Raw genomic sequence first — 115,343 nt, 5'->3', positions numbered from 1 at the left:
CGACTTGAAGCCGATTTCGAAGCTTTCGGCCTTTTCCGGATCAAAGCTGGGCGCAAAGTTGAGGGGGTTGGACAGGCGGGTGGTCCAGCCTCCGGTCTTGTATCCCTTCGACCACGAACCATAGACCATCACATCCTGCGTCGGATGAAGCTGGATGCCGAGCTTGGGCGCGAAGTTGTTGAAGGAGCGGTACTGCGTATCAGGTACGTAGTATCGCAGCGGCTCGCTGGGGTCGGAGAAGCCCAGCGGGGTCGAACATGGATCACCATAGACCGGGCAGTTGAACAGCTTGTAGTTGAACCCGTTCAGGTCGCTCTGGCCGCCGTTGAAGTCCTTCTTCTCGTGCGTGTAGCGCCCGCCGACGGTGATCGAGATCAGCGGGGAGAACTCGTAGTCGACTTGCCCGAAGAAAGCGTAGTTTTCGGTATGGAGCAGGTTCGGACCGTAAATCTGCAGCAGGCCCTGGTCAAAGGTGACGAAGTCGGAAAGGAAGCTGCGCTCCTTGAAATAATACCCGCCGACAACGTACTTAAGCTTGTCGTTGAAAGCCCGCCCCGTGATCTGTAGTTCCTGGCTGAACTGCCAGTTGGCAAGGCTGAAGGAGAATTCCAGCGCGCGTACGGGCGATCCGTCCGCGTCCAGCCCGGTCGCCCAGTCCAGCTTGCGATAGCCGGTGATCGACTTGACATCGACGCTGTCGGAAAGTTCGTAATCCAGCGTCATGGCAAGGCCCCAGACCTTCATGCGCGAGAAGTTCAGGCCCGTGGCGTAGCTCTTGTCCGGATCGGCGAGGATGTAGCGGCTGTCGAAGGGAAGGCGATTGTTGGCGGGGTTGGCATCGACATTCGCGCTGGCGAGCCCACCGATCTGCTGCCCGGGGTTCAGCGGTGTGCCGCGCGGACCGCACAGGGCGGTGGCGTTGCGGGCGGCGATCTCGCCCGCTGTTGATCCAATGCAGAAGTTGTAGAGACCGGCAAAGTTGAAGCCATTGGGCGCAAGGCCGGAAGCGCCATTGTAAAGGGCCGTTGCGCCGAGGCCCGGGATCACCAGCGCGCGATCGGCGGTGGGGGCGAAGATGAAGGGCTGGCTTTCCGTGGTCGCGAGCAGCTTGTTCGCCGTGCCCTGCTGATTCTGGCTGAGGTAGTCGCCGGACACACGGACAGTCAGCCGGTCGGTCGCCTCCCACTTCAGCTTGCCGCGCAAGGTCCACTCGCTCTGACCGCCTTCGCTCGATGCGCGATCGTAGCCGTTGGAGCGAAACGCCGCGTCCTCATCGTTGACGAACTGGCCCGCTCCCGGGAAGGGAATACGCTTGAGGTATCCGTCCCGGTGCCGCGATGCGGCCGTGAGCGACACCGCGACCCGATCCGTGATCGGCAGGTCGAGGCTGGCGTTGATGTCGAGCCGGTTGTAGCGGCCGGTGGTGATGTCACCCCGGAACGAGAAGACCTTGCCGGGATCGCGCGTGACCACGGAAATGGCGCCGCCAATGGTGTTGCGGCCGAAAAGGGTGCCCTGTGGTCCCTTGAGGACTTCGATACGCTCCACGTCGGGCAGGTTGAGGTTCGCGCCGACGGTGCGGGCAAGATAGACGCCATCGAGATAGACGCCCACGCCCGGATCGAGGTTGGCGGCGAAATCGTTCTGGCCGATGCCGCGGACATAGGCTGAAAGCACGGAACTGGACCCCGAGAAGGGGGTGCCCGCGTCCAGCGTGACATTAGGCGAGATGTTGGAGAGGCTCGACACGTCGGCCACCGCCCGTTCGCGCAGCGCGCTGGACGTGAAGGCGGAAATCGCGATCGGAACATCCTGTACGTTTTCCGCGCGCTTCTGGGCGGTAACGACGATCTCCGCAATGGCGCCCGAATCCGCGTTGGTTCCGGTGCCCTGCGCCCAGGCGCTGCCACCGGTTATCACGGCCAGAATGCTCGACGCGCACAGGAAATGCCTCTTGTTCATATTACACTCTCCCCCTTTGTGGTTTTGGCCACTTGTACGCAGGGTCTGTGCCAAATCCCGAGGACGGCCGATTTTCGGCACTTTTGGTGGAATGGGCTTGAAACCCCGGTTCGGACACTTGCCTCGCTGCGGAATTTTGCGCAGTCTGGTTGCAGAAAATTGCGCATCAAAAGGCGCTAGAGGATTGGGGAGATTGCGATGCCCAAGGGCGCTGCCAGACGGGGCAAGCCGGATTCGGCTTATACGTTCGTGGATCATTTCCAGCGGGCGCAGGATCCGGACTTGCGTGATCTCTACGATTCATTCCGTTTCGATCCGGACAATGCCGAGATCATGCTCAATGGCCAGAGGATGGTCCTGACGGACAACGCCAGTCTGGCGATCCTGCGGCGCGAACTCATTTCCGCGCTTGGATACGAGCAGGCGCGTGCCACAATGTCCCGCATAGGTTACACGATGGGCGCGAACGACGCCCGGCTAGCGCTCGCTTTGCGCAAGGACGCTTCCTTGTTCGAAGGCTATGCGGCCGGCCCGCAGCTCCACGCGCTGATGGGGTCGGTAAAGGTCGTGCCGGTCGTTTTCGATGCGGATCGCAATTCGGGCCATTTCTATTGCGAATACGAATGGCACAATTCGGCGGAGTGCCTGGCGCACTGCGACGAGATCGGCATCGGACCCTACCCCGGCGGGTGGCAGCAGATCGGCTACGCCGCCGGCTATTCGTCGGCGTTTTTCGGACGGCCGATCGTCTATCGCGAGATCCAGTGCGTCGCGATGGGGCATCCGCATTGCTATCTGATCGGCAAGCCGGTGGAGGACTGGGACGAGCCGGAAAAGGAACTGCGCTGGTTCCGTGCGGAAACCTATACGGCTCCACTGTCTGATGGCTCGCAGCCCCAACCGGAGCGCTTGCAGAACCGGACGGTGGTGGGAGCCTCACCTGGTTTCAACGTTGCCCTGCACCTGATCGAGAAGGTGGCCAAAACCGATGTCCCGGTGCTCTTCCTCGGCGAGAGCGGCGTGGGTAAGGAAGTATTCGCGCGGGAACTGCGCCGGCGGAGCCGGCGCAGCGACAAGGAGTTCGTCGCGCTGAACTGCGCGGCGATCCCGGAAACGCTGGTGGAGGCCGAACTGTTCGGGGTGGAGAAGGGGGCTTTCACCGGCGCGGACGGCGCCAGGGCAGGGCGTTTCGAGCGGGCTTCAGGCGGCACCCTGTTCCTCGACGAGGTGGGCACGCTTTCGCCCGCGGCGCAGGGCAAGCTGCTGCGCGTGCTGCAGGAAGGCGAATTCGAACGGGTTGGCGGCACCCGCACCATCCGCTGCGATGTGCGGATCATCGCCGCCACCAATGCCGATCTGAGATCGGATGTCGAAAAGGGAACCTTCCGGGCGGACTTGCTCTATCGCCTCAACACCTTCCCGATCTGGATACCGCCGCTGCGCGACCGCCGGGCGGACATTCCGATCCTGGCCAACCATTTTCTGCGCAAGTTTTCCCAACGGCATGGGAGGACCAATCTGTCGTTCGACGAGAGCCTGATCCGGCTGTTCAACGACTATGCCTGGCCCGGCAACATCCGCGAACTGGAAAACACGATCGAACGCGGAGTCATTCTCGCGAACGACGACGAGGCAATCAGCGTGCATCACCTGATGATGGCCGGACACGCGCTGAACCAGCAAAGCGACCGTTCGCACGACGCGCTGGCAGACTTCATCGTGGCCCGCGCGAGGAATTCGAAGCCCGCTTCCGTCCGCGAGACCCTGCTGTCGCTCGGGCTTTCGCACGACGAACTGGTCGATGAACTGGTCGCAGGGGCGCTGGACCGTTGCGAGGGCAACCAGTCGGAGGCGGCCAGGATGATCGGCATGTCGCGCAGCCAGATTGCCTATCGGGTCAAGTCGCGCCTGGACGAGAAGGCAACCTGACGCTTGGCCGTGTCTCCGTTGCCAGCGGTCCCAGAAGTCCGGTGGGGTTGATAGCGTCCGCAGAAAATCGACGACTTGCCGGTCCGCGCCTCCCGCAGGCCATCAGCGAACCTTCGTTCGTGATTCATGGTCGGGCAAGAACGAACAGGACTGGCGATCATTCGATTTTGCAAATCCGCACGATCCACGCAATTTTCACAAGTCTAGCGGTTAGGTTTGGCCAGATTTTGCAAACGAGATGCGCTGGTCTTGCATTAGTGTGCAATCCAATTTCCACATGCCCGGGATTGCATCATGATGACAGACCTCGCCCGCAGTCTTGCCGTAAACGCCGCCGGCCAGTCCCGCTGGGGCGACTGGGCAATTGCCAGAATCGAGGCCGATTACACCCGCTCGGCCGACACGCACCTGATCCCGGTGGAATTGCCCGCACTGTCCGGCATCGCGTTGTATCTGAAAGACGAGAGCAGCCATCCCACGGGAAGTCTGAAGCACAGGCTGGCGCGATCGTTGTTCCTGCATGCGTTGTGCAGCGGCTGGATCAAGCAGGATACCACCGTGGTCGAGGCATCATCCGGTTCGACGGCGGTGTCCGAGGCCTATTTTGCGCGCATGCTTGGCCTGCCGTTCGTGGCGGTGATTCCGGCCACCACATCTGCCGAGAAAATTGCCGCGATCGAGGCTTTCGGCGGCCAGTGCCGGAAGGTTGCCGATCCCGCCACGGTCTATGGCGAGGCACAGCGCCTGGCGGATGCGTGCGGCGGGCATTACATGGACCAGTTCACCTATGCCGAACGCGCCACCGACTGGCGCGGCAACAACAACATTGCCGAAAGCATTTTTGCGCAAATGGCGCGCGAACCCGCGCCGGTCCCGACCTGGATTGTTTGCGGCGCGGGCACGGGCGGCACTTCGGCCACGCTCGGGCGGTTTGTGCGTTATCATCGCCATGCCACGCGGATCTGCGTGGCGGATCCGCTGCCTTCGGTCTTTCATCGCCATTGGCACGATCACACGGTGCTTTCGGCGGATGGCGCGTGCAGCCTGATCGAAGGGATCGGCCGGCCGCGTGTGGAACCTTCGTTCGTGCCATCGGTGATTGACCGGATGGAGGCCGTGGACGATGCCGCCTCGATCGCGGCGGCGCGGGTGCTGTCGCGACGGCTGGGGCGCCGGGTTGGCGGATCGACCGGGACCAACCTCGTGGCATGCGCTCGGCTCGCTGTGGAAATGACCGCAGCCGGCGAAACCGGCTCGATTGTCACGCTGCTTTGCGATTCGGGCGAACGGTATGCCTCGACCTGCTTCAATGACGCCTGGCTGGACGCGCAAGGGCTGGACATTGCCGGCCATGAGGCGGCCATGGAAAGGTTCTTTGCGTCTGGAGTGTGGGGCTGACAGTCATGCGCGATGAGATGTTGCTCTTGGCACAACGTGGCTGATCAGAGCGGACGGTGCGATTGCGCCTGCCCGGGATGTCAGGACTGGCGCCGTTCTCGCGCAGGGTTTTGCGCGCGTTACTGGTATCATAGGCTTTATCGCCAAGCCCGTGGCGCACCCGGCCGTTGCTAGAACGGCCGCTCGCCCGCGTCTGATCCCCCGGCCTCACGCGCGTCCAGCTTGAGGGCGCTTTCATCGGCGGTTGCCGCAGCCAATTGCGCACGCGCGGCGGCGATGCGCGCACGGGCTTCGATCAGCTTCACCGCGGCATCGGTGGCGGCTTCCTCGCGGCTGTTGACGAGAAAGAAGTCACTCGAACCCAAGGCGAAGCGGCGGCGTTCGGCTTCGGCGAGCCGATCGGCGAGAGCGACCTGCCGACGGGTCGCGTCCGCCAGTTCGCGCGCGGTGTCGACCTCGATGCCGATCCCGGCCACTTCGGCACGGATCTTCTCGGCGAGGTACCGCTGCTTGACCGACAGTTCCTCGAGCTTGGCGCGGCTTTCAGATAGTTTGCCCCGTGCCTTGCGGTTCTGCAGCGGCACCGTGAGCGAGACGCCGAAGATGACTTCGAGCGGCGAGCGGCTATAGCCACCCGCACCAACCGGCCCGATGTCCTTGGCGATTTCCCCCTTGAGATCGAGCCGGGGCCGCAGGTCGTTCTCGGCCAGAGCCAGCTTGACCGATGCCTGCTCGATCTCTTCGAGCAGGATGCCGAAATCGGGCCGTTCCTCGATCTCGAAAAAGGGATCGATGTTCATGCCGTCGAAGGCCGCGGCCGAGGGTGGCAACCGGTTGGCATCGACCAGCACCGGAAGCCCCGCCGCATCGCGGTAGTAGAGCGAGAGCTTGTTGGCCGCTGCCCGGAATTCCTGCTGCGCCTGCACGACCAGGGCTTCCCGCTTGACCATGTTGGCTTCGTTCTCGGTCAGCAGGATTTCCGGCTTCGCGCCCAGTTGTACCTGCCGGCGGATACCTTTGCCGCGCTCGGCCGCGATATCGTAGAGCGCCTGGTAGGCCTGCAGCTTCAGGCCGCTTTCCACCCACTTCTGATAGGCCTCGATCGCGCGGGCCTGCACGCCGATGGCGGTGGCGCGCGTTTCGAAACGGGCAATGTCGATGTCGTTCCCGGCAAGCTGCGTGGCCGAACGCCGGGCGTCGATCATGCGGTCCCGCAGCAGGGCGTAAAGCGCACCGATCTTCACCTCGCCAAGCCGGTTGGTATAGGCCTTGTCCTCATAGATCGGGAAATCGCCGCGCGAATTGCGGTACTGGCCGTAGAGGTATCCGCCGTTGCCGGTGAGGGGGCGCTCCGCCTTGCCGGTGATTTCCGAACCGTCGTAATAGCCGGCAACGCGGCTGCGGGCATCGACCGAGAAAACCGTGTCGAACGCGCCCTCGGCGCTCAGTGCCCGCCCCTCGGCCTGCCGCACGCGGGCCAGCGCCGCGATGATGTCGGGCGCCGCGCGCGCCGAGGAGCGCAGGACCTCGTCCAGCGTCAGGGGTGTCGAGGGCTGGCCGTCTTCGCGGGCGGGCATCGCCGTCGCCATCGGCGCCGGGCGGACGGCGCCGCCGTCGGCTGCGCTGGCCGTCACGCCGGTCGTTACGGCGAGAAGCAGTGCATTGATCGCAAGCAGACGGCGCATGATCACTTCTTCTTCTTCTCGATCGAGCTCTTGTCCTCCTTCGCAGCCTTTGCCTCCTTCTCGCCGGCCGGGCTGGCCACTCCGAAATTGAGCGGGAAGTCGTTGAGCTGACGCCACAGCTCGTACCAGACGGGGACGGTGTCGCCTTGAATCCAGCCGAGCACCTTGCTGCCCTGGCGCACGAAGCGGCGCTCGGGCCAGGCGGTCTTGTTCGGCGCCTGTTCGACGAGGACGCGAAACAGCCCGTCGCTGCGCGGGGTGGGATCGACCGAGCGCACGCGGCCATCGTAAATGCCCACGGCAAAGCCCGGCCATCCGCTGAACTGGAACGCCGGGAAGCCTTCGAACTCGAGCCGCACCGGGCGGCCCGGTTCGACCAGCGGGATATCCCGACCGTCTATGTACAGCTCGACCGCGCGGGCGATACGCTCGGGCGCGATCGTGGCAAGTACTGTGCCCGAGGAGATCAGCGAGCCGCCCGCGGCCGCGTTGAGGTTCTGGACGCGCCCGTCGCGCGGCGCGGTGACGATCTGCGCCGAGTTTTGCGCCAGCTTGATCTCGATCTGCTTCAGCTTGGCCCGGGCTTCGGCCAGTTTGGCGTCGGCTTCCGCGACCTTGATCTGCGTCTGTTCGTAGTCGCGGCGGGATGCCAGACCCTCGGCATAGAGCTGGCCGCTGCGCCCCACGTCGATCGCGGCGGTCGCGCGCGCCTGCTGGACGGCGGCGATCTGTGCCTCGACTTGCGCCTTCTCGCCGGCGAGCCGTTCGAGGAAGTCGGGATCGACGTCGACCACGCGAACGATCGGATCGCCCGCACGGACGAAATCGCCATCCTTCACGTAGAATTCCTCCACGCGGCCACCGACCAGCGAAGAGACGTCGCGGGCGCGGTCTTCGGCGTTCAGCGTGGTGATCTGTCCGCCGCCCTGGGCAGTCTGCAGCCAGGGCACGAACAGGATCGCGCCGGCAAGCACGATGCCCACGAGGATGAGCCATGCGACGGTCGTTACCACGCGCGGCGGGCGCAGCCGTGCCAGCGAGGGGAAGTGCTCCATCTGGGTTTTGTCCAGCGTCATGGCCGCACCTCCCGTTCGGCGATGAAGCGCATGAACGCGGCCTTGTCGGCGAAGCGGTACTGCTCGCGCGCGCCAAGCCAGTACCAGGCATCGAGATCGAGCGCTTCGGGCCGGCCAGTGCTGAGCAAGACGGTGGTGCCGTTCTGCCGCAGTTCGGCCAGCGTCGCCTTGAGGACGCCCAGCGGCATCATGTCGAAAAGCTGTGACATGACCAGAACGCGGGGTCTGCTGAGCAGGGCGTTGGCCAGCTTGAGCTGCATCACCTCGACGATCGAAAGCGGCGAGCCCGAACTGGCGAGCTGGGTGTCCAGACCGTTGGGCAGGCTGGCGAGGCGGGCGAGCAGGCCAACCCGTTCCAGCGCCCGCATGGTCGTCGCCCCATCCCCGTTTCGTCCCTCGGCCAGCGTCAGGTATTCGCGCAACGTGACATCGACGATGGTTGGCCGGTTGAGTACCGTGACCGCCGATCGCAGAAGGTACATGTTGAGGCTGCCCAGTTCGCTGCCCCCGATCGAGACGAAGCCGCCCTTGGGAGTGATATGGCGCTTGAGCAGCAGGGCAAGCGTGTTCTCCACGCCGGGCTCGGCCAGAATGACGGCCTGTTCGCCACCCGCGATCGCGAAATCGAGGTGGACGCCATCGAAATCGACACCGCGAAAGCGCAACGAACCATCGCGCGGCGCCTCGCCCCGCTGGCCAGGGCGCTCCTGCGGAATGGCGAAGACCAGCGAGAGTTCTTCGCTGCTCGCGACGAGATCGTAGAAGGTGTCGAGATACCAGCCGAGCTGGTAGATGCCATAGAACACGCCGGACAGGATCAGTTCCGCGGCGACCAGCTGACCGATCGAGAGTTGCCCGGCAAGGATCAGGCTGCCGCCGAGCGCCAGCAGGGCCGCTGCCGCGAAGGCATAGACGAGGAAGTAGCCGAGGGTCTGGGCGAAGCTGTACCGGAAGTAGCGGCGGTGGGCCTTGATGTAGTCCGCCGTCACCGCTTCCGAGCGGTCCATCGCGAAGTCGAGATGGCGGGCGGACTGGTAGAAGCCGTTCGACGCGCCGACGCTTTCGAGCCAGTGCGCGGCGTTGTGCTTGGCGTGGCTGAGGCCGACCGCGCCGCTGATCGCGCCGTGGCGCCAGATCAGCCAGATCGCAAGGCAGACCAGGACCAGCACCAGATTGAACGCCAGGAAGAAGGGATGGTAGAAGCTCGTCACCAGCAGGCCGACCGCGCCCTGCAGGATGATCGTGAAGGCCCCGATGACAAGGCTGGGCACCGACTTCTGGATGATGGCCATGTCGAAATAGCGGTTGAACAGGCTGCCGGAGCGCGCGTCGGCGAAGAACGGGTTCCGGGCATGAACCGCGCGAACCGTGATCTCGGCCACCACGCGCGCGAAGATGCGACGCTCGAAGATGGCGAGCAGATAGATCCGCAGCGCGCTCAGCCCCGCGACCACCAGCAGCAGCACCAGCAGCACGCCCGAGAGAATCCACAAGGGCGCGACCTGCGCGGTGCGCGCCACCGAGTTTATCAGCAGCTGCACCGAAATCGGCGTTGCCAGCGACAACAGGCTGATCGCCACGGTATAGACGATGCCGACGTTCACATAGTTTCGGTCGGGGCCGACGATTTCCGCCAGCCAGGCAGCCGCCTGCCGCAGACCGATACGCTCACCAGCCAATTTCACCCCCTGTCGCGAACCGCTTCGTTCCTTTGACGGATGACAATCGATTATCAGAAACGGCCACCTAGCGAGCAAACTTTTCTGGCCTAGGGATGTTGCATTGCAATATATTGCTGCCGGGCAGAATCTCCCTGGCTGACCGGGAACGGGGCCGGGGAGGGGCCGTATCCGGGCAGCCCCTTTGGACAGGTACAAGCGCCGGCTATTCCGGCTTTCTCAGGAACGTACCGCCTTTGCGGATGTTTCGGCTGCCGTCAGGCATCGCGGGGCGATGAATCTCGCCTTCCGTCATAATCCGCTCCTGTCCCGCGCTTTCGATCCGGGCCAGGCGAAGCCATCCACGGGTTCGTGCTTCAGCGTGCCCGGAGAAAACGATCGCGGATCGTTGACGTCGCCGCCCCGGTAGTGGGTCGGCGTGGGGTAGGCGTAGAGCGGGCGGGTGCGGACGGAGCCATCGCCCAGCGGTGCGGTGGCCATGATGCTGTCGGGCGCTGTTCCGCGCTCCACCCAGTTCACCATCGCGCCCAGGAAATCCTGGTCATAGGGCACATAGCCGCCCCGGCAGTGGTAGCCGCCGGGCACGGGGAACAGGCGCGCGAACCGGCGCGCCGCATCCAGTCCGCCCATCCGTTCGCGCACCGCCTGGTAGTAATCGAGCATGCCGCGCGCGCCGGCGGCGTTGTCGGCCATGCCCTGCCAAAGGATCAGCTTGCCGCCGCGATCGCGGAAGGCGGTCAGATCGGGGTCCGTGGCGTCGAAAGGTTCCCCGGCCTTCAGCAGCCGGTTGAGGCTGGCGCGGGTGAAGCGCCAGTCGCGCCAGCTGAAACTTTCGGGCAGTTCGCCGGGCAGCAACAGCAGCTTGATGAACGATTCCGCTGCGAACTTGCCGGTCTGCGTGGCGGCGCCCGGTCCCACCCAGCCGAGTTCCGAGCCATAGGGCGCGCCGCCGGGGAACAGCGCGGTTCCGTCGGCGTCTGTGGGGCCGCGGTAATAGGCGTGCGCGGCGTCGATCTGCGAAGCGGTGAGGCACGGCCCGTCCGATGGAGCGTTCCCCGCGCACAGCAGCGGGGCCGGATCGTAGCGGCATGCGCGCGGATCGTCGATCTGGCCATCGGGAATGCCATCGATCCGGTCGCACGCAGCCAGCACCGCCCGATGCAGTGTCATGACCGCCTCCGGCGTGAAGATCGCGCGTCCATCGGCATCGAGGCCCTTTTGCGCTTCCCACAGGAACAACTGCATCGCGGCCGGCATCGATACGGACGAACCGGCGACGACGCCGTCGAAATCGTCCGGGTAGCGCTGCGTTTCCATCAAGGCTTCGCGCCCGCCGCCCGAACAGCCGACGAAATAGGCGTGATCGGGCGCTTGCCCATAAAAGCGCGTGATGATCGCCTTGGCGGCCAGCGCGGTGGCGTGCGTGGCCTTGTGCGCGAACTGCATCCGCAATTCGGGATCGACCGCCCACGTGGCATCGCCGATCCCCGCGGAAAAATGACCACCGTTGTTGTAGGCGACCGCGAAGGCGCCGCTGGCGATATGCGCGTTGCTGCACCATGGCACGATCGAATCCGAAATCACACCGCACATGCCGCCGCAGCCGCCTTGCAGATAGCGGCCGGTGTAGCTGTGCAGCGGTAGGTGCAATTCGAACTGCGTCTGCGGCGCGGCATAGCCCTTGACGAGGCAATTGGCGGGTCGGTCTGCGCTGGGGTTGTCCTCGGTCGCGGTAAGAACGCGGTAGCCGATGCCGCCCGCATAGGCCGTCACCGGCGTGACGAGCGCCTTGCACGGCAGCACCGGGGCGATGGCCGGCCGCTGCGGCAGCGGGACCAGCGGCGCCACGGGGGCCGGCTGCGCCGCGCGCGCGGCGAAATCGCTGCCGGCCGGCGCGATCAGCAGGACCAGCGATGCGAGCATCGCCGACAAGTGCGCAACGATGGTCCTCCAGGTCATGCCTTGATATGCGCCGCGATCAGCGCCTGTTCGGCGCCCAGCGGATCGGCCTTCACCGCCCAGGGCAGGTCGATTACCATCGTTTCCCGCCGGGGCAGGGCATAGGCCGGCCAGCGCGGGACGCCCGGGCCGTTGGGGTCGCCGGTGCGGGCGAAGTTGGTCCAGGCCGCGCTCATTACATCGGCCAGCTGTTGTGCCTGCGCCGCGCCGGTGCCGATCGTGCCCGCCGCCTTGTCCACGGTGTCGAACACCAGCGGCAGTTCCAGCCCGTGCGGGCTGCGCAGCTTGCCGTCCTGCACCGGGGTGCGCCATTCCAGCAGGTAGGCGAACACCGGCGCGCGGTGCAGGGCGGCGTGCTTGTCGGCCGCGATGCGGGCGTTGCGGCCCATGCCGAGTTCGGTGGTGATCGCGAAATAGATGTCGCTGGCGCTCGCGGCGGGTCGCAGCGCACGGAAGCCGGCGATCAGCGTCTCGGCATCGTTGACCTTGGGCGCGAGAAGCGCGGGCAGGTCCGGCCAGTCGAGCGTGAAGGCATTGGGCGGCGGGAAAAGCACCGTCGTTTCGGTGGCGGTATGGCCCACAATCAGCGGAATATCCGGCGCGATCGGCGGGGCATCGGCACCGAACGGGGTGTGGGGCAGCACGGTTCCATCCGCGACGATGCCCGGGCCTTGCGTGGGATCCCCCTTGGTCACGCGTTGCAGTGCCGCCAGGATCGTGTCCGTCGGCACCGTGCGGAGGGCGTCGATATCCCCGGCCGCGACCCCGAGTTCGGCGAACAGTGCGCGCGTTATCCGCAGCCCGTCCTCGGGCGCGATCGTGTAGGTGCCGAACCCGCTTTCCAGTATCGCGCGATGGAACAGCCCGCGCGCGGACGGCATCGCGAGCAGCGCGGCGACCTTCGATCCGCCGCCCGATTGGCCGAACACCGTTACGTTGGTGGGATCGGCCCCGAACGCGGCGATGTTGTCGCGCACCCAGCGCAGCGCCGCCACGATATCGAGTTGCCCGACGTTGGAAACCGCGCCGCCGGGCTTTGCGAGGTCACCGAAGTGGAGATAGCCGAACGCGTTCAAGCGGTGGTTGATCGCCACCAGCACGACATCGCGCCTGCGGCACAGCTGCACGCCATCGTTGACCGGTGAATCGCCCGCGCCAAGGGCAAAGCCGCCGCCATGGACCCAGACCATGACGGGCCGCTTGCCGCTATCGGCCAGCCCGGGCGTCCACACGTTGAGGACAAGGCAGTCCTCGCTCTGCGGCGGGGGCTTGGTGCCGCCGTGCCCGGGTGGAGCCAGCTGCGGGCATTCGTCGCCGAAACCGGTCGCGTCGCGCACGCCGTTCCAAGGGACAGGCGGTTCGGGCGGCAGAAAGCGCCGCGCGTCGCCCGTGGGCGCGCCATAAGGCACGCCGCGGAAGACGAGCACGCCGTCCTCGACGGTGCCGCGCACCATGCCGGCCTTCGTCCCGGCCACGGGCGCGGCCGCCACCGCCCTTGCCGGGGCGAGCAGCATGGCTCCGGCCGCCGCGCCGCCAGCCAGCACCGCGCGCCGATGGACGCCGGAGGGCATCGTGCGGCTGGCGGATTTCGAACGGTCGGCCATGGTATCACTTCCGCAAAATGGAACCGGCCCCGGCGGCAGCGCGCCGCCGGGGCCGGTAAGGATCAGAAGTCGTAACGGATGCCCATCCGGTAGCGACGGCCGATCACGTCGTAGTACACCGAGTTGTTGTTGCCGTTCCACAGCGGGGGCGGCATCACGTTGAACAGGTTGGTGACGTTGACATAGGCCTGCAGCGTCCGCGTGCCGGTCTTGATCAGGTCGAAGCTGGCGCCAAGGTTGGTGTAGAACCGCGACGGCACCCGGTTGGTGTTGATGCTGTTGACCGCCGTTACGCTGTATCCCGCGTCTTCGGGGCCGACCAGTGAGGCATCGTACTTGCCGGCCGAGATGAAGTGCCCCTGCAGGTTCAGCGTCAGCCGCTTGATCGTGAGCGACGCGAAGCCATCGACCACCCAGGAAGGCACGCCGTTCAGGCCGTTGTCGCCCGCGCGATCAACCGGCGTCTTCGTGCCCGGCAACACCACCGCGCTGTTGGTCAGCTTGAAGGTGTGCGTCGCCAGCGCGCGCAGGTCCAGAGCCGAATCCGACCCCAGCGCCATGTGGTAGCTGCCCTCGATGTCCAGGCCCTTCAGATCCTGCCGGTTGAGGTTCAGATAGACCACCGACACGGATTGCAGGATGCCGCTGGAATTGCGGGTGACGAGCCCGCAGATGTCCGACGCGCCGCTGGTGTTGCAGGTGTTGACGATGACCTGCGCGCCGAGCGTGGCGATCGCGTCGCGAATGCGGATCTTGTAGAAGTCCAGCGAGAACCGCAGCCCGTTGAGCGCCCCTTGCGGTTGCAGGGTGATGCCCGCCGTAAAGGTCCGCGCGGTTTCCGGCTTCAGGTTGATGTTGCCGCCGGTATAGACGTTGGCGAACACCTGGCTGCCGGTCTTGGTGTCGGAAATCGCGGCGACGCCGGTGACGGGCGTGGTGAACAGTTCCGACGTGTTGGGCGCGCGGATATCCTGCGATTCGGTGATCCGCAGCAGCACTTCGTCCACCGGCTTGTAGGTCGCGCCTACTTTCCAGGTGGTGGCGTTGAAGCTGTTCGAAACGGTCTGGCTTGCCGTGTTGTAGTGCGTGCGGCGGACTGCGCCGTTCAGGTCCAGGCTGCGGCCAAGGGGGCTGTCCTTCAGCAGCGGAATGCCCGCTTCGAGATAGCCTTCCGTCACCGTGACGTGGCCCTTCGCGGGCGTCGCGTTGTAAACGTAGAACCCGTTGGCGGCGGAGATCGGGTCGACCGTGATCGTCAATTGGTCACGCCGCGCTTCCGCGCCGGTCGCGATCTTCACCGGGCCTGCCCAGGTATCGAACAGCGTGCCATGGAGGTTGGCCGCGCCGACAAGCTGGGTGAACTCGGTCCGCTGCTTGGTGGTGCCGAAGGCATAGGCCTTGGCTTCGGGCGACGGCGCGCCCTGGCCCAGGATGTTCAGCGCCACGCAATTGGTGCCCGGGTTGGTCAGCGCGATGCGGCAGATCGGCTTGCCGGTCACGGGATCGGCGACCGCGTCGATCGCGTTGGCATAGTTCGCCGTGATCCGGTCGTTCACCGTGGACTGATGGTAGTCGGTAATGCCGTACTGGATATAGGCGTCCCACGCCCAGTTGCTGTTGATCTGGCCGTTGCCGCCCGCAACCAGGCGATAGGTATCGCGCTTCGATACGCTGTCGATCTGGCCGAAGTTGGTGCCCAGCTTGCCGATCACCAGCCCGGTGATGCCGTTGTTCGCCATGGTCGTCTTGATCGATTGCGGCAGGAACGGGTTGTCGATCTTGATGAGGCTGCCGTTGCCGGGGAAGCCACCGTCACGGACTTCCGGTCCGCTGGTATAGCCCACGACATGGCCGTAGCTGATGTCGGCAAAGCCCGTGAACGCATCCGATGCTTCGTATTCGAAGTGGCCATAGCCGTTGTAGCGCGTGACCGGGATGGACAGCGCCGGATCGCCGAAGAAGCTGTTGAGGCCGGCCCCGGTGCCGCCTTCCATGAACAGCGCGCCCGCGTTCTGCCCGTAATTGAACGTCGTGGGGTTGCCGTTCGCGTCGAACTGGATGCCGCCCAGCACGCCACCCCGCGCCGCCGAGCGCACGCCCGCCGCGTTGACCGTCCCGGTGATCAGCCCGCCCGGCGTGAGCGTCGCGGTATGCACGTTGTAGGCAATGTTGTTGGCGGGCCGTCCGTTCGCACCCGCGGTCTGCGTCAGGTTGCCCACTTCGTTGGAGCAATAGGTACGCGTGTAGCAACCGCCCACGCCTTCGTCCTTGTCGTATTCCGCGCCGAACACAACGTGGCCGCGCCCATCGGCAAAGCTGGTTCCGGCCGCGATCTGCGCGAAGTAGTTCTTGCCGTCCCCGCGGTCACTGACGCCGAAGCCGGCATTGGTCTTCACCCCCTGCAGATGCCTGTTGAGAATGATGTTGATGACGCCCGATACCGCGTCCGAGCCGTAGGCCGCTGATGCGCCCCCGGTCACGACATCGGTGCGCTGGATCAGCAGCGTCGGGATCAGGTTGAGATCCACCGTGCCCGTGGACGTGCTGGGCGCGAAGCGCTGGTTGTTGACCAGCACCAGTGTGCGCGTCGGGCCGAGGCCGCGCAAGTCGGCGATGCGGGCACCCGCGTTGACCGGGCTGATGTTCGATCCGACCACGGAGTTGGAAGGCGAGGACGAGGCGCGGAACGACGGCAGCGAGGCCAGGGCGTCACCGATGTTGGTCGAGGCCATCTTGGTCAGGCGATCGGCGCCCAGCGTGGTGACCGGGGTGGGCGCGTTGAAGCCGGCGCTGCTCGACAGGCGCGAACCGGTGACGATGATTTCGCGGTCCTGGTCGGGAGCCGCCTGATTGGGTGACGCGGCATCGCTCGCGCTCTGTTCGGCGGTCTGATCGGCGGCGAAGGCGGGGGCCGCACCGGCGGCGCAGGCCATGAGCGCGGCCGTCGCCATCAGCGATCGGCGCGCGATGGACGTCCGGCTTGGCGCCGTACGGAACTCGGAACCCTTCATGATTTCCTCCTCGTGTTCGGCCCTGCGTGCAGAATTGTGCGCGGCCTTGATGGTTTTCGGCTGGTGATGGCGATGGGTGGATGGTTGCGGGATCGCGGTGTGCCGGACGGTCATCGGTCAGCCTTCCGCCGCCGGGACGACCGGCACCAGCAGGTGCGAGTCGTGCTCCGGCCCGATGTGGATGATGTGGCGACCGGCGTTGTGCGTGGCTTCGTGGCGGGCGAACGGCAGGAACGGCACGCCTTCGGCGTAGATATCCGCGCCCTTGATCACGATCCGGAGCGTTTCTCCCGCGCGGAAAAGCGTGGAGGATGGCCAGATCTCGATGTTCACCGGCACGATATCGCCCGGCGCCAGCCGCTGTTCGCGAACGTGTGTGTGGAACGGTTGCAGCGGCGTGCTTCTGGACGGATCGGTTTCGCGGTGGCTGGCCCGAAGCCAACCGAGCGCGACCGGCCCGTCCTCGAAGAAGGCGTAGAACGTCTGGCCAAGCGGCTGGCCGTCGCGATCGAGCTTCTGCAGCGCCACGAACAGGTCCATGTCGTCGGACCCGTCGGCCTCCACCCACAGGCGCAGGCTGGCGTGGCCGGTCAGTTCCGTGTCCTGTTCGAAACGATGGTCGAACACGGCTTCGCCTGCGGTGGCATCATACGCGATCGCGGCAGAACCGTCGGGGCGATCCGCGTTCAGCGTGCCGTCGGCATGCAGCCACAGCGGCGTGGGCGCCGTGCGGGCAAGCGGCCATTCCTGTTCCGCGCGCTCCACCGCTTCGCCGTGCCGTTCGCGCACCTCGATGCGGACCGGCGGCCACGCGGCCAGGGCGGTCTGCCGGTCCTTCAGGAAGTGATCGAAGAACGCCTCGCGCCGGGCCTGGCTTTGCGCCAGATAGTAGTGTGCCCACTTCTTCTGGCCATGCACGTCCAGCCATTTCCGCGGACTGGACATGGCCTTGAAGGCTTCCAGCGTGCCGCGCGTGTGCAGCCCCTGGTCCGACCAGCTGGCGACGACCCAAGCCGGCGTGCGTATCGCGGCAAGGTCGATCTCCTTCGAATGCCAGAAGGCATCCATCAGCGGATGGGCCTGCGCGTTTTCCCACGTGTCTTCGGTGTGGTTCAGCGAGAAACGGATGTTGTCGGACGCGCGCGGCAGGAACCCGGTTTCCAGGATGCCGCCGTGATAGGCGAATTCGCGATACCAGTCGGTGAATCCTTCCCACGGGTTGATGGCGGTGAGCGCGGGCGGGTTCAGCGCAGCGACCCAAAACTGGATCGCCGCCAGGTAGGACACCCCGGTCATGCCGACCTTGCCGTTCGACCAGGGCTGGTCGGCCAGCCAGTTGATCGTATCGGCGCAGTCCTTGGCCTCGACCGCGCCGTTGTGGTGGAAATCGCCTTCGGACAGCCATGCGCCGCGGGGATCGACGACGACCACGGCATAGCCAAGCGCGCCCCATTTGACCGGGTCAGCCCCTTCGAACGGCGTCAGCGGCGAAAGCCATTCCGGATTCACGCCGGATCGCGGCCAGAACACCTGGTTGGACTGCGCGTGCTTGCCATACGGGCTCCACGACAGCAGCACCGGCAGGTCGGCTTCGCCGCGCGGCCCTTCTGGACGGTAGATATCGGCGTAGATGCGCACGCCATCGCGCAGCGGGATGGCGACATTGCGTTCGATCACCAGCCCCGCCTCGTGGCGCAGCGCGTAGTCGATCGGTGGCAGCGGCGGCTTGTTCGGCGCGGTGTGCGGGTCGACGCCGGGGCGCATGATCGGGGCGTAGGAAAGCTCGGCCATGATCACAGCACCACGAAGTAATGGATGCGGTTGGCGTTCGGAATCTTTTCCGCCACGCCCACGAACATGTGCTGGCTCATCCATTCGTGCGGGCCTGCGGGCGCTTCGAAACGGGGGGATACGCGCATGTAGTAGGCGTTGGCGTCGACCGGTTCGTTGCGCGCCATGCGTTCGGCGATGTCGGGGCTGCGAGCCCAGCGATAGCCGCGGTTCTGCATGTAGATCACCGCGCCGTCATCGGCTTCCAGCATGTAGCGCGCATCGAAATCGATCACGCCGTTCGGGCGTTGCAGCGGGAAATCGCCGCCCGACATCGGAATGACCTTGCCGTTGAGGCGGGGTCCTTCGACTGTCCCGCTGGCGGCGTAGATGACCGCCCGGGTGTTGCCCAGCACGGACGGTTCGATCCAGCGCAGACCGTCAAGTTCGATCGAGATGGTGAAGGCATATTCGCAATGCGGTGCGAACGGGTGTGGGGCGGTCACGCTTGTCCTCTCCTGCGGGTGAAATCTGATTGTTGATTTATCACCATCGGCAGTTGTTGATATATCTACAACCTGCGCGTGACAAGAGGGTTTGAGTCAGGTATTGATCGCGTCATGGACAGGGCCACTCCGCCGGATGACGATCCGACGCTTCGCGCTTCCGAACGGCGATGGAAGCTGTTCGGGCAAAGCCATCTTCCCTATCGCATCCTGCTGCTGGCCAAGATGATCGACCGGGTCACATCGCAGCATGTGCGCGAAAAGGCCGCGATGTCGCTGGCCGAATGGCGCGTGATTTCGCACGTCGAGCTGATGGGGCGATGCAGCGCGAGCGAAATCGCGGATGCGGCCTTCGTCGATCGGGCCGAGGTCAGCCGGGCCGTGGGCGTGCTGGAAGGGCGGGGCCTGATCCAGCGCGAACCCCACCCGCGCAACCGCAAGAGCAGCCTGATTTCGCTGACCGAAGAAGGCAAGCGAATCTACGCCTCCGTGCGCGAGGAGCGCAGCGGCATGTACGAGGACTGGCTTGGCGATCTTTCGGCCGACGAGCGCCGGCAGCTCGATATCGAGTTGCGCAAGGTCATGCGCCGGGTCGTTCTCGCCAACCCGGATATTCTCTGACGCGCGCGGGCGCCATGGTTCGGCGCTTTCCGACCATCTCGTTCCGGCCAGGAAATACTGATCTCAGGGCAGAGTGGTTGCCCGCACCGGCGGTCGATGGCACAAGGCGGGATGCTTCCCCACACCCGCGCGATCATAGCCGCAACAGCGCACGCCTTCATGTTCGGCCACAAGGTTGCAGGCGTGCACGACCACGAATCCGGACGGGATCTGCTCATCGCCGCGGAAGTCCGGGGCGATAGAATCCAGGGCAGGGACGGTGATCGATCTTCGACGTTCAGCGGGACACGGTCCGAAATCCATGATGCCGCCGAGAATGCGTTCGTGTCGCTGGAGATCGACGGCCGGAACGCGCGTGGCTTTGATCGCGCGTCATCCAGCCATTATACGCTGACCGTCACGGACCAGGTGGTGCAACTGTACGATCATGCGGCAGGCGCCTGGTTCGCCTTCAGCATCCAGACCGTCTGAGACCGCCGTTGCCGTCACTTCGGGACCGCGCTTGTCACGGGCGGGCGAACCACACGTGGACCTGGCTGGTGCCGGTGGCGTTCTCGTAGTCGGAATAGCGCACGCCGGGCCAGGTCCATTCCCGGCCCCCGCAGGCGCCCGCCATCATCAGATAGTGGCCGAAGCGCGCTTCGGGGACGTGCTTGAGGAATTCGGGCATGGTATCGATCACCGAGGCGTGATCACCCCTGTAGAACCACTCCAGCCGTTCGAGATCGGCCTCGCGCGCTTCGGGGCGGCTGATGTGGATCGGGTCCGAGGCTTCGTGGAGATGGAGCTGGGACAGCGGCCAGAAGCGGTGGCTCATCGACCCGCTGGCCAGCAGCAGCACGCGGCGGTCCGATGCGGCGACGGCGTGGCCAATGCCCTGGCCGACGGCAAGGAAATCGGGCGTTTCGCCGGTCTGCGCGCAGCTCACCGAAAGCCATTCCTCGCCCCTGTGCAGGTAGTGCGCGAGGTTCACCGTGGGATAATGGATCGGCAGGCAGGGATCGGCGATCGCATTGGTGCGCACGCCGCAGGCGGTGGCGCGTTCGGCGATGGCGCCGGCCAGCGCGGGGTTGCCTTTCAGGTCATAGGGCACCTGGCTCATCCCGCGCGGGAGTTCGTCCGAGGTGAACAGGCCGGTGCGGCGCTCTTGCCCGCTGACGCAGAATTCGACGGTGGTGAACCAGTGGGAATCGAGCACGATCACCGTGTCCGGCCGGAGCGCGTCCATCACCTCGCTGCGAAAGCGCTCCAGGCCGGGGACAAGGCTGATTTCCTTGCCTTCGTTCAGCTCGTAGCGATCTTCCTTCGCCATCATGATCGTGGGGGCGTGGGCCAGCAGCGCGGCGCCGACGATTTCTCCCATGGAGCAGTCCTTTCCGTATGAACGCGCCCTTCAGCGCGTCAAAGCACCATGCTTCTTTCCGCCAATCGCGCCCGCGCAGCTTGGCCGTTTTGGCCAAGTCGGGGCGGGGGACCGTTCCTATCGTCAGGAGCATGGAAACCTATCCGTTCTCCCGTTCGCAAGACGCCTTCGTCGACCTGTCATCCCAGGATGCCTTCAACGAAGGCGCGCCTTTCGCCACTTTCGACCGGCTGCGCCGGGAAGACCCGTTCGCGTGGACGGACATGACCGATGGCGGCAAGGGCTTCTGGAACGTGGTGCGCCACGCCGATCTGCTGGAACTGAACCGGCAGCCCGATCTCCTGTCGTCGGCCAGCGGCATCCGCATGGAGGATCAGTCGCCCGAGGAATACGAGGCGCGCAAGACCTTTCAGGAAACCGATCCGCCGCAGCATCGCGCTTTCCGCGCGCTGGTTTCCAAGGCCTTTTCGCGCTCGACCGTGGCGGGATACGAAGAGGCGATCCGCCGGATCGTGACCGAACTGCTCGACGAGGCGCTGGAGGCTGGCGAATTCGACGCGGTCGATGCCATCGCCCGGCGGTTGCCGATGCAGATGCTGGCGCAGATCATGGGCGTTCCCGCCGATGATGCCGCCTGGCTGGTGGAAAAGGGCGACGCACTCATTTCCAATTCGGACCCCGACTATACCGACTTCGTGATCGACAAGGTCGATACCGACGAATACCGGCTGCTGCCGTTCCGTTCGCCGGCGGCGGTCGAGCTGTTCGACTACGCCAACGATCTGCTCGACCGGATGGACGCGGGCGAACAGATCGGTGTGCTGAACCTCGTGCGCGAGGAAACCAGCCACGGCACGCGGATGCCGCGCGACGAGTTCCGCAACTTCTTCTGCCTGCTGGTCGCGGCGGGGAACGACACTACCCGCTATTCGATCGCGGCGACGCTGCATTCGCTGGCGAACAACCCGGCCCTGCTGGCGCAGCTGCAAGAGCCCGATTTCGCGCTGTGGGAAGAGGCGACGGACGAGATGATCCGCTGGGCGTCGCCCACCTCGCACTTCCGCCGCACCGCCACGCGCGATTTCGATTTCCACGGCAAGCAGGTGAAGGCCGGCGACAAGGTGATCATGTGGTTCCTTTCGGGCAACCGCGACGAGACCGCGATCCCCGATCCCTACCGGCTCGATCTGACCCGGCCGCGTAACCCGTTCCTCTCGTTCGGGCAGGGCGGGCCTCACATCTGCCTCGGCATGTGGCTGGCCAAGCTGGAAGTGAAGATCGTGTTGCAGGAACTGGCGCGGCGCGTGAAAGCGATCGGACAGACCGGCGATCACCGCTATCTGCGGTCCAATTTCATTCACGGAATCAAATACCTGCCGGTCAGGGTCGAACGAAAATGAGGGCACCTGCGTGAACAGAATAGTGCCTGGGGAGATTGCAGCCATGACCGAACTCGCCGCCGGCGATCGCGTGAGAATCCTGTTCGCCGACCAGCTCAACCTGGCGCGCGGCAAGTACGTTCCTTCCAGCGAGGCGCGCAAGGGGCATGCCCGGCTTTGCGTTGGAACCTATGCGGTTACATACAGCAAGGCGCTTGTACCAGCGCCCGGCGGTGGCCTGCTCGATGGCCTGCCCGACATGGAAGCCCGGTTCGATGCGAACGACCTGCGCCCGGGCTGGGAAGCCGGCACGCAGATCGCGCTGGCCGACCTCCATTTCCAGGGCGAGCCGTTTCCGCTGTGCGGGCGCAGCGCGCTCAAGCGCGCGATCGATGGCTGGCGCAAACACGGGCTGGAACCAATGGTCGGCATGGAACTGGAAGCCTATATCTTCCAGCGTGGCCCGAACGGCGAATGGGTGCCCTATGAAACGCCGGGCGCCTTCGTCTATGGCACCGGCCCGTTCACCGATCCCGCCGGGCTGATCGACGATATCTGGGCCATGGCCGCGCGCTGCGGCCTGCCCATCGAATCGATCAACGCCGAATTCGATGCGCCGCAGTTCGAGCTGACTCTGCGTTACGCGGACGCCTTGCGCGCCGCAGACGACGTGTTCCTGTTCCGCCAGATGGCACGCGAACTGCTGATCCGGCGCGGCTACCTGTTGTCGTTCCTGCCCAAGCCCTTCGCCGAAAAAAGCGGCAGCGGACTGCACTTCAACATCAGCTTCACCGAGCATTCGGGCCGCAACGCCTTTGCCGACGATGTCGCCAACGGGGCGCCTTCGAAGCTGATGGCCGGTTGCATCGCAGGCATGTTGCGGCACCACGAGGCGCTGGCGGCGATCATGGCGCCGTTAACCAACAGCTATGCGCGGCTGCAACCCGCCAGCCTTTCGGGCTACTGGGCGAACTGGGGCATCGATCACCGCTCGGTCACGGTGCGCGTTTCGGCGGAAACCGGCGCGGCGGCGCGGATCGAGCATCGCTTGGCCGATTGCGCGGCCAGTCCCTATTTCGCGCTGGCGGCGGCTCTGCAGGCCGCGCTGCTGGGCTACGAGAAGGGCTACGAACTGCCAGCGCGCGAAACCAACGACGGGCTGGAAACCACGGTCACCGACCGGCACACACCGCATTCGCTGCCCGAAGCGCTCGATGCGCTGGAAGCCGACACGGTCCTGACCGAGACGCTCGGGACCGAACTCGTCGCCAATTTCATCGCGATCAAGCGGCAGGAAGTGCTCGAACTCGAAGGCAAGTCCGAAGCCGAACAGATCGCCTATTACCTGCACTTCATCTGAGGGTCCTGCCGACCATGCGTGAGCGCGTTTCCATCGAGGGCGTGGATGTCTCGCCCGATCACTTCATCGATGGCCGCCGGGTTGCGTCGGCCGAAATCTTCGAAACGCGCTGCCCGTTCGACTGGGAGCGCAAGCTGGCCGACGTATCGCGCGGGGACGCTGGCACCGCAGCACTGGCGGTCGATGCCGCCACGCGCGCGTTTCCGGTCTGGTCGGCGATGGCGGCGGCGGAGCGCGGGGCGATCCTGCATCGCCTGGCCGATCTGATCGATGCCAACATCGAACGGCTGGCGATCGTCGAATGCATGGACATGGCCATGCTGCACGAAAGCCTGCGTCTGCGCGTGATCGCGCGTGGCGCGCTGAACTTTCGCAACTACGCCGATCTTGCCAGCGATTATCGCGAGCGCGTCTGGTCCTCGCGCGGCACGGCCAACCGGGTGATCCGGATGCCGTCCGGTCCTTCGGTGATCATCACCCCGTGGAACGCGCCGTTCATGCTGTCCACGTGGAAGTGCGCGCCGGCGCTGGCGGCGGGCAACACGGTGATCCTGAAGCCCGCCGAATGGTCCCCGCTTTCGGCCTCGGTCCTTGCGGACCTGATCGAGCAGGCGGGCTTCCCGCCGGGCGTGTTCAACATCGTGCAGGGCTTCGGCCGCGATCTGGGCATGGCTCTGGTCAGCGATCCGCGCGTCAAGCGCATCAGCTTTACCGGCTCGGTTCCCACCGCGCGGGTGATCGGCCGCGCGGCGGCGGACAACATCGTGCCGTTCACCGCCGAGCTTGGCGGCAAGTCGCCGCTGCTGGTGTTCGCCGACGCCGACATCGACGCGGCGGCGAAGAAGGCGGCGGGGCAATACGATGACAGCGGGCAGGTCTGCATGGCCGGCACGCGCATCATCGTGGAGGAGAGCGTGCGCGAGGCGTTCCTCGAACGCTTTCACGCCTATGCCGATGCTCATGTCCTGGGCGACAGTCGCGATCCGGCGACCACGATGTCGGCGCTGATCCACCCCGATCATGTCGCGCGCGTGATGGGCTTCATCGACCGCGCGCGCGCAGCGGGCGACACGATCGTCCGGGGCGGCAAGCTGTGGCGCGAAGGCGCGAACTTCATCGAACCGACGCTGATCGTGCCGCGTTCCAACGACAGCGAAGTGGTGCAGAACGAAGTGTTCGGCCCGGTGCTGACGTTCCAGACTTTCCGCTCCGAGGAGGAGGGGGTCGCGCTTGCCAACTCCACCGCCTATGGCCTGTCCGGCATCGTCTATACCGGTGACGCCGCCCGCGCCGAGCGCGTGGGCCGCGCGGTGCGCGGCGGCACGGTCTGGGTCAACACCTTCCTGGTGCGCGATCTGACCGCGCCGTTCGGCGGCATCGGCATCTCAGGCCTGGGCCGCGAGGGCGGCGACTACGCGCTCGATTTCCATTCCGATCTCAAGACGCTGCAGATCCTGGAGGGCAGCGTCTGAGGCCCGTGTTCTTGTTACAGCATACGTCCGAGCACGTCTGTTTCGCGTCCCTTGTCCAGGACGCGATGTTTCACTACGCCGCCGATGTGCAAGGCGATGAGTCCCAGCAGGGTATAGGCCAGTGTCTCGTGCAGCCATTGGAAGATGGCGAACGCTCTGTCGTTCTTGGGCAACAGTTCGGGCAGGTCTCCCACGAAAAACGGAACACCGTCGCTCTGGGTATACGAACTCGACATCGCATAGCCCATCAGCGGGACGACGATCGCCAGAATCAGCATGCCGGCCTGCACACCCTTTGACAGCAGGGTTTCCCAGGGCGCCAGTCCGGCAGGGTGGGGTGGCATGACGGTCCGCGTGCGCACCACCAGCGCTATGACGCCGATACCGAAGGCTAGTACGCCGAACTCCTTGTGAGTCGGATACATCCAAGCAAACTGCGCCGCTATCGTTTCCGGCAACGTCGTCATGATCAAGCCGAGCGCGATCAGGGCGAGGATCACCGCAGCGCGCGTCCAGTGGAGCAGCCGCACCGGCAGCGGGTAGCGGTTGTGGAAGGCACTTCCGACGTCGGAATGCAGCGGTTCCTGAAGCAGCGGGGCATCGGACATCAACGGCGTGCCTTCCTGTTCTTCGCGAACCGGAACATGGCTCTGTCGTCCGGTTTTGCGGCGGAACGGACATGCGTGGAACGCGATCGTCGTCGTTGCGATATTCCACAACGCGGAATCTGCCAACATTGATTTTGCGATGGTCGTCCCTCTGCTCGAAGCCGGCAGAGAGCGGCGCATTACACGCGGTTGCGGCGTCGCAGGGTGGTTCCCGCTTTCCACGAAACGCCCACTTCGTGCCAGTAGCCGGCGATCTTTTCCTGCGGCGCGATGTCGAGCAGTTCCTCCACCGGCGAATCGAACAGCGACAGATCGAAATCGCCCTTGAAGCAGCGGCCGAAGTCGACGTCGTAGCTGGCCATCGTCACCACTTCGTCAAGGCTGTCGGTGCCGTCGGTCTCGATCGAGGGCATCCAGCGGTTGTGCGCCATCGGCAGGCCGTTGACGAAGCCGGGCTTCTCCGCCGCATCGGTGATGGTGAAGCGGCCTTCCGCAAGGCGGCGGTCGAAGGCGGCCAGCGTCACGCCGAAGGTGCCGCCCGGCTCCAGCCGGGGGCCGGCCTTGCCGACGACCACCGGGCGGCTCATGTGGATCGAGCCGAGCTTCTTGGGATAGCCCTGGTGCTGCCCGCGCAGCACCGCGAATTCCTTGTCCACCCAGATGTAGATGCAGCGCGAATAGTGCTTGCCCTCGAACTTGCAGCGGACGACGAAGAACATCTCCTTGTACTGCACGCGTACGGGATCGAGCAGGTGGTCGGGCTCCTCGCTCACGCTCTGCCAGTCGGCCCAGATCGCGGCGACGGCGCCGGGGTCTTCGTCGGCCGGTTCGAAGCCATCGGGCAGCAGCGCCGCAACCTTGGCGGGGTCGGTCCGGTATTCCAGCGTGATCAGCTCGCCCGAATAGTGCCACGGCACCGGCGGCACGATCGACGCCTTGCCCGACGGCGTGCGCGGATAGAACAGACCCTTGAGATCGGACATGACAACTCCCCGTGGCAATTGCGGAGGTTCTAGGCCGTGCCGTCCGCCGCAACTTGGCCAACTCGGCCAATCCCGTGCGGTGAGGTACCGCTAGGACTGACGGCAACAGCCAGGGAGATCCTCATGACCGCCGAGTACCGCCGCATCCTTCTGGATGGCTATCCGATCCTCACCACCCGCGAAGGCGATCTGCTGGTGACGCGCGACGGCCGCTCGATCGGGGTGGACGATGCGGTGCATCTGCCGCCGTGCAACCCCAGCAAGATCGTGTGCGTCCACCTGAACTACCACAGCCGGGTCGACGAATTCATCACCAAGCTGCCGCCCGCGCCCACCTATTTCCACAAGCCACCGACGGCGCTGAACACGCACAGGGGCGACGTGGTGCGCCCAGAACGCTGCAAGTGGCTGAACTACGAAGGCGAGATCGCGATCGTCATCGGTCGCACCTGCCGCAACATCGCACCGTCCGAGGCGGCCGACTACATCGCCGGCTACAGCGTGGCGAACGATTACGGCCTGCACGATTTCCGCGATACCGATGCCGGATCGATGCTGCGCGTGAAGGGATCGGACACGCTCTGCCCGATCGGCCCCGGCCTCGTCACCGGTTGGGATTTCCACAACAAGCGCATCCGCACTTACGTGAACGGCGAATTGCGGCAGGATGATACCACCGCCAACATGGAATGGGACATGCACTATCTGGTCGCCGACATCGCGCGGACGATCACGCTGGAGCCGGGCGACGTGCTGCTTTCGGGCACGCCGGCCAACAGCCGCCCGGTGCAGCCCGGCGATCTGGTGGAAGTCGAAGTCGAGGGGTTGGGGCGTCTGGCCAACCGCATCGTCCATGGCCCCACGCCGATCCGCGACGATTGCGGCGCGCAGCCGACCGAATCCGAGGAAGTGATCTCCACTGCGATGGGTGGCGACTGGGAGTTCCGGGGCAAGCGCGCGGCCGGCGGACAGGGCGCGCAGTTCTACGAATCGCGTCTGGACGAGAAGAAGTAGGCGCGCGATGGCTGATACCACCCGGTTCTACATCGGTGGTCGCTGGGTCGCTCCGCACGGGGCCGATCGCGCGCCCGTCATCAACCCGGCGGACCTCTTGACGGTCGCCGACGTGGCGCTGGGCGACGCGGACGATGCCGAAGCGGCGATCGCGGCGGCGCGCGCGGCGTTTTCCTCGTGGTCGCAGGTGCGGCCCGCCGAGCGGTTGTCGCTGATCCGGGCGATCAACGAAGCGCTGATCGCCCGCAACGACGAGATCGCGGACGCTATCTCGGCCGAAATGGGTGCGCCCAAAGGTCTGGCGCGGCGAGCGCAAGCGCCATCGGGACCGCAGCATTTCGGCGAGATCATCCGCGTGATGGAACAGTTCGCGTTCGAGGAGCCGCTCGGGACCACGCTGTTGCGGCACGAACCGATCGGCGTCTGCGTGCTGATCACGCCGTGGAACTGGCCGATGAACCAGATTGCGACCAAGGTCGCCCCGGCGCTGGCCGCCGGCTGCACGATGGTGCTCAAGCCCAGCGAACTGGCGCCGATCGACGCGGCGATCCTGGCCGAAGTGATCGACAGCGTGGGCGTGCCGCCGGGCGTGTTCAACCTCGTCCATGGCACCGGGCCGGGCATTGGCGACGCGCTGACGCGGCACCCGGACGTGGACATGGTCTCGTTCACCGGATCGACCCGCGCGGGCGTGGCGATCTCAATGAATGCCGCGCCTACTGTCAAGCGCGTGGCGCTGGAACTCGGCGGGAAGTCCGCCAATATTGTGCTGCCCGATGCCGATCTGGCGAAGGCCATACCGGCCAGCGTGCGCGGCTGCATGGGCAACAGCGGGCAGAGCTGCAACGCGCCGACGCGCTTGCTTGTCCCGCGCGCGCGGCTTGCCGAAGTGCACGCGCTGGCCGCGCAGGCGGCTAATGCGCTGAGCGTGGGTCTGCCCGCCAGTGATCCGTTCATGGGGCCGATCGCCAACGCGGCGCAGTACCGCCGCGTGGTGGGCATGATCGAGCAGGCGATCGCGGAAGGCGCGACGCTGCTCGCGGGTGGGCCGGAGTGCCCGGAGGAACTGAAGCCGGGCCTGTTCGTGCGGCCGACCGTGCTGGGCAATGTCACGCCGGCCATGACCGTCGCGCGCGAGGAAGTGTTCGGCCCGGTCCTGTCGATCATCGCCTACGACACGGTGGAGCAGGCGGTGCAGATCGCCAACGATACGCCCTACGGCCTGTCAGGCTATGTCTGGGGCGCCGATCTCGACGCGTGCCGCGACGTCGCCGCGCGGCTGCGCACGGGCATGGTGCATCTGAACGGCGCTTCGCTCGACAGCGCCGCCCCGTTCGGCGGGTACAAGATGTCCGGCAATGGCCGCGAATGGGGCGTTTACGGGCTGCGCGAGTTTCTGGAAGTCAAATCGGTCTATGGCGGGGCCGCCTGACCGCAAACGATACGGGAGGAGGGGGCTATGGTTGGAGTGATCGTGGAGAACCTCGCCGGCGAGGTTCGGACCATCGACGCGGGCGAGGGCCTGTCGCTGATGGAGGCCTTGCGCGAGAACGGTTTCGAAGAGGTCATGGCGCTGTGTGGCGGATGCTGTTCCTGCGCGACGTGCCATGTCGTGATCGACGACGCTTATGCCGGGTTGCTGCCCGCCATGTCGCCTGACGAGAACGACCTGCTCGACAGCGTGGACGACCGCGCTTCCGGGTCGCGCCTTTCGTGCCAGATTCCGCTGGTGCCGGCGCTCGACGGCATCCGCGTGAAGCTTGTTCCGGAAGGCTAGTCCCTCGGCAGGAAGCGCAGCGACAGGCCGTGGTAGAGCTTTTCGTGGCTGATCGTGCTGGCAGCGAAATCGCCGATTAGCGCGGCCGCCAGCAACGGCATCATCAAGCCCCGGCTGGCGGTCGTTTCCGAAATGATGATCACTGCCGTCAGTGGTGCGCGGACCACGCCGCTGAAATAGGCGACCATGCCCAGCAGCACCACCGCGCCTGCCGGATAGCCCGGCAACAGGCTGCGCAGCATGTCGCCGATCCCCGCCCCGATCGAGAGCGAGGGCGCGAAGATACCGCCCGGCAGGCCGGAAACGGCCGTGGCCAGTGTTGCCGCGAACTTGGCGGCGCCGAACCACAGCGGCACATCGCGCCCCTCGATCACGCTGCGCGCGGACTGGTAGCCGGTGCCCCAGGTCAGGCCGGTCGCGACGCCCAGGCCGGCGACGATAATCCCGCAGCCCAGCGCCAGCAGCAGCGGTCGTGCCCGTAGCCAGGCCATCGGCGCGAAGCGCGTCGTGCCGGCCGACAGCATCAGGTGCGAGAAGCAGCCGCCGGCAAGGCCGCCCAGGACGCCGGCCACCGGCGTGGCGACGAGCGCCTGCGTGACGTTCAGCGTTTGGCGCATCTCGCCGAAATAGACGTAGTCGCCCGCCAGGCCGAGGCTGACCATGCCCGCGATCAGCACCGTCGCCATGACCAGCAACGTGGTGCGCTGTTCGTAGGCGGCGGCCAGTTCCTCGATCGCGAAGGCCACGCCCGCCAGCGGCGTGTTGAACGCCGCGGCCACGCCCGCCGCGCCCCCAGCGATATAGACCGAAGCACGCAAGGGCACCCGCATCAACCGGTGCGAATAGCCCATGATCGACGCGGCGATCTGCACGGTCGGCCCTTCGCGCCCCACCGAAGCCCCGAACAAAAGCGCGCCGATCGTCAGGAAGAACTTAACGATCGCCGTGCGCCCGGAGACGAGACCGCCGAGCGCCGCCTCGGGGTCCTTGGTCGCGGCCATGACCTGGGGAATGCCCGATCCCTTGGCCGCGGGCGCAAGGCGCAGGGTCAGCCAGGCGAAGGCGACGAACCCGGCGGGCGTCAGTACCAGCGGCATCCACCACCAGCGCGCGACGATCCCCTGAAAGCCCTCGTTCGCCTTGTCGGCCAGGGCGGCGAACAGCAGCGCGACCAGTCCGATGAGGATGCCGCCGCCCAGCAGCGCCACGCGCCGCCGCCAGATGAACGCTTCCGGTCCGTGGCGGCGCAGCAGAACGCGGACCCGCCGGGGAAGAAAGCGCTGGAGGGGGTTCACGACAGGGGCCTTTCCGTTGCCGGCGGCCAGAAACGTACAACGCCGCCTTGCATTCGCATGGCTCTATGCGGGCGATGGCGGGGGAATGTCCACCCGGCAGGTTGGCTGCGCGGGATTTTACAGGGCTTTGGCTTCAGCGATCGGGGTGCCGCAGGAGACCCGCCTGACTCCACCGCGCGAGCAATTCGCCCGCCAGCGCAAGACCGTGGTCCGCTCCCAGCGTCTCGACCAGCTCTTCGCACATCGTCTCGAAGCGCAAGCCGGTGGCGAGGCGGGGCAGCAGGGCCGCTTCCTGCGCGTCCATCGGCTGAAAGCAGCAGGTGAATTCGTGCCGCCACAGGATCAGCGCGCGCACCCCGCCGTCATGATCGGCGGCGGGTAGTGCTTCCTCGCGGTTCAGCGCGGCCCAGATATCGGCCGCGTTGGTGGAAAGCGTGAGGAAGGTTGCCGAGGGGACGAGCCGCAGCGTGGCCGTATCCCATGCTACGTCGGGGATGTCCGCCAGCGAGAGCGCCGGGGCGTCGGGCGCGACGAAGGCTTCGGACAGGGCCAGTTCCAGCCGGGCGAGGTCTGCCGTTTCGGGCTGGTCTGGAAACAGCGCGGCCAGCGTGCCCGGCAGGCCTTCGGCATATTCGTCCAGCGTCCAGCTGTGCGGGGGCACGGCGTCGACATGATGGGCGGCCGCGCTGCGGAACGCGTCCGCGCCGATCAGCGCCAGCGTCTGCGGATAGCTCGCTTCCAGGCAGTCCATCAACTGTGCGCGATAATTGTTCTGGTACACGGAAAGCCCGCGCCGGTCAGCCAGCGGCAGGCGCTCGGCGGCGCTTTTGTCCGCTGCGATCAGCCACTGGCGAAAGTCGGCCTGCATCGTGCCGAGACTGGTCGCGTTCGGTCCGGTCACGTTCAGGCCCATGCCGGGCTACCGTTGCACGCGATCGAGCGGGCGACGTCCAATTCGTCGAGCAGATCGGCCAGCGGCGGGATGTTGTCGTCCCGCTCGATCATTACGGCGACGTCGGTGCCGAGCTTGCGCATCACTGTTCCAAACAACGCCCAGACCGGATCGGGCACGGGCTGGTCGTGCGTGTCGATCAGCAGTTCGCGGCCCTGCGTGTGACCGGCGAGATGGATCTGGCGAACCTGATCCAGCGGCACGCCCGCGATGTAGGCATGGGCGTCAAAGCCATGGTTCACCGCGCTGACGTGAATGTTGTTCACATCGAGCAGCAGGCCGCAGCCGGTACGCTGGCATAGGGCGGCGATGAATTCCCATTCGGTCATCTCCGCGCCGGTGAAGGCGAGGTAGCTGGACGGGTTCTCGATCACCAGCGCCCGCCGGAGAACGTCCTGCGCCCGATCGACGTTGCGGCACACCACATCCAGCGCCTCTTCCGTGTAGGGCAGGGGCAGTAGGTCGTGCGAATTAAACGCGCCGGTGCGCGTCCAGCACAGGTGATCCGAAACGAGCATCGGCTCCACCTCGTCCGCCAGCGCCCTGAGCCGCAGGAGATAGTCGCGATCGATCCCATCGGCGGACCCGATCGACATCGAGACGCCGTGCAGCGCCACGGGATGCTTTTCGCGCACCCGGCGCAGCACGTCGCGCGGGCGACCGCCGGGGACCATGAAGTTTTCGGAGATGACCTCGACAAAGTCGACCGGGACGTCGCCTTCCAGAAAGTCATGGTAGTGCGGCTTGCGCAAACCCAACCCGAAACGGGGGGAGGAGAGAGATGTCATGAGGGGCGCTTTGGCAGGGTTGGTGCGGACCCGCCGGCCGCACGCGAACGCGCGACCGGCACAGGCCGCGAATCAGCGCGGAGCGGTCAGGCTTCCGCCGGCCTTGGTGCATTCGGCAGCGGTCGTGTCCTTGAAGCCCTGGCCCTTGCAGTCGTTCATGCCCTTGCAGTCATGGTTGCCCGACTTGCAATCGGACTGGCCCTTGCAGGCGTTGATGCCATAGCAGGCGACCTTGGGCGCTTCGTGGTGCTTGGCCAACGCGGGCGTGCTGCCGGCCATCGAAGCGGCGGCGATCAGGGCGGCGGTGGCGGCGAAGCTGATGCTCTTTGTGGACGCTTTCATGGTATTCTCCTGAAGACTTGCCTGAGTGGCAACGGTACTTCGGGCGACCGGCTGCGACGGTTACAGATTTTGCGAGTCACCACCGCAGTAATTTCGGCCCCAGCATCGCCCCCGTCAACGCCGCCAGCGCGATACCGAGCGAATACCACGTCAGCACGAAAATCGCGGAGACTTCCGGGCAATGCAGGCAATAGAGCGTGGCCGCCCAGGCGCCCGCCGTGAGGCCGGCGGTGGCGCCCGCGGCGCGCAGCCGCGTGGGGGCCAACCGCCGGAACGACCACAGCAACCCGCCGAAAATCGGGATCGCCAGCAGGAACACATTGCGCGAACAGATCTTCCAGCTCGCGCCCAGCCACATCGCCATCCATTCGGACGATGGCGTCTTGGCCATTTCCGCAATGCTGATCGCCGCAAGGCCCGCCACCGGCAGGGCCATGATCCACAGCCAGCCGAGCGCCGCGCCGTCCGGCCGAGCGAGCCGAGCGGTCGCCAGCGACGCGCAGAGAGCGAGCGACGCGGTGTAGAACCACTTCATCCAGAACGCGCCACCATGCATGGCGACCCACAGATCGGGCCGGAAGCCCAGCCATGCGCCCACGGCGAGCAGAGTCCCTCCGCCCCCCAGGATCAAACCGGCGATCAGCCTCCGGCGCAAGGCATGGCGCGGCACGGGTTTGACGTCCTTCGTCAGGCTGTCGATGAGGTCGTCGGTGTTCATTTCAAAGTGTCCCTGACCCGTGCGGCGAGCGCTTTCAGCCCGCGATGCACGGATACTTTCACGTCGGATTCGCCCATGGCGTGCCGCGCGGCGGCTTCGGCGGTACTGAGCCCGTCGATCCGCGTGGCCCGGATCGCGGCGGCCTGTTTGGCCGGGATCGTATCGAGCAGGCGGGTCACGTCCGAGCGGGCGTTGCTGGCGTCCTCGAAGCCTTCTACGACAAGAATGTCCTCCAGTCCCTCGATCGCACAGGTTCGCCCGGTGCGCCTGAAGCCGTCGATCATCTTGTAGCGGGCGATGGCGAAAACCCAGGCCATGAGCGGCCGGCCGGCGTCGTAGGTCATGCGCCGCTGGTGCACCGCGATCAGCGTTTCCTGGACAAGATCTTCCACATCGTCCTCGCGCCCGCTCATCCGGCGACGATAGAACTGGCGCAGTACCGGCAGGAGTCCGCGCAACAGCAACTGGTGCGCGGCAGCATCACCGTCCAGCCCGCGTGTCATCCACGCCTTCAGTTGATCTTCGCTTGCCTGCATATGCTTTCCCGAAGCCGTTTCGGGGCGGATGGGACGATCGTTACAACCGGACGGGCAATCCGGCAAAAATTTTACCGGACAATGACCCGTAACCGGAACGCGTCCCTGACCGAAATGCGGTGGTCGGACCTGATCGGGCCGGTGGATCAACGAAACTCGCAGAGGAGAATGGACCATGAAGATCACGCACGCGGCGCTGGCTGCCGCCATCGCCATCACCGCCAGCACTGCCGTCAGCGCGGCCGACGCGCCGCAGATGGAAAAGTGCTACGGCGTGGCCAAGGCCGGCAAGAACGACTGCAAGGCCGGCGCCGGCACCAGCTGCGCCGGAACCTCGCGCGTCGACTACCAGGGCGATGCCTGGAAGCTGGTGAAGGCCGGCACCTGCACGCACATCCGCACGCCAAAGGGCTTCGGGTCGTTGACCCCCCGTACCTGAAGCTCCTGCCCGGCCGGTTGACTTGCCCCCGTTCCTCACCGGCCGGGCCTTTCCTTTTGCCTGGGAGACGGCTCATGAACCCCGAAAGCAAATCCGGCCTGGCCAGCCTTGCCGCGCGGATTGGCAGCGATGACGCGCTTCTCCTGCTCAACCGGCTCGCCATCGCGCCGGTGTTCTTCCTGTCGGGCCGATCGAAAGTGGAAGGCCTGTTCACGATCACCGACGGCACATTCGAGCTGTTCCGCAGCGAATATGCGCTGCCCTTGCTGCCGCCGGTGCTGGCGGCGTGGATGGCCACGATCGCCGAACACCTGTTCTCGACCATGCTAGTCCTTGGCCTCGGCACGCGCATCGCCGCGTTCGGCCTGCTGGGCATGACGGCGGTGATCGAAATCTTCGTCTATCCCGACGCGTGGCCCACGCACCTGACCTGGGCCGCGCTGCTGGTGCCGTTGGTGCTGCGTGGCGGTGGCCACTTCTCGCTTGACGCCTTGCTCACCAGATCGCGGGCGGCGCGCTAAAATACCCGCCTCGCCGTTTCGCCCTAAGCGCTTTCGTGTCCGGTGAGCAGCGCTTGCCGGACGTCGCGCCAGTTTTCTGTCTTGGGATAGGCAAAGCTTAGCGCGCGGATGTTTCGCAGGTCGGCCTCAGGACCGGTGAACGGTACGGTTGACGTCGTCTGGTAAGACCGGACCGCATCGAGCAACATGCGACGCGCGCGGTAGATCACCCGGTCGCACGTGCCGAGGTATTCGCGGCTACGGTCCACGATGGTCCCCATCGATTCCTGCACGGCGAAATCCTCGTACGGGTTGCCACGGTTGACGATACCGGACCAGTGGCCGGCCTTCATCGCCTCGCGGTCCTGGTGCCAGAGGTTGGATTCATCGCCCATGTCCGAATTGAAATGGTCGGGATCGCCGCTCCAGTTGCCCATCAGCGTCAGGTTGCTGCCATCGACGGGCGCGTCGGCGTCGTAGGATATGTACCATTGCGCCGTGGTCTCGTCGTCGATCGGAATCGAGCAGCACACGATCCGCGCCCCCGTCGGGGCGGCGGGGATGAAGCTGAAGAAGGGCAGGGCGACTTCGCGCACGCGGGCGTAGTCCTGATCGCCCAGTTCCGTGCGGATCGCCCCCTCGGTGAAGCCATAGGGCTTTTCGTCGAATTCGAACACCGGCGCGCCGTCGCCCAGCATCATGTCGCTCTCTTCCAGGAAGAGCGACCGGCCGACCGCGCTATCGAGATTGGTGGCGTGCAGGAATGTCACGTGCGCGCTGTCGAGCAGGGCTTCGAGACCCTGCAGCCAGTTGGTCTTGATGATCCCGCGCAAGGGGAACACGTGCGCATCGGGCAGTTGCGTGAACTCGAAGTCGGGGAAGGGCGGGGGCGTCTCTTGCGCGCCCATGTAGACCCACACCAGCCCGCCGGCCTCACGCGTGGGATGGCTGCGGACAGGCACGCTTCGCGCAAACCGTTCACGCTGGCCGCGCGGCTCCGTGGGCGCATCGACGCATACGCCGTCGACGCTGAACTTCCAGCCATGGAAAATGCAGCGCAGGCCGTTCCCTTCGTTGCGCGCCAGGCGCAGGCTCGCGCAGCGATGCGGACACGCTTCCTGCAGGAATCCCACGCGTCCGTCGGTGGCGCGGAAGGCGACGAAGTTCTCGCCGAACAGGCGGACCTTCTCCGGCGCGCCATCGGCTTCCAGCTTGGCCGAGCGGCATGCCGGCACCCAGTATTCCCGGAGCATGTTGCCCATCGGCGTGCCTGGCCCGATCCGGGTGAGCAGGGTGTTGTCGGCGGCGTTTAGCATGTTCGATCTCCCAATCGCGCAGCGGAGGTCGGCCGGAAAGGCCGCCTTACTGATTTCCTCCAAGGCTAGGACAATAATTCCCGTTGGCAAGAAATAATTCGCTCGGGAGGGGTGCAAGACCCATGCACCCGCTTGCGGAGCCCCATATTTCATGATAGCCGGAATTAATAATTCAGCCGCCCAAGAATAATGGGTGCTTAACGGGAGAGGGATCATGAAGCGATTCCATGGCAATGCGTGTGTGATGGCCATCGCGCTGGGGACTTTGCCGGCCGCGGCCTATGCCGAAGCCGGCGATGCCGATGCGCAGACGGGGCAGCTGGGCGAGATCATCGTGACCGCCGAAAGGGTCAGCCAGAGCCAGCAAAAGACACCGCTGGCGATCGACGTGGTAACGGCCGATGATCTGGCGATACAGCGCGTCACGCGCGCGGAAGACCTTTCCCGCACCTCCCCCGCGCTCGCGACCATCGGTGGCTCCGGCGGCACGACCACGTTCTATCTGCGCGGCGTGGGCAACAATACGGTCAACGCCTATTCCGACCCCGCCATCGCCTTCAACTACGACGGGGTTTACATCGGGCGCCCCAGCTCGACCTCCGGCATGTTCTATGACCTGGCCCGCGTGGAAGTGCTCAAGGGGCCGCAAGGCACGCTCTATGGACGCAATGCCACGGGCGGCGCGATCAACGTCATTCCCAACCGCCCGAAGTTGAACAGCACCGGGGGCGAGGTCAGCGCCGGCTATGGCAACTACAACTGGTTGACGCTGCAGGGGGCGGTGAACCTGCCCTTGGGCGAGAACGTGGCGATCCGCGCCGCGGGCAATCTCTCGCGCCATGATGCCTTCCTCAGCGATGGCACCGGAAACCAGAGGGAAGCCGGCGCCAGGCTTCAGATCTACGCCGAGCCGAGCACGGCGCTCGATGTGCGGCTGGCGTTCGACTATGCGCACCAGGGCGGCGCCAGCGCGTCAGGCTATTACGTCGGCGCAGTGAACCCGACTTTCGGCCCCACGGGCTTCGCCGGATACAACTTCGTGCCTTCGCGCTTTTCCACGCAGCAGGGAACCGGCGATCCCGCTTCGCAGGGCTTGCTGGCCTCGCGCTTTCTGGCACAGGCGGGACGTGCGGGTGCCGTGCAGGATGGCCGTCCTTCCAATGACAACAGCTACTGGGGCGTCACCGCCGAACTGAACTACAAGACCGATGCCGGGACGCTGACGATCCAGCCGGCCTGGCGTGAGGCGAACCTCGATTACGTCTTCACGAACATCTTCCGCGAATCCGGTTCGAAGGAAAAGGACCGGCAGGCCAGCGTCGAGGCGCGGTGGACTGGCAGCGTGGGCAAGCAGCTGGATTACCTGATCGGCGGCATCTATTACGACGAGCGGATTTCGGCGAGCGCGTGGTACAACCAGTGGACGCTTTCGCCTTTCCAGAACTTCAAGACCAGCACGGAATCGTGGGCGGGCTTCGGCAAGGTTACCTTCAAGCCGGTGGAGGGGTTGAGCCTGACGGCGGCCGGGCGCTACACGTCGGACCGCAAGACCTTCAACGGCACGTCGCAGGTCTATCTGCTGTTCTGCGGCCAGCCCGGCATCGGCAATGTCTGTCCGAACACGCCGCTTATCCCCCGGGTGCAGACCGCCGCCGATGTGGAAGCGTTCTACGCCGCCAACGGCGTGCCGATCACCAATGTGCCGCTGTTCGTCTTGCCGCCGTTTGCTGGCGGATCGACCACGGCGCCATTCGTGCTGCGCTCGCCGATCCCGGTCAATTCCGGCCTCACGAACAACAAGTTTACCTATCGCCTCGCCGCGCAGTACGATTTCTCGCCGCGCAACATGGTCTATGCCAGCTTTGAAACGGGATACCACGCGGGGGGCTTCACGTTTGCCCGCGGCCTGGAATCCTATGCGCCGGAAACTCTGGACGCCTACACCATCGGATCGAAGAACCGGTTCTTCGGGAACAAGCTGCAGGTCAATCTCGAAGGCTTCATCTGGAAGTATCGCAACCAGCAGTTCAGCCAGTTCGGCTATGACCTTGGCAATCCGCCATCGACGGTGTTCCTGACGCGCAACATCGGCAACAGCACGATCAAGGGCTTCGATCTCGATGTCGAACTCCTCGCGGCGACCGACACCCTGCTGTCAGGCTCGGTGCAGTATCTCGACACGAGCTATGACAGCTTCGTGTATTATGTGCCGAACCAGGGGCTGCCGCCCAACACGGCCTGCCCCTTCGCGCCGACCACGCAGACGACACCGGGCGGCACGATCAACGTCTTCGCGATCAACTGTTCGGGCCGGCCCGCGTTCAACGCCCCGAAGTGGTCCGTCACGCTCAACGGGCAGCAAACGTTCCACCTCGATACGCTCAAGCTGGTGCTCCAGGCCAATACCCGGTTCCGCAGTTCCACCTTCGTCAGCGCCGATTACCTTTCGTACCTGAAGGCTCCTGCCAATTTCGTCACCACGCTTTCGGTGACACTGGCGGAGGAAAGCGATCGCTGGTCGATCACCGGCTACGTCTTCAACGTGGAGAACAACCAGCGCATCGTGAATCCCTTTACCAACAGCGCCAACCTGATCGTCGCCAACGCGGAGCAGCCCCGCACCTACGGCGTCCGGGCGGCATTCAAGTTCTAGCATGAACCAGCACCAGCGATCTGGAGCCATATCGACATGACAGTTTCGGTTACCGACCTTCAATACGTTGCCCTCGCGGTCCCGGACATTGCGGCGGAGAGCGATTTCTTCCGCGATGTCTGGAAGCTTGAGCCCGCGTTCGAGCAGAACGGGATGGTGTATCTTGCGGCCACGGGGTCTTCGCATCCTTACGTGATCCGCCTGCGCCAGGACAAGGTTCGCAAGACCGATCTGATCGGCTATTCGGCGGCGAGCCGGCCCGATGTCGATGCCCTGTTTGCGCAAGTGCGGGGTTCGGGCGCGAAGATCATCAGCGAGCCCGCCGAACTGGATGGTCCGGCGGGGGGCTACGGCTTCCGGGCCTTCGATCCGGACGGTCACGCCTTCGAAGTGGTTGCCGGCAGCGCTCAGCGAACCGTTGGCGACGTGCCGCCCGCGCTGGCGGCGCCCTTGCGCATCAGCCACGTCGTGCTTCATTCGCCAGCGCACAAGGCGCTGGAGCAATGGTATCGCGACGTCCTGGGCTTCCGGCTTTCGGACTGGCTGGGCGATTTCATGGTCTTCCTGCGCTGCAATCCGGCCCACCACCGCCTGGCGATTCTGCCGGGACCGCCGGCGCTCAACCACATCGCGTTCGACGTCGCCTCGATCGATGCCCTGATGCGCGGCCTGGCCCGGATGAACGGCGCGGGGATCGAACTGCAATGGGGGCCGGGACGCCATACGGCGGGCAACAACACGTTCACCTATTACACCACGCCCAACGGCAATACGGTGGAATATACGTCGGACCTCGAGGAAGTTGACGAGGCGACGTGGCAGCCGAAGGTCCATACGCCTGGGCTCGAAACGATGGACCAGTGGGGCACCGGGCGGATCATTCCCGGAAACAAGCCCCATGCCGAAATGGCGCCCGATCCGGCGCTGTGGCAGGTGCCGGCATGATCGCCTCGGCACTGGTGATCGGTGGCGGCATCGCGGGGATGAGCACCGCGCTCGTACTCAGCGGGCAGGGCGTGGCGGTCGACCTGATCGATGCCGATCCCGAATGGCGCACCTATGGCGCGGGCATCAGCGTGACCGGCACCTCGCTGCGCGCGCTCGATGATCTCGGCTTGCTCGATGAAGTGCGTCTGCGCGGACACGTCGGCTCGGGCTTCAAGGGGCGTTCGCCCGATGGCGGCATCCTGTTCGAAGCGCCGCCCGTGCCCGATGCCGCCCCGATCAACTGCAGCGGCGGCATCATGCGGCCGGAACTGCACGAGATCCTTTCCGCGCGGGTGAAGGCCTCGCCGGCGACGGTGCGGCTCGGCACGACAGTCGCCGCGCTCGAGGACACAGGCGCTGGTGTCGAGGTCGCATTCTCGGATGGATCACGGGGGCGCTTCGATCTGGTGATCGGAGCGGACGGCATCTATTCGCAGACGCGCGGCGCTCTATTCCCCGATGCTCCCGCCCCGGTCTTTACCGGGCAGGGCTGCTGGCGGGCGATCGCGCCACGGCCGGAAGGCATGACCGGGACGGAGATGTTCTTCGGCGGGCCGGTGAAGCTGGGCTTCAATCCCGTTTCGCCCACGCACATGTACCTGTTCGCGTTGGAGCACGTGCCGGATAATCCGCGCTATGCGCCGGAGGAAATGGTCGGCCGTCTCAAGAATCTGCTGGCGGGCTTCGGAAGCTACGTCGCCGAGGTGCGCGATGGCCTGGGCGATCAGTCGCTGGTGAACTACCGGCCGCTGGAATGGCAGTTGCTGGCTGATCCCTGGTACAAGGGACGCGTGGTGCTGGTCGGCGATGCCGCGCACGCCACCACGCCCCACATGGCGTCGGGCGCGGGCATGGCGATCGAGGACGCGCTGGTGCTGGGGCGCGAGCTTGCCGCGCATGACAATGTCGATGCCGCGCTGGCTTCGTTCATGGCGCACCGCTTCGAACGCGCGCGGATCGTGGTGGAGAATTCCGTGCGGATCGGCACAATCGAGATGACCGGCGGTGATCAGGTGGAAGCCAACCGCATGCTGGGCGGCACGCTGGCCGCCCTTCAAAAGCCCTATTGAAGCCAGAAACCTGATTGAAGAAGGTGCAACCGAACGTGGACTTTACCGGAATAGCGACGATCATGGTCGATGGCGCGCCTGCGGCGGTGGCCGTGCGCGCAGGCAAGGCCTTGCCGCTCGCACGGGTTGGCCTGGCGAACGATGCCTTGCGGCTTGTTGAAGCGTGGGAAGAAACGTGCGCGGTCATCACCGGGCTCGGCGAGGACGCCTGGACGCAGGCCGTGCCGTTCGAAATGGCGGCCGCGCTTGCCCCTTACGTGCCCCGGCAGGTGTTCTGCACGGGGGCGAACTATCGCAAGCACGTGATCGGGCTGATGATGGGCGACCCGTCGATGCGGACGGCCGACATGGAAGGCAAGTCGCCCGAGGAAGTGCGCGCCCATGCCGAACGCGTGATGGACGAGAAGGCGAAGACATCGATCCCCTTCTGCTTCATCAAGCTGCCGTCGGCCGTGATCGGACCGAACGATACGGTGGTCCTGCCGCGGCAGGTCGAAAAGCCCGATTGGGAACTGGAACTGGGCGTCGTCATCGGCAAGCGCTGTCGCCATGTGTCGCCCGAACAGGCCATGGACCACGTTGCCGCCTATGCCGCGGTGAACGACGTGACCGCGCGCGAACTGATATTCCGCAAGGATGGCTCGGCCGTCGGGCCGGACTGGCTGGCGGGCAAGAGCTTTCCCACGTTCCTGCCGTTCGGCCCGTTGCTGGTGCCACGCCAGAACGTGGCCGATCCCTATGCGCTGAACATCCGGCTTTCGGTGAACGGCAAGGTTTATCAGGACGAATCCACGTCCGACATGATGATCGGCATCGAACGGCAGATCGCGTTCCTGTCCAGCATCGTCGAGCTGCAGCCGGGTGACCTGATCTGCACCGGTTCGCCTTATGGCAACGGATCGGCCTTCGGGGTTTACCTGCAGGATGGCGATGTGATGGAGGGAGAAATCACGGGCCTGGGGCAGCAGCGCAATCCCTGCGTGAAGGAAGGCGCCGCCGGTTAACGCCGGCGAAGCCCGTCCAGCAGGAGTTTCGGCACGAACGCCTCGTATTCCTGTTCCAGCGCGGCAAGATCGGTTCCCTCCGGCACGAGCATCTTCACCACCTCTTCGCCGGAGTGGAAGAAATCGCTGATCCCGATCACCGCCAGATGGACGAACAGAGGAGAGAAATCGGTCAGTTGCTTGTCGTGATCGGCATCGAGCAAGGCCTGGTAGGCCTCGACCGGGATGCTCTGCCACTTGCGGAGCTTTTCGCGCACTTCGGGCGAGCGGACGCTGCTCAATTCCTCGGCCATCAGCCGTTGCATGTATCGGGCCGACCGGGTGAAGCGGAACGTGCGGTGGATCAGGTCTTCCAGCCCAGCCTCGGGCGTAAGGTCTTCCGAACGGGTTTCGACCTCGGCCTGAAGCGCGATCTGTTGCGTGACTTCCAGCAGCAGGGCCTCGCGCGATCCGAAATAGTAGCGGACAAGGGCAGGGTCGGCCCCGGCCTCGCGCGCGATGGCGGCGATCGTCACTTGCGCCGGAGTCAATTCCTGGAGCAGCTTCTTGGTGGCGGCAATCAGCGTTTCCTTGCCGACGCCATCCCCCGAACCGACCGGTCGTCCCTTGCCCCTGCGCGGCTGTTTGCTGCTGCTCATTTTTCACCCTTAGCGCGCGACTTAATTCTTGAGAACAGGAATAAAGGCGTTAGGGTTGTGGCGGGAGAAGGAGACTGGAATGGCGAATTGGGCCTTCACGCAGGGCGTCCATGATATCGGCAACGGCGTTTACGGCTACGTTCAGCCTGACGGCACATGGGGATGGTCGAACGCCGGGCTGATCGTATCGCAGGGAGAAACCCTGCTGGTCGATACGCTGATGAGCCGAAGCCTGACCGGGACGATGCTGGCGGACTTTGCGCGCGTAGACGGTGGCGATCATATCGATCGTCTGGTGAACACGCACGCGAACCCCGATCATTTCGTGGGCAACGGACTTGTCGAAGGGGCCGAGATCATCGCGACGGTCGAAACCGCGCGCGAGATGGGCGGGTTCGATCCGGTCCGATTCGCCAGCCTGGCCGATAACTGGCAGGCGATGGGCGATGCCGGGGCCTTTCTCTACGAAACCATGGGCCGCAAGTTCGACTGGAGCGATCTCGATTCCGTCGCCATGCCCAACCGTACCTTCGAAAAGGCGTTGCAGCTGAGCGTCGGCGATACCGCGGTCGAGCTGATCGACCTTGGCCCGGCGCATACTGCGTCCGACACGATTGCCTGGCTGCCGCAGCAGCGCGTGGTCTTCACCGGGGATCTCCTGTTCAACGAAGGGCACCCGATCATGTGGGATGGCCCGATCGAAAACTGGATCGCGGCCTGCGATCATATCATCGCGCTCGATCCCGAAGTGGTCGTGCCCGGCCACGGCCCGATCACGGATACCGTGGCGGTCGCCAACCTGCGCGACTACTTCCGTTATGTCCGGGACGAAGCGCGCCGGCGGTTCGAAGCCGGGATGGGCTGGAAGGAGGCCGGGCGCGACATCAACATGGCCGAGTATCGCGGCTGGACCGACCCGGAGCGCATCGTGGCCAACGTCTTCGCGCTGTACCGGCAATGGGGGGCACCGCTCGCGCCGGAGGACGGGGCCGACCTGTTCGGTGAAATGGGTCGCTATGCCCGCGAACTGGCTGGGCACGAAGGGTGTGGCCATGACCATTGATGCGCCGCTCAACGCCACGCACGATCCCGCTGCGCGGTCATGGCTCGCTTCGGCCAACCTGCCTGAAACGGATTTCCCCATCCAGAACCTGCCGTTCGGGCTGTTCGAACACGGCGGCCGGGTGCGGGGCGGGGTGGCGCTTGGCGATTGCGTGATCGATCTGGCGGCGCTGGCTGACAGCGGATTGCTCCGTGGCGACGGCGCGCTCACGGCTGCGAAGGCGGCCAGCGGGGAAACGCTGGCGCCGTTGCTGGCCTGTGCGCCGGCCGACGTAAGCGTCTTGCGCGCGGAGCTTTCGCAGCTGTTCCGCGAGGGTGGCGGAGCCGACCGATCGGTGCTGCAACCGATGCTTGTGCCGTTGGCGGACGTGACGCTGCGCCTGCCGGTCCGTCCGCCGGCGTTCACCGACTTCTGCACGTCTTACGATCACATCGCGCGGATGGGCCGGAAAACGCCCGGTCTTGCCGCACTGTCGCTACCCGTTGCCTACAACGGTCGGGCGAGTTCGGTGGCGGTAAGCGGAACGCCGGTGCACCGGCCGCTGGGCCAGTTTGAAACCGCGCCCGGCAGCGGCGAAGTGCGCTTCGGCGCGGAACCGATGCTCGATTTCGAACTGGAGTTCGGCGCCTGGCTGCGGGGCGGGAACGCTCCGGGCCAGCCCCTGACCATGGCGGAAGCGGAGCAGGCCCTGTTCGGATGCTGCCTTGTCAACGACTGGTCGGCGCGGGCCATCCAGTTCTTCGAATCCATTCTCGGACCCTATCTGGGTAAGTCGTTCCTGACCACGGTCAGCCCCTGGATCGTCACGATGGAAGCGCTGGCGCCGTTCCGCGTTGCGGCGCGTGGCCGCGACGAAGGCGAGCCCGCGCTTGCCCGGCATCTTCGCGATCCCGCCGACATTGCCGGGGGAGGGCTGGCGATCGAGCTGACGGCGGAACTTGCCGCGCCGGGCCTTGCCCCCCAGCGGATCGTGCGCACCAACACGCGCGACCTCTACTGGACGCTGGCGCAGATGGTCGCGCACCAGACCTCCAACGGCACGCCGATCGATACCGGCGATCTTATCGCCACCGGCACCGTTTCCGGTCCGGAAGACGAAAGCCGGGCCTGCCTTGCCGAGATCACACTGGGCAGCGGCGTGCCGATCACGCTGTCCGATGGCAGCACGCGCACGATGCTGGAGGACGGCGACATCCTGACCATACGCGGCCGCGCCACGCGCGATGGCTTCGTTCCGATCGGCTTCGGCGAATGCGCCGGGGCCATCCATCCTGCACGGAGCGTTGCATGAGCCTGTTTACCTGCGGCGATCGTGCGCCGATTCCCGTCCGCGCACGCGGCCAGCATCTGGTTGTCGACATCCATTGCCATCTCGGCATCCCGGCGGCCGATGCCATCGTGCAGGCGCGCTATCCAGGGCCGCCGCCGGGCATCAACGATTTCACCAGCGCCAAGACCAGCGAGGTCAACCGTGCGATGTTCGGCGCGATGGGCCGCACGCTCAACACGCTCGATACGCGCCTTGCCGACATGGACCGGCTGGGCATCGATGTGCAGGCGCTGTCGCCCAGCCCCGGGCAATACTTCTACTATGCCGACGCGGAGACCGGCCGCGATGCCGCGCGCGCGGTGAACGACGGCATGGCGGCGGCGGTCGCCAGCCAACCCGACCGCTTCGTGGGCATGGGCACGGTTCCGCTGCAGAACGCGGAAATGGCGATTGCCGAGATGCGCCGCTGCGTGGCCGAGCTTGATCTGCGCGGCATCGAGATCAGCTCGAACGTTAACGGCGAAGATCTTCACGCCGAACGCCTGCGCCCGTTCTGGGCGGCGGCCGAGGAGCTTGGCGTGCTGATCTTCCTGCACCCCCTGGGTTTCACGCAGGGACAGCGGATGAGCGAGTATTACTTCAACAACCTGATCGGTAATCCGCTGGAGTCCACCCTGGCGATCGGACACCTGATCTTCAGCGGCACGCTGGACCGGCACCCGGGACTGAAAATCTGCGTGGCGCACGGCGGCGGCTATCTGCCGGGCTATTGGGGCCGCATGGACCATGGCTGGCGGGCGAGAGGCGATTGCAGCGAGCATTGCCAGCACGCGCCCTCGAGCTATTTGCGCAAGCTCTGGCTCGATACGCTTGTGTTCGATCAGGACCAGCTCGACAGCCTGGTCCGCACGCATGGCGCCGATCGGCTGTGCCTGGGTACGGACTACCCCTTCGACATGGCGGAGCCCGATCCCGTCGGTTTCCACGCGCGGTTGGCGGAGGAGGACAAAGCGCGCATCCTTGGCCTCAACGCCGCCGGTCTGCTGGGCCTGGCGCCGGCATGACGCCGACCGAGGGGGCGCCGCGGCAGGCCTTGTCGTCGTACTGGGCGCTCGCCGTCCTTTTCCTGACGAACGTTCTCAACCAGGGCGACAGGATGCTGTTCGGCGTGGTGGCCGAACCGATCCGTACGGACTTGCGGTTGAGCGATACGCAGCTGGCGCTGGCCAGCGGTCTGTTCTTCGTGCTGTTCAGCCTGCTCGGGGGCGTGTTCATCGCCAGGCACGTGGACCGGGGCAACCGCGTCAGGATTCTGGCGGCGGGCATCGCGCTGTGGTCGTTGGCGACAGCCTGGACCGGGCTTGCCCACAGCTACCTCTCGTTGTCGCTGGCCCGGATTCTCGTCGGCATTGGCGAGGCGACGGCTTTCCCCGTGGCCATGTCGATGATTCCCGATCTGTTCCGGACCGAAGCGCGTGGCCGGGCCGTATCGATCTATCAGTCGAGCAATTTCGTCGGAATCGTCGGCGGTACGATACTGGCCGGGGTTCTTGCCGCCCTGATGGGGTGGCGTAGCATGTTCATCGTGTGCGGCGGAGCGGGCCTGGCGGTGGCCGCGCTTCTGGCGCTTACTGTGCGGGAGCCCGCCCGCGCTCGTGCCGACGACGAGCCCCCCGTGGCCTACTGGACCGATCTCGTGACCGGCTTTCGCGCGGTGCTGCGCATAAGAGAGGTCTTGTACCTTTCGGTGGGCCTCGGCTTCACCGCCATGATGGGGTCGGTGCTGGGAGCATGGGGGCCGGCTTTCCTGATCCGGTTGCACGGGGTTGAACTGGGGCAGGTGGGGATTTTGATCGGTCCGCCGGTCGGGCTTGGCGGCATCGTCGGGACCGTCGCGTCGGGTTTTCTCGCCGATGGCGTGGTGCGCCGCACCGGGCGGCGCAATGCCATGTTGCGGGTTTCGTTGGTGGCGGTGCTGCTCTCCCTGCCGTTCATGGCGGGCTTCGTCTTCGTGCGGGAAATCCAGTTTGCCCTGGTGTGCGCCGGCGTCATGAACCTTCTGCTCAGCGCGGCCATTCCGCCGATCATGAACTACGCGATCGGGCTGGTCGGACCGCGCGAGCGCGGGATCACCGCGACCGTCGTGATCATCCTGATGGGCCTCGTCGGGGGAGCACTCGGTCCGGCTGTTGTCGGCGCGATCAGCGATGGGTGGCAGGCCGGACACGGCGCGCAGGCGCTCCGCTACGGACTGGCCGCGATGCTGGTTTCCCCGATCATCGCCGGGTGGATCATTGCGTCCGTGCTGAGAACGGCCGACGTCAGGATCTGAACGGCGCGCGCTGGCCGGTTTGCTGCGGAAGTTGACCTTCCCCGACGTCGCCTCCTGTACCCGCCCCGGCTGCTTACGATGCCGTGCGGGTCATTGCGGGAACATCTCGACGTGGGTTTCACCGGTTCTGCCGTAATAGACCACGCGGCGCCCGAGGAACGAAACGATATAGCCGGCGCAGCCTTTGTCTTTTGCCTTCTGGCTGAAAGCCGCGTAGCTGTAGTCGGGACCGTCGGACTGAGCCCAGCGCACCAACGCCTCCACGCCCGCGTTGTCAAAGCTCGCCGCCACCGCGCCGGCCGAATTCGGTAGATCGAGATCGACGCAATCGCCATCGGGCAGATAGCAGGTCTGGCTGTTGCGACGATAGTCGACCGCATAGCCTTCGAACCCGGCATCAATCAGCCTGTGGATGATTTCCGGGAAGCTCAGGCTGCCATCACAGGCCGCATTGAGACAGGCTTTGGCCACAGCAATCCGTTCCGCGTCCACGCGCAGTTCCTTTCTTCGACGATATGAAAGTCGGTCAGTCGACGGGCATGGCCGACAGCTTGTGCTTGGCGATGAGGGTGCGCAGCAGTGCCCGCAGCCCTTCCTGCTCCTTACCGGTAAGGGCAGCAAGGAAGGCGGCGTCGTTCTCATCGGCAAGGCGGGCGAGCGCCGGCACCTTTTTCTTCCCCACGGCCGACAGCGAAAGGCGGTGCGCGCGCTTGTCATCCGGGTTGCCCGTGCGCTCGATCAGCCCTTTCGCCACTAACCGGTCAGCGAGCTTGCTGATCGCTCCCCTGGTCATACCCATCCTGCCGGCGAGAACCGACGGTGCGACAGCTTCACCGCCATAAAGGGAGCGCAGCAGCACCCATTCAGCCACCGTCACGCCTTCGCTGGCTACCTTGCGCGCGAACTCCTGCGACACGGCATTCGACACCATCCGCAGCAGATAGCCCGTATGGTCGGGGAGGTCGGAAACAACGGCCATGGGCGCTCCTATATGTTGACTAGGAAACTATATAAAAATGTTTCCTAGTCAACATATATAAACGATCGGTCCCGAGCATGGTCGAGAGCACGAACAATGGCTACGGCGAGGGCGTCTTTTCGACGGCGTCCACTTCAGGTTGCGCTGCCGTCCGGCACGGACCACGCCTGTTCGTCTTGCGCTACGGCCTTGTGCAGCCATCGCCGGAAGCGGGCGACAAGCGGCTCGTTCCAGCGTGGCCGGCTGCATCGGAAATAGTAGGCGCCCAGCCGGACAGGCTCCCACGGGCCGTCATCGGGCGACAGCTTGACCAGGCGGCCGCTGGCCAGGTCGTCGGCAACCAGGTAATGGTTGGCCAGCGCCACGCCTTGCCCCGATCGCGCCGCGACGAGCGCCAGGTGGGCCTGCCCGTACCGTGCGACGGGCTGGCTGACCCTGGGGCTAAGGCCTTGTAGCGAAAGCCAGCTGGCCCATTCCGCATCGGACCGCTCCTGGATCATCGGCAGGTCCAAAATGTCCTCGCGTTTTCGCAGGGCGCCGTGCCGGCCGATCCTGAAAGACGGCGCGGCGACAGGAAACACCACGGGCCGGGCAATTTCCTCCGCGCGCATGTCATCGGGCAAGGTCTTTGCGTCATCGTCGAACAGATAGCGGATGTCGCCGTCCGCTTCGTCGTGCCGGAACGATGGTTCCGTGTCGGTGGAGTGAAGATCGACCAGCGGTCCGCTGCGGTCGCGCGCGCCGGTGCGAAAGTCCGGGAGGCGTTGCGCCAGCCAGTGCAATGAAAAGCCTGCGGAACACCAGATGGTCAGCGGGCGCGCGTGCGCTCCCTTCACCGCGCTCGTCGCCGCTTCCATGTCGGAAATGGCGGCGGAGATTCGCGCGTGATACCGGCGCCCGGCTTCGGTCAGCTCGCCCGTCCGGCGATTGTAGAGCGTGACGCCCAGGAAGGTTTCCAGCGCGGCCATGTGACGGCTAACGATGGCGTGGCTAATCTGCAGGGAGTGCGCCGCCTTGCGAATGCCACCCAGGCGACCGACCCGGTCGAACGCGCGCAGCACGGCAAACGGCGGAAGGGTTCCGGAGCTCATAGTGGTAACCTAGCGTTACCACCACCACCATACAAGGCGCCTTCCGCGCGTTGGTGGAGGGTTCTAGGCAGGCCGCTATCGTGATCTGCGCCGGCCGCTTCCGCTCGCGCATTCCACCAGCGCAGCAGGAGTTGCCTCATGACGAACCAGTCCATTCTCGAACGCCGCGAACGCGCGGTGCCGCGTGGCGTTGCCACGGCCACATCGGTCTTCGCGGCCCGAGCCGAGAATGCCGAGATTTGGGACGTCGAGGGCAAGCGCTACGTCGATTTCGCGGGCGGCATCGCCGTGCTCAACGTGGGACACCGGCATCCCCGCGTGATGGCGGCCGTTTCCGCGCAGCTTGATGCCTATACGCACACGGCGTTTCAGGTCATGGCCTACGAGCCTTACGTCGAGCTGGCCGAGAAGCTGAACGCGATCGCGCCGGTGGAAGGCGAAGCCAAGACCATCTTCTTCACCACCGGCGCGGAAGCGACCGAGAACGCGGTGAAGATCGCGCGCGCCGCCACCGGCCGGCCCGGCATCATCGCCTTTGCCGGCGGCTTCCACGGACGCACCCTGCTGTCTTCGGCGATGACGGGCAAGGTCAACCCCTACAAGAAGGGTCTCGGTCCTTTTCCCGCCGAAATCTACCATATCCCGCTCCCCTCGGAATCGAGCGGTGTCACGCTGGACCAGACGCTCAAGGCGCTGGATTTCCTGTTCGCGGCGGACATCGAGCCGGAACGCATCGCGGCCTTCATCATCGAGCCGGTGCAGGGCGAGGGCGGGTTCCATATGGCCGATCCCGGCTTGTTCGAGGCGCTGGACAAGCTGCGCCAGACCTTCGGCATCCTGATCATCGCGGACGAGGTGCAGACCGGCTTCGCGCGCACCGGCAAGATGTTCGGCATCGAACACCAGCCGGTGAAGCCCGACCTGCTGACCGTAGCCAAATCCCTTGCCGGCGGCTTCCCTCTGTCGGGCGTGATCGGCCGTGCCGAGGTGATGGACGCGATCGGCCCCGGCGGACTGGGCGGTACTTATGCCGGCTCGCCGGTCGCGGTGGCGGCGGCGCTCGCCGTGCTGGACGTGATCGAGGAGGAAAAGCTCAACGATCGCGCCAACGCTATCGGCGAACGCATCCGCGCGGCGATCACGGTGGCGGCAACGCGCAACGATACCGTCCGGATCGCCAACCTGCGTGGCCCCGGCGCGATGATCGCCTTCGACGTGATGGACCAGGACGGCAACCCGGACGGCGCGGCAGCCAAGCGGGTGACCGGCGCGGCACTCGAACGCGGGCTGGTGGTGCTGACCTGCGGCACGCTGGGCCAGACCATCCGCATCCTGGTGCCGCTAACCGCCAGCGATGCCCTGCTCGACGAAGGGCTGGCGGTTCTGATCGATGCGCTCGTCGCCGCGAAGGAAGCCGCGTGATGCTTGCCGAGAGGTCCACGCCCGTGCTCGAAAATGACGAACTTGGGCTGCTGCGCGATACGGCGTTCATCGATGGCGCCTGGGTAACGGGCGAGCACAGGTTCGACGTGACGAATCCCGCCGATGGCTCGCTGGTCGGTACGGTGCCGTCGCTCGGCGCGGCTGAAGCGACGCTGGCGGTCGACGCGGCGGCGCGGGCGCAGCCGGCGTGGGCGCGGCTGACTGGACAGGCGCGGGGCGCTGTCTTGCGGCGTTGGGCCGCCCTGATGCTGGAGAACAAGGACGCGCTGGCGCGCCTGATGACGGCCGAACAGGGCAAGCCGCTGGCGGAAGCGGCGGGCGAAGTCGCCTATGCGGCAAGCTTCCTCGAATGGTTCGCGGAAGAGGCCCGGCGCGTGAATGGCGCGCTGTTGACGCCCCATGCCACGGACCGGCGGCTGGTCGTTCGCAAGGAACCCGTTGGCGTGGTCGCGGCGGTGACGCCGTGGAACTTCCCGCTGGCGATGATCACGCGCAAGGCGGGGCCGGCACTGGCCGCCGGCTGCACCTTCGTGCTCAAGCCATCGGAACTGACGCCGCTGTCGGCGCTGGCGCTGGCGCGTTTGGCGGAGCTGGCCGGCGTTCCGGCGGGCGTGTTCAACGTGGTGATGGGCGATGCCGTCGCCATCGGCGAGGTGCTGACCGGCGACAAGCGGGTGCGCAAGTTCACCTTCACGGGCAGCACGGCGGTGGGCAAGATGCTGGCCGCGCGCTGCATGAACACGGTGAAGCGCGTTTCGCTGGAACTGGGCGGCAACGCGCCGTTCATCGTGTTCGACGATGCCGATCTCGAAGCGGCCGTGGAAGGCGCGCTGGCGTCGAAGTTCCGCAACGCCGGGCAGACCTGCGTCTGCGCCAACCGGCTGCTGATCCAGTCCGGCATCTACGATGCCTTTGCCGCGCGACTGGCGGAGCGGGTGGCGGCATTCGTGGTCGGCCCGGGCCTCGCCGGGCGCACCGATCAGGGGCCGCTGATCGATGCCCGCGCCGTCGCCAAGGCGCAGGCGCATGTCGAGGACGCGGTTTCGCGTGGCGGCCGGATTTTGACGGGGGGCGCTCAACTGACCGACGACGCCCACGCGGGCGGCACGTTCTTCGCGCCGACCGTGATCGCGGACGTACCCGCCAGTGCGCTGCTCTGCCGCGAGGAGACCTTCGGCCCGGTGGCTGGGCTGGTGCGGTTCGAAACCGAGGAAGAGGTCATCGCGCTCGCCAACGATACCGACGCGGGGCTGGCGGCCTACGTGTTCACGCGTGATCTCGGGCGGAGCTGGCGCGTTCCCGAGGCGCTGGCCTATGGCATGGTAGGGCTGAACACGGGCCTGATCTCCACCGAAGTCGCCCCGTTCGGCGGGGTCAAGGAATCGGGTATCGGGCGCGAAGGATCGTCGTTCGGGATGGACGACTATCTCGACATCAAGCTGACCTGCCTGGGGGTCTGAGTTCAGCCCGGAGACGTCGCGCATCCGTCGGACTTATGACCCGCTTCGTCATTGCGAGCGGCACGCGAAGCAATCCAGTGCCTCGCGTGCCGCTCTGGATTGCCGCGGGGCTTCCGCCCCTCGCAATGACGATTCAAGGCAATGCCCTCCGCTCTAGCCATCGCCCCGGCGCAACTGGCGGCTGTATAGCCAGCCAATGCCGATCAGGCTGAAGCCCAGCGCGACGAAGCTGGCGATGCGGAGCAGCCCTTCGAGGCCCGAGGCATCAAACAGGAACACCTTCACCACGGCGGCGAGCATCAGCACCAGCGAGGCGATCCGCCAGTCGTGCCGCTTGCGGCGGATGCCCCACAGCAGGAAGCCGATGGCGAGCGCGATGCCCAGGATCGAACGGAGGATGTCTTCCGCCGGGCCGACGCCGGGATCGACCAGCGAAGTGCCGTGGAACGCCTGCCGCAGGCTGGCCCAGGCGAAGCCCGCCACCGTCAGCATCAGCACCGGCTGCATCGCGCGGTCGATCAGCCGGCCGGCGGCGGGCAGGGCCTGCGCCAGTTGGTGAAGCGCCAGCGGGAGCAGGACGAATAGCGGGATCAGGAGATTGAGCGCCGGCAGGGCGCCGACGTGCTGCGCGCTCCACAACGGGTTGTGAAGCAACAGGCTGTACCACAGGCCATGCAGGCCGGCGGCGGCGGTGAGCACGGCGGCCGGGATCGATGCCTCGGCCGGATCGTGCCGGCGGCGCAGCAGGAGCCAGCCCGCGGCAAGCAGCATGCCCGACCAGACCAGCCGTTCGAGCAGGCCGGTCGTGATGAAGTCCGTGCCGACCAGCGCCGCGAACAGATGGCGGTATAGGCCGTGCAAGGCCACGCCTCCGATCATGCCGCCGATCACGGCCAGGTGGAGCAGCACGAAGCGCGGCAGGCGCGTGCGTTGCAGCCAGGCCGCGCCGCCCAGCAGCAGGGCAGGGATCGCCAGCCGCCGGACGAGCGCCAGCGTGCCCAGATCGGGATGGTCGAGCAGCATCGGAATGCCGGTCAGGGAACGGAGAGCGTGGTCCGACCACTGGACCAGCGGCAGGAACGCCCAGCCGAGGACAAGGCCAAGCAGCGTGACCCCCGCCGCGCGCAAGGCCGGCCATGGGAGCGTGCGACTCCCCGCGGCTACGGCAAGCAGGCCAAGCGGCGGCACCAGCGGCAAGGCAACCAGCGGCACGACTTGCGCCAGCGCGCCATATCCGGCCAGCACCGCGGCGACTTCTCCGGTCAGGCGCAAGGCCCCTATCCGCGCCCGCAGCGCCAGGAACAGCGCCGGCGCCAGCAGGGCGGCCCAGCGCAGCAGGGCCAGCACGCTGGCCGGGGCTTCGCTGCCGCCGGTTAGCCGCGCCCATTCGTCCGTCGTGTGCGTTCCGGTTACCCCGAGCAGGAGCACGGCCGCCGCCGCGAACGGCAGCATCAACACCTCGTCACGCGCCTGTTCCCGCCGTCTGACAACCGCCAACAGGGCCACCGCCACGGCCGAGGCGGCGATGGGCAAGGTCCAGCCCGGCACGCGCTGCGCCAGTGCGCCATAGACGAACAGACCCGCGAGCACCCATGCGGGCCGCCGCAGATGAACGTTCCGCGCGTTCCACGCGAACAATCCGAAGCCCAGCGCCAGCCCGGCCCAGCGCAACAGCGAGGTTAGGCCCGCTCCTGAGCCGAGGCCTTCGACCAGCGCGTTCGGTTCAGCCAGCGGGGCCGGAACGAAGGTGGCGACAAGCTGCACCAGCGCGAATGCTGCGAACGTGGCGGCGATCGGTTCTATCCGGCGGTCGTCGGCCTTGGCGGACAGGGCCAGCCCGGCGAGCGCCACCAGCATGGTCCACAGCGGCGCCTGCCAATGGGCGAACGCGAACCACGCGGCGGTGATGAGCAGGCCGCCGCCGGTTGCCAGCAACAGGGCGAAGCGCCGGTCCGCGCGCCGATCGGGCGCGCGCCAGCCGAGTGCGGCCGCGCCCAGCGCCAGCAGCGCTCCGCCGAGCGCGCACAGGGCCACGGGAAGACTGTACCCCGTCCACACATGCTCCGCGTGGCGCAGCGCGAGCAGCGGCGCGGCCACGGCGATGCCCGCCAGTTCGACCGCGCGTTGCAGGCGCGCCGGCGCTTGCCAAAGCCTTGCCAGCAGCGGCCCCGCGTGGATCGCGGCAAGCGCCAGCCCCATGGTCAGCAGCCAGACGGTTGCCGGATGCGGCCAGAGCATCAGCAGGATGAACGAGAGCGCAGCGCTCAGTGTCGGCACGATCGCCAGGTCGCGTTCGCGCCAGGCAAGGAACTGGCCGGCGGCGGCGATCAGCGCGAACAGGCCCCAGTGCAGCGGCAGGAACCCGCCCAGCGCGACCAGCAGGCCAAGCTGCGCGGCGCCGATCACGGCGGCGGCGGACCGCAGCAGGCGTTGCGCCGCGCCGGCAAAGGCGAACAACGGCAGGACGATGGCCAGCAGCATCACGAAGCCGCCAATCGACAGCGCGCCCGCCGTTTCCAGCGCCTTGCCGGCCAGGATCAGCCACAGGCTCCATCCGGCGCCGCCGAGCAGGGCCAGCAGGGCAAGCCATGGCCAGCGCTGTGCCCGCGCCACGCCGGCCAAGCCGGCAATGGTGAAGCCGAGATAGACGGCGAGCATCGGCACGTTGGCGTCCAGCCCCACCGTCAGCGCCGGCGCAGCAAGGCCGCCCGCCAGCCCCAGCACGGCGCTGGGCATGCCGTGGCGCAGCGAGAGCCACAACGCCCCGCCCGTCACCAGCGCGAGGCCGGCGAAGGCCGCGAGCGGGGGGATCAGGTGATAGAGGTTGGCGGCCACCAGCAGCGCCGCGTAGAGCGTGGAAATGCCCGCGCCGGACAGCGCCTGGCTGACGCGCGGATCGGCCACCTTTTCGCGCGCGCGCCACGCCCATTCGGCCGCGCCGATCAGGCCAAAGCCGAACAGCATGCCGCAGACCGCCTGCACGCCGGGGGTGAAGATGCGCGCGAAGATGCCTCGGTCGATGGCGTATTTGACGATCAGCACGCCGGCGATGGCGAGCGTGATGCCGCCGGCCCAAATCGGGAGCTTGCGGCCGAACAGTTCCTCAAAATTGATCGCCGCGCGGCGCATGGCCGGTGCGGGTTCCGGCTCCGGAGCAGGCTCGGGTTCAGCCGGCGATTCCACGGCGGGTTCCGCCGGTATTTCCCAGGCCATCGCCGGTAGCGTTTCGGCCATGGGTTCGGGCGGCGAGGGAGGGGGCGTTTCGATTTCGGGTTCGGGTGCCGCTGCCGCCGGTGTTTCCGGCTGGGCCTCGGCCACCATCGGTAAGGGTGTTTCCACTGTCGGCTCGACCGATTCGATGCGCGGCATCGCGCCCGCCGCGATGCGCCGGCGCAACTCGTCCTCCACCAGCCGCAGGCGGCGCTCAAGCTCTGCAATCCGCGATCGCGCGCCCAGCAGCAGCGCTCCGCCCACGAACACGATCAGCGTGAGGATCAATCCCATCACCGGTTCTCCTTGGGACCGGATGCTACCCCAAAAATTAGCATTGTTCAATTTAATAATAGACACTGTATAATTTGGCGGTATCGTATCTTCCGTGCCGCATGGAATCGGCGCGTCCGCAAGAGGGAATGGCTGCGATGAGCAGAGGGTACTGGGAAAGCCTGAAACGCGATCTGGAAGCGCCGATCGAGGCGCGTGGCTTCGGCACGGGCTGGTTCGCCGGATTTTTCGCGATCGTGCTGGCGGTGGCCGGCCTGTGCTTCGTGGCGGCGCTGCGCTGGCCCGAATGGTTTGCCATGCCGGAACTGGCCAAGCTGCGCGACATGCAGGGCTTCCGCCCGTTCGTGCACCTGACCTTGCTCGGCGCCTATGCGCTGGCCTTGCTCAGCCTGCTGCTGCGCCCGCGCAAGGCGCTGGGCGGCACCGCGCTGGTGCTGGCGCTGGTCGCTTCGATCCTGGGCGGCGCGGCGGTTCAGCCGCGCGAAACACACGACTGGGGCGTGTTCTTCGGCGTCGATTTCTTCGCGGTGAACATGATCGCCACGGGCCTGATGTTCGCGCCGATCGAGCGCATCTTCCCGCACCTTTCCAAGCAGCGCCTGTTCCGCACCGAATGGCGCGAAGACCTGTTCTATTACCTTGTCAGTTCGATGCTGGTGCAGTTCATCACCTTCCTTGCGCTGGCGCCGTCGAGCTACGTCAACACCCATTTCGGTTGGCTCGATCATACCCGGTCGGCCGTGGGCAGCCTGCCATGGCCGGTGCAGTTCCTGCTAGCCATGATCCTGACCGATCTGGCGCAGTACTGGTTCCATCGCCTGTTCCACCGCGTGCCGTTCCTGTGGGGCTTCCATGCCGTGCACCACAGCGCGAAGGCGATGGACTGGCTGGCCGGCGCGCGGATGCACTTCGTGGAGATCGTGCTGTTGCGCGGAGTGACGTCGCTGCCGCTGCTGACGCTGGGCTTCGCGCCATCGGTGATGCAGGCCTATGTCGGGATGGTCTATGTCTATGCCTCGCTGGTCCACGCCAACCTGCGCGGCGATTTCAACGTGCTGGGCAAGTTCGTGGTTGTGCCGCGCTTCCACCACTGGCACCACGCGATCGAGGCCGAAGGCGTGGACAAGAACTTCGCCATCCATTTCCCGATCCTCGACCGGTTGTTTGGCACGCATTACTTCCCCGACAGCCAGTGGCCAACCGGATACGGCGTTCCCGAACGCGTGCCCAACGGCTATCTGGCGCAGATGAAGTATCCGTTCGTCCGCGAACGGGGATGAGCAGGCAGGAATGAGCACGCAAAACTGAGATGGGCCGCCGATCCGACCACTCCCGCCCCGAACTGCGCGAAATGATCGTCGCGGAAGGGCATCGCCAGATGCTGGAAGTGGGCTTTGCCCGCTTCTCGGCGCGGGAGGTCGCGAAGCGGATCGGCTATTCGATCGGCACGATCTACAACGTGTTCGGCACTTATGAGGGGCTGATCCTGGCGATCAACGGCCGCACGCTGGACCTGTGGCGTGATTATCTGGAAACGCGGCTCGCCGGCGAGCATGGCGACCGGCTGAAGCGGGCGGTCGACGCCTATTTCGAATTCGCCGTCGTCAACCGCCATGCCTGGGCTGCGCTCTACGACTTTCGCCTGCCCGATGACATGCAACCGCCGGAAAGCTACGCTCGGCAGGTGACCGCGATCTTCGAGATCGTGGTGGCCGAACTCGTCGCGGTGCTGCCGCCGGAACGCGGCGGGGAGGCGCCCGCGCTGGCGCGGTCGCTGCTGGCGACCGTCCACGGGCACTGCTTCTTCACCATGAACGGCACGTTCCGTATTCTGGGCGAAACCGATCCGCTGGCCGCGGCGCTCGCCCGCGTGCGCGAAGCGGTGAGGGGATAGGCGGCTTCAGCCTGCTTTCAGCACGCGCGGCAATGTCGCGCCCATCACGGTCAGCGCTTCGGGTCCATAGACGCTGCCGTTGCGTTCGAATTCCGCCTGCGTGATCCGGTCCGCGCCTTGCGCGCCGAACAGGACGACCTCGTCATCGAGCCGGACCTTGTCCTGCCAGCCGGTGACGTCCGCCATCATCGTGTTCATCGTCACCCGGCCCACGATGGGGAAGCGCCGGCCGCCGATCAGCACTTCGGTGCGGTTGCGGCTCTCCGCCTCGAACTCCGGCCGGTTGGCATGGCTGAACCCGCGCCGGTAGCCATCGGAATAGCCGATCGGAATGTTGGCGAGCCAGCTTTCACGATCGAGGCGGTAGGTGCGGTCGTAGTTGACCGTCTGCCCGGCGGGATAGTGGTTCACTGCGGCCACGCGGGACTTGATCGCCATCGTCGGCCGGAATTTGTCGGTCTTCGTGCTGCCCGGATCACCATAGATCGCGCCGCCCACGCGCATCATGTCGAGCCGGGTTTCGGGATGCTCCAGCGTGGCGAAGGTATTGGCAGTGTGGCGCAGTAGCGGGCGGGTATCGAGGCCGGCCGAGGCCAGCCAGCCGAGGTCCTCCTGAAAGCGCCCGAGCTGGCCAAGGATGTCAGCGGCTTCCTCGCTCGGATAGTGGGTCATCGCGCCCGTAATGCGCAGGCCCTTGAGCGCCAGCAGCGCGCGGGCGTCGGCCTGGCCATAGAGGCTCGAAAGCTCCACGCCGTTGCGGCTCATCCCCCCGGCGTTGAGGGCGAGGTGGACGGCAAGCGGCCCTTTCGGCTTGCGCTGCCGCCACAGCGCCTGCAGCCGCTCGGCGGCCAGCGGATTGGCGATCAGCTCGGTGATGCCATGGGCGAAACCGTCTTCCATCTCCTCGGGCGTGGCGGTGCGGATGCGGATCAGCCGGCCGCGAAAGCCGAGCTGGCGCGCCACGCGGGCCTCGTCGTTCGAGGTGATCGCCACGTCGGTCACGCGCTTGCGCAGGATCGAGGGGATCAGCAGCGCGATGCCGTTGCCATAGGCATCGGCCTTCATCACCGCGCACAGGCGCGTACCGCCCGTCCACTGGCGCACCGCGTCGATATTGGCCTCGAACGCGCCGGCATCCACTTCGATCCAGCCGTTGCGCCGGGCGGCGCGGGCAGGCGTCAGGCCGAAGTTGCCTGCCGACAGGATCGGCGCGGCCAGGGCGCGGCCGGCTCCGAAGGCGGCCAGTCCGGCGCCGGCCTTCAGGAAGCCGCGCCGCTGCATCACAGGCCGCCCCGCTTGAGGAACTGGCCGGGATAACTGCCGGTCGCCTTGCCCTCGCGATAGACCATCACGCCGTTGACGATCACGTCGGAAACGCCCGTGGCCAGCGCGCCGGGGTTCTCCACCGTGGCGTGATCGGCGATGGTGTCGGGATTGAACAGCACCAGATCGGCCTTGTAGCCGGGCTTGATCAGGCCGCGCCCTTCCAGCCCGATGTGCTCGGCCGAAAGCGCGGTCATCTTGTGGATCGCTTCCGGCAGCGTCAGCCGGTGCTGTTCGCGCACATAGAGCCGCAGCACCTTGGCGAAAGCGCCGGCCCCGCGCGGGTGGCGCGATCCGACCATGCCGTCCGAACAGATGTTGCTGTTGGGCCAGGCGATGAAATCGGCGACGTCGGCGGGCGACATCGCGGTGCCGATCACCGCTTCCACGCGGTCGGCATCCGGATGCGCCTTGCGCCAGGCCTGGGCCGTCTGGATCAGCCAGAGATAGGTCGCGGCCGGCTCCTCGTGCCGCTCGGCGGCGATATCGGCGATGGTGTGGCCGACATAGGCCGGGTTGGGCGCATAGAAGCCAAGCAACATGCCGGCGGGCGTGGTCAGGTGCGTCAGCGCGAAGCGCGCGGCGGCGATGTCGGTGAAATCGCGCTTTGGAAACAGCACGGTCAGCGTCGATTGCCAGTATTCGTAAGGATAGACGTCCGCCGTCACCTTGATCCCGCGCGCCCGCGCCGCATCCAGCCTGGCCAGCACCTTGCCGGCATCGCCCCAGCGATCGACCAGACCCAGCTTGAGGTGCGAGATCTGCACGGGCACGCCGGTCTTCTCGCCCAGGTCTAGCAGTTCATCGAGCGCGGCGTCGAAGGTCAGGTCCTCGTTGCGCATGTGGCTGATGTAGCGCCCGTGATCCGCCTGCGTGGTGCGGGCGAGCGCGAGCAGTTCGCCATGGTCCGAATAGATGCCGGGATCGTATTCGAGGCCGGTGGACAGGCCCAGCGATCCGGCCTTGAGATCGGCATCGAGCAGCGCCTGCATCGCGGTGACTTCGGCGGGCGTGGCGGTGCGCTTGTAATCCTCGCCCATCACCTTTTCGCGCAAGTAACCGTGCCCGGTATAGGCGGTGACGTTGACGGCGGCGGGCCGCGCGGCGAAGCGGGCGGCGGTTTCGGCGAAGGGGCCGTCGCTGCCCCCGTCCTGCCCGACCACCACGGTGGTCACGCCCTGCGCCAGCAGCACCGGCATCGCCCGATCGGCATAATCGCCCCGGTCGTGATGGCTGTGGCTGTCGATGAAACCGGGGGCGAGGGCAAGCCCGTCGCCCCGTATCACCGTGTCGGCGGGTGTGGCCGGCAGATCGCCGACCGCCACGATCCGGTCTCCATCCACACGCACGGAGACCTTCTGTCCCGCCGCGCCGGACCCGTCATAGACCGTCGCCCCGGTAATCAGCGTCGAAGCCCCCGCCGGTCCAGCGCAAGCCAGCGCGCTGGCCAGCGCCAGAACAACCGTCCGGGATTGCCTTGAAATCAGTCCGCCCATGTCACCCCCTGCCGACGAGGGTGCGCGGTGCACGCGAAGCGACCGCAGCACACCCTTCCGCCCTCCGATCGCGATCCTATTCGCGCGGGTTTGCGCTTGTCACGCCCTTAAGAGCAGGTGGACGAATAAAGGGGGCCTATGGGACCGGCGGCTACCCGTGCCGCATTGCCCGCGCATAGTCCCCGCGGGCGAGGACAAGGCTGAGCGCGCACAGCAGGCAGGGCACCGGGAGGATCAGCAGCGCCTTGTCCAGCCCGATCCTGTCGGCGATCAGTCCGGTCACGAACGGACCCGGCGCCAGGCCAAGCAGGTTGTTGCTGAGCGCCAGGACCGCCATCACCGTGCCGTGGATCGCGCGCGGCGTGAGGTTCGCCGCCATCGCCCCTGCAATCCCCGCCACGCCGGCCACAACCAGCAGCGCGCACCCGATCAGCGCGAGCTGCACGGCGCCCGGCGGCGCAAGAAAGGCGCCGGTAAAGAACGCGGCGGCCATCAGCGCATAAACCAGCGCAACACGCGGCTTGATCGCCGGATCGCGCCGGGCGAGGCGGTCGCCCACCACGCCGCAGGCAACCATGCCGATCGCGCAGACCAGCAGGAACAGCGCGGTCGTCCTGCCCGCGCGATCGATCGGCATGGCATAATATCGCGTCAGCAGCAGCGGCAGGAACACGGAAAGCGCGCCGGCGCAGAACAGCTGGCTGCCGCTGGCGAAATAGGTCAGCCACAACAAGCGGCGTCCGAACAGTTGGCGCCCCAGCATGCGCCAATCCAGCTTCTCGCGCGAGGGGGCCGGACCCAGGCGGCTTTCGCGCACGATCAGCAGATAGAGCGCCGCCAGCACCAGACCGGCTCCACCGATCGCCTCGAACGCGCTGCGCCAGCCGTGCGCCGCCGCGATCTGGCCGCCGACCGCCACGCCGACCATCTGCCCGACGACCGAGCCCGCCAGAAACGAGGAAGACAGCGTCGAACGCAGTCCCACTGGAAACACCGCCAGCACCACGGCGATGCCCACGCTGCCATAGGCCGCCTCGCCCACGCCGACGAGCAGCCGGGCGAACAGCATCTGGTGATAGCTCTGCGCCAGCGCGCCGCCCAGCGTGGCAAGGCTCCAAAGCGTTGCCATCGCGAACAGGCTGCGCACCCGGCCGAACCGGTCGGCCGCCAGCGAGAGCGGAAACGTCAGCAGGCCCACCGCCAGCGCGACCACGCTGGACAGCGAGGCGACCTCGGCATCGCCCAGGTTCCATTCGGCCTTGAGCAGAGGGTTGACCGCATTGAGCACCTGCCGGGCCATGTGATCGGACATCAGCAGCCCGAAGCTCAGCGCGAACACGATCCAGCCATAGGCGCTCGTCCGCTCCGGGCCGGGCTGATCGATCACGACGGCCGCATGCGCCATTCAGAACATTCCCCCGTACGGGCCGCTTTTGTGGCCGGCCTGATGCCGTTGCGGATTTCCCTAGTTCAGGCCTGGAGTAGATTCTTTTGAATTTGCGCCAATAAGTTCTCTCTTTGCGCCATCGTGGATTGGCATCTCGGGCACTATCCGTTGGCGTGGGGCATGGCCGCGGCGGGATGGCGCACGCAGGCGAGCGTGCCGCCCATGATGATCGCCCCCGCCACGCACAACGGCAGGGCAAGCCCGGCATGGATGACCATCAGCGCACCCCCGGCCGCGCCCGCGAAAATGGCCAGGATCGCCCCGAGCCTGCGGGAAAGATTGGGATTGCCGCCACCCGCCAGATGGGAATCGGCGGCGATGCCGGTGATGGTGAGCGTCAGGACGGTGGTGGTGAGGTCCGGCACCTTGAGCTGGCGAACGGTGGCGTTGCGGAACCCCATGGCGATGGCGGTCAGCGCGATGATCGCGAACAGTGCCGCCTCCGGCTCCTGCGCCGGCACGCGGAAGGTCAGCGCCACTGCAGCCGCCAGCCACAGGGCGATGGTCTCGATCAGGGCGGAGATGGTAAGCCAGCGGCGCAGCGGCTCGCGGCCGAACCGCTGGCCAACCCGGCCTGCCAACAGCGCGCCGCCGAAGAAGGCGAGCAGCGCGACAAGATAGGGTGCAATGCGGAAGCCGGGGGTGCCGGCGGCGGCGAAGCCCAGGAAGACGATGTTCCCGGTCATGTTGGCGGTGAACACCTTGCCCAGCCCCAGCACGCTGACCGCATCGACCAGCCCGGTGGTGACCGACAGCAGCAGCAGCAGGCCCGGAAGGGGCGAGGTCGATGGTTTACCGGATTCAGACATGGCTGGTTCTTCCTTTGCCCTAAAAGCGGAAATTGCTTTCGAAGCCGATCATGGTGATGGTGTGCGCGGGGCCGGTTTCGCGGATGAAGGTTCCCGGTGTGAAGACCGAGAGGGAGGCGGACAGTTCCAGTTCGGCGGTGGTTTGCCATGCGAGCGTGGCTTCGGCTTCCTTGCCGATGAAGCGGGCGTGGCTGGTGCCGGGCGCGCGGATCAGGTTGCCGGGAATGTCATAGACGCCATCGCCGGCCGTGTAGCGCCAATAGGCCATGGCGGCGATGCTGCCGGACCATCCCTTGCCCAGCGGCGCGCTGATCCGGGGATTGAGGCTGACGATGTTGGTCGGCCCCACGGGAGAAAGCTCGCCGAAGTACTTGCCCTTGGGGAACAGCGCGTTGAACGTGCCGAGATGATTATCGCGCGGATTGCGGTCGCCGCTGACCACGTTGAAGCGCACGGTCAGGTCGGGCGAGAGGCGGCCCAGCGGCACGGCGCGGCCCACTTCGCTACCCAGCGTCCAAGCCGCGATCGGTCGCCCCGCAAAATCGCCGAACTGATAGACGCCCTCGACATTCCAGTGCCAGCCGGCGCGCGCGCCGTGGAGCCGCGCACCAAAGCTGTGGCGGCGTTCGCGGCCTTGCGCAGCGCCGAACCGGGCATCGCGGTTGCGATAGCCGAGATAGTAGAGGTCGACGCCCGGCACCGTGACGTAAGCGCCCCACAGCGCCTTGGTGGGGGACGTGCGATCGTCGAAGTTGCCGGGGCGCGAGAGCACCGGCTTCACCGCCAGCAGGCTGAGCTGGGCCTGCCCGTGGGTAACGATGGCGCGCACGCCATCGAAGGCCAGCGGCACGTTCGGGCCATAGCGGGTGCCGACGAGCCGTTCGGTGCCAAGCGAGAGCATCTGGCGCCCGGCGCGCAGCGTGACCGGCCCCGCGTCGACTTCGGCGAAGCCTTGCAGCAGGTCGATCCCGGTGCGGTCGACCGGACCGGGGGCGGGAGCGACGCCGGCGGCATAGGCGACGATGGGCTGGGCGAACAGGCGCACCGGCCCGGCATGGAGATCGGCATAGGGCAGCGCGCGCACCCACAGGAAGCTGTCGTCGGGCGCCTGCGCGCCGCCCCACAGCGCGTTGCGGTTGTTCTCGTTGCGCAGGCGCACCTCGATGCCCGTGGATAGCCAGGCATCACCGCCCAGCGGGATGTATTTGAAGGGGCCGGTCCAGTGGTGGGCGCGCTTTGCCGCGTCGGCCAGGTCCGACCAGTCCTCGTCATAGCGCGTGATGCTCAGCGTGGGCGCCTGCCAGGCTTCGGCGGTCTGGGCGGCCGCTGGGGCGGGCCGTAGCAAAGACAGCACGACGAGCAGCAGCGCGAGGAGGACGCGGCGCGCCATGTCACTGCGCCATGTCACCGGGCCTGTCGCGCCACCAGCGCCACCAGCACGAAGCCGCCCGCCAGCCCGAGGTGCTCGAAGAAGGCGTTGGTCGCCATGAACCGGTCCGCGCCGGTGGGCAGGGTCCAGAAGGCGTTGGCCACCATCGCGGCCAGTACTGTGAACACGCCGAGCATGCCGGCGCCCAGCCAGACGAGGCGGCCGGCAAGGATCAGCAGCGGACCGATGATCTCGACAAGAATGGTAAGAGCGGCCCATAAACCAGCGGGATGTAACCCAAAATGCGCCTGCTCCGCCAGGGCGCCGGGCCAGTCCGCTAGTTTGGTCACGCCGCCCAGAAGGTAGGCGCTGACCAGCAGTAGGCGGGCGACGAACCACGTCGGCGTCCAGCCGAGCAGCTGGTCCACGAAGCGGGGCGGGGCATCGGCGGCCATGTCACTGCGCCGCCGCGGCGTGGATTTCGGCGATGTAGCCGCCGGGGAAGCGCACAATCGCGCTCTGGCGGGCGTTGGCGGTGAACGGGGCGACCAGCGTCTCGACACCGGCGGCCTTGGCCCGCGTCAGCGTGGCGGCCAGATCCGCCGTCTCGTAGCCGGTCATGTCGCGGCCATAGGGCCAGGGAAGCTGCCCGTCGGTGACGAAGACGACCATCCGGCCATAGCCGCTGTCGATCGCGACGCGGCGGATCGTCTTGCCAGGCTGGCCCACCTCGGCCCCCGACGCGGCGCGGTTGTCCGCCGTGACCCGGCCGTGCGCGAAGCCGGTCCAGCTCGCGATGAAGCGGTCGGCGGCATCGGCCGTCAGATAAATGCGGTTCTCGGGCACGGTGGCGAGCGGCGCGTAGCTCGGCTTGGCGGTGTGCCAGTAGAGTTGCATGTTCACGCCGCCCGGCCACTGGATCACCACGTCGCGGCCGATCGGATCGGGAAAGGCATCGAGCCGGCGCACCGCGCCATGCTTCACCGCGGAAGCGATGGCGGCGTCCATGTCGGTGACCAGATAGCCGGTGCGCTCGTCGCCGAAGGGGTAGGGGATCGGCGTCTTGAAGCCGAAGGTGGACACCGTGCCAGCGGGCGTCAGCGCAAGCTGCGACTTGGTCAGGCTCTTGGTGGGCGTGACCTGGAATTCGCCCTGCTTGCTGGTGCTGCCGCCGAAGGTGGCGACGAAGCTGGCGACGAAGGTGTCGAAGGCGTCTTCGGGCACGTAGACATGGGTCGTGTCGTACTGCGGCCCGACGGCGTAGTCGGTGGCGGCCGTATCGCGCGCGAAAGAGGTTGGAGCAGAAAGAACCAAGCTAATAGCAGCGAGATAAGTAAACTTTCTCATGTGATTTCTCCGATCTCTTAAGTTCAAACGGCCCAGCAGCCGCAGCCGAGCGCGCCCCAGAAGGTCTGCACGTCGGCTGCCGGCACCGATGCGCCCAGCGCGGCGGCGTGATCGTGGCCATGGACGCCGCAGGCGGAGTGGCAACCGCAGGCCGAAGCGAGCTTGGCCCGTGCCTCGGGCGTCTTATGGTAACCGCCGAAGGTCGCGACCGGGGACCAGTCGGGCATCGGGCGCGGCAGGGCCGGGGCGAGCGGTGCATAGTCGCCCTCGCCATGGACGACCTTGCCGCCCAGCAGCGTCAGGACCGAGCGGATGTGGACGATCGCGTGCTCGGGCACGCTGAAGTAATCGTCCGACAGCACCGCCAGATCGGCAAGCTGCTCCGCCTTGATCTGACCTTTCTTCCCCACTTCGTTGGAAAACCACGTATTCTCGTAAGTCCACATCGCCAGAGCCTTTTCCCGGCTGACGCGGTTGGCACCGGGATAGAGCGTGAGCCCGCCCACCGTGCGCCCGGTGACCAGCCAGGACAGCGACACCCACGGGTTGTAGCTGGCGACGCGCGTGGCATCCGTGCCCGCGCCCACCGGGATGCCCGCGGCAATCATCTTCGTGATCGGCGGGGTGCGCTCGGCCGCCCTGGCGCCATAGCGTTCGACGAAGTATTCGCCCTGATAGGCCATGCGGTGCTGCACGGCGATGCCGCCGCCCAGCGCGGCGATGCGGTCGATATTGCGGTCGCTGATCGTCTCGGCATGGTCGAAGAACCAGTTGATCCCGGTCAGCGGGATATCGCGATGGACCTTCTCGTACACATCGAGCGCGCGGCCGATGGTCTGGTCGTAGGTGGCGTGGAGGCGCCAAGGCCAGCGGTGTTCGGCGAGCAGGCGGATGACCGGTTCGAGATCGCCTTCCATGCTGGGCGGCATGTCGGGCCGGGCGACGCGGAAGTCCTCGAAGTCGGCCGCGGAATAGACCAGCATCTCGCCCGCGCCGTTGTGGCGGTAGCTGTCGTCGCCCTGGCCGGGGCTGACCTGCTTCACCCATCCGCTGAAGTCGGCGAGTTCCTCCTTCGGCTTCTGCGTGAACAGGTTGTAGCTGATGCGCACGGTCAGTTCGCCGTCCTGGTGCAGCTTCTCGATGATCCGGTAGTCGTCGGGATAGTTCTGGAACCCGCCGCCGGCATCGATCACGCCGGTCACGCCCAGACTGTTCACATCGCGCATGAAGTGGCGGGTGGAATTGATCTGATAATCCTCGGGAAGTTTGGGTCCCTTGGCCAGCGTAGAATAGAGGATCGTGGCGTTGGGCTGGGCCAGCAGCAGGCCGGTCGGGTTGCCCGCCGCATCGCGCACGATCTCGCCACCGGGCGGATTGGGCGTGTCCTTGGTGTAGCCCACCACGCGCAGCGCGGCGGCGTTGAGCAGGGCGCGGTCGTAGAGGTGCAGGATGAACACCGGCGTATCGGGCGCGACGGCGTTGAGCTCGGCGATCGTCGGCAGGCGCTTCTCGGCGAACTGGTGCTCGGTGAAGCCGCCCACCACGCGCACCCATTGCGGCGCGGGGGTGCGATCGACCTGCTGCTTCAGCATGGTCATCACCTCGGCCAGCGAGGGCACGCCGTCCCAGCGCAGTTCCATGTTGAAGTTCAGACCACCGCGGATGATGTGCATGTGGCTGTCGATCAGACCGGGAATGACGCGGCGACCCCCGGCGTCGATCACTTGCGCATCGGGCAGGGCCGCGGCGCGAACCTCCGCTTCGCTACCGACGGTCAGAAACCGGCCATCCCGGATCGCAACAGCCTCCGCCACCGGATTGGCGCGATCAAGCGTCGTTACCTTGGCGTTGACGAGGAGAAGGTCGGTCATGGGCTTTCCTTGGGCTTGGCCGGTGTGACGGCCGGGATGGGATTCAGTCGGCCGGACGGGTGCGGCGCAGAACGATTCGCCGGATCGGAGAGGCCACGCGTTCCCCGGCCAGCATCCCGAGCAGCCCGGTCAGGGCGATGACCGGAGGCGCTGGCGAGTGCACCCCCAGCGTGGCGTAGAGGAGGCCGATCAGGATGCCGGCGCCCAGCGAGAGCAGGTGGTTCTTCATGGCCGCTTTCCCTCTGATCCGGAAGGTTTCCGTGATTGCGAGCGGCAGGATACGCGGCTGGGATTTTCCGGAAATCCGGATAAATTTGTTCAGACTTTTCCGGAAAATAGAAAAGATCGAAAAGGTCGCCCATCGCGTTGCCTGTCCTTGCGACGCGCCCTATAGTGTTCCGATCGTTGCCATTCTGGCGGCCGGGGGCGGCGTGGACGGACAGGACGTCTATCAGTTCAAACCGCATGAACGGCCCACCCTGCCAGGGTCGCCCGCCAATCCCGATCATCCCGCGCGGCGGCGCGTGGGGTATTTCGCGGTCGGTGTGCTGATTGGCGTGACCGCGGGCCTGGGCAATGCGCTGGTGGCGGTCAATCTCAACTTCGCGCAGGGCACGCTGGGCCTCTATTCCAACGAGGCGGCCTGGCTGACGGCGGCCTATCTTATGACCAACACCACGGCGAACCTGCTGCTGGTGAAGTTCCGGCAACAGTTCGGCCTGCAGAGTTTCGTCCGGTACATGCTGGGCGCCTATGCGCTGGCGACGCTGCTGCACTTGTTCGTCCACGGCTTCTGGTCGTCGGTGCTGGTGCGCGCGGCCAGCGGCATGGCGGCGGCGGCGCTCACGTCGCTGACCATCCTCTATCTGATGCAGGCCATGCCCGCGCCCAAGCGGCTGGTCGGGGTGATGCTGGGCATCTCCATCCCGCAACTGGCGACGCCGCTGGCGCGCGTGCTTTCGCCGGGCCTGCTGGAATGGGGCGACTGGCACATGCTGTACTGGTTCGAACTGGGGCTGGCGCTGGCCATGCTGGCCGCGATCATGGTGCTGCCCCTGCCGCCGAGCGAGCGGTTCAAGGTGTTCGAGCGCGCCGATTTTCTCACCTTCGCGCTGCTCGGGCCTGGCCTGTGGCTGCTGATCGCGGCGCTGACGCAGGGCCGCATCGAATGGTGGACCGACCGCGCGTGGATCGGGTGGGCGCTGGCCGGCAGCATGGTGATGATCGCGGGGGCGCTGCTGATCGAGCATTTTCGCGAGAACCCGCTGATCAACACGCGCTGGCTGGGCACGCGCGAGATGCTGCGGCTGATGGCCGTGGCGGCCTCCGTGCGCATTCTGCTGTCGGAACAGGCGTTCGGGTCGGTGGGCCTGCTCAACGTGGTGGGCATGATCAACGACCAGATGGTGACGCTGAACCTGGTGATCGTGCTGGCCTCGATCGCAGGCATGACCGTGGCGGTGCTGACCTTCAATCCCGAGAATTTGACGCGCCCGATCATCGTGTCCGCCGTGCTGATCGCGATCGGCGCTTACATCGATGCGGGATCGACCAACCTCAGCCGGCCGGAGATGTTCTATTTCAGCCAGGCGCTGATCGGGTTCGCCTCGCTGCTGTTCATGGCGCAGGCGATGGTGATCGGCATGGCCCGGACGCTGCTGGCCGGGCCGCGCAATTTCATCAGCTTCGTGGTTCTGTTTAGCCTGAGCCAAAGCATAGGCGGCCTTGTCGGCACCGCCGCCCTCGGCACGTTCGAGACGATGCGGGAGAAGTACCATTCGCACGAGCTGGTGCAGGACGTGGTCATGACCGACCCGCAGGTGGCGTTGCGCGTGCGGGCAGGTTCGGGCGCGGTCGCGCCGGTGATCGGCGACCCGGCGCTGCGGAGCGCGGAAGGCGTTGCCCTGCTTTCGCAGCAGACCACGCGCGAGGCGCATATTCTTGCCTTTGACGATCTGTTTCTGGTGGTCTGCGTGCTGGCGGTGGCGGCGGCGCTGTGGGGCGTGGCGATCCGCCGCGCGATCCTGCGACGGCACGAGATTTCGCCAGTGATTCTCCTGCAACAGAAGATGGCCGAGCAGGCGGCCGCGATGGCGAGTCCCGCCACGGGGCGAAACGGGGAAAGCGCATGACGGATCAGGGGCCAAGCGAAACGATCAGGGCGGAACCGGCCCCGGCCGATCCACAGGTCAACCCCGTGCCCAACGGCTGGAGGCCGCCAGCCAAGAGCCGCCTGACCGTGATCGTCATCGCCGCGATCGCCGTGGCGGCGGCGCTGGCGATCCTTTACGCTTGGCAATTGCCCCCGTTCGCGGGCTGGAGCGAGGGCACGGACAACGCCTATGTCCGGGGCAGGGTCACCGTGATCAGCCCGCAGGTGAGCGGCTATGTGACGTCCGTGCCGGTTCGCGACTTCGCGCAGGTGAAGGCCGGGCAGGTGCTGGCCACGATCGATGACCGCATCTATGCCGCGCGCGTCGAACAGGCCAAGGCCAACCTGGCCGCGCAACTGGCCGCGCTTGCCAATTCGCAACAGAGCCAGCGCGCGCGCGAAGCGGCGCTGACCGGGCAGGAAGCCGGGATCGCCAACGCGCAAGCGCAGCTCGTGCGGGCGGAGGCGGACATGAAGCGCGCGAACGCGCTGGTGGCTGACGGATCGATTTCCGAACGCGAGCGCGACCAGACGCGTGCCGCGTTGCTGGCCGCGCAGGCGGGCGTCCGGCAGGCATCGGCAACGCAGCAGGTCGGCCAGCAGGACGTGCGTTCGGTGCTGGTCGGCCGGGGCGGGCTGGAAGCGGCGGTGGAAGGGGCGAAGGCGCAGCTCCGGTTGGCGCAGGTCGATCTCGACAACACCGTGATCCGCGCGCCGTCGGACGGCCAGCTGTCCGAGATCGGGGTGCGCAACGGGGCCTTCGTCACGGCGGGCACGCAGCTCATGTTCCTGGTGCCCAACGACTTCTGGATCATCGCCAACTTCAAGGAAGCGCAGACCAGCGGCATGCGGATCGGGCAGCCGGTGACGTTCCGGGTCGACGCGCTGAACGGAACGAAGCTGACGGGCAAGGTGGAGAACCTCTCGCCAGCGGCGGGGTCCGAATTCGCGGTGCTCAAGCCGGACAACGCCACCGGCAACTTCGTCAAGATTCCCCAGCGGATCGCGGTGCGCATACGCATCGATCCTGGGCAGGCGGCGGCGGCCCGCCTGCGGCCGGGCATGTCGGTCGAAGTGCGCGTGGCGACGAGGCACTGATGCGCCGTTCCGCGATCCATTCGCTTCCGGTGGCGCTCTGTGCCGCGCTGGCGGCGTGCGCCGGCCCGCATATCGAGACGGCGCAGGTGGCGCCCGTGGTGGCGCCGACAGAATGGCGGGTCGATACCGCGCAGTCCGGCCTGGTCGAACCGGCGTGGTGGCAGGCGTTCGGGGACCCCGTGATGACCGGGCTGGTCGAACGGGCGCTGGCCGGCAATCCCGATATCGCCATCGCGGCCGCGCGCGTGCGCGATGCGCGGGCGCAGGAGATGGCGGCGCGCGCCGCCTTGCTGCCCACGCTGGATGCCACCGGCGCGTCGGCCCAATCGCGCAGCGTCAATGCCTTCGGCAAGCCGGTAGAGCAGACGGCCGCGCAACCGCAGCTGCAGGTGGCATGGGAAGTCGATCTGTTCGGCCGCCTGTCCGATCAGGCGTCGGCAGCCCGGTCCGCGTGGTTCGCCAGCGAGGCGGCGCGCGATGCCGTGCATCTGTCGATCGCGTCAGCGGTGGCCAGCGGGTATATCACCCTGCGCGCGCTCGATGCCCGGCTGGAGGTCGCGCGCGAGACGCTCACGGCCCGCGCGCAGGCGCTGAACCTGATGCGCCGCCGGACCGATGCGGGCTATGCCTCGCGGCTGGAACTGGAGCAGGCCGAAGCGGAATACCAGTCTGCCGCGCAGATCATCCCGGCGATCGAACAGGGCATAGCCCGGCAGGAAAACGGATTGCGCGTGCTGGCGGGTGATCTTCCCGGCGATGTCGCGCGCGGCACCACGCTGGCCGCGCTGCGCGAACCGGCGATTCCGGAGGCGCTGCCCTCCGAACTGCTGCGTCGCCGCCCCGATGTCGCGCAGGCGGAATGGCAGCTGGCCGGTGCCGATCATGCTCTGGCTGCGGCGCGCAAGCGCTTCCTGCCCCAAGTGCGGCTTTCAGCTTCGGCGGGAGCGGCCCTGTCAACTCTGCTGGCCGACCCGATCACGATCTGGTCGGCGGGTGGAAGCGTGCTGGCGCCGCTGTTCGAAGGCGGGCGCCTGCGCGCCGGCGCGGAAAGCGCGGCAGCACAGCGCGATGCGGCGGCGTACGCCTATCGCAAGGTTGCGCTCAACGCCTTTCGCGAAGTCAACGACGCGCTAGTCGGTGCCGTCCGCACCGACGAACAGGCCGCCATCCTGACCGCGCAGCGCGACGCGCTGGCGCGGGCATACCGGCACGCCAGCGCGCGCTATGCGGCCGGCTATTCGCCCTATCTCGAACAGCTCGATGCCCAGCGCGGTCTGCTCGCCGCGGAACTGGCGCTGATCCAGGCACGCTCCGACGCCTTGACCGCGCGCGTGGCCCTGTTCCAGGCGCTGGGTGGCGGATGGCTGCCCGAAAGGGCAGCTACCGATTCCCAGAACGGGAAGTGACCGCAGCGCGGTTCGTGCGCCGGCATATCCGGATGGTATCGCCTGCGCTCACGCAGTGGAATCCGCGTTGCAGCATCGCTTCGGCGGCTGCGGTGAAGCTCTGCCAGCGCAGATTGAGTTCGGCGAAATCGGCAACCGGCGTCACAAATGTGCCGGGCACCAGCGGCTGATCCTCGGGAAAGTCCACGATGAGGTAATCCGCCTTCGCGGCGCAGGCCAATATGCCATCGAGCACCTTGGTGTCGGTGAACCGGTACTGGAAGAAGCGCGGGCAGACGAGCCGGTCCGTTCGCGTTCCCGACGCATGATGCAGATCATTGTCGGAACCCAGCCGCGCGTACCGGACCGGAGCTTGCCCCGCCACCTGATGAAGCGCCACGGCTTCGGGCGGATCTGCATCGAGTTCCTCCACGCGGTCAAAGAAGTCCAGCGGGCTGTCGTCCGTCCATATCTCCATGCCGGCAAAGGACAGCGCCCCTGCCGCCCCGAGGATCACCGGCAAGGCGATGAGCGGACCGCAGCTCGCCAGCAGGTCTGGAACCGCCACGGCTGCCCCGATCGCCAGAAAGATGTGCAGGACGGCAAGGTGCGGCCCCCAGATAGCCGTGACGCCGATCACCGCGAGCGACAGGGGGTAGATCGCAAGGCATCCCGCCAGAAACGGGCGCAGCGCGCCGTCAGCCGGCCCGCGCAGGAACCGGACCAGCAGGAACAGGAACGTCGCGAGCGATAGCGCCAGTATCGCCTTGCCGAAGTACAGCGCGGTGAGCGCATGATTCCACAGGTTGCCAAGCAGCGTCGGCGCGAAAAAGACGTTGCTGTGCGAATAGAGCAGGTTTGCCTGCTGGGCTGCAAGATAGCCGTGCAGTTCTCCCCGCGCGGCCAGGGCTGTGATCACGATGGCGGAAGCGACCGCGCAGGCCGATCCGCATCGCCACAGGAACCCAGCGGCCCGTTCGCGCGGGGTGGATCGGGCAATCGCGTGGACCAGAACGAACGCCAGCGCGATCGGCGCGTAGATCAGCTTGGTGAACAGCAGGGCCGCCAGCGCCACGCCGGTGGCGATGCCGCGTCCTGCCGTGGCAAGGGCGATCGTGGCCAGGGTCAGCGCGATCCCCGGGGGAATGCTGCCGCCCCGATCATACAGCGGCCCGGTCAGCATGAAGGCCGTTGCCATGAGAACCAGCCGATGGCCCAGCGCGCATCCGGGATGGAAACGCCGCGCCAGGGCGGCGGCGATCAGCGCCGCCCCGCCCACGCACGCCAGCTCGAAGCCGTATTCCGCAAAGGGGCCGATCAGGCGCTGTGCCGCAATGGCGTAGTAGAACAGCGGGTCCTTGTTATCGATCACGTCGACATAGAGCCGATCGCCGGCCAGCATCCTCTCTGCAATGGACTGATAGAGCGACCGGTCCGCCACGGGTTCGGGCACGAGGCGGGTGGTAAAGAACAGCAGGAACATCGGGACCGGCAGCCAGTCAAGCCAGGTGCCGAACCACTTGGCGGTGGAACGACCGTCGGCATGGCCGCTTGTACGCTCGGAATATCTCCGACAGACCTGCCATCGGTGCGTCATCGTCATGGTACTGCGACTTTACCAAGATCGCGACAAAGTCCTATCAGGAATGATGATCTCCAACACGGACCATGCGCGGACGGCCGACGGACTAACGCTGGCGCGCGCCGATATCGTCGCACTGACGGCCGGCGATAACCCGGGCACGGCGCATCTTGTCGGCTGCGATCTGGACGGGGCGGACCTCAGCGATCTCGATCTTGCCGGCTGGCGGTTCGAACGGTGTACGTTGCGGCGGGCCGGCCTGGCCAGGGCGAGGCTGGAAGGCACGCAATGGCTCGCCTGTCGCGCACCGTTCGCCAGCTTCCTTGGCGCCGATCTCACCGATGCCGTGATCCAGTCATGCGACTTCAACAACGCGGACTTGAGGCAGGCCCGCCTGACCAGCGCGCGGTTGACGGGCAGCAAGCTGACGGGCGCCGACCTCACGGATGCGCGGATCATCGACCTCCATTGCGAGGAAGTGCTGCTCGCCGGCGCCAAGCTCGCTGGGCTGAGCTTTCGCAAGCAGCGCCTGCGGCATCTCGATTTCAGCCAGGCCGATCTGCGGAAGGCCGATTTGCGCGAAACCGTGTTCGAGGCGTGCAGCCTGCGCGATGCCACGCTGACAGGCGCCCGCTTCGAAAAGGCCGATCTGCGCGGAGCGGATCTGGGCGGATTGCGACTCACCGATGTGGCGCTGTTCCGCGGCGCGACCATATCACGCGAGCAAGCCGGACAACTGATTGCCGAACTCGGACTGAGGCTTGGCTAGCCGCCATGGCGCCGGCCTATCGTATCGATGCTTCGGCGCGGCAGATCGCCGAGAATCTGGGGGCCGATGCCGCCGGCGATGTGTGGCAGGGCGGTACGGTCGTGCCCGGCGGCTACGCGCCGGTGATCGTGACCACCCGGGAGAATGGGCGCCACCTCGTCCCGCGCCAATGGGGTGTCCCGCCGCCTCCCCGCGGCGAATACCTGGTCCCGTTCGTGCGCAACCTGGATAGCCCGTTCTGGATCGGCACGCTGCGGCACGCGCAGTTCCGTTGCCTCGTGCCCATGACGCATTATCGCCGAGGCGATAGCTGGTTCACCGATCCCGCGGCGCCGCTGCTCGCCGTGGCTGGCATATGGCGGGATTCCGAGATTCCGAGCTTTGCCATCCTGACTTCGGGCGCGTCCGGCCCGCTGCCGGTCATCCTGCGGCCCGAAACATACGACGTCTGGCTGCGGGCCGATATCAAGATTGCCCGCCATCTGATCGAGGAGCCTCCGTGCTGAATCTCGGCCGGCCACTGGACGACGGCGGGTTTCGTATCTATATACCGCTCGGTATGGAAATGGCAGTTCAATCCGGACGGGGGCGCCCCAGGGAATTCGATCCCGAGGAAGCGCTGGCCGCCGCGCTCCAGGTATTTTGGCTGCGCGGATACGAAGGCGCGTCCATGGCCGAGCTGACCGAGGCGATGGGCATCACTAAGCCCAGCCTCTATGCCTGCTTCGGCAACAAGGAGGCGTTGTTCCGCAAGGCGCTCGATCTCTACGAGCGGGACAAGCTCTGCTACGTGAAATCCGCGCTGCAGGAACCGACAGCTAAAGCGGTGGCCGAGAAGCTGCTGCGCGGCGCGCTTGCCCTGCAGACCGGCGAACCCGATCCGCGCGCGTGCCTTGGCGTGATCAGCATGGTCGCCTGCACGACGCATGCGGACACGATCAAGGAAGAAGTGATCGCGCGCCGCGCCTCGTCGGAACAGGCCATGGTGGAACGGTTCGAGCGTGCGAAGTCCGAAGGGGACTTTCCCGAAAGCATCGATCCGGCGGCGCTGGCAGCTTATCTCAATGCCGTGATGCAGGGCATGGGCGTCCAGGCGGGCGCGGGCGCCACGCCCGAGCAACTGGCGCAACTGGTGGATATGACGCTGGCTGTGTGGCCCGGCCGATAGGTGACCAACTCGCTGGAAAAGCAAATCTTTTTGCATTTCCTCATTTAATCTACTAATCGGTACAAAATTCCGGTTGACGCCCCATCGCTCCATATTATATACCGCATGGTATGGAATAAAGCAGAGGCATCCGGGAGGGGGTTGTGTCCAACCCGATCTGTTGAGCCCGATTTTCTAGAATAGCCGCGCGCTTCGCTCCCTGGGGCGGGGCGCGCTCACCAACCCCTGCGGAAGACGCCCGCCGAATCTCACCCCGGTCGGCGTGCCCTTCCGCTCCTCCCGCAGCCGGTTCCGGCGTCGCGAGCGCGTGCGCATGCCGTCCACGCGCCGGAGCCGGCTGCATCCTTTGCGTGGCGCGAGCCGCGCAGCCCCGTCCGCTTCGCCCCCGTGCGAACGGCGTTCCCATTTTCGTGTCCGTCAAGCCGATGCAGGGCGCATCCGGCGTTGCGCGGGCGCGTCTGCCAATGACGGAGTCTTGCAATGAACATGGTCTCACGCATCCAGGCCGAAATGCCGACCATCCCCATGGAGGCGCCCGGCAAGGAGAGCCGTCCCCGCCGCCGCTGGCGGACGGCCGCTCTGGTCGCGATCGGGCTGGCGCTGGCGGGTGGTGCCGGCTGGAAGGCGTTCGACCGGCCTCAGGCCGAGGCCGCCGTGATGCCGCAGCCCACCGTCGGCGTGGCCGCGCCGCTGGTGCGCAAGGTGGTGCTGTGGGACGATTATGTGGGCCGTTTCGCGCCGAGCCAGGCGGTGGAAGTCCGCCCGCGCGTGTCCGGGCAGATTGTCGCGCTGCATTTTCATGACGGCGACATCGTGCGCAAGGGGCAACCGCTGTTCACGATCGACCAGCGTCCCTTCCTGGCCGCGCTGGCCGAAGCGCGCGCCAATGCCGCCAGCGCGCGCAGCACGCTGCGGCTGGCACAGGCCGACTACGGGCGCGTCAGCCGCTTGACCGGCGACGAGGCGGTTTCGGCGGCCGAAGTCGATTCCCTGCGCGCCCGCTTGCAGGCGGCGCAGGCCGCGCTGGCCGCCGCCGACGCGCGGGTGCGGCAGCTGGCGCTCAACGTCGAATTCACCGTCGTCCGCGCGCCGATCACCGGGCGCGTATCGGACCGCCGGATCGATGTCGGCAATCTGGTCTCGGGGGCGGATGCCGCCAACGCCACGCTGCTGACCACGATCAACGCGCTCGACCCGATCTACTTCACGTTTGATGCTTCGGAAGCGCTGTTCCTGAAGACGCAGCGCGATCGCGCCGAAGGCAAGGGTGGCGGCGAGGTGGAAATCCGCCTTCAGGACGAAGGCGATTTCCGCTGGAAGGGCCGTCTCGATTTCACCGACAACGGACTCGATCCGCGCTCCGGCACGATCCGCGGCCGGGCGGTGCTGTCCAACCCGGACCTGTTCCTGACCGCCGGCATGTTCGGCAACATGCGCCTGTCGAACGGCGGCGAGGTCGATGCCCTGCTGGTTCCCGACGAAGCGATCCAATCCGATCAGGCGCGCAAGGTCGTGCTGGTGGTCGGAACCGACGGCGTCGTGGCGGCCAAGCCGGTGGAACTCGGCCCGGTGGTCGATGGCCTGCGCGTGATCCGTTCCGGCCTCGCCCGGTCCGACCGGGTGATCGTTTCCAACATCCAGGCCGCCGCGACGGGCACCAAGGTCCTGACCCGCGCCGCGCCGATCCAGGCCGCGAAAGCGCCCGCCGCCCAGGCCGGAGGCTCACCGCCCCCCGCCGCATCGCAGGCCACGTTCGCCCGCTGATCCGCGCGCCCCGTTTCTTCTTTCGCAGGATTACCCTCTCATGCGTTTCTCGCGCTTCTTCATCGACCGGCCGATCTTCGCGGCGGTGATCGCGGTGATCATCTCGGTCGTCGGCGCGCTGGCTTTCATCGGCCTGCCCGTCAGCCAGTATCCCGACATCGTGCCGCCGACGGTCACCGTCGCGGCGCAGTACCCCGGCGCCTCCGCCGAAACCGTTGCTCAGACCGTGGCCGCGCCGATCGAGCAGGAAATCAACGGCGTCGACAACATGCTCTACATGAGCAGCCAGTCGACCGGCGACGGCAAGGTGACGATTACCGTAACCTTCAAGATCGGCACCGATCTCGATGCCGCGCAGGTGCTCGTACAGAACCGCGTTGCCGTGGCAACGCCGCGCCTGCCCGAGGAAGTGCAGCGGCTGGGCGTGGTGACGCGCAAGACCACGCCGAACTTCCTGATGGTCGTCAACCTCCAGTCGCCCGACGGCACGTTCGACCGTGATTACCTGTCGAACTACGCGCTGACGCAGGTGCGTGACCGGCTGGCCCGGTTGGATGGCGTGGGCGACGTGCAGCTCTTCGGTGCGCGCGACTATGCCATGCGCGTCTGGATCGATCCCGGCCGCGCCGCCGAACTCAACCTGACGGCGGGCGAGATCGTGGCGGCGCTGCGCGCGCAGAACGTGCAGGTCTCTTCCGGCGCGATCGGGCAGCCGCCCTACAACCGCGGCGAAGCCTTCCAGATCGGCGTGGAGATGCAGGGCCGACTGACCGACCCGCAGCAGTTCGGCGATGTCGTCATCCGCAGCGACGCCGATGGCCATCAGGTCCGCGTGCGCGATGTGGCGCGCGTGGAACTCGGCGCGCAGGACTACGGCATCAACACCTACCTGTCGAACAAGCCCACCGTGGTCGTGGCGGTAATGCAGCGCCCGGGTTCCAATGCACTGGATGCCGCCAACAAGGTCAAGGCGGAGATGGACACGCTGTCCAAGCAGTTCCCCAAGGGGCTGGAATACAGTGTGATCTACAACCCCACCGAGTTCATCAGCCAGTCGATCGACGCGGTCTATCACACGCTGTTCGAAGCGGTGATCCTCGTCGTCATCGTCATCCTGGTGTTCCTGCAGAACTGGCGCGCGGCGGTCATCCCGATCATCGCCATCCCGGTCTCGCTGATCGGCACGGCGACGATGCTGGCGGCGGTTGGCTATTCGCTCAATTCGCTCTCGCTGTTCGGGCTTGTTCTGGCGATCGGCATCGTCGTCGACGATGCCATCGTCGTGGTCGAGAACGTCGAGCGCAACATTGAGCACGGCATGAGTCCGCTGGAGGCCGCGCGCACCTCGATGGATGAGGTTGCGGCCGCGCTGGTCGCGATCGTGCTGGTGCTGTGCGCCGTGTTCGTGCCGACGCTGTTCATCACCGGCATTTCGGGCGCGTTCTACCAGCAGTTCGCCGTGACGATCTCTACCGCGACGGTGATCTCGCTGCTGCTGTCGCTGACGCTGTCACCGGCCGCCGCCGCGCTGCTGCTGCGCCCCAAGCACGGGTCTGCCGCCGAGGATCCCACCGCACCGCGTTGGAAGCGCGTGCTGGCGCAAGCCGGCGATCGCTTCAACGCCGGCTTCGATCGCCTGTCCGACCGCTATGGCCGCCTCACGCGCTGGCTGCTGGCCCGCCGCAAGAAGGTGCTCGCGACCTATGCCGCGCTGATCGTCGCCACGATCGGCCTGTTCTGGGCGACGCCCGGCGGGTTCATTCCGGCGCAGGATCAGGGCTACTTCCTGGCCGTGGTGCAACTGCCCCCCGGAGCCTCGCTGGAGCGCACCGACGCGGTGACGCGCGAAGTCGCGGCCAAGATCCTGCCGATCAAGGGCTTGCGCGGCGCGGTGATGTTCGCCGGCTTCCACGGCCCGTCGCAGACGTCGGCGCCCAATTCGGCCGCGATCTACTTCCCGTTCAAGAGCTTTGCCGAACGCGGCGCGGAAGGCGTGACTTATGCCGGGATCATGGAGCAGGCGGGCAAGGCCGTTGAAGGCTATGACAAGGCGCGCATCCTGCTGGTGCCACCGCCGGTCATCCAAGGCATCGGTGCGGCCGGCGGTTATCGCTACATGCTGCAGGATCGCGAAGGCCGGGGCTACGACGCGCTGAACAAGGTGGCGGGTGACGTTATCGCCAAGGCCAATCAGACGCCCGGCCTCAGCCAGGTCTATACGCTGTTCGATGTCGGTACCCCGCGCGTGTTCGCGGATGTCGACCGTCGCAAGGCCGATCTGCTGGGCGTGCCGCCCGAACGCGTGTTCGAAGCGATGCAGGTTTATCTCGGCTCCGCATTCGTCAACGATTTCAACCTTCTGGGGCGGACTTATCGCGTAACGGCTCAGGCCGATGCCGACCATCGCGGTTCGGTGGCGGACATCGCCAACCTCAAGACCCGCTCGAACTCCGGGCAGATGGTGCCGATCGGATCGGTCTCCACCTTCCGCGACAAGACCGGACCCTATCGCGTGGTCCGCTACAACCTGATGCCGGCGGTCGAAATCGACGGCAGCACCGCGCCGGGCTATTCGACCGGGCAATCGCTGACGACGATGGAAGCGCTTGCCGCATCGACCGTGCCCGCCGGCTATGGCGGCGAATGGACCGACATCGCCTATCAGCAGAAGACCGCCGGAAACACCGCCGGCGTGGTCTTCGCCATGGCCGTGTTCTTCGTCTTCCTCGTGCTCGCGGCCCAGTATGAAAGTCTGACGCTGCCGCTGGCTATCATCCTGATCGTGCCGATGTGCCTGTTCGCAGCGATGCTGGGCGTAAACCTGCGGGGGATGGACAACAACATCCTGACTCAGATCGGCCTTGTCGTGCTGATCGCCCTGGCCGCCAAGAACGCGATCCTGGTGGTCGAATTCGCCAAGCAGGCGGAAGAGGAACGCGGCCTTTCACCCGTGGAAGCGGCGGTCCATGCCGCCCGCGCGCGGCTGCGCCCGATCCTGATGACCAGCTTCGCCTTCATCCTCGGTGCGGTGCCGCTGGTGGTGGCGAGCAGGGCAGGGGCGGAACTGCGGCAGGCACTGGGCACGGCGGTGTTCTTCGGCATGACCGGCGTCACCGCGTTCGGCCTGCTGTTCACGCCTACTTTCTACGTGGTCTGCCGGGGCCTGGGCGAACGCCTGGGCCGTGGCCGCCGCGCCGCGGCCGCCTATGCGCCGCAGCCGGCCGAATAAGGAATTGCGATGATGATCCGGAAACTGCTTCCTTTGTTGCTAGGTGCCTCGGCGCTCAGCGCCTGCGCCACGGTGCCAGCCTACACGCCCCCTGTCGCGCCGCAGGCGGCCGCCGGGCCGTTCCTTGGCAGCGCCTCGCCAACCGTCAGCACGGCGGCAACCGCCGATCGCTGGTGGACGCTGTATCATGATGCCCGGCTGGATCACCTGGTCGAGGATACGCTGGCGCAAAATACCGACGTGCGCGTGGCCGTGGCGCGGATCGAGCGGGCGCGGGCGCAACTGCGCGGCGCGCGTTCGCAAAGGCTGCCGCAAACCGGGGTTACCACTTCGGCCGACTATGGCCGCTCTGCCGCCGCGCAGACGCCGGTTGGCGTGGACCGCGAAAGCTGGACGTTCGATGGCGGCCTCGATGTCTCCTACGAAGTCGATCTGTTCGGCCGCGTGAAAAGCGGGATCACCGCCGCGCGGGGGGGCGATCTGGAAGCCGCGGAAGCGGACGCGGCCGCCGTGCGCGTGGCGGTGATCGCGGATACGGTGCGCGCCTATTTCGATGTGACCACGTCCGCCGAGCGGCTGGCCGTGGCGCAACAGACCGTGGCGCTGCTCGATCGGTCGATCCGCATCACCACCGCACGGTTCGAGGTGGGCCGGTCGGACCGGCTCGACGTGATCCGCGTGACCGCGCTGCGCGATCAGCAACAGGCGCAGATCCCCGCGCTTCAGGCGGACCGCGATGCCGCGCTGTTCCGGTTGGCGACGCTGACCGGCCGGACGCCGCAGGCGCTACCGTCCGAGATCGCCAGCGCCGGTACCGTCACGCCCGCGCTTGCCCAACCCATTCCCGTGGGCGATGGCGCGGCGCTGCTGGCGCGGCGGCCCGACGTCAAGGCGGCGGAGCGGCGCCTGTCAGCCGATGCGGCGCGCGTCGGCGTTGCCACGGCCGACCTCTATCCCCGGATCACGCTGGGCGGATCGATCGGCGCGACGGCGCTGGGCGGCGCGAACCCGTTCACCGGCGGCCCGTTCCGCTGGCTGCTCGGTCCGCTCATCAACTGGTCGTTCCCCAACCAGGAACCGGTGCGGGCGCGGATCGCGGCGGCCAAGGCCGATAGCGCGGCCTCGCTGGCGCAATTCGATGGCACCGTGCTGCGCGCGCTAGAGGAAACCGAACGGGCGCTGGCATCCTACAGCCACGCGCTGGAGCGCGAACAGACGCTGGCGTCCGCGCGCGATGCGGCGGCGCGCGCGGCGGCGATCAGCGTCGCGCGGCAGCGGGAAGGGCGGATCGACTTCCTGACGCTGCTCGACGCGCAGCGCACCCTGGCCAGCGCCGACGCCGATCTCGCAGCGGCCAAGCGCGCGGTGGCGTTCGCGCAGGTGGACGTGTTCCGCGCCCTGGGCGGGGGCTGGGAAGCGGCTGCACCGCCGCGCGCTTGACGCGGGCCATGTGGCCAGCGTGGACGCCTGTGGCTTAGCGCCGCTGCCAGCGGCCCGGCCGGCGTTCGGCGACCGCCTGCACGCCTTCCTTGAAGTCCGCGCTGGCGAACAGCGTGATCTGTTCGCGGCATTCCCGTTCGGTCTGCGCGGCCACCGCATCGGCAAGCCCGTGGCGCAGCGTGGCGCGCGTGGCTTCGACCGCGAGCGGCGCGCCTTCGGCGATCTCGGTGGCAAAGGCGAGGGCGGCTTTCGCCAGGTGCTCGGCGGGCACCACCTCGTCCACCAGGCCCATGGCCGCGGCTTCGGCTCCGGTGTATCGGCGGCCGGTGTAGAACAGCTTCGCGGTGTTCTGATGGCCGATCACGCGCGGCAGAATATGGGTCAGCCCGAAGCCGGGATGGATGCCGATCTTGACGAAATTCCCGGCGAACCGGGCGTCTTCCGCCGCAATCCGGAAATCGCCCACCATGGCGAGGCCAAGCCCTCCGCCAATGGCCGCACCCTGAACCGCGACAACGATGGGTTTGCGCGTCCGGAACAAGCGGACCGCCTGGCGATAGAGATCGCCCGGATCGGCCAGTTCGCCCTGGCCAGACCCTTCGCGGCCGGAAAAGCTCGCGCCGGCGCAGAAGACCTTGCCTTCGGAGCGCAGCAGGACGGCGCGCAGATCGTCGGCACGATCGATTTCCTCCAGCGCGTCCGCCAGCGTGTTGATCAGATCGACATCGAAATAGTTGAGCGGCGGGCGCGAAAAGCTGACGATCGCGACGGCATCCTGCGTGGTGATCGTGACGCCATCGAACTCAGTCTTCATGCGCTATCCTCTCGTTCCCCGGCTCGATGGCCGGCTCCTGTTGTCCTACCGCCCGCCCAGTCTTCGTCCGATACCGGCAACGATGGCGGATACAAGCGCGTCGCGCAACGATAGTGGTTCGCATCCGTGCGGACGTCTTATTTTACATAATCTCTATTATCAACTTTATCGATGTTGTGCGGGACCGGCGCCAAGGCCCGTTTCCATCCGGCCGAAACCTCTAGAGGCGCGGCAAAGCCATGGCCTTGCGGGATTGCCGCTTCTCGGGCGCGCCGCCTAGCTGTTCTTCGTGAATGTCGAGCAGCGAATCCAGCAGTTCGGCATCGCTGCTTGACATCACGCCGAGCACCTCGGCCTCGTCGCAGCCTTCCGCGGCGAGATAGGCGTGCCCCATACTGGAATCGATGTAGAGCGATTCGCCCTCGTGCAACACCATCGCGTCGTAGAACTCCGTCACGACCACTACGCTACCACGAACCACATAGACGAATTCCTCGCCCGCGTGGCGCACGAGATCGCCGAACTGTTCGAGCGTCTTGGCGCGGATCTTGGTGATGGCCGGGATCATGCGCTTCCGCCGCAGTTCGGTGCAGAGATAATAGTAATCGTAATTGGGCGTTTCGACGCGCAGCGCCTCGTCGAGCAGACCCTTGCTGCGCCGCGCGGTCACCTGCGCGGCGGGCGTTTCATCGCGGCTGCTTTCGGCGAACAGTTCGGACATCCGCAGGCCAAGCCGCTGGCTGATCTGCTGCAGCTTATCATAGGTCAGCGTAAGCCGGTCGTGTTCCACCTTCGACAAGGTGGAGACCGGAATGCCCGCCTTCTCGCTCATTTGCTTGAGCGTCCACCCGTTACGGCTGCGCAATCCCCGAACAAGCGCGCCGAGTGTGGGAGTAGCTGCGGACATTCGGACGATCCTTATTCGTTGACTGATTTTCCAATCAGGATAATGTAATCCCAATTGGAGCATTTGCACACTGTACTGGTCTGGCGTGGCCAGAGCAATCCCGGTGAGCATCAAGGGAGTTCAGGATCATGCGAACATGGCGCAAGGCCATCGTCGGCGGACTTTTGCTGCTGTGCGGCGGTGGGTTGATCCAGGGACAGGCTCCCTCCCCCGCTGTCGGGGCGGGCGCGTCGCAACCAACGGCGCAACCGGCGCCGGCCGTGCTCACCAAATCGGATGTGGATACCTGGCTTGATGGCTATATGCCGCAGGCGCTGCGCAACGGAGACATTCCCGGCGCGGTGGTAACCGTGGTCAAGGACGGCAAGATCCTGACCGCGCGCGGGTTCGGCTATGCCGACGTGGCCGCGCGCAAGCCGGTCGATCCCGAGCGCACGCTGTTCCGCCCCGGCTCGGTGTCGAAGCTGGTGACCTGGACCGCGGTGATGCAGCAGGTCGAACAGGGCAAGATCGACCTGGACCGCGACGTCAACGCCTATCTCGATTTCCGGATTCCCCCCTACCACGGCAAGCAGATAACGATGCGCCAGCTGATGACGCACACCGGCGGCTTCGAGGAAACCGGCAAAGGCATCATCTTCTACGACAAGAAGTGGGACATGCCGCTGGGGGATTACCTGAAGCGCGCCGTTCCCGCGCGCATCTTCGCGCCGGGTTCAACCCCGGCCTATTCGAATTGGGGCACCGCCCTTGCCGGCTATATCGTACAGCGCACCTCGGGCGAGGACTTCTTCGCCTATACGGAGAGGCACGTGCTTGGCCCGGTCGGGATGCACCAGTCGTCCATGCGTCAGCCCCTGCCGCAGCGGCTCGTGCCCGACATGTCAGTTGGCTACAAGGACGGCAAGCCGACCGAGGGCTTCGAGATTCTGGGGCCGTGGCCGGCCGGATCGCTTTCCGCATCGGGCACCGACATGGGCCGCTTCATGATCGCGCACCTGCAGCGTGGCGAGATCGACGGCCAGCGCATCCTGAAGCCGGAGACGGCGGACATGATGCACGACAGCCCGCTTGCCAAGGTGGACCCTTTCTCGCTGGTGCCGCCGCTTAACCGCATGGAACTCGGGTTCTTCGAAACCAACGTGAACGGGCGCGAAGTCATCGGCCATCTGGGCGATACCGAGGCCTTCCACACCGCGCTGCACCTGTTCATGAAGGACGGAATCGGCTTCTACGTCTCGTTCAACAGCGGTGGGCGCCAGGGCGCTTCGGGCGACCTGCGCAACGCGCTATTCATGGATTTCGCCGACCGCTACCTGCCCTATGCCGGCCCGGCCGACGGGCGCGTCGATGCCGCGACGGCGAAAGAACACGCGAAGATGATGGCGGGCAACTGGGATGCGAGCCGCCGGTGGCAGACCAACTACTTCTCCGTCGTGAACCTGCTCGGCCAGTTCAAAGTCGCGACCAACGACAAGGGCGAACTGGTCATTCCGGGCCTGAAAGGGCCGAACGGACGGCCGCGCGAATGGGTCGAGATCGCCCCCTTCCTCTGGCGCGACAAGTTCGGGCACGACCGCCTTTCCGCCAAGGTGGTGGACGGCAAGGTCGTCCGCTGGTCGATGGACTTCTTTTCCCCGTTCGAAGTGTTCGATCGCGTGCCCGCCAGCCGCTCGGCCACGTGGGTCTTGCCGGCGCTCTATGCCAGCCTTGGCGTTCTCGTGCTGACGCTGATCGCCTGGCCATGGGGCTGGTTCACGCGGCGGCGCTACAAGGCGGCGTTTGGGCTGGAACGGGGTGCTCTCAAGGCCTATCGGGCGGTGCGCATCGTCAGCGCGACATCCGTTGCCGTGCTGATCGGCTGGGTCGTGGCCTTCTCGCTCCTGCTGGAAAGCGCGAGCTTCCTGGCGGGTGGGCTGGACCCCTGGCTGTGGGCATTGCAAATCCTTGGCCTGATCGCGTTCTTCGGCGCCGTGCCGATCGCCGCCTGGTATGCCTGGCAAACGTGGAAGGGCAAGCGCGGCTGGTTCAGCAAGCTTTGGGCGGTGCTGCTGCTGCTGGCCTCGCTGATGGTGCTCTACTTCGCGGTCACCTTCGGGCTGGTGGCGATGACGGTGGCCTACTGATGGCCGCTCTCACGCTCACGGTCGCGACCGAGACGCTGCGGCTGGCGCAACCATTCCGCATTGCGGGCCACGTGTTCGAGTGCTCCGAGGTGATCGTCGTCACTCTGGACGATGGCGAACACACCGGGCGCGGCGAAGGCGGCGGCGTGTTCTTCCTGGGCGATGACGTTCCCCATATGCTCGCCGGCATCGCGGCGGCGCGGTCTGCGATCGAAAGCGGGATCGGGCGCGAGGAACTGCGCGCGATCATGCCCCCGGGCGGAGCGCGCAACGCGGTGGACTGCGCGCTTTGGGAACTCGAAGCGAACCGGGCCGGTATTCCGGTCTGGCAGCTTGCCGGGCAGTCCAGCCCGCGCGCCCTGCGGACGACCTTCACGCTCGGCGCGGATACACCCGATGTGATGGCGCGCGGGGCTGCGAACTACGCCGACGCCAGCGCGATCAAGGTCAAGCTCACCGGCGATCTGGACCTAGACGGCGCGAGAGTGCGGGCGATCCGGGCGGCGCGGCCTGATGTCTGGCTGGGGGTGGACGGGAACCAGGGCTTTGCGGCGGCCGATCTTGAGCCGCTGATCGAAGTGCTGGTCGCCGAAGGGGTTTCGCTGCTCGAACAACCGGTCGCGCGCGGATGCGAGGCCGATCTCGAAGGCCTCGCCTCGCCCGTGCCGATCGCTGGCGACGAGAGCATTCTCTCGCTCGACGACATCCCCGGTGCGGTCGGCCGTTATCAGGTCGTGAACATCAAGCTCGACAAGTGCGGCGGGCTGACGGAGGGCCTGCTGATGGCCGAAAAGGCGCGCGCGCTTGGCCTAGACGTGATGGTCGGCAACATGGTCGGCACCAGTCTGGCGATGGCACCGGGCTTCGTCCTGGGCCAGCTCTGCGATGTCGTCGACCTTGATGGGCCGACCTTTCTCGCCCGCGACCGGGAGCCGGGCGTCACCTACGCCAACGGCGATATCTTCGCTGGCCCTGCGGTGTGGGGATCGGGCGCGCCCGTCACCGCATGATGCCGGAACAGACCTGGTTCGGGCAGCCGCGCGGGCTGACGGTCTTGTTCCTCACCAACATGTGGGAGCAGTTCTCGTACTACGGTATGCGCGCTCTGCTGGTCTATTACATGACCAAGCAGCTCATGCTGGGTCAGGCGCACGCGTCGTTCATCTACGGCACGTACACCGCCGGCGCCTATTTCACCCCGATCCTCGGCGGGCTGATCGCCGACCGCCTGCTCGGCAAGCGCCGGGCGATCATGCTGGGCGGCGGGATCATGTGCGCCGGCCACTTCATGATGACCTTCGAGCCGCTGTTCTATGGCGCGCTCGCCACTATCGCGATCGGGAACGGCCTGTTCCTGCCGTGCCTGCCAAGCCAGGTTGGCGACCTCTACAAGCCCGACGATCAACGCCGTGGCTGGGCGTACAATGTCTATTACGTGGGCATCAATATCGGCGGCTTTCTGGCGCCGCTGATCTGCGGCACGCTGGGCGAGGTCTATGGCTGGCATTACGGCTTCGGCGTCGCGGGGATCGGGATGGGCCTGGGGCTGGTGATCTACCTGTCCGGCCAGCGCCACCTGCCGCCCGAACGCAAGCCCACGCACAGGACAGAAGCGCAGCCGATCGTGTTCGATCCCAAAGTGGCGGCGGTCCTGCTCGGCATTGGTCTGGCGGTAACGCTGTTCCGCTCCGCCTACGAACAGGTGGGCAACACCGTTGCCCTGTGGGCCGACAGCGGAATCGACCGGAGCGTTGGCAGCCTTGCCGTGCCGATGACCTGGTTCCAGTCGCTCAATCCGCTGTTCGTCATGCTGCTGACCCCGCCCCTTCTCCACTTCTGGCGTCGCCGGGCCGAAGGCGGTGGCGATGCCGCGCCCCTGCACCGCATGGCGATGGGCGCATTGATCGTCGCCGGCGCCTACACGATGCTTGCCACGATCGCCTGGACGAGCGGCCCAGCGCGGGCCAACTGGATATGGCTTGCCGCATTCTTCCTGATTTTCACGTTCGGCGAACTGTTTATCCTGCCGACGGGCCTTGGCCTGTTTGCCCGCCTGGCGCCGCTGAGCCTTGGCGCGACCACCGTTGCGGCGTGGTTTTTCATCACTTTCACTGGCAGCCTCAGCGCCGGCGTGGTCGGCACGTTGTGGAGCCGCCTCGCTCCGGCACCGTTTTTCCTCGTCCTTGCCGGGCTAGCCTGCCTGTCCGCCCTGCTCCTGCGTCTGCTGAGCGCGCCGACCGAGGCGATCGAGCAACGGTCAGCGCGGATTAGGAACGGACCGATCGAAATGGATTGACAGTTTTCTTATTGAGACAATAACGTCCTTATCAGGATAACAATATCACGCGGCGCGTCGGAAGGCCTTGGGGGAAGTGGCCCTTCCGGCACGCCTTGTCCCAACGGACCCGAAACCGGGAGGAATACCATGAGACCAGCTCGCACCACCCTGCTGATGACCGCTTGCCTGGCGGCCATCGCATCCGGCCCGGCCCTCGCGCAGTCGGCGACCGATTCCGACAAGGGCTCGTTCGGCGACGATGAAATCGTCGTGACCGCGCAGAAGCGCGAACAGACCCTGATCGACGTTCCGCAATCGATCTCGGTGGTTTCGGGCGACCTCCTCGAACGGTCGCAGGCCAACAACTTCCAGGACTTTCTCAACCACGTCCCGGGGCTTCAGCTCAACCAGGCCACGCCGGGCGCGGGCCGTCTGGTGCTGCGTGGCCTCAACACCGGCGGCGTAGCCTCCACCGTGGGCGTCTATGTCGACGAAACGCCCTTCGGCTCGTCGACGGCTCTGGCCAACGGCGCGGTTCTGGCCGGCGATTTCGATACTTTCGACATCGCGCGCGTCGAAGTGCTGCGCGGGCCGCAGGGCACGCTCTATGGCGCCTCCACGCTGGGCGGGCTCATCAAGTACGTCACCAACGCGCCCAAGCTTGGCGCCACCGAAGGCGCGGTGCGCGGCGCGGCGGAGGCGACCAAGGGCGGCGCGATGTCGTACCACGGCAACGCGATGATCAACCTGCCGCTGGGCGAGACGCTCGCGTTCCGCGCATCGGGCTTCTACCACAAGAACGGCGGCTGGATCGATTCCATCGGCACCTCGGGCACGTCGTTCGCCAGCCCGGTCACCTCGGACGTCGCCCGCAACATCAACGATTCCAAGGTCTATGGCGGCCGCGCCTCGCTGCTGTTCAAGCCGAACGAGATGTTCGACGTCCGTCTGACAGCCTATCTCCAGAACATTCGCGCCAATGCGGATTCGTCGGTGGAGAGCGATCCGGCCACGCTGCGCACGCTCTATGGCCGCCCCACCCAGTCGCAGTTCTCGCCCGAGTTCACCAATGTCGACTACCGGGTTTACAGCGGCACGATCACCGCCGACCTTGGTTTCGCCACGCTGACCAGCGCGACCAGCTACGCCACGCAGAAGCAGACCTTCCGCGATGACGCGACGTTCAATCTCAGCGGCATCGTGCAGGCATTGCTGGGCGCGCCGGCCAACGATTTCGTGCTCAACCAGAAGGTCAACACGCGCAAGTGGACGCAGGAACTGCGCCTTGCCGGTGCGGTCGGAAACAGCCTCGATTGGTTGATCGGCGGCTATTACAACGACGAAAAGGGCCTGCTGCTGCAGGACTACGCCGCCTATACGCCGGGCACTACGACACCGATCGCTTTCCCCTTCGTGCTGGGCCATGTCGATCTGCAGTCCAAATACAAGGAATATGCGGGCTTCGCCAACCTGACCCTGCATCTCGGCACCATGTTCGACGTCGATTTCGGCGGGCGCTACAGCCACAACAAGCAGGTCGCCAGCCAGGCGGCCAGCGGCGTGCTCGCCGGCAATGTGCCGGTCAACAGCAACCTGCGCTCGTCCGACAACGTGTTCACCTATTCGGTGGCGCCCAAGTTCAAGATCAGCGACCGGGCGACGCTCTATGCCCGTGTCGCCAAGGGGTATCGTCCGGGCGGTCCCAACGTGATCGCGCCGAATGCCCCGGCGGGAACGCCGTCCAGTTTCGATCCCGATACGGCCGTTAGCTACGAAGCGGGCTTCAAGGGCGAAACGGTGGATCGCAGCCTCGGGCTGGACCTGGCGGTGTTCCATATCGATTGGGACAAGATCCAGTTGCTGACCGTGGTCAACGGTTTTGGGGTGAACATCAACGGCGCGGGAGCGAAGAGCCAGGGCGCCGAATTCACGCTGACGATGCGGCCTACTCAGGGCTTCGTGGTTTCGTTCAACGGCGCTTACACCGATGCCAAGCTCAAGGCGGACGCGCCGGCGCTGGTGGGCGGCCGCAAGGGTGATCAACTGCCGTTCACCCCCAAGTATGCCATCTCGCTCAATTCCGATTACGACTGGGAACTGAGTGGGAGCACCAAGGCGTTCATCGGCGGTTCGCTGCTCTTTCTCTCCAAGCAGAGCGGCAGCTTCGACGCGACTTTCCGCACCGCCAACGGCCGTCAGCGCCAGCTTCCTTCCTACGCCACCGTCGATTTGCGCGCGGGCCTGGATTTCGGAAAGTTCGGCATAGAGGCCTACATCCGCAACCTGACCAATGCGGAGGGCAAGACCTCGACCGGCGCGCTGGCCGCGAATGGCTTGCCATTGAACCCGGGCGGGGCGATCATCACCGGCGTTATCCGCCCGCGCACATTCGGACTTTCGCTCAGTGCTCAATACTGAATTTCCGCTGGCCGCCGAACCGGCCGCCAAGGCGTCGGGCAGCCTGACGCTGCCCGGCCCTTACCTGCTCTTTCTCGGTGACACGACCGAACCGGGATTTGCCAAGACCGCGTTCGGATTGCGTGACTGGGCGCCGGACCGCTGCGTCGGGGAATTCGTGCTGCCGGGCGCGGCAGTATCCACCGGCCTTCCACGGCTCGAGCTGGAGCAGGCCTATGCCCGTGGCGCCCGCGCGTTGCTGATCGGCGTCGCCAGTCCTGGCGGGGCAATCCCGCCGCACTGGGTGCCGAGCTTGCTCGCCGCGCTGGAGGCCGGGCTCGACATCGTCGCCGGCATGCACGTGAAGCTGAACGCCATTCCCGAACTGCGCCGCCTGGCCGAAAACAACGGCCGCCTGCTCGTCGATGTCCGCACCCCGCCCGAGGGCGTTAGTGTGGCGACCGGCCGCAAGCGTTCGGGCAGGCGCCTGCTGACCGTCGGCACCGATTGCGCGCTCGGCAAGAAATACACGGCACTGGCCATCGCCCGGGGGCTGCAGGAGCGCGGGCTGGATGCCACGTTCCGGGCGACCGGGCAGACCGGGATCATGATCGCGGGATCGGGTATCCCGATCGACGCGGTCGTGGCCGATTTCGTCGCCGGTGCCGCCGAGGCGCTCACGCCCGCGGCCGATCCGGCGCATATCGACGTCATCGAGGGCCAGGGTTCGCTCTATCACCCCGCCTATGCGGCGGTATCGCTCGGCCTGCTGCACGGCAGCCAGCCCGATCTCTTCGTCGTCTGCCACCAGCCCGGTCGCGAACGCATCCTCGGCATGCCCGGCTATCCCGTTCCGGCGATCGAGGACGTCATCGCGCAGACGATCGCGCTGGGCCGGCTGACCAATCCGGCGATCCGCTGCGCCGGTGTCAGCCTCAACACTGCGGGCATGAGCGAGGACGCGGCGGCAGCGGAAATCGCCGCCGAGGCCGCGCGTCTAAGCCTGCCCGTCGCCGATCCGATCCGCGGCGGCATGGCGTTCGAGCGCCTGCTCGACGCCTGCACCGGATGAGCCAAGCCGCTCCGGAGAGCTGGTTCAAGCGGCTCCTCCTGCCGGGGCTATCGTTCAAGGCCGTCGTGATCGGCGGCGGCTATGCCACCGGGCGCGAGATCGCCGAGTTCTTCCTGCCGGCCGGCGCCTGGGGCGGGATCGGCGCGATCGCGCTGGCAACGGCGATCTGGAGCGCGGTCTGCGTGGCGACGTTCCTTGTCGCCCGTGCGGCGCGGGCGCGCGATTATCGCGCCTTCTTCAAAGTGCTGCTGGGCCGTGGCTGGATCCTGTTCGAGATCGCCTACGCGCTGTTCGTGATGCTGCTGCTCGCGGTGTTCGGCGCGGCGGCGGGCGAGATCGTTCACACCACCGGCCTCCCGCCGATGGCCGGTACGGTTGCGCTGATGGCCGGCATCGCCGGCTTCGCCGCCTTCGGCAACACGGCTGTCGAGCGGCTGTTCACCTGGGTTTCGGTGCTGCTCTACGGCGTCTATGCGGTGTTCCTCGTCCTCGCGCTGTCGAGCTTCGGAGACCGCATCGCCGCCGCCTTTGCCCAGGGCGCGCCGGCCGGTCACGGCTGGTTTGAAGGCGGGCTCACTTATGCCAGCTACAACATCATCGGCGCGATCGTGATTCTGCCGGTCACCCGCCACCTTGCCAGCAACCGCGACGCGGTGATTGCCGGCGCGATCGCCGGGCCGCTGGCGATGCTGCCGGCACTCATGTTCTTCGTGTGCATGGTCGCCTTCCTGCCCGGCATCGCCGGCGAGGCGCTGCCTTCGGACTTTCTGCTGCGCCAGCTTGGCCAGCCCCTGTTCCATGTGCTGTTCCAGGTGATGATCTTCTCGGCGCTGCTCGAAAGCGGCACGGGTGCCGTCCATGCGATCAACGAGCGTATCGCCACCGCCTGGCGGCACCGTCGCGGCGCCCCGCCGACGGTGCCGTTGCGGGCCGCGATCACGATCGCGCTGCTGGTCCTGTGCATGGTGGTGGCCGACCGCGTGGGACTGATCGCGCTGATTGCCAACGGCTATCGCGCGCTCGCCTTCGTGCTCCTTGCCCTTTACATCCTGCCGCTGCTGACGATCGGTCTCTGGCGGTTCCGCAATGGCCAGCTCGCCCCAGGAGAAGCCCGATGAAACGTCTGTCCATGCTGGCAGGGCTTTGCCTTGCCGCTGCCGTTCCCCACGCTGCCCTTGCCGCGCCGCCGGCAGACATCGACGCGCGGATCGAGGCAATCCGCCAGTCCTCGGGCACGCCGGGCATGGCCGTTGCCATCGTCGAGAACGGCAAGGTCGTGCTCGCCAGGGGTTATGGCGAACGCCGGCTTGGCGCGCCCGCGAAAGTGGACGCGGACACGATTTTCATGATCGGTTCGACCGGCAAGGCCCTGACCGCCACCGCGCTCGCCACGCTGGTCGATGCCGGCAAGATCGGTTGGGACGACAAGGTCGTCGATCACATCCCCGATTTCCAGATGTACGACGCCTGGGTCACGCGCGAGATGACGATCCGCGACCTGCTGGTGCATCGCAGCGGGCTGGGGCTGGGAGCGGGCGACCTGCTCACCGTGCCGCGCGGCTCGATCTCGCGCGAAGACCTGATGCGCCGGCTGCGCTACATCAAGCCGGCAACGAGCTTTCGCAGCGGCTATGCCTACGACAACATCCTTTACGGGGTGGCGGGGCTGCTGATCGAGCGCGTCAGCGGGCAGAGCTGGGAAGACTACATGAAGGCGCATGTCTTCGCGCCGGCGGGGATGCGCGATGCGGCGGCCGACTTCAGGACGCAGACCTCCGCGCCCAACCGCGCGCAGCCGCATGGCCGGGTCGGCATGGTGCGCGGCGATGGCCCGCAAGTGGTGCTCGACGAGCGCGACCAGCTGGGTCGGGCGATGGCCCCGGCGGGCCTTGTCGCGATGAGCGCCAACGACATGGCGCGCTGGTTGCAGATCCAGCTTGCCGGCGGCGCGCTGCCCGAAGGCGGCCGCCTGTTCAGCGCGGCGGCGGCAAGGAGATGTGGTCGCCGGTCACGCCGATCCCGATCACCCCGGCGCCCGACCCGATCGCGGCGACCACGCCGACGTTCGATGCCTATGCGCTGGGCTGGGAAGTGCGCGACTACCACGGCACGCGCATCGTCTGGCATGCCGGCGGGCTGCTCGGCTTCACCTCGATCGTGTGCCTCATTCCCGAGAAGAACGTCGGTTTCGCCATCGAGGTGAATGCCGAGGAGAGCGAGCCGCGCCACGGGCTGATGTACGAACTGCTCGATCATTACCTGGGCCTGCCCCGGCAGGACTGGCCGCAGCGCTTTCACGACTATCGCGCCAAGCGCATCGTCGGTGCCGTCGCGGCGATGAAGCAGGCGGCGGCCACGCCGGCCAAGGTCGGCCCGTCGCTGCCGCTCGATCGCTATGCCGGGACCTACAGCGATCCCTGGTACGGCAAGCTGGCGATCGGTTCGGACGCCAAGGGGCTGACGGTCAACTTCACGCCCACGGCAGGCATGAGCGGGCGCCTCGTCCACTACCAGTACGATACTTTCATCGCCCAGTTCGACGATCCGGGGATCGAAAAGGCCTATCTCACCTTCCAGCTCGACGCCGATGGCAAAGTATCATCCATTTCCGCGAAACCAGTCTCGCCCATCGCCGATTTCAGCTTCGATTACAAAGACCTGCTGTTCACACCTGCGGCCGAACCGCGCAAGTGAGCGGACGAACCGCCTTGACCTCAGGAGATGACGGTAACAATCTGTAATATATTATCTATTTCATGAAATATCGGTCATTTAGAGGGCCATTCCGCACTATTCATCTCCGCGCAAGGGCGCACGGATCATGGAACCGTGACGATACGGAACGGAGCCCCCCATGCGTCGCCCGTTGTTGCAGCAGAGTTTAGCCGCCCTTGCGCTGGCGCTAGTCGCGCAGCCGGCGCTGGCCGAAGACAAGCCCTCCTCTGATCTCGACCTCGCCATGGTCAACCGGCTGACCTGGGGGGCAACGTCAGCCGAGGTGCAGCGCATGCGGGCGATGGGGGCGGAGGCGTGGTTGCAGGCGGAGCTGCATCCACCCGCTTCAGAACGGTTGCCCCCCGCAGCCCAGGCAATGGTCGATGCCTTGCCGATGCGCGACCAAAGCACCGTCGCTCTGGTGCGCGAATTCCGCGAACAGCTTACAGCGGCGAAGGCTACGCAAGCTGCGATGCCGCCGCCAGGCCAAGGGGCTGCCTCCAACGGTCCGGCCGCTCCGAACCCGATGCAGGCCGGGCCATCGGGTACCGCAGCGACTCAGTCCATGCCCCCGGCTCCACCCACTCCGCAGGAGGTGCGCCGCGACTATCTTGGCGAGGCCTTCAAGCAGGACCAGACCCGGTTGATTCTGCGCGCGCTCTATTCGCCTAATCAGCTGCGCGAGCAGCTCACCGCGTTCTGGCTCAACCACTTCAACGTCCACGCTGAAAAGGCCGAAATCCGGTTGCTCGTGCGGGACTACGAGGATCAGGCCATTCGCCCGCACGCGCTGGGGCGGTTCCGCGATCTGCTGGAGGCGACGCTGCGCTCGCCGGCCATGCTGCAATATCTCGACAACGCGCAGAACGCCAAGGGTCGCATCAACGAGAACTACGCGCGCGAAATCATGGAACTGCACACCATGGGGGTCGGCTCGGGCTATACCCAGAAGGACGTGCAGGAACTTGCGCGCATTCTGACCGGGGTGGGCATCGTCAACCCCGATCGGCCGGAGCGACCGAACCCTACCAATCCCGCGGCGATCCGCGATGGAATGTTCGCCTTCTATCCCGGCCGCCACGACATGGGCGACAAGGTCTTCCTCGGCCATGTCATCAAAGGGTCCGGCTATGACGAGGTGCGTCAGGCGCTCGATATCCTGTGCGCCCAGCCCGCCACCGCCCGGCATGTCTCGCGCCAGCTGGCGCAGTATTTCGTCGCCGACAGCCCGCCCCCGGCGCTGATCGAGCGGATGGCGGCACGCTGGGCGCAAAGCGGGGGCGAAATCGCCGCCGTGCTGGACCTGCTGTTCCACAGCCCGGAGTTTCGGGCCTCGCTTTCCCATCCGCTGCTCAAGGATCCGCAGCACTTCGTCCTCTCGGCGGTGCGGATGGCTTACGACGATCGGATGATCGCCAATACCCAGCCGATCGCGAACTGGCTGAACCGGCTGGGCCAGCCCTTCTACGGTCATCTTACCCCAGACGGCTATCCGCTGGAACGCACCGCGTGGAACGGCCCGGGGCAGATCGAACAACGATTCGAGATCGCGCAGGCGATCGGCAACGGCTCCGCCGGGCTGTTCAAGGGTGAGGCGCCGTCGAGCACCCCGCGGCAAGCCTTTCCGGTGCTGCAAGGCGCGCTTTATTACGGCGGGCTGGACAAGCAGTTGTCGCCGGGCACGCGCACCGCGCTGGATCAGGCGGCCAGCCCGCAGGAATGGAATGTCCTGTTCCTCGCCTCGCCCGACTTCATGGGGAGATAGCACCATGACCGCTTTCCCGTTTTCCCGCCGCGATCTGCTTGCTGCCGGTCTAGCCGGCGGAGCGCTAATGGCCAGTTCGCGCGTTTTGGCAGTGCCCGCGCTGGGATCGCAACGCTTGCTCGTGGTGTTTCTGCGCGGCGCTTACGATGCCGCCAACATCATCGTGCCGGTCTCTAGCGATTTCTACTACGCCGCGCGGCCCACGATCGCGATCGCCCGACCCGATCCGGCCAACCCCAAGGCCGCGCTGCCGCTCGATAGCGACTGGGGCCTGCATCCCGCACTGGCGGAGAGCCTCTACCCGCTCTGGCAGAAGCGCCAGCTGGCGTTCGTACCCTTCGCCGGCACCGACGACATGAGCCGCAGCCACTTCGAGACGCAGGATACCATCGAGCTTGGTCAGCCCCTTGCGGGGAGCCGGGACTATCGCTCGGGCTTTCTCGGACGGCTCGCGGCCACGGTGGCGGGATGCCATCCGATCGCCTTCAGTAATCAGGTTCCCATCGCCTTCCATTCGGCCAGTCTTCAGGTGCCGAACCTCGCGGTGAACACCGTCACCAAGCCCAGCTTCGACGCGCGGCAGCAAAAGCTGATCGAGGCGATGTATGCCACGCCAACGGCACAGGCCCTGGCCCCGCAGGTCGCCGTGACCGAAGGGTTCAGCGTGCGCGCAGATGCCTATGGCGCGTTGCAGGACGAAATGGTCAAGGCCAGTCGCGGGGCGGTCAACCCGCGCGGCTTCGAAGCGCAAGCACGACGCATCGCCGCGCTGATGCAGGATCGCTTCAACCTTGCCTTCCTGGACGTCGGCGGGTGGGACACGCACACCAACCAGGGCGCCGCCGATGGCGCGCTGGCCAACCGGATCGGCGATCTGGGGCGGGGCCTGGCCGCTTTCGCCGAGGCCAGCGGGCCGCAATGGACCAATACCACGGTTATCGTCATTTCCGAATTCGGCCGCACCTTTCGCGAAAACGGCAACAAGGGCACCGATCACGGGCATGGCAGCACTTATTGGGTGCTGGGCGGCAATGTGCGGGGCGGACGCATGGTCGGCCCGCAAGTGCGCCTTTCGGCCGACACGCTCAACCAGCAGCGCGACCTGCCCGTGCTGACCGACTACCGCGCGCTGCTCGGCGGCATTTTCGCGCGGCTCTACGGCCTTAGCTCTCAACAGATTTCGGCGGTCTTCCCCGGAATGCAGCCGGTGGACCTCGGTCTCGTTTGACCGGCATCCCGTGCCATCCCGTTACCGTTCCAGCCCTTCCCACGCCCTTTGCGCGCGAAAGGCGCTGGCCGTCTGGCCGGTGCGGTTCTTGAAGAACCGGGCGAAATAAGCGGGATCGTCGAAGCCCAGACGATCCGCCACCTGCGCCACGCCCATGCCGGTAAAGGCCAGGAAGCGCATCCCCTCCAATGCCAGGCGATCTTGCAGGAGATCGCCCGGAGCCTTGTCCAACACCGCCCTGCACGCCCGCGTCAGGGTCGATGAGGTGACGCCAAGGGCGTGGGCGTACCGCTCGACCGACCAGTGATCGCGATACCGCGCTTCGATCAATCCGCGATAGCAGGCCACCAGAGCCGCGCGCCGGTCCTTGCTGGCATCCTGAGGGAGGGACGCGGCCAGCGTTTCGCCCAGCGTGGCCAGAACGAGGCCAAGCTGCGCGAGCAGCGCCGGCGTGGCGCGAAGCCCCTGCTCCAGCCGGTCTGCCATATCCGCAAGCAGCCAGCTCAGCCGGACGCGTTGCCGGTCCTCCGGTTCCAGCGGGACGATGCGCGCGCCACCACCGTCGAGACTCAATCCTTCCAGCAGACCGGCGATGCGCGGATCGTGCAACAGCGCGACAGCCATGGAAAGGACCCAACCTTCGGTCGCGACGGCAAAGCGAAAGGCGTGAACGCAGCCGCTGGGCACGATCATGCAGGCCGGCGCCGCGATCTTGCGCGCCGAACCATCGCTGGCGACATCGACCGCTCCGGTCTCGATCATCAGCACCTGCGCCATGCCGGGATGGCTGTGCGGCGCGATGGTCCAGTCGTGCAGGCTGGAGCGATCGGCAATCCGCTCGATATGGACAAACTCCGGTCCGATGATGCGGCCATCCTCGCCATAGAGCGTAAACCGCTTCACTTCCTTGCCGCGCATGACAGGCCCCTTCCTTCACCAAGATGGCCAGAGTGCGCGAAAAGTGCAAGAAATTGCCGCAAAGCTGCGTGGCAGCGGCGATCCGCGCGGGGCATGATGCGGGCCTGGGCCATAAGGCACAAGAGAAGTTGCCGAGAGAGGATAGCGCGATGAACGATGCCCCGGTGATGGAGCGCGCGGCGTTCCGTTTCGACCCTTATTCTCCCGCGATCGATGCCGATCCATTTCCCGCCTATAAGACGCTGCGCGACGAATACCCCTGCTTCTGGTCGGAAGAGGCGGGAATGTGGGTGCTGTCGCGCTATCAGGACGTCTTGAGCGCCCTGCAGGACTGGCGCACCTACAGTTCGGCCAAGGGAAACCTGGTCAACGAGTTTCCCGGCCGCGCGGGCGCCACGCTGGGCAGCAGCGATCCGCCGCGCCATGACCGGCTGCGCGCGCTGATCCAGTCGGCCGTGACGAAGCGCGCGCTGGAGCACATCATCGAACCGACGCGCGCCTCGTGCCGCAAGCACCTGGCCGCGCTGGAAGGCAGGCCGGTGTTCGATCTGGTCAACGATTATACCGGGAAGGTCACGGTCGATCTCCTGTTCCACCTTTTCGCGCTTCCGGCCGAAGGGGCGGACCAGGTGCGCGACAATGCTGTGCTAATGGTGCAGACCGATCCCGTCACCCGGCAGAAGACCGAGGCGCACCTCGCCGCGTTCCGCTGGATGGCCGACTATGCCGAAAGGCTGGTGCAGGCGCGCAAGAAGGCACCGGGCGACGATCTGCTGTCGAACTTCATCACCGCCGAGATCGACGGCGAGAAGCTGCTTGACCGCGAAGTGCAGTTGACGGTGACGACGCTGATCATGGCCGGGATCGAAAGCCTTTCCGGCTTCATGGCGATGTTCGGGCTGAACCTGGCGGACTATCCTGATGCGCGGCGCGCGCTGGTGGCCGATCCCACGCTGATCCCCGATGCGATCGAGGAATCGCTGCGGTTCAACACATCGGCCCAGCGGTTCAAGCGGTGCCTGACGCGCGATGTGGATCTGCATGGCCAGACGATGAAGGCCGGGGATTTCGTAATCCTGGCCTATGGCGCCGCCAACCGCGACGAACGCATGTTCGAGAACCCCGATGTCTATGACATCACCCGGCGCGCAAAGCGGCATCTTGGTTTCGGCGGCGGCGTTCACGCCTGCCTCGGCTCGATGATCGGCCGCCTGGCGACGCAGATCGCCTACGAGGAACTGCTGGCGCGGATACCGGAATTTGCCCGGACGCAAGCCGTGCTGGACTGGGTGTCCTCGTCCAATTTCCGCAGCCCCAAGGCCCTGCCGCTGACGCGTGGCTGACGCCGTCGTCGGCAACTTGCAATTCATGCAAGCCGAACCCCGTTCTTCGCACTTGCAGGAAGGTGGTCAGACCGCTTTAGAGAACAGGCCTTTCAGGCATCCTCTCCCAAACTTTCCAAGGCCAGCCTTCGTGCTGGCCTTTCTTTTTTCACAAGCGGAAGCCCCTTATCGGAGCAGCCGGTCGACGGCCGCCAGATCGGGTCCGGCGCTGTCGGGATGCGGCGAGAGCGTTTCCTCCGGCACGCCAAGGCGGTTGATCCAGGCGGTGCGGTAGCCGAACCAGCGTGCGCCCAAGGCATCCCACCCTCCGAACGCGACGAAGCCGATCTCCTGCATCGTCAGGCCGAAATGCGCCGGCCCCATCGCATAGGCGCAGGGCGATGGCTTGAATGCCCGGACCCGGTCGGTGCTCAATGGCGTCTCGAACAGACCGCCCAATCCGTTCCGGCGCGTGTTCGCGATCAGCACGTCGGCTTCGAGATTGGACAGGAAGGCAAGACGGATGCCGGCGCTGCGCCACCGTTCAAGCGCGGCTGCGGCATCGGGCCAGGCCGGAAGCTGCCCGAACACCGCCACCAGATCGCGCCGGATCGCGGGCGTCAGCGCGATGCCCATGGCCTGCGCGCTGAAATCCAGCGCGGCATCGGCCAACCGCCCGAACCCGCTGTAGCGGCCCGCCGCCGTTTCCAGCCATGACAGCGCGAATAGCTTGTTCGTCCATGCTCCAGCCAAAGCCGCGCCCCGGTCCGGCACGGCCGACACCACCGCCGCGGAGACGGCGCGCGGGTCGAATATCGTGAAGCCATCGAACGCAAGGGCACGGATCGGCCGCGCCTCGTCCTTCGCCACGGCTCGCAAGGGGGATGCGACGGCCTTGCGCACGGCGGAAAAGGCGGCCATGCCGCCAAGCGCCAGGCTCAGGAAATGGCGGCGCTTCGGAAACCGTTGGAAATCGCTCATCTCGGGACCTGCTCCGCTCCGCATGGAACAGGGCAGCCGGTGCGGAGGGGAAGCACCGGCTGCCACCGGCCCGAAGGCCGGACGATCCCTCAGCGGGCCTTGGCCACCTGCCGATCGTAAAAATCGATCATGTGCCCCACGATGTAGGGAAGGTTGTCCTCGGTCGCGAAATGCCCCGCGTTCAGCCGGTGCATTTCCGCCTTGGGCAAATCGCGCAGGAAGGCTTCGCCGCCGGCAGGCAGGAAGAACGGATCGTGCTGGCCCCAGAAGATCACCGTCTTCGGCTGGCGATCGCGCAGCAGCTTCTGCCACGCCGGGTAGAGCGGCGGGTTCGTCCGGTAATCGTAGAACAGGTCGAGCTGGATGCGCAGGTTGTTGGGGCGGGCGACGAAGGCGCTGTCGCTGAGCCAGGCATCGGGACTGACCAGTTCCGGGTGGCCCGCGCCGGCAAGATAGACGCCCTTGACCCCCTCCGGCGTGTTGAACGCGGCCAGCGGCTTTTCGGTGTCGGCGTTGCGGTTGACCCACAGCGCATTGCGGAAGCCGTCCCACGCGGGCGAGAAGCCTTCCTCGTAGGCGTTGGAGTTCTGGACGACCAGCCAGTCCAGCGCGACCGGATTGCGCGCCACGATGCGGAAGCCCACCGGGCCGCCATAATCCTGCACGAACAGGCCGTAGTGATCGAAGCCCTTGGCCGCCAGGAACTTTTCGATCGTGCGGGAAATGCCCTCGAACGAGTAGGCATAGCTCGCGGGATCGGGGGCGTCGCTGTTGCCGAAGCCCTGGTAGTCGGGAGCTATCACATGGAAGCGGCGTGCCAGCAGCGGGATCATATCGCGGAACTGGTGCGAGGACGACGGCCAGCCATGCAGCAGAACCAGCTTGGGAAGGCTGGCGTCTCCGGCTTCGCGGTAAGCGATGTTCAGCCCGTCCACGGGGACCGTGCCATAGCGTACCTGTGCCGGATCGGCGACGGTGGTAATCGGGTGTTCGAGCGTTCCGGCGGCCAGCGCGGGCACGGCAAGGCCGGCCACGGCAACCGCGCCGGTCAGTGCGACGCCAGCGATGCGTCCGGCGATCCGGGACGCTGTAGGGGAAGTATCAGACATGGAATTCCTCATCGGCTAGGGGGGATGGGAATGATCTAGGTAATCCCGATGTGATGGAGTATCCTGCCAATTCAGGAAGCATTGTTCTGAATTATGGAAGAGTTTGATGGACCGGTTCGATGCCATGCGAACGCTGCTGGCCGCCATCGAAGGCGGGAGCCTGACCGCCGCGTCCCGCGCCCTCGGCATGCCGCTGGCCACGGTCAGCCGCAAGATTTCCGATCTGGAAAGCCATCTCGGCACGCGTCTGGTGGTACGCACGACGCGGCGGTTGCAGCTTACCGAGGCCGGGGCGCATTACGTCGCCAGCGCCCGCCGCATTCTCGATGACGTCGAGGAAGCGGAGCGCCTGGCCATGGGCGAATACCGCGCGCCGCGCGGGCACCTGACCATCACCGCCCCGCTGATGTTCGGGCGGCTCCATGTCGAACCCGTGGTGCGCGAATTCCTGCAGGCTTATCCCGAAATCGATGTGCGGCTGGTGCTGGCCGACTATGTGGTCAACCTGATCGACGACCGCGTCGATGCCGCCGTGCGCATCGGCGCGCTGCCCGACAGCACGATGGTGGCGACGCGGCTGGGCGAAGTCGTCTGGCGTGTGTGCGCCAGCCCTGCCTACATCGCCGCGCGAGGCGCGCCGATCGCGCCCGAGGAGGTATCTCAGCACGATTGTGTGCTGTTCGACGGCATATACGGAACGAACGTGTGGCGCTTTGGCCGGGGCAAGGATGCTCAGGCCGTGACGGTAAAGCCCCGCCTCTCGGTCAATTCGGCCGAAGCGGCGATCGCGTCGGCGTGCGGCGCGCTGGGGATCATCCGGCTGCTGAGCTATCAGGTGCGCGAGGCGATAGAGGCCGGGCAGCTGGTGCGCCTCCTGGGCTCGTTCGAGCCGGAACCTTCGCCGGTTCACCTGGTCCACACCGGTCAGGCGATCCTGCCCTTGAAGCTGCGCGCGTTTTGGGATTTCGCCGCGCCACGCCTGCGGGCGAGGATTCCGCAGAATACGTGAGGGTAATCCTTGGCACGCCCGAGCGGGAGCGATGCCCCGCCTCAGTAATCCATCAATTCGAAGTCCTGCTTCTCGGTGCCGCAGTCGGGGCAGTAGAACGCATCCTCCGGCACATCCTCGAACCGTGTGCCGGGCGCGATGTCCTGTTCGGGAAGGCCCAGCGCCTCGTCGTAGATGTACCCGCAGCTCCGGCAGCGCCAGCGGCGTGAAGGGGTGCCCATACGCCTGCCCGTCCCTTACTGCGCGGTGAAGCGGATCGGCACGTGCTTTGGCCCGCACACGAAATTGGAAATCGTGCGCGAAGGCACGCCCGCCAGTTCCACCGACTTCAGTCGCGTGAACAGCTCTTCCCACAGGATGCGCATTTCCATCCGCGCGAGGTGCTGGCCCAGACAGACGTGGACGCCATAACCGAAGGCGATCTGCGGGTTGGTGCCACGGTCCAGCCGGAAATCGAAGGGGGTGTCGAACACCGTCTCGTCGCGGTTGCCGGACTGGTAGCACAGCATCAGCCAGTCGCCCGCCGCGATCCGTTTCCCGCCGATCTCGCAATCCGCCACGGCCGACCGCATGAAGTGCTTGACGGGCACGACCCAGCGGATCGATTCCTCGACGAAGGCCGAAATGAGCGAAGGATCGGTCTGCAATTGTCCCAGAAGTTCCGGCCGTTCGGCCAGCGCCCACATCGCCCCCGCCGTGGTGTTGGAGGTGGTGTCATGCCCCGCCGTGGCGGCGATGATGTAATAGCCCATGATCTGCCGATGGTTGAGGTATTCGCCGTTCACTTTGGCGTTGGCGATCAGGCTGTTGACTTCGGTGCTGGGGTTTTCGCGGAAACGCTTGGTCACGGCGCCGAAATAGGCTTCCAGCTCCATCGTGGTTTCCCACAGCGACTTGAGAATTTCCTCCGGCGTCTGCTCCTTGCCAGCACGGTTCAATTCGGGATCGGCGTTCGAGAACAGCTCCTGCGTCAGCTTGAGCATGAACGGCTCGTCTTCCTGCGGCACGCCCAGCACGGTCATGATCACGCGCAGAGGATAGAGGAAGGCGACATCCATCGCGAAATCGCATTCGCTGCCCTTCGCCAGCATGTGATCGACGAATTCGCGCGCGATCTTGCGGACCTGTTCCTCCAGAGGGCGGATCGCGCGGGGCGTCAGGTGCGGAAATAGGATACCGCGCAGGTCCTTGTGCTCCTGCCCGTCCAGGGAAACGAGGCTGCGGATCAGGTTGGGATCGCCGCCGGTCAGTGCCTTGACCTTGGCCTCGTTCTCGCGGCTGGACATGAAAGTTGACCGATCGCCGTTGTGGAACAGCTCAGGCTGGCGCTCGATATCCTTGATGTCGGCATGGCGGCTGACCACCCAGAACGGATCGAAGCCTTCCAGTTCCGCCACGTCGAGCGGCGCTTCGGCGCGGATACGCCGGAACGCATCGTCCACCCTGTCGCCATCGGCATAGGCCTGCGCGTTGATGACCGTTTCCGCGAGCGTCTGTTCCAGCGCCATGGCTACCCTCTCCTCTTGCCTTTCCGCATCCGGGCGGAGACTCGTATATCTTGACCGGAAAGCTATTTTTATGTTGGTTGTTGGTCAACAAATAAATTGGAGAAATACGACGTGGAACGTCCCGCGCGCCGGACGCAGCGCGAACGCAGCGAGGATTCGGAAAACCGCCTGCTGGAGGCGGCAGCGGCGATCATCGCCGAGGACGGCTACACGGCCGCCACGCTGGAACGCGTGGGCGATCGGGCCGGCTTCAGCCGCGCGCTCGCCAGCCGCAAGTACGGATCGAAGGATGGCCTGATCGAAGCCGTCATCCGGCGCGTGTCCGATCATGTTCACGCCCAGCTCGACACGGCCGTGGCCGACGTACCCGGCCCGCTGGACCGGTTGCTGACGATGATCGACCGGTTCACGGACCTGATGTTCACCGACACCTCCGTGCGCGCCTACTTCGTGCTGTTCAGCGCCATGCTGGCCAACCGCCTGGAAACGCGGGCGGTATTTCAGGAGGTGCAGGACCGCTATGCGGAACGGCTGCAAGGCATGATCGCGGCAGGCCAGGCCGCCGGCGAAATCAGTGCCTTACTGGATAGCCGCACCGCGGCCTATGTGGTGGGCAGCCTTCAGGCCGGGCTGGCGATCGAGGCAGCGATGGGAACCGACATGGAGAGCGGCCTGATCCGCCAGCATCTGGCGGCAATGCTCAAGGGCGCGCTGGGCATTACGCGCGATCAGGGCTGAACCGCATAGCCCCGATCGAGCACCGCGCGCACGAACGGCGGCACGGTATAGACCGCCAGCCGCTGCGCGCCGCGGTTTTCGTGATCGACGCGATACCCCTGGTAGTGCCGTTTGACGAGGCCCGCCTTGACCAGTTCCGACACCGCGCGGCTGACCGCGGTCATCCCCGACGCGCGCAGACGGTTGGCGATTTCCTCCTCCACCATGCGTTCGCACGCCGCCGCGTCGTCGGGCAACTGCCCTTGCTCCTCCAGCGCCTTGCGCACCTTCCCCACCGTGACACGGCGATAATGGTGCCGTGCGGCGGTGGGCGCGATCGCGGCGGACAACCATTCGCGGATCGGCACGAGCTGCTCCCCCTCGCGCACATAAGGGCCGGCCGCCCCGCCCCTCCCCGCAGCGCGGGCGATCAGGTCCAGCACCATGAACGTGTAGCGCGGCCGGGCCGAATGATCCGCGATGGCGCGCATTATACCGGGCAGATCAAGCGACCGCTCGGTGGCGGCGGCAACGGGCCGGGGCAGCGAACTGAAAGGCAATTCCAACATGGAACGAATCAAGCACAAAGCGGACTCCGTGTGAATCGTGAAAGTGCAGGTGTTTTGTGATCCCCGCACTTTTTCCATCTGTGTCACTTTACCCGAGCGCCTTGGTAAAGTGACATTGTTGGTACTTTAGCGGCTTGCACAGACTTCGGCTCGGACGGCCCGGCCGCTATCCGACGCTTTTTTTAAGAACGGTCTTTCCGGATTCGACAATCTAGCGGACGTTTGCCTCGCGGAGATCTAAGCCGCAGTTATGGCACGTCTTGTGCGGCCAGAGTGTGTAGACTGCGAACCAACCCTTGCCGCTCGCAAATGCGGAACATCCGCATTCGGGACAGCGGAAGACCCATACAGTCGCAACACCATGGGCAAGCCAAAAGGCCATGCCGGGCAGTGCGGCCAACGGCCCCCACTTGATGAAAGGACCGAAAAGCCACCAACCTGAGGTGAAGAAGACCAGCACGGTCCACAGCATGAATAGCCACGATCTGCGGTAGAGTGACACCCGAGAAGCTTAGATGGGCGAGGAGGATTTGCAAGGTTTGGAAATCCACCATTCCGGCCGAACGCGCCTTTCCGGACACGATGCGATTGCGAACGTTGAGCTTACGGAAACCCCGTTCGTCCTGAGCCTGTCGAAGGACGCGCGATATCGTTTAATCGTGGCGCGGCTTACCGCGCGGGGCGTCCGTCGCGCGCGTCCTTCGACAGGCTCAGGACGAACGGATGGGATTTGGCAATCCGCACCCCTATGCTCTCTTTAGCTCCATGAAGTCAGAGCGCGGCCAGAGTCCCGAACAGATCGGCCTCTGCCGCGCCCGCACGATAGAATACCGGCGGCTGGCCGAAAGGCGCGGGCACGGTCACGTCCCGTCCCCCTTCATGCTGTTCGCCGCTCCACACATGCACCCAGCGGGTGCCGGCGGGCAGATAGGTGGTCCAGTCCTGCCTCCCCTGCTCGATCACCGGCGCGACCAGCAGGTCGGGGCCGAGCAGATAGGCCGTCTGGATGGCATAGGTTTTCGGATCGTCCTCGAAATGCAGGAACAGCGGGCGCTGGATTGGCAGGCCCGTGTCCGCCGCCTCGTGCGACACCGTGCGCAGATAGGGAGCGAGATGCGCGTAGATGCGCGTCATCCGCGCGAAATGGGCGAGCAGTTCGGGGCTGTCGTCGTATTGCGTATTGGCGCGCGGCCGGTTGCCTTCGTGCGTGCGGATCATCGATGTGAAGGCCGCCATTTCCGCCCAGCGCATCGCCAGTTCCGGCGAACGCGTGGTATCGAACAGGCTGGTATAGCCGCCGGTGTCGCTGTGATGGTGCGCGTTGCCCAGCAGACCGGCTGAGAGCGCGGCGCAGATCACCGTGCCGATCCCGTCATGCCGGCTGAAGTCCACCGCCTGGTCCCCGGCCCACAGCATCGGGCAATGCTTTTGCACGCCCGCAGCGCCCGATCGCATGAAGAACATCACGTCGCCGGTCCTGCCGCGCCCGGCGACGCCCTTGGCGTTGACTTCGCCCCACAGCGCTGGCCAGCGGTTGTGCGCGGTCATCCCGCTTTCGCCATTGGCCAGACGGACGTCGACGGGAAGGTATTCGCCGAAATCGGCCATCCAGCCGGACAGCCCGAAATCGAGCATGTTGCGGCCGATCACGGCCTCGGCGAACCACTCGGCCGCCGCCGGATTGGTGAAATCCACATGGCCGCAATCGAACTCGCCGAAGTCGATGACATAGGGTTCGTCCGCATCAGGCCGCATGACGAGATAGCCGTGCTCCGCCGCGTGAGCGTAAAGTTCCCCGTCGACCGCCAGATAAGGATTTACGTAGCCCAGGAAGCGGATGCCACGTTCCCGGAGTTCCGCGATGTGGCCGGGCAGGTCGGGATAGCGTTCGGCGTTCCACTTCCAGTCCCAGAACAGCCGGTTGCCGAAACTGGTGATGCGCAGCCCCACCCAGTCCTCGCACCACAGGCCCGAGACGGCGACGCCGGCCTCCTCGTAGCGCTTGAGCCGCGTGAAGCTCTCCGCACCGTCCTTCAGCCCGATCACCGCGCCCTTGTAGAGCCATTCGGGCAAGGGCGGCTGCTTGCCGAAGCGGTCCGCCAGCGCCGCGACGATGCCGGCGAAACGCGGCCGCGCCCACAGTTCGATCCGGGCGGGAATTTCCCAAACCTCAACCTCGTGGAACGCGGCGTCGCGAAAATCGAACGCGGCATAGGCATAGCTGTCGATGTGCAGCGCATAGCGGCGCGAGCTGATGAAGGTCGGTTGCGGGTAGTTGGTGTGGGCATACGAGCCGCCACCACCCTTGGCGAGCGCCTCAACCTGCTGGAACAGCGCCGATTCCGGATCGCGCCCGACGCCGGGTTCGGAACTCCACAACGGGAAATGGCGGCCGCGCAGATCGAAATAGGAAAACTGCTCGCCACCGCCCCAGATGTGTTCGTCCGCCTCGGCCGGCACGCGCAACCACAGCCGGTTGAGCGTGGGATCGAGCGCCTTCGGCACGATCACGGCATCGTCGCCAATGATGGAAACGGCGAGTTCGAGAAGCCACGGGCCACCCGCGTGCTCCGCCAGCCGGATGCGGTCGCCATCGGCCTCGGCATGAGTCAGCGCGATCCGTTCGACATCGCTCTGCGAAACATCGAAATGCCCGCGGCGCGCGGCAACATGCGCATGCCCCCGCCCCACCGCGATGCAGGGCGCCCCCGCCGCGTGCGACAGGATGGTGGTTCCGCCAAGGCGGATCGCGAAGCCGGTATCGAGCGCGTCAGGCGCCATTGTTTGCAGTCCTTTTGCTATCTGTCATCGCGGCAAAGCGCGCGCGCAATGCCTTCTTGTCGATCTTGCCCGTCGCCCCCAGCGGCATTGCGTCGATGAAGGCCACCGTATCCGGCATCCACCAGCGGGCGATACGGCCTTCCAGGGTGGCGAGCAGATCTTCCGCGGCCGCTTCTTCGCCGGGATGGAGCGCCGCGACCAGCATCGGACGTTCATCCCAGCGCGGATGCGGGATGCCGATTACCGCGCAATGCGCCACCTTGGGGTGGCCGGCGGCAATGTTCTCGATCTCGATCGAGCTGATCCATTCGCCGCCGGACTTGATGACATCCTTGGCGCGATCGACGATGGCCATGTAGCCTTGCGCGTCGATCGTCGCGATGTCGCCGGTATCGAAGAAGTCCTCGTCGTCCAGGATCTCGCCCGCCGTCCCGCCGAGGTAGCCGGACGCGACCGTCGGGCCGCGCACATGCAGCCTGCCCGGCGTCACCCCATCGTGCGGCAGGCGCGCGCCGGTATCGTCCACGATCTTCAGTTCGATGCCGAAGGGCGGGCGGCCCTGCCTCAGCCGGACCGGAAGCTGCTCCTCGAAAGGAAGGGCCGCGACGTCCGGCGTCAGCTTGCCATGCGTGCCGATGGGCGAGGTTTCGGTCATGCCCCAGCCCTGCACCGTCTCCACCCCGTGTTCGCGCAGGCGGCGGACCAGGCTTTCGGGTAGCGCGGCGCCACCGATAATGACCCGGCGCAGGCTGGTCAGACGGCCGCCGGTGGTATCGAGATGGTGGAGCAGGCCTTGCCACACGGTCGGTACGGCGGCGGAGAAGGTGACGCCCTCGCTTTCGATCAGGGCGTGGAGCGACGCACCATCAAGCTGCGCGCCAGGCAGCACCAGCTTGCAGCCGACGGCCGCCGTCGACAGCGGCATGCCCCAGGCATTGGCGTGGTACATCGGCACGATCGGCATGGCCACATCGTTGATCGAAAGGCCGAACACGTCCGGCTGCAGGGTCAGCAGCATGTGCAGCACCGTTGAACGGTGCGAATAGAGCACGCCCTTCGGGTTGCCCGTGGTGCCGCTGGTGTAGCAGAGCGCGCAGGCGGTCTCTTCGCCGAAATCGCCCCAGCGCACGTCGCCCGTGGTTTCCGCGATCAGGGCTTCGACCGGGACCGCACCCGGCAGCACCCCGGCATCGACGGCAGTGGCATCGCCCAGCACGATGATAGCGCCGTTGAAGGCCGTTCCAGCCAGCACTTCGGCCAGAAGCGGTTGAAAGCAGGGATCGACCAGGATCGCGCGGTCATCCGCATGGTCGACGATATAGCGGAGCTGGTCGGCGAACAGGCGCGGATTGAGCGTGTGGCACACCGCGCCCATGCCCATGATCGCGAACCACGCTTCGAGATGACGCGCATTGTTCCAGGCCATGGTGGCGACCCGGTCGCCGCGACCGATGCCCAGGGCGGTGAGCGCGGCGGACAAGCGCCGTGCCCGCGTGCGGATCGTTGCATAGTCGGTACGTTCGAGAGAGCCGTCGGCCTGGCGGCTGACGACGGGGCGATCCCCGTCCCAGTCGGCAGCATGGTCGACGATCCGGTCGACCGTCAACGGCCAGTCCTGCATCAACCCGCGCATCGCATGGGCCTTTCGCGAGGTTGCGGTCTTTTGCGTAACGGGTGGGCCGCCCCGGCGCGAAACCGGGGCGGCCCTGCGACCCAATCAGAAGTTCATGCGCGCCGAGACGCCGAAATAGCGCTGCGCATCGCGCGGCGTGATCTGGCGCATGAACGCGGTGCCGTTCGGAATGCGCTGGATGACGAAGCGCTTGTCGGTCAGGTTCTTGGCGATGAACGAGACGCTGTACTTGTCGTCCTTGGTCCGCACCGTCACGCCCATGTCCCACAGCGCATAGGCGGTCTGGATGGCATAGGGGTTCTGGTTGATGTCGAAGCTGGTCTTGCTCTGATAGACCACCGACGTGTTCAGATCGACGTTGAACGCTTCGAGGCCCAGCGGCAGGCGCCAGTCGGCGGTGACGGTGCCCTTGTACTTCGGCGCGAAGGGCAGCGGCTTGCCGTTGATGGCATCGGCGCACGTCACCGCCGCGCCAGTCGGGCAGTTGAACTTGTTGATGTGCGCGTCGGTGTAGTTGAAACCGCCGTTGAGCGAGAAGTTGTCGGTCAGCGAAGCGTTGAAATCGACTTCCACGCCGCGCGTCGAAACGCTGCCCGCGTTGGTCAGGCGCGTGACCACCTGTCCCGCCACCAGATCGAGGAAGTTCGCCTGGTAGTTGTTGTACTTGGCGTAGAACGCCGCGATGTTGAACGTCAGGCGGCGATCGAACAGCCGCGTCTTGAGGCCGATTTCATAGGCGTCTGACTTTTCCGGAGCGATCGGCCCGGTATCGCGCGCCAGCATGTTGAAGAACACGTTGATCGCCGGGCCCTTGTACCCGCGGGTATAGGTGCCATAGGCCATGACATCCTTGTCCACATCGTACTGCAGACCGACATTGCCCGACCAGCCATCCTTCGCGGTGGACCCGGTCGCGGCAAAGGCCGGGTTCACGCCGGGGAAACTCGTGGCGGAAGTGGAACGGCGGCTGAAGTCGAACGCCACCTTGTCATGCGTATAGCGCGATCCGATGATGCCGCGGAACGTGGGCGTGAAGTTGGCGGTCGCCTGGCCGAAGGCCGAATAGCTGGTCAGCTTGGTGGTGAAATCCGCGTTGCCCTGCTGCGTCAGGTAGGTCGAACTTGCATCGCACAGCGTCAGGCCGTTCACCGGCGCCAGTGTCGAGGCCGTGCAGGTCTTGACCGTGCGGTTGAAGAAATCGACTTCCTTGGTGTGGTAGTAATAGAGCCCGGCGACATATTCGAGGAACTGCTTGCCCGACGAGGCAACGCGCAGTTCCTGCGTGAATTGGTCGAACTTCAGATCGCCACGGTCGTGCGACAGCGCATCGCTCGCGGCGGCGCCGGCGGCGACATACTTGGGCGCGTCGGACCGGAAATCCCCGTCACGCTGCTGATAGTTGTACCAGTGGCGATAGGCTGTGATCGAGGTCAGCGTGGCGCCGCCCAGATCGATGTCCATCTGCGCCGACACGCCGCTGTTGCGGTCCCTGGTCAGCGGATCGAGATCGTTGTCGATGTCCTTGTTCCGGTCGTTGAGCGTCAGCGGCGCCAGCGACGGAATGAACACGCCCGTGGTGTAGGCGCCGGGAAAAACCTGGCCGATGCTGTCGGCATAGCCGTTGTCGTTGTTCTGCGCATAGTCGCCGATCACGGTCAGCTTGAACGTGTCGTTGGGCTGATAGACGACCTTGCCGCGCAGCCCCCAGTGTTCGTAGCCGTTGATCTTGTGCCCGTTGAACACGTTCACGCCGTTGCCGTCATACTTGGCGTAGAAGCCCGTCAGCGAGGCCGTCAGTCCTTCGCCCAGCGCCCCGCCGACGCTGCCGCGCACGCGGAATTCGTTGCCTTCGTACCAGGCCGCATCCAGATAGCCGCCGAACGCCTTCGGCGGATCGCGCGTGATGATGTTGATGACGCCGGCCGACGCGTTCTTGCCGAACAGGCTGCCCTGCGGGCCGCGCAGCACTTCGATGCGCTCGACGTCGAGGAAGTCGGAGGTCTGCTGGCCGGTGCGCGCGAAGACCACCCCGTCGATCACGGTCGAAACCGAGGGTTCGACGCCCGAAGCGAACGAGATGGTGCCAACGCCACGGATCGACAGCGCGGAATCCTTGTTGGTGTTGCCCTTGCGGAACGTCAGCGTCGGCACGCGCTGGAACAGCTGCTCCGCCGAATTGACGTTGGCGCGTTCGAGCTGAGCGCCCGAAACGACCGAGATCGCCAGCGGCACGTCCTGCAGGTTCTGCGCGCGCTTCTGCGCGGTGACGATGATTTCGCCGGTGCCGATGCCGCTCTCTTCGCCGGCTGGGGCCTGCGCCTCGGCTGCGAAAGCCGGCGCGGCAAACAGGGTTATGCCCAGCGCGGTGGACAACGCAAGGCACAGCTTCGCTTTCGTTTGCATACTCAATCCTCCCCAACAGTCATCCAGCGGACCGCGCCCGGTTGAGGGACGCAGGCTGGAGATCGACACCTGCTCCGTTGTCGGATGGCGTGCATGTCGACCGTCTACGTCATGGAGTGCGCATTTTGGTCATTGCAGTCCAATCGAGAAAAATCGGTATGCTATGTCCAAATGCTATGGCCTTGTGGCGATGAGCTTGTGGACATGATCGAGACAGGCCGCCGTTTCGCGCATGATTTCAACATGCAGCCAGCTCACGATCTCGGGTGTCGGCCCAATATCCGGCTCGAGCAAGGCGAAATCGAGATAGACCGGCGGCGTGATCGGGCGGATCGCCACCCCCACCCGGTGAAACAGGGGCGCGCTGAACGGCTCGGCGATGGAAATGCCAAGGCCCGCTTCGACGAAGGCATAGAGAATTTGCGAATGCTGCGTCTCGAGTCGGCGAGAAACCGCGATGCCCGAAGAGGCGAGCGCCGCGTCGATGCCGTTCCACAAGGCGTCGGCCTCATGCATCGGGCCGATGAATTCCTCGCCGGCAAGATCCGCCACGGCCAGGCTGCGGCGCTGCGCCAGGGGATGCCCCGAAGGCAGGATGCAGACATATTCCGCGCGCGCCACGCTGGTCGTGCGGATGCCTTCGCGCGGGGGAATGTCCACGCCCACGCCGAGGTCGGCCTGCCCCAGGAACACGCGTTCCTCGATGCCGCGCTGCCCCAGCGACTCCACCGTGACCTTGATGTCGGGATAGAGGATGCGGAAGCGCTGGATCACCGCCGGCAGGATCGACATCGCGATCGCCGCCAGCGCGGCAATCCGCACTGTGCCGACGGGATGCGCGCGAATGCGCCGCGCCGCCTGATCGAGCAGGTCGAGACCGGTGTAGCTGCGCCGCACCGCCTCGAACAGCATCTGCGCCTGCTCGGTGGGGTGCACGCGCGCGCCGCGCCGGTCGAACAGGCGGAAGCCCACCGCCCGCTCCAGATCGGCGATCAGCCGGCTAACCGACGGCTGGCTGACATTGAGCATCTGCGCGGCGGCGGTAATGCCCCCGCTCATCATCACGGCGCGGAACGCCTCAACCTGTCGCATACGCATGGTCATAGTATAGGCGTATGATTAGCTAGCGCAATTTGATTGGATGCGATGGCCGATCGCGCTCTACGAACGGGGCAACCACACGACACCGGGAGAATCCAATGAGGTTTGCCGAGCAACGCGCCCAGTTCGAGCGCGAGGGATACGCCGTGTTCGAGCGGGTTCTGGAAGGACCGCTGCTGGACCTGCTGCGCGATCAATGCACCCGCGTGATCGAACGCGAGGACGCTCGGCTCGACGCGCTGGGCGTGGAAGTCGATGGGATCAGCCACAAGGGCAAGCGCTATTTCGCCGGCGAATGCCAGCGCGCGCAGTCCGAACTGCGCGAAATGCTGTTCAGCGAAACCATGGCCGACATCTGCCGCGCGACGCTGGGCGACGATGCCTACTTCTTCTATGATCAGTATGTCGTGAAGGGCGCTTCCAAGGGCATGCCGTTCAGCTGGCACCAGGATTCGGGCTATGTCGTCGGCAACGGCGGCCCGGCGGACCACAAGCCCTACCTCACCTGCTGGTGTACGCTGGACGACACCACCGTCGCCAACGGCACCGTGCGCATCCTGCCGTTCTCGCAGGCGCCGGAAACGCGCGAGGGCATCGTGCCGCATATCCGCCAGGAAGGCAGCAACGACCTGGTCGGCTACACCGGCGATGCCGAAGGCGTGACGCTGGAAGTGCCGGCCGGCAGCGTGGTGGCGTTCTCCAGCCTGGCGCTTCATGCGACGGGCTCGAACTCCACGCCGAACATGCGCCGCGTCTATCTGGCGCAATATTCGCCCGAGCCGATCATCAACCCCGGATCCAACCATCTGCGCCGCAACGCCATTGCGTTCCTGCGCGGCGGACGTCAGGTCACTTTCACCTGAGCGGCCGGCGCACAGGCGGTAAAGGCGCCAGATCGATTAGGTCTGGCGCCGCCTTGAACCGGAATCGTATGTTCCCCGCTCGGACGATCACGGCATCCTGCAATCTGGCCTTGCACGATCGTGGTCGCCTGTATATGTCTCACGTTGTCATATCGAATAGTCGATACCGAGAGGAGGATCGGGCGCGGCCAGGTCCCGGCATCCCTGACGCAGCAGCACCCAGGACATCTGCATGAGCGAGCTTCCCCTTCCCGCCGCATCGCGCCCGCTGGGCGACAGCGGCCTTTCCATCTCTCCGCTGGCCTGGGGCATGTGGCGGCTGGCCGAGGATGGCCGCACCGCAACCGACGCCGCCCGGCTGGTCCATGCCGCGCTCGACGCCGGCATCACCCTGCTCGATACGGCGGACATCTATGGCTTCGACGGGACCGCCGGCTTCGGCGATGCCGAAGCCCTGCTGGGCGAAGTGCTGGCGGCCGAACCCGGCCTGCGCGGGCGGATGGTGCTCGCCACCAAGGGCGGAATCCTGCCGCCGCTGCCCTATGACCAGAGCGCGGCTTACCTTAACGCGGCGATCGATGCCTCGCTGCGCCGCCTGCGCACCGACGTGATCGATCTGTGGCAGGTCCACCGGCCCGACATCCTCGCCCATCCGCAGGAAGTGGCGCGGGTGCTGGACGATGCCGTGGCGGCGGGCAAGATCCGGACGCTGGGCGTATCGAATTTCACCATCCACCAGATCGCCGCGCTGCAGCACTTCCTCGGGCACAAGCTGGTCGCGACCCAGCCCGAAATCAGCCCGCTGCGCATCGCCTGCTTCGAGAACGGCGAGCTGGATCAGGCGATGATGATGGGGCTGGTGCCGCTCGCCTGGTCGCCGCTGGGCGGTGGACGCCTGGCCGCGCCGGCCGACGAACGCGCGCGCGCCGTCGCCGCCGCGCTCGACACGGTCGCCAAGGCGCAAGGCGTGTCGCGCACGGTCGCGGCCTTTGCCTGGTTGATGGCCCATCCCGCCGGGATCGTGCCGATCGTGGGATCGCAGCAGGCCGGCCGGATCAAGGAAGCCGCGCAGGCGGCACACGTCCGCTGGACGCGCGAGGAATGGTACGCGGTGCTGGTTGCCGCGCGTGGAGAGAGACTGCCCTGAAGGGCGGCGCTGAGGAGGCAAGACAATGACCCAGCAATGCGAAATCGCCTGGTTTTCCGCCCTTTGCGATGATGACTACGAGTTCCTGGGCGTTCCCGACCCCTATCTGCAATCGAGCTGGGAACACTGCCGCAACATCGTGATGCGCGCGGAGGAAGGCGGCTTCGACAACATCCTGCTGCCCTCCGGCTATCAGCTCGGGCTGGACACGACCGCCTTTGCCGCCGCGGTGGCCACGCAAGTCCGCAGGATCAAGCTGCTCTGGGCGACCCGGATCGGCGAGGACTGGCCGCCGCAGCTT

94 protein-coding genes and 1 pseudogene (2 of these 95 running past the window's edge) are annotated in these 115,343 nt (G+C 66.1%); 49 read left to right on the top strand and 46 right to left on the bottom strand.

Annotated features, from left to right (window positions below):
- Positions 1-1,962 carry the 5' portion of a TonB-dependent receptor gene (locus tag FA702_RS19190; RefSeq protein WP_136957722.1) on the bottom strand. It extends 618 nt beyond the left edge of the window, so the window shows 1,962 of its 2,580 coding nt (coding positions 1-1,962); it begins with the start codon at positions 1,960-1,962; the stop codon falls past the left edge of the window.
- A gap of 198 nt (positions 1,963-2,160) precedes the next feature.
- Here FA702_RS19190 and FA702_RS19185 point away from each other — a divergent pair, with 198 nt between their 5' ends.
- Entirely contained in the window at positions 2,161-3,891 is a 1,731-nt protein-coding gene (locus FA702_RS19185) for a sigma-54-dependent Fis family transcriptional regulator (protein WP_136957721.1), read from the top strand.
- 294 nt (positions 3,892-4,185) lie between these two features.
- Complete coding sequence (locus FA702_RS19180) at positions 4,186-5,289, top strand: PLP-dependent cysteine synthase family protein (RefSeq protein ID WP_255504891.1); 1,104 nt, start codon at positions 4,186-4,188, stop codon at positions 5,287-5,289.
- 170 nt (positions 5,290-5,459) lie between these two features.
- Here the strand turns inward: FA702_RS19180 and FA702_RS19175 are convergent, their stop codons facing one another.
- From FA702_RS19175 to FA702_RS19140, 8 genes are all read right to left on the bottom strand, one after another.
- On the bottom strand, positions 5,460-6,974 hold the full coding sequence (locus FA702_RS19175; protein WP_136957720.1) for a TolC family protein: 1,515 nt from the start codon (positions 6,972-6,974) through the stop codon (positions 5,460-5,462).
- Between the two features lie 2 nt (positions 6,975-6,976).
- Complete coding sequence (locus tag FA702_RS19170; protein ID WP_136957719.1) at positions 6,977-8,050, bottom strand: HlyD family secretion protein; 1,074 nt, start codon at positions 8,048-8,050, stop codon at positions 6,977-6,979.
- Positions 8,047-9,729, bottom strand: a complete 1,683-nt coding sequence (locus tag FA702_RS19165) for an ABC transporter transmembrane domain-containing protein (RefSeq protein WP_136957718.1) — start codon at positions 9,727-9,729, stop codon at positions 8,047-8,049. Before FA702_RS19165 ends, FA702_RS19170 begins: the two co-directional genes overlap by 4 nt.
- 291 nt (positions 9,730-10,020) lie before the next feature.
- Positions 10,021-11,688 (bottom strand): tannase/feruloyl esterase family alpha/beta hydrolase, encoded by a 1,668-nt coding sequence (locus tag FA702_RS19160; protein ID WP_136957717.1) that lies wholly within the window; start codon positions 11,686-11,688, stop codon positions 10,021-10,023.
- On the bottom strand, positions 11,685-13,292 hold the full coding sequence (locus FA702_RS19155) for a carboxylesterase/lipase family protein (protein WP_136957716.1): 1,608 nt from the start codon (positions 13,290-13,292) through the stop codon (positions 11,685-11,687). Before FA702_RS19155 ends, FA702_RS19160 begins: the two co-directional genes overlap by 4 nt.
- A 62-nt stretch (positions 13,293-13,354) precedes the next feature.
- Positions 13,355-16,303 (bottom strand): TonB-dependent receptor domain-containing protein, encoded by a 2,949-nt coding sequence (locus tag FA702_RS19150; protein ID WP_168196145.1) that lies wholly within the window; start codon positions 16,301-16,303, stop codon positions 13,355-13,357.
- 117 nt (positions 16,304-16,420) lie between these two features.
- Positions 16,421-18,094, bottom strand: a complete 1,674-nt coding sequence (locus FA702_RS19145; protein WP_168196144.1) for a CocE/NonD family hydrolase — start codon at positions 18,092-18,094, stop codon at positions 16,421-16,423.
- 2 nt (positions 18,095-18,096) lie between these two features.
- Positions 18,097-18,579 carry a DUF3237 domain-containing protein gene (locus FA702_RS19140; RefSeq protein WP_168196143.1) on the bottom strand — a complete coding sequence of 161 codons (483 nt, stop codon included), beginning with the start codon at positions 18,577-18,579 and terminating at the stop codon, positions 18,097-18,099.
- A gap of 114 nt (positions 18,580-18,693) precedes the next feature.
- Between FA702_RS19140 and FA702_RS19135 the strand changes: the two genes are divergently transcribed.
- On the top strand, positions 18,694-19,200 hold the full coding sequence (locus tag FA702_RS19135; protein ID WP_136957712.1) for a MarR family winged helix-turn-helix transcriptional regulator: 507 nt from the start codon (positions 18,694-18,696) through the stop codon (positions 19,198-19,200).
- 159 nt (positions 19,201-19,359) lie between these two features.
- Positions 19,360-19,671, top strand: coding sequence for a hypothetical protein (locus FA702_RS19130; RefSeq protein WP_255504890.1), 312 nt, complete (start codon positions 19,360-19,362; stop codon positions 19,669-19,671).
- A gap of 34 nt (positions 19,672-19,705) precedes the next feature.
- Here FA702_RS19130 and FA702_RS19125 read toward each other — a convergent pair whose 3' ends face one another.
- On the bottom strand, positions 19,706-20,563 hold the full coding sequence (locus tag FA702_RS19125; protein ID WP_136957710.1) for a catechol 1,2-dioxygenase: 858 nt from the start codon (positions 20,561-20,563) through the stop codon (positions 19,706-19,708).
- A gap of 131 nt (positions 20,564-20,694) precedes the next feature.
- On the opposite strand from FA702_RS19125, the gene FA702_RS19120 reads away from it, so the two are divergent.
- The 3 genes from FA702_RS19120 to FA702_RS19110 are packed head-to-tail and all read left to right on the top strand — an operon-like array spanning position 20,695 to position 24,774.
- Positions 20,695-21,963, top strand: coding sequence for a cytochrome P450 (locus FA702_RS19120; protein WP_136957709.1), 1,269 nt, complete (start codon positions 20,695-20,697; stop codon positions 21,961-21,963).
- A 43-nt stretch (positions 21,964-22,006) separates the two neighbouring features.
- On the top strand, positions 22,007-23,302 hold the full coding sequence (locus tag FA702_RS19115; protein ID WP_136957708.1) for a glutamine synthetase family protein: 1,296 nt from the start codon (positions 22,007-22,009) through the stop codon (positions 23,300-23,302).
- 14 nt (positions 23,303-23,316) lie between these two features.
- Positions 23,317-24,774, top strand: a complete 1,458-nt coding sequence (locus FA702_RS19110) for an aldehyde dehydrogenase (protein ID WP_136957707.1) — start codon at positions 23,317-23,319, stop codon at positions 24,772-24,774.
- A 14-nt stretch (positions 24,775-24,788) separates the two neighbouring features.
- Here FA702_RS19110 and FA702_RS19105 read toward each other — a convergent pair whose 3' ends face one another.
- Positions 24,789-25,511: a cytochrome b gene (locus tag FA702_RS19105; protein WP_370385540.1), complete on the bottom strand. Its 723-nt coding sequence runs from the start codon at positions 25,509-25,511 to the stop codon at positions 24,789-24,791.
- A gap of 50 nt (positions 25,512-25,561) precedes the next feature.
- A complete protein-coding gene (locus tag FA702_RS19100) occupies positions 25,562-26,365 on the bottom strand; it encodes an acetoacetate decarboxylase family protein (RefSeq protein ID WP_136957706.1) in 804 nt (267 codons plus the stop codon).
- A 123-nt stretch (positions 26,366-26,488) separates the two neighbouring features.
- Here FA702_RS19100 and FA702_RS19095 point away from each other — a divergent pair, with 123 nt between their 5' ends.
- Genes FA702_RS19095 through FA702_RS19085 form a run of 3 tightly spaced genes read left to right on the top strand, consistent with a single transcriptional unit; the run spans position 26,489 to position 29,156 of the window.
- Positions 26,489-27,379, top strand: a complete 891-nt coding sequence (locus FA702_RS19095; RefSeq protein WP_136957705.1) for a fumarylacetoacetate hydrolase family protein — start codon at positions 26,489-26,491, stop codon at positions 27,377-27,379.
- 7 nt (positions 27,380-27,386) lie between these two features.
- Positions 27,387-28,811: an aldehyde dehydrogenase family protein gene (locus FA702_RS19090; protein WP_136957704.1), complete on the top strand. Its 1,425-nt coding sequence runs from the start codon at positions 27,387-27,389 to the stop codon at positions 28,809-28,811.
- A gap of 27 nt (positions 28,812-28,838) precedes the next feature.
- Positions 28,839-29,156, top strand: coding sequence for a 2Fe-2S iron-sulfur cluster-binding protein (locus FA702_RS19085; RefSeq protein ID WP_136957703.1), 318 nt, complete (start codon positions 28,839-28,841; stop codon positions 29,154-29,156).
- Here the strand turns inward: FA702_RS19085 and FA702_RS19080 are convergent.
- From FA702_RS19080 to FA702_RS19055, 6 genes are all read right to left on the bottom strand, one after another.
- Positions 29,153-30,451, bottom strand: coding sequence for a chloride channel protein (locus tag FA702_RS19080; RefSeq protein WP_255504889.1), 1,299 nt, complete (start codon positions 30,449-30,451; stop codon positions 29,153-29,155). The genes FA702_RS19085 and FA702_RS19080 overlap by 4 nt on opposite strands.
- A gap of 133 nt (positions 30,452-30,584) precedes the next feature.
- Complete coding sequence (locus tag FA702_RS19075) at positions 30,585-31,352, bottom strand: DNA-binding domain-containing protein (RefSeq protein ID WP_168196142.1); 768 nt, start codon at positions 31,350-31,352, stop codon at positions 30,585-30,587.
- Between the two features lie 2 nt (positions 31,353-31,354).
- Positions 31,355-32,191: a DUF692 domain-containing protein gene (locus FA702_RS19070; protein WP_136957701.1), complete on the bottom strand. Its 837-nt coding sequence runs from the start codon at positions 32,189-32,191 to the stop codon at positions 31,355-31,357.
- A 72-nt stretch (positions 32,192-32,263) separates the two neighbouring features.
- Entirely contained in the window at positions 32,264-32,533 is a 270-nt protein-coding gene (locus tag FA702_RS19065; RefSeq protein ID WP_124809448.1) for a hypothetical protein, read from the bottom strand.
- A 76-nt stretch (positions 32,534-32,609) separates the two neighbouring features.
- Positions 32,610-33,251: a DUF1109 domain-containing protein gene (locus FA702_RS19060; RefSeq protein WP_136957700.1), complete on the bottom strand. Its 642-nt coding sequence runs from the start codon at positions 33,249-33,251 to the stop codon at positions 32,610-32,612.
- Positions 33,248-33,787 carry a sigma-70 family RNA polymerase sigma factor gene (locus FA702_RS19055; protein ID WP_136957699.1) on the bottom strand — a complete coding sequence of 180 codons (540 nt, stop codon included), beginning with the start codon at positions 33,785-33,787 and terminating at the stop codon, positions 33,248-33,250. The genes FA702_RS19060 and FA702_RS19055 overlap by 4 nt, the downstream gene beginning before the upstream one ends.
- A 175-nt stretch (positions 33,788-33,962) precedes the next feature.
- On the opposite strand from FA702_RS19055, the gene FA702_RS19050 reads away from it, so the two are divergent.
- Both FA702_RS19050 and FA702_RS19045 read left to right on the top strand, forming a co-directional pair.
- The gene (locus FA702_RS19050) at positions 33,963-34,226 is read left to right on the top strand and encodes a DUF2282 domain-containing protein (RefSeq protein WP_136957698.1); all 264 of its coding nucleotides are present in this window, start codon (positions 33,963-33,965) and stop codon (positions 34,224-34,226) included.
- Positions 34,227-34,300: 74 nt separating this feature from the next.
- Positions 34,301-34,747 carry a DoxX family protein gene (locus FA702_RS19045; RefSeq protein WP_136957697.1) on the top strand — a complete coding sequence of 149 codons (447 nt, stop codon included), beginning with the start codon at positions 34,301-34,303 and terminating at the stop codon, positions 34,745-34,747.
- 23 nt (positions 34,748-34,770) lie between these two features.
- Here FA702_RS19045 and FA702_RS19040 read toward each other — a convergent pair whose 3' ends face one another.
- Complete coding sequence (locus FA702_RS19040) at positions 34,771-36,042, bottom strand: Rieske 2Fe-2S domain-containing protein (RefSeq protein WP_168196141.1); 1,272 nt, start codon at positions 36,040-36,042, stop codon at positions 34,771-34,773.
- Positions 36,043-36,256: 214 nt separating this feature from the next.
- Between FA702_RS19040 and FA702_RS19035 the strand changes: the two genes are divergently transcribed.
- The 4 genes from FA702_RS19035 to FA702_RS19020 are packed head-to-tail and all read left to right on the top strand — an operon-like array spanning position 36,257 to position 41,756.
- Entirely contained in the window at positions 36,257-38,695 is a 2,439-nt protein-coding gene (locus FA702_RS19035) for a TonB-dependent receptor (RefSeq protein WP_136957695.1), read from the top strand.
- Between the two features lie 36 nt (positions 38,696-38,731).
- On the top strand, positions 38,732-39,640 hold the full coding sequence (locus FA702_RS19030; RefSeq protein WP_136957694.1) for a VOC family protein: 909 nt from the start codon (positions 38,732-38,734) through the stop codon (positions 39,638-39,640).
- Entirely contained in the window at positions 39,637-40,752 is a 1,116-nt protein-coding gene (locus tag FA702_RS19025) for an FAD-dependent oxidoreductase (protein ID WP_136957693.1), read from the top strand. Before FA702_RS19030 ends, FA702_RS19025 begins: the two co-directional genes overlap by 4 nt.
- A gap of 23 nt (positions 40,753-40,775) precedes the next feature.
- Positions 40,776-41,756: a fumarylacetoacetate hydrolase family protein gene (locus FA702_RS19020; protein WP_255504917.1), complete on the top strand. Its 981-nt coding sequence runs from the start codon at positions 40,776-40,778 to the stop codon at positions 41,754-41,756.
- Here FA702_RS19020 and FA702_RS19015 read toward each other — a convergent pair.
- Positions 41,753-42,394, bottom strand: coding sequence for a TetR/AcrR family transcriptional regulator (locus FA702_RS19015; RefSeq protein ID WP_136957692.1), 642 nt, complete (start codon positions 42,392-42,394; stop codon positions 41,753-41,755). The genes FA702_RS19020 and FA702_RS19015 overlap by 4 nt on opposite strands.
- 79 nt (positions 42,395-42,473) lie before the next feature.
- Between FA702_RS19015 and FA702_RS19010 the strand changes: the two genes are divergently transcribed.
- From FA702_RS19010 to FA702_RS18995, 4 genes are read left to right on the top strand one after another with little or no spacing between them, the layout of a single operon-like run.
- Complete coding sequence (locus tag FA702_RS19010) at positions 42,474-43,457, top strand: MBL fold metallo-hydrolase (protein WP_136957691.1); 984 nt, start codon at positions 42,474-42,476, stop codon at positions 43,455-43,457.
- Complete coding sequence (locus FA702_RS19005; protein ID WP_136957690.1) at positions 43,447-44,748, top strand: fumarylacetoacetate hydrolase family protein; 1,302 nt, start codon at positions 43,447-43,449, stop codon at positions 44,746-44,748. Before FA702_RS19010 ends, FA702_RS19005 begins: the two co-directional genes overlap by 11 nt.
- Entirely contained in the window at positions 44,745-45,791 is a 1,047-nt protein-coding gene (locus FA702_RS19000) for an amidohydrolase family protein (protein ID WP_136957689.1), read from the top strand. Before FA702_RS19005 ends, FA702_RS19000 begins: the two co-directional genes overlap by 4 nt.
- Entirely contained in the window at positions 45,788-47,059 is a 1,272-nt protein-coding gene (locus FA702_RS18995; RefSeq protein WP_136957688.1) for an MFS transporter, read from the top strand. The genes FA702_RS19000 and FA702_RS18995 overlap by 4 nt, the downstream gene beginning before the upstream one ends.
- A gap of 90 nt (positions 47,060-47,149) precedes the next feature.
- Here the strand turns inward: FA702_RS18995 and FA702_RS18990 are convergent, their stop codons facing one another.
- From FA702_RS18990 to FA702_RS18980, 3 genes are all read right to left on the bottom strand, one after another.
- Positions 47,150-47,551, bottom strand: a complete 402-nt coding sequence (locus FA702_RS18990) for a DUF1398 domain-containing protein (protein WP_136957687.1) — start codon at positions 47,549-47,551, stop codon at positions 47,150-47,152.
- A gap of 34 nt (positions 47,552-47,585) precedes the next feature.
- A complete protein-coding gene (locus FA702_RS18985; protein ID WP_136957686.1) occupies positions 47,586-48,038 on the bottom strand; it encodes a MarR family winged helix-turn-helix transcriptional regulator in 453 nt (150 codons plus the stop codon).
- 134 nt (positions 48,039-48,172) lie between these two features.
- On the bottom strand, positions 48,173-49,129 hold the full coding sequence (locus FA702_RS18980) for a LysR substrate-binding domain-containing protein (RefSeq protein WP_136957685.1): 957 nt from the start codon (positions 49,127-49,129) through the stop codon (positions 48,173-48,175).
- Positions 49,130-49,267: 138 nt separating this feature from the next.
- Between FA702_RS18980 and gabT the strand changes: the two genes are divergently transcribed.
- Both gabT and FA702_RS18970 read left to right on the top strand, forming a co-directional pair.
- Positions 49,268-50,551, top strand: a complete 1,284-nt coding sequence (gabT, locus tag FA702_RS18975) for a 4-aminobutyrate--2-oxoglutarate transaminase (RefSeq protein ID WP_136957684.1) — start codon at positions 49,268-49,270, stop codon at positions 50,549-50,551.
- Positions 50,551-52,032, top strand: coding sequence for an NAD-dependent succinate-semialdehyde dehydrogenase (locus tag FA702_RS18970; RefSeq protein ID WP_136957683.1), 1,482 nt, complete (start codon positions 50,551-50,553; stop codon positions 52,030-52,032). The genes gabT and FA702_RS18970 overlap by 1 nt, the downstream gene beginning before the upstream one ends.
- A gap of 153 nt (positions 52,033-52,185) precedes the next feature.
- Here the strand turns inward: FA702_RS18970 and FA702_RS18965 are convergent, their stop codons facing one another.
- Positions 52,186-55,536, bottom strand: a complete 3,351-nt coding sequence (locus FA702_RS18965; protein ID WP_136957682.1) for a DUF2339 domain-containing protein — start codon at positions 55,534-55,536, stop codon at positions 52,186-52,188.
- A 137-nt stretch (positions 55,537-55,673) separates the two neighbouring features.
- Between FA702_RS18965 and FA702_RS18960 the strand changes: the two genes are divergently transcribed.
- Both FA702_RS18960 and FA702_RS18955 read left to right on the top strand, forming a co-directional pair.
- Entirely contained in the window at positions 55,674-56,816 is a 1,143-nt protein-coding gene (locus FA702_RS18960) for a sterol desaturase family protein (RefSeq protein ID WP_136957681.1), read from the top strand.
- A 29-nt stretch (positions 56,817-56,845) separates the two neighbouring features.
- A complete protein-coding gene (locus FA702_RS18955) occupies positions 56,846-57,430 on the top strand; it encodes a TetR/AcrR family transcriptional regulator (RefSeq protein WP_136957680.1) in 585 nt (194 codons plus the stop codon).
- 6 nt (positions 57,431-57,436) lie between these two features.
- On the opposite strand, the gene alr is transcribed toward FA702_RS18955, so the two are convergent.
- From alr to FA702_RS18910, 9 genes and pseudogenes are all read right to left on the bottom strand, one after another.
- The gene (alr, locus tag FA702_RS18950) at positions 57,437-58,711 is read right to left on the bottom strand and encodes an alanine racemase (protein WP_255504916.1); all 1,275 of its coding nucleotides are present in this window, start codon (positions 58,709-58,711) and stop codon (positions 57,437-57,439) included.
- A complete protein-coding gene (locus FA702_RS18945) occupies positions 58,711-60,249 on the bottom strand; it encodes an amidohydrolase family protein (protein WP_136957678.1) in 1,539 nt (512 codons plus the stop codon). Before FA702_RS18945 ends, alr begins: the two co-directional genes overlap by 1 nt.
- 151 nt (positions 60,250-60,400) lie before the next feature.
- Positions 60,401-61,654: an MFS transporter gene (locus tag FA702_RS18940; protein ID WP_136957677.1), complete on the bottom strand. Its 1,254-nt coding sequence runs from the start codon at positions 61,652-61,654 to the stop codon at positions 60,401-60,403.
- A gap of 143 nt (positions 61,655-61,797) precedes the next feature.
- Positions 61,798-62,505: a YoaK family protein gene (locus FA702_RS18935; RefSeq protein ID WP_136957676.1), complete on the bottom strand. Its 708-nt coding sequence runs from the start codon at positions 62,503-62,505 to the stop codon at positions 61,798-61,800.
- A gap of 19 nt (positions 62,506-62,524) precedes the next feature.
- Positions 62,525-63,895 (bottom strand): alginate export family protein, encoded by a 1,371-nt coding sequence (locus FA702_RS18930; RefSeq protein WP_136957675.1) that lies wholly within the window; start codon positions 63,893-63,895, stop codon positions 62,525-62,527.
- Between the two features lie 14 nt (positions 63,896-63,909).
- On the bottom strand, positions 63,910-64,329 hold the full coding sequence (locus FA702_RS18925; RefSeq protein ID WP_136957674.1) for a DoxX family protein: 420 nt from the start codon (positions 64,327-64,329) through the stop codon (positions 63,910-63,912).
- A gap of 1 nt (position 64,330) precedes the next feature.
- Entirely contained in the window at positions 64,331-65,221 is an 891-nt protein-coding gene (locus tag FA702_RS18920) for a glyoxalase (RefSeq protein ID WP_136957673.1), read from the bottom strand.
- Between the two features lie 23 nt (positions 65,222-65,244).
- Positions 65,245-67,092: an amidohydrolase gene (locus FA702_RS18915; protein ID WP_136957672.1), complete on the bottom strand. Its 1,848-nt coding sequence runs from the start codon at positions 67,090-67,092 to the stop codon at positions 65,245-65,247.
- Between the two features lie 70 nt (positions 67,093-67,162).
- A pseudogene (locus tag FA702_RS18910) lies at positions 67,163-67,321 on the bottom strand (DUF1427 family protein); the annotation flags it as partial.
- Positions 67,322-67,523: 202 nt separating this feature from the next.
- Here FA702_RS18910 and FA702_RS18905 point away from each other — a divergent pair.
- Genes FA702_RS18905 through FA702_RS18895 form a run of 3 tightly spaced genes read left to right on the top strand, consistent with a single transcriptional unit; the run spans position 67,524 to position 71,748 of the window.
- On the top strand, positions 67,524-69,224 hold the full coding sequence (locus tag FA702_RS18905) for an MFS transporter (protein WP_255504888.1): 1,701 nt from the start codon (positions 67,524-67,526) through the stop codon (positions 69,222-69,224).
- Positions 69,221-70,342 carry an HlyD family secretion protein gene (locus FA702_RS18900; protein WP_136957670.1) on the top strand — a complete coding sequence of 374 codons (1,122 nt, stop codon included), beginning with the start codon at positions 69,221-69,223 and terminating at the stop codon, positions 70,340-70,342. Before FA702_RS18905 ends, FA702_RS18900 begins: the two co-directional genes overlap by 4 nt.
- On the top strand, positions 70,342-71,748 hold the full coding sequence (locus tag FA702_RS18895; protein WP_136957669.1) for an efflux transporter outer membrane subunit: 1,407 nt from the start codon (positions 70,342-70,344) through the stop codon (positions 71,746-71,748). Before FA702_RS18900 ends, FA702_RS18895 begins: the two co-directional genes overlap by 1 nt.
- On the opposite strand, the gene FA702_RS18890 is transcribed toward FA702_RS18895, so the two are convergent.
- The gene (locus FA702_RS18890; RefSeq protein WP_136957668.1) at positions 71,723-73,330 is read right to left on the bottom strand and encodes a hypothetical protein; all 1,608 of its coding nucleotides are present in this window, start codon (positions 73,328-73,330) and stop codon (positions 71,723-71,725) included. The genes FA702_RS18895 and FA702_RS18890 overlap by 26 nt on opposite strands.
- A 43-nt stretch (positions 73,331-73,373) precedes the next feature.
- On the opposite strand from FA702_RS18890, the gene FA702_RS18885 reads away from it, so the two are divergent.
- The 6 genes from FA702_RS18885 (at position 73,374) to FA702_RS18860 (ending at position 81,679) form a co-directional block, all read left to right on the top strand.
- The gene (locus FA702_RS18885) at positions 73,374-74,078 is read left to right on the top strand and encodes a pentapeptide repeat-containing protein (protein WP_255504887.1); all 705 of its coding nucleotides are present in this window, start codon (positions 73,374-73,376) and stop codon (positions 74,076-74,078) included.
- Between the two features lie 5 nt (positions 74,079-74,083).
- Positions 74,084-74,584, top strand: a complete 501-nt coding sequence (locus tag FA702_RS18880; protein ID WP_136957667.1) for a DUF159 family protein — start codon at positions 74,084-74,086, stop codon at positions 74,582-74,584.
- A 53-nt stretch (positions 74,585-74,637) separates the two neighbouring features.
- On the top strand, positions 74,638-75,246 hold the full coding sequence (locus tag FA702_RS18875; protein ID WP_136958069.1) for a TetR/AcrR family transcriptional regulator: 609 nt from the start codon (positions 74,638-74,640) through the stop codon (positions 75,244-75,246).
- A 480-nt stretch (positions 75,247-75,726) separates the two neighbouring features.
- On the top strand, positions 75,727-77,010 hold the full coding sequence (locus FA702_RS18870) for an efflux RND transporter periplasmic adaptor subunit (RefSeq protein ID WP_136957666.1): 1,284 nt from the start codon (positions 75,727-75,729) through the stop codon (positions 77,008-77,010).
- 40 nt (positions 77,011-77,050) lie between these two features.
- Entirely contained in the window at positions 77,051-80,239 is a 3,189-nt protein-coding gene (locus tag FA702_RS18865; RefSeq protein WP_136957665.1) for an efflux RND transporter permease subunit, read from the top strand.
- A 12-nt stretch (positions 80,240-80,251) separates the two neighbouring features.
- Positions 80,252-81,679: an efflux transporter outer membrane subunit gene (locus FA702_RS18860; protein WP_136958068.1), complete on the top strand. Its 1,428-nt coding sequence runs from the start codon at positions 80,252-80,254 to the stop codon at positions 81,677-81,679.
- 34 nt (positions 81,680-81,713) lie between these two features.
- On the opposite strand, the gene FA702_RS18855 is transcribed toward FA702_RS18860, so the two are convergent.
- Positions 81,714-82,493, bottom strand: a complete 780-nt coding sequence (locus FA702_RS18855; RefSeq protein ID WP_136957664.1) for an enoyl-CoA hydratase/isomerase family protein — start codon at positions 82,491-82,493, stop codon at positions 81,714-81,716.
- A 220-nt stretch (positions 82,494-82,713) separates the two neighbouring features.
- Entirely contained in the window at positions 82,714-83,400 is a 687-nt protein-coding gene (locus FA702_RS18850) for a helix-turn-helix domain-containing protein (RefSeq protein WP_136957663.1), read from the bottom strand.
- 128 nt (positions 83,401-83,528) lie between these two features.
- Between FA702_RS18850 and FA702_RS18845 the strand changes: the two genes are divergently transcribed.
- From FA702_RS18845 to FA702_RS18805, 10 genes are all read left to right on the top strand, one after another.
- On the top strand, positions 83,529-85,526 hold the full coding sequence (locus tag FA702_RS18845) for a serine hydrolase (RefSeq protein WP_136957662.1): 1,998 nt from the start codon (positions 83,529-83,531) through the stop codon (positions 85,524-85,526).
- A complete protein-coding gene (locus FA702_RS18840) occupies positions 85,526-86,536 on the top strand; it encodes a dipeptide epimerase (protein WP_136957661.1) in 1,011 nt (336 codons plus the stop codon). The genes FA702_RS18845 and FA702_RS18840 overlap by 1 nt, the downstream gene beginning before the upstream one ends.
- Positions 86,533-87,822 (top strand): peptide MFS transporter, encoded by a 1,290-nt coding sequence (locus tag FA702_RS18835; RefSeq protein WP_136957660.1) that lies wholly within the window; start codon positions 86,533-86,535, stop codon positions 87,820-87,822. Before FA702_RS18840 ends, FA702_RS18835 begins: the two co-directional genes overlap by 4 nt.
- A gap of 129 nt (positions 87,823-87,951) precedes the next feature.
- Entirely contained in the window at positions 87,952-90,222 is a 2,271-nt protein-coding gene (locus FA702_RS18830; protein ID WP_136957659.1) for a TonB-dependent receptor, read from the top strand.
- On the top strand, positions 90,209-91,273 hold the full coding sequence (locus FA702_RS18825) for a DUF1611 domain-containing protein (protein ID WP_370385539.1): 1,065 nt from the start codon (positions 90,209-90,211) through the stop codon (positions 91,271-91,273). The genes FA702_RS18830 and FA702_RS18825 overlap by 14 nt, the downstream gene beginning before the upstream one ends.
- Positions 91,270-92,391 (top strand): hypothetical protein, encoded by a 1,122-nt coding sequence (locus FA702_RS18820; protein ID WP_136957658.1) that lies wholly within the window; start codon positions 91,270-91,272, stop codon positions 92,389-92,391. Before FA702_RS18825 ends, FA702_RS18820 begins: the two co-directional genes overlap by 4 nt.
- Complete coding sequence (locus FA702_RS18815; protein ID WP_370385538.1) at positions 92,388-93,476, top strand: serine hydrolase domain-containing protein; 1,089 nt, start codon at positions 92,388-92,390, stop codon at positions 93,474-93,476. The genes FA702_RS18820 and FA702_RS18815 overlap by 4 nt, the downstream gene beginning before the upstream one ends.
- Entirely contained in the window at positions 93,365-93,967 is a 603-nt protein-coding gene (locus FA702_RS23585) for a DUF3471 domain-containing protein (RefSeq protein WP_370385537.1), read from the top strand. The genes FA702_RS18815 and FA702_RS23585 overlap by 112 nt, the downstream gene beginning before the upstream one ends.
- 160 nt (positions 93,968-94,127) lie before the next feature.
- Positions 94,128-95,753, top strand: a complete 1,626-nt coding sequence (locus FA702_RS18810; protein ID WP_136957657.1) for a DUF1800 domain-containing protein — start codon at positions 94,128-94,130, stop codon at positions 95,751-95,753.
- Positions 95,754-95,757: 4 nt separating this feature from the next.
- Positions 95,758-96,981 (top strand): DUF1501 domain-containing protein, encoded by a 1,224-nt coding sequence (locus FA702_RS18805; RefSeq protein WP_370385536.1) that lies wholly within the window; start codon positions 95,758-95,760, stop codon positions 96,979-96,981.
- A gap of 21 nt (positions 96,982-97,002) precedes the next feature.
- On the opposite strand, the gene FA702_RS18800 is transcribed toward FA702_RS18805, so the two are convergent.
- A complete protein-coding gene (locus FA702_RS18800; RefSeq protein WP_136957656.1) occupies positions 97,003-97,899 on the bottom strand; it encodes a helix-turn-helix domain-containing protein in 897 nt (298 codons plus the stop codon).
- A 149-nt stretch (positions 97,900-98,048) separates the two neighbouring features.
- Here FA702_RS18800 and FA702_RS18795 point away from each other — a divergent pair, with 149 nt between their 5' ends.
- Complete coding sequence (locus tag FA702_RS18795) at positions 98,049-99,242, top strand: cytochrome P450 (RefSeq protein WP_255504886.1); 1,194 nt, start codon at positions 98,049-98,051, stop codon at positions 99,240-99,242.
- 165 nt (positions 99,243-99,407) lie between these two features.
- On the opposite strand, the gene FA702_RS18790 is transcribed toward FA702_RS18795, so the two are convergent.
- Together FA702_RS18790 and FA702_RS18785 are read right to left on the bottom strand one after the other, a co-directional pair.
- Positions 99,408-100,202, bottom strand: a complete 795-nt coding sequence (locus FA702_RS18790; protein ID WP_255504885.1) for a haloacid dehalogenase type II — start codon at positions 100,200-100,202, stop codon at positions 99,408-99,410.
- An 89-nt stretch (positions 100,203-100,291) separates the two neighbouring features.
- On the bottom strand, positions 100,292-101,311 hold the full coding sequence (locus tag FA702_RS18785) for an alpha/beta fold hydrolase (protein ID WP_136957655.1): 1,020 nt from the start codon (positions 101,309-101,311) through the stop codon (positions 100,292-100,294).
- 106 nt (positions 101,312-101,417) lie between these two features.
- On the opposite strand from FA702_RS18785, the gene FA702_RS18780 reads away from it, so the two are divergent.
- Positions 101,418-102,320: a LysR family transcriptional regulator gene (locus tag FA702_RS18780; protein ID WP_136957654.1), complete on the top strand. Its 903-nt coding sequence runs from the start codon at positions 101,418-101,420 to the stop codon at positions 102,318-102,320.
- 41 nt (positions 102,321-102,361) lie between these two features.
- Here FA702_RS18780 and FA702_RS18775 read toward each other — a convergent pair whose 3' ends face one another.
- Both FA702_RS18775 and FA702_RS18770 read right to left on the bottom strand, forming a co-directional pair.
- The gene (locus FA702_RS18775) at positions 102,362-102,541 is read right to left on the bottom strand and encodes a rubredoxin (protein ID WP_124809513.1); all 180 of its coding nucleotides are present in this window, start codon (positions 102,539-102,541) and stop codon (positions 102,362-102,364) included.
- Positions 102,542-102,556: 15 nt separating this feature from the next.
- Positions 102,557-103,828 carry a cytochrome P450 gene (locus FA702_RS18770; protein WP_136957653.1) on the bottom strand — a complete coding sequence of 424 codons (1,272 nt, stop codon included), beginning with the start codon at positions 103,826-103,828 and terminating at the stop codon, positions 102,557-102,559.
- 111 nt (positions 103,829-103,939) lie between these two features.
- On the opposite strand from FA702_RS18770, the gene FA702_RS18765 reads away from it, so the two are divergent.
- The gene (locus FA702_RS18765; protein ID WP_168196140.1) at positions 103,940-104,566 is read left to right on the top strand and encodes a TetR/AcrR family transcriptional regulator; all 627 of its coding nucleotides are present in this window, start codon (positions 103,940-103,942) and stop codon (positions 104,564-104,566) included.
- On the opposite strand, the gene FA702_RS18760 is transcribed toward FA702_RS18765, so the two are convergent.
- The 5 genes from FA702_RS18760 to FA702_RS18740 form a co-directional block, all read right to left on the bottom strand.
- Positions 104,557-105,114, bottom strand: a complete 558-nt coding sequence (locus tag FA702_RS18760) for a hypothetical protein (protein WP_255504883.1) — start codon at positions 105,112-105,114, stop codon at positions 104,557-104,559. The genes FA702_RS18765 and FA702_RS18760 overlap by 10 nt on opposite strands.
- A 771-nt stretch (positions 105,115-105,885) precedes the next feature.
- Positions 105,886-107,895, bottom strand: coding sequence for an alpha-glucosidase (locus FA702_RS18755; RefSeq protein ID WP_136957651.1), 2,010 nt, complete (start codon positions 107,893-107,895; stop codon positions 105,886-105,888).
- Positions 107,885-109,528 (bottom strand): long-chain-fatty-acid--CoA ligase, encoded by a 1,644-nt coding sequence (locus tag FA702_RS18750; protein WP_136957650.1) that lies wholly within the window; start codon positions 109,526-109,528, stop codon positions 107,885-107,887. Before FA702_RS18750 ends, FA702_RS18755 begins: the two co-directional genes overlap by 11 nt.
- An 84-nt stretch (positions 109,529-109,612) precedes the next feature.
- Positions 109,613-111,931: a TonB-dependent receptor gene (locus tag FA702_RS18745; RefSeq protein WP_136957649.1), complete on the bottom strand. Its 2,319-nt coding sequence runs from the start codon at positions 111,929-111,931 to the stop codon at positions 109,613-109,615.
- Between the two features lie 174 nt (positions 111,932-112,105).
- Positions 112,106-113,029 carry a LysR substrate-binding domain-containing protein gene (locus FA702_RS18740; RefSeq protein ID WP_168196139.1) on the bottom strand — a complete coding sequence of 308 codons (924 nt, stop codon included), beginning with the start codon at positions 113,027-113,029 and terminating at the stop codon, positions 112,106-112,108.
- Between the two features lie 101 nt (positions 113,030-113,130).
- On the opposite strand from FA702_RS18740, the gene FA702_RS18735 reads away from it, so the two are divergent.
- From FA702_RS18735 to FA702_RS18725, 3 genes are all read left to right on the top strand, one after another.
- Positions 113,131-113,895 carry a phytanoyl-CoA dioxygenase family protein gene (locus FA702_RS18735; RefSeq protein ID WP_136957647.1) on the top strand — a complete coding sequence of 255 codons (765 nt, stop codon included), beginning with the start codon at positions 113,131-113,133 and terminating at the stop codon, positions 113,893-113,895.
- 232 nt (positions 113,896-114,127) lie between these two features.
- On the top strand, positions 114,128-115,042 hold the full coding sequence (locus FA702_RS18730; RefSeq protein ID WP_136957646.1) for an aldo/keto reductase family oxidoreductase: 915 nt from the start codon (positions 114,128-114,130) through the stop codon (positions 115,040-115,042).
- A gap of 25 nt (positions 115,043-115,067) precedes the next feature.
- Positions 115,068-115,343, top strand: partial view of an LLM class flavin-dependent oxidoreductase gene (locus FA702_RS18725; protein WP_136957645.1) — the start only. It continues 810 nt past the right edge of the window; the window shows 276 of its 1,086 coding nt (coding positions 1-276); it begins with the start codon at positions 115,068-115,070; its stop codon lies off the right edge, out of view.

The organism is Novosphingobium sp. EMRT-2, from assembly GCF_005145025.1.
In the GTDB taxonomy this organism is placed as follows: Bacteria; Pseudomonadota; Alphaproteobacteria; order Sphingomonadales; family Sphingomonadaceae; genus Novosphingobium.
The sequence above is the reverse complement of the archived record's forward strand: the minus strand, read 5'-3'. Positions and strand labels throughout refer to the sequence as shown.

Excerpts from the sequence above, each read along its gene's own strand:
- FA702_RS19185 (WP_136957721.1), top strand. The coding sequence starts at position 2,161 with ATGCCCAAGGGCGCTGCCAGACGGGGCAAGCCGGATTCGGCTTATACG.
- FA702_RS19180 (WP_255504891.1), top strand. The coding sequence starts at position 4,186 with ATGATGACAGACCTCGCCCGCAGTCTTGCCGTAAACGCCGCCGGCCAG.
- FA702_RS19175 (WP_136957720.1), bottom strand. The coding sequence starts at position 6,974 with ATGCGCCGTCTGCTTGCGATCAATGCACTGCTTCTCGCCGTAACGACC.
- FA702_RS19170 (WP_136957719.1), bottom strand. The coding sequence starts at position 8,050 with ATGACGCTGGACAAAACCCAGATGGAGCACTTCCCCTCGCTGGCACGG.
- FA702_RS19160 (WP_136957717.1), bottom strand. The coding sequence starts at position 11,688 with ATGACCTGGAGGACCATCGTTGCGCACTTGTCGGCGATGCTCGCATCG.
- FA702_RS19155 (WP_136957716.1), bottom strand. The coding sequence starts at position 13,292 with ATGGCCGACCGTTCGAAATCCGCCAGCCGCACGATGCCCTCCGGCGTC.
- FA702_RS19150 (WP_168196145.1), bottom strand. The coding sequence starts at position 16,303 with ATGAAGGGTTCCGAGTTCCGTACGGCGCCAAGCCGGACGTCCATCGCG.
- FA702_RS19145 (WP_168196144.1), bottom strand. The coding sequence starts at position 18,094 with ATGGCCGAGCTTTCCTACGCCCCGATCATGCGCCCCGGCGTCGACCCG.
- FA702_RS19135 (WP_136957712.1), top strand. The coding sequence starts at position 18,694 with ATGGACAGGGCCACTCCGCCGGATGACGATCCGACGCTTCGCGCTTCC.
- FA702_RS19130 (WP_255504890.1), top strand. The coding sequence starts at position 19,360 with ATGTTCGGCCACAAGGTTGCAGGCGTGCACGACCACGAATCCGGACGG.
- FA702_RS19125 (WP_136957710.1), bottom strand. The coding sequence starts at position 20,563 with ATGGGAGAAATCGTCGGCGCCGCGCTGCTGGCCCACGCCCCCACGATC.
- FA702_RS19120 (WP_136957709.1), top strand. The coding sequence starts at position 20,695 with ATGGAAACCTATCCGTTCTCCCGTTCGCAAGACGCCTTCGTCGACCTG.
- FA702_RS19115 (WP_136957708.1), top strand. The coding sequence starts at position 22,007 with ATGACCGAACTCGCCGCCGGCGATCGCGTGAGAATCCTGTTCGCCGAC.
- FA702_RS19110 (WP_136957707.1), top strand. The coding sequence starts at position 23,317 with ATGCGTGAGCGCGTTTCCATCGAGGGCGTGGATGTCTCGCCCGATCAC.
- FA702_RS19105 (WP_370385540.1), bottom strand. The coding sequence starts at position 25,511 with ATGTTGGCAGATTCCGCGTTGTGGAATATCGCAACGACGACGATCGCG.
- FA702_RS19100 (WP_136957706.1), bottom strand. The coding sequence starts at position 26,365 with ATGTCCGATCTCAAGGGTCTGTTCTATCCGCGCACGCCGTCGGGCAAG.
- FA702_RS19095 (WP_136957705.1), top strand. The coding sequence starts at position 26,489 with ATGACCGCCGAGTACCGCCGCATCCTTCTGGATGGCTATCCGATCCTC.
- FA702_RS19090 (WP_136957704.1), top strand. The coding sequence starts at position 27,387 with ATGGCTGATACCACCCGGTTCTACATCGGTGGTCGCTGGGTCGCTCCG.
- FA702_RS19085 (WP_136957703.1), top strand. The coding sequence starts at position 28,839 with ATGGTTGGAGTGATCGTGGAGAACCTCGCCGGCGAGGTTCGGACCATC.
- FA702_RS19070 (WP_136957701.1), bottom strand. The coding sequence starts at position 32,191 with ATGACATCTCTCTCCTCCCCCCGTTTCGGGTTGGGTTTGCGCAAGCCG.
- FA702_RS19065 (WP_124809448.1), bottom strand. The coding sequence starts at position 32,533 with ATGAAAGCGTCCACAAAGAGCATCAGCTTCGCCGCCACCGCCGCCCTG.
- FA702_RS19060 (WP_136957700.1), bottom strand. The coding sequence starts at position 33,251 with ATGAACACCGACGACCTCATCGACAGCCTGACGAAGGACGTCAAACCC.
- FA702_RS19055 (WP_136957699.1), bottom strand. The coding sequence starts at position 33,787 with ATGCAGGCAAGCGAAGATCAACTGAAGGCGTGGATGACACGCGGGCTG.
- FA702_RS19050 (WP_136957698.1), top strand. The coding sequence starts at position 33,963 with ATGAAGATCACGCACGCGGCGCTGGCTGCCGCCATCGCCATCACCGCC.
- FA702_RS19045 (WP_136957697.1), top strand. The coding sequence starts at position 34,301 with ATGAACCCCGAAAGCAAATCCGGCCTGGCCAGCCTTGCCGCGCGGATT.
- FA702_RS19040 (WP_168196141.1), bottom strand. The coding sequence starts at position 36,042 with ATGCTAAACGCCGCCGACAACACCCTGCTCACCCGGATCGGGCCAGGC.
- FA702_RS19035 (WP_136957695.1), top strand. The coding sequence starts at position 36,257 with ATGAAGCGATTCCATGGCAATGCGTGTGTGATGGCCATCGCGCTGGGG.
- FA702_RS19030 (WP_136957694.1), top strand. The coding sequence starts at position 38,732 with ATGACAGTTTCGGTTACCGACCTTCAATACGTTGCCCTCGCGGTCCCG.
- FA702_RS19025 (WP_136957693.1), top strand. The coding sequence starts at position 39,637 with ATGATCGCCTCGGCACTGGTGATCGGTGGCGGCATCGCGGGGATGAGC.
- FA702_RS19015 (WP_136957692.1), bottom strand. The coding sequence starts at position 42,394 with ATGAGCAGCAGCAAACAGCCGCGCAGGGGCAAGGGACGACCGGTCGGT.
- FA702_RS19010 (WP_136957691.1), top strand. The coding sequence starts at position 42,474 with ATGGCGAATTGGGCCTTCACGCAGGGCGTCCATGATATCGGCAACGGC.
- FA702_RS19005 (WP_136957690.1), top strand. The coding sequence starts at position 43,447 with ATGACCATTGATGCGCCGCTCAACGCCACGCACGATCCCGCTGCGCGG.
- FA702_RS19000 (WP_136957689.1), top strand. The coding sequence starts at position 44,745 with ATGAGCCTGTTTACCTGCGGCGATCGTGCGCCGATTCCCGTCCGCGCA.
- FA702_RS18995 (WP_136957688.1), top strand. The coding sequence starts at position 45,788 with ATGACGCCGACCGAGGGGGCGCCGCGGCAGGCCTTGTCGTCGTACTGG.
- FA702_RS18985 (WP_136957686.1), bottom strand. The coding sequence starts at position 48,038 with ATGGCCGTTGTTTCCGACCTCCCCGACCATACGGGCTATCTGCTGCGG.
- FA702_RS18980 (WP_136957685.1), bottom strand. The coding sequence starts at position 49,129 with ATGAGCTCCGGAACCCTTCCGCCGTTTGCCGTGCTGCGCGCGTTCGAC.
- gabT (WP_136957684.1), top strand. The coding sequence starts at position 49,268 with ATGACGAACCAGTCCATTCTCGAACGCCGCGAACGCGCGGTGCCGCGT.
- FA702_RS18970 (WP_136957683.1), top strand. The coding sequence starts at position 50,551 with ATGCTTGCCGAGAGGTCCACGCCCGTGCTCGAAAATGACGAACTTGGG.
- FA702_RS18965 (WP_136957682.1), bottom strand. The coding sequence starts at position 55,536 with ATGGGATTGATCCTCACGCTGATCGTGTTCGTGGGCGGAGCGCTGCTG.
- FA702_RS18960 (WP_136957681.1), top strand. The coding sequence starts at position 55,674 with ATGAGCAGAGGGTACTGGGAAAGCCTGAAACGCGATCTGGAAGCGCCG.
- FA702_RS18955 (WP_136957680.1), top strand. The coding sequence starts at position 56,846 with ATGGGCCGCCGATCCGACCACTCCCGCCCCGAACTGCGCGAAATGATC.
- alr (WP_255504916.1), bottom strand. The coding sequence starts at position 58,711 with ATGCAGCGGCGCGGCTTCCTGAAGGCCGGCGCCGGACTGGCCGCCTTC.
- FA702_RS18945 (WP_136957678.1), bottom strand. The coding sequence starts at position 60,249 with ATGGGCGGACTGATTTCAAGGCAATCCCGGACGGTTGTTCTGGCGCTG.
- FA702_RS18940 (WP_136957677.1), bottom strand. The coding sequence starts at position 61,654 with ATGGCGCATGCGGCCGTCGTGATCGATCAGCCCGGCCCGGAGCGGACG.
- FA702_RS18935 (WP_136957676.1), bottom strand. The coding sequence starts at position 62,505 with ATGTCTGAATCCGGTAAACCATCGACCTCGCCCCTTCCGGGCCTGCTG.
- FA702_RS18930 (WP_136957675.1), bottom strand. The coding sequence starts at position 63,895 with ATGGCGCGCCGCGTCCTCCTCGCGCTGCTGCTCGTCGTGCTGTCTTTG.
- FA702_RS18925 (WP_136957674.1), bottom strand. The coding sequence starts at position 64,329 with ATGGCCGCCGATGCCCCGCCCCGCTTCGTGGACCAGCTGCTCGGCTGG.
- FA702_RS18920 (WP_136957673.1), bottom strand. The coding sequence starts at position 65,221 with ATGAGAAAGTTTACTTATCTCGCTGCTATTAGCTTGGTTCTTTCTGCT.
- FA702_RS18915 (WP_136957672.1), bottom strand. The coding sequence starts at position 67,092 with ATGACCGACCTTCTCCTCGTCAACGCCAAGGTAACGACGCTTGATCGC.
- FA702_RS18900 (WP_136957670.1), top strand. The coding sequence starts at position 69,221 with ATGACGGATCAGGGGCCAAGCGAAACGATCAGGGCGGAACCGGCCCCG.
- FA702_RS18895 (WP_136957669.1), top strand. The coding sequence starts at position 70,342 with ATGCGCCGTTCCGCGATCCATTCGCTTCCGGTGGCGCTCTGTGCCGCG.
- FA702_RS18890 (WP_136957668.1), bottom strand. The coding sequence starts at position 73,330 with ATGACGATGACGCACCGATGGCAGGTCTGTCGGAGATATTCCGAGCGT.
- FA702_RS18885 (WP_255504887.1), top strand. The coding sequence starts at position 73,374 with ATGATGATCTCCAACACGGACCATGCGCGGACGGCCGACGGACTAACG.
- FA702_RS18880 (WP_136957667.1), top strand. The coding sequence starts at position 74,084 with ATGGCGCCGGCCTATCGTATCGATGCTTCGGCGCGGCAGATCGCCGAG.
- FA702_RS18875 (WP_136958069.1), top strand. The coding sequence starts at position 74,638 with ATGGAAATGGCAGTTCAATCCGGACGGGGGCGCCCCAGGGAATTCGAT.
- FA702_RS18870 (WP_136957666.1), top strand. The coding sequence starts at position 75,727 with ATGAACATGGTCTCACGCATCCAGGCCGAAATGCCGACCATCCCCATG.
- FA702_RS18865 (WP_136957665.1), top strand. The coding sequence starts at position 77,051 with ATGCGTTTCTCGCGCTTCTTCATCGACCGGCCGATCTTCGCGGCGGTG.
- FA702_RS18860 (WP_136958068.1), top strand. The coding sequence starts at position 80,252 with ATGATCCGGAAACTGCTTCCTTTGTTGCTAGGTGCCTCGGCGCTCAGC.
- FA702_RS18855 (WP_136957664.1), bottom strand. The coding sequence starts at position 82,493 with ATGAAGACTGAGTTCGATGGCGTCACGATCACCACGCAGGATGCCGTC.
- FA702_RS18850 (WP_136957663.1), bottom strand. The coding sequence starts at position 83,400 with ATGTCCGCAGCTACTCCCACACTCGGCGCGCTTGTTCGGGGATTGCGC.
- FA702_RS18845 (WP_136957662.1), top strand. The coding sequence starts at position 83,529 with ATGCGAACATGGCGCAAGGCCATCGTCGGCGGACTTTTGCTGCTGTGC.
- FA702_RS18840 (WP_136957661.1), top strand. The coding sequence starts at position 85,526 with ATGGCCGCTCTCACGCTCACGGTCGCGACCGAGACGCTGCGGCTGGCG.
- FA702_RS18835 (WP_136957660.1), top strand. The coding sequence starts at position 86,533 with ATGATGCCGGAACAGACCTGGTTCGGGCAGCCGCGCGGGCTGACGGTC.
- FA702_RS18830 (WP_136957659.1), top strand. The coding sequence starts at position 87,952 with ATGAGACCAGCTCGCACCACCCTGCTGATGACCGCTTGCCTGGCGGCC.
- FA702_RS18820 (WP_136957658.1), top strand. The coding sequence starts at position 91,270 with ATGAGCCAAGCCGCTCCGGAGAGCTGGTTCAAGCGGCTCCTCCTGCCG.
- FA702_RS18815 (WP_370385538.1), top strand. The coding sequence starts at position 92,388 with ATGAAACGTCTGTCCATGCTGGCAGGGCTTTGCCTTGCCGCTGCCGTT.
- FA702_RS18810 (WP_136957657.1), top strand. The coding sequence starts at position 94,128 with ATGCGTCGCCCGTTGTTGCAGCAGAGTTTAGCCGCCCTTGCGCTGGCG.
- FA702_RS18805 (WP_370385536.1), top strand. The coding sequence starts at position 95,758 with ATGACCGCTTTCCCGTTTTCCCGCCGCGATCTGCTTGCTGCCGGTCTA.
- FA702_RS18800 (WP_136957656.1), bottom strand. The coding sequence starts at position 97,899 with ATGCGCGGCAAGGAAGTGAAGCGGTTTACGCTCTATGGCGAGGATGGC.
- FA702_RS18795 (WP_255504886.1), top strand. The coding sequence starts at position 98,049 with ATGAACGATGCCCCGGTGATGGAGCGCGCGGCGTTCCGTTTCGACCCT.
- FA702_RS18790 (WP_255504885.1), bottom strand. The coding sequence starts at position 100,202 with ATGAGCGATTTCCAACGGTTTCCGAAGCGCCGCCATTTCCTGAGCCTG.
- FA702_RS18785 (WP_136957655.1), bottom strand. The coding sequence starts at position 101,311 with ATGTCTGATACTTCCCCTACAGCGTCCCGGATCGCCGGACGCATCGCT.
- FA702_RS18780 (WP_136957654.1), top strand. The coding sequence starts at position 101,418 with ATGGACCGGTTCGATGCCATGCGAACGCTGCTGGCCGCCATCGAAGGC.
- FA702_RS18775 (WP_124809513.1), bottom strand. The coding sequence starts at position 102,541 with ATGGGCACCCCTTCACGCCGCTGGCGCTGCCGGAGCTGCGGGTACATC.
- FA702_RS18770 (WP_136957653.1), bottom strand. The coding sequence starts at position 103,828 with ATGGCGCTGGAACAGACGCTCGCGGAAACGGTCATCAACGCGCAGGCC.
- FA702_RS18760 (WP_255504883.1), bottom strand. The coding sequence starts at position 105,114 with ATGTTGGAATTGCCTTTCAGTTCGCTGCCCCGGCCCGTTGCCGCCGCC.
- FA702_RS18755 (WP_136957651.1), bottom strand. The coding sequence starts at position 107,895 with ATGGCGCCTGACGCGCTCGATACCGGCTTCGCGATCCGCCTTGGCGGA.
- FA702_RS18750 (WP_136957650.1), bottom strand. The coding sequence starts at position 109,528 with ATGCGCGGGTTGATGCAGGACTGGCCGTTGACGGTCGACCGGATCGTC.
- FA702_RS18745 (WP_136957649.1), bottom strand. The coding sequence starts at position 111,931 with ATGCAAACGAAAGCGAAGCTGTGCCTTGCGTTGTCCACCGCGCTGGGC.
- FA702_RS18740 (WP_168196139.1), bottom strand. The coding sequence starts at position 113,029 with ATGCGTATGCGACAGGTTGAGGCGTTCCGCGCCGTGATGATGAGCGGG.
- FA702_RS18735 (WP_136957647.1), top strand. The coding sequence starts at position 113,131 with ATGAGGTTTGCCGAGCAACGCGCCCAGTTCGAGCGCGAGGGATACGCC.
- FA702_RS18730 (WP_136957646.1), top strand. The coding sequence starts at position 114,128 with ATGAGCGAGCTTCCCCTTCCCGCCGCATCGCGCCCGCTGGGCGACAGC.